The sequence below is a fragment of the Flavobacterium sp. GQ95 genome, assembly GCF_059758655.1.
This window is the reverse complement of record NZ_JCAXEB010000001.1, coordinates 346,029-461,371: the sequence shown is the minus strand read 5'-3', so window position 1 is coordinate 461,371 and position 115,343 is coordinate 346,029. Positions and strand designations below refer to the sequence as shown.

Genomic DNA, 115,343 nt, shown 5'->3' with positions numbered 1-115,343 from the left:
TAAATTTGCACTCGCTTAACAGCATTGCTGGTCTATGGTGTAATGGTAACACAACTGTTTTTGGTGCAGTCTTTCTAGGTTCGAGTCCTAGTAGACCAACATAAAAGCCTCTCGGTCGAGAGGCTTTTTTTATGTGCTAATTTTCTGGTAATCACAAAATTTTGAAGAATCAAGATCAGCTTTTTAAAAACTGTTTGGTTTATGATAAAAAAATAAAGTAAGAAGGGTCTGAGAAGCAATGATTTATTAATCTTTATTGATGCTTCTGTTGAAAAAGCTTGCGCAAACTAAAAAAAGCTTTAAATTTGCACTCGCTTAACAGCATTGCTGGTCTATGGTGTAATGGTAACACAACTGTTTTTGGTGCAGTCTTTCTAGGTTCGAGTCCTAGTAGACCAACATAAAAAGCCTCTCAATTGAGAGGCTATTTTTATGGAATAAATTATTTAAGTGAACCCTCGTAAATCTGATTTTACCTTTAAATTTTTAAAGTAATAACAGGCCGAACGGCATGATTTACTAAGCCCTCACTAATACTTCCGTTAAAAAAGTGTGCAAAACCGGTTCTTCCGTGAGTACACATTCCTATGATGTCTGCGTTTATGCTATTTGCGAAATTGATAATTCCTTTTTCAATATTAGTGTCGTTGTAAATTTGAGTGCTATAATTGGTAATGTTGAATTTGGTTATGAAATCTTTCATCGCTTTTTCGATAACGTGTGTCGGTTTGAAGCTGTTTGGTGTGCAGATTGTAACTAAATGTATTTTTGATTCAAAGAATTTGGTGAAGTTTAGGAGTTTTTCAAATGGTTTTTTTGTTTCTGCAGAAAAATCGGAAGCAAAAACAATATTAGATACATTAAAATTAGAAATGTCTTTTTTGATAACCAAAACAGGGATTTCTGAATTCCGAACAACTTTTTCAGTGTTAGAGCCAATTAATAATTCTTCAACGCCAGAAGAACCATGTGATCCCATGATGATTAAGTCAACATCATAATCCTTGCTAACTTGTGTGATTCCGTGAATGGGTTTGTCCATTTTTACAATTTCAGTCACAGGAATCCCATCTAGATAGGGTCTTGATGAAATCTCGTCAAGCATTTCATTCGCTTTTTTCATGAAAAGCATGGTTTCGGGAATGCTCGCGCCGCCTAGTATGGCATCATTCATTTGATGTGGTAGTTCAAGCATGTGTAAAACGATGATTTCTGAATCGTTTTTTTTAGCGATTTGAGCGGCAACTTTTAGGGCGTCTTCTGCGTGTTCTGAAAAGTCAGTAGGGACTAAAATTCGTTTCATAATTTTTTGAGGTTAAATTATTTGAATAATCCGTGATTTTAATGCTTCCATAAAGATAAGAAATATTTTTAGAGCAATCAATTTATTTTGATTTATAAAAAAAACACTATATTTGCACCGTTATTTATTAAAAACTAAATAATGAGGGGACTAAGTGTCCCCTCTTTTTATAAAATTATGACATTTAAAGAAAAAGTAAACGGATTAATCGCAGAAGCTCTTCTGGAAAAGCCTTCAATCTTTTTGATTGATTTGTCTATTTCGGATTCTTTTAAAATTAGCGTTGGTTTAGACGGAGATAATGGAGTGGCGCTGCAGGATTGTATTGACGTTAGTCGTGCAATCGAGAATAATCTGGATCGTGAAGAGCAGGATTTTTCGCTTGAAGTAGCATCGGTTGGAGTAGGATCACCTTTGAAAATGACAAGGCAATACAAGAAAAATATTGGTAGAACGTTGATTGTTACTACAAATACTGAAAAAATTGAAGCAGAATTAGTGGAAGCTAACGATGTTTTTATAATTTTGTCTTGGGAAGCAAGAGAACCGAAAAAAGTAGGAAAAGGAAAAGAAACAGTTCAAAAAGAGCAACAAATACCTTATACAGAAATTAAAGAGGCAATTGTTACAGTAACATTTTAATTAAAGAATTCGCATGGAAAATTTAGCATTAATCGATTCATTCTCAGAGTTTAAAGATAATAAACTTATTGATCGTGTAACGCTTATGGCAATTTTAGAGGACGTGTTTAGAAATGCATTGAAGAAAAAATACGGTTCTGATGATAACTTCGACATTATTATAAATCCTGATAAAGGAGATATGGAGATTTGGAGAAGAAGAGTAATCGTTGCTGACGAAGATCTTGATTTTGAGAACGAAGAAATTACCTTGACTGAAGCAAGAATGATTGAAGCGGATTTTGAAATTGGTGAGGAAGTTTCTGAAGAGGTTAAATTAATTGACTTAGGAAGAAGAGCTATTTTGGCTTTGCGTCAAAACTTAATATCTAAAATTCACGAACACGATAATACAAATCTTTACAAGCAATTTAAAGATATTATCGGTGATATTTATACTGCCGAAGTACATCACGTACGTCCAAGAGTAGTTATCTTAGTTGATGATGAAGGAAACGAAATTGTACTTCCGAAAGAAAAACAAATTCCATCTGACTTTTTCCGTAAAGGAGATAACGTTCGTGGAATTATTGAAAGCGTTGAATTAAAAGGAAATAAACCTCAAATTATTATGTCAAGAACTTCTGAGAAGTTTTTGGAGAAATTATTTGAGCAAGAAATCCCTGAAGTATTCGACGGATTAATTACAGTTAAAAATGTAGTTCGTATTCCTGGTGAAAAAGCAAAAGTAGCGGTAGATTCTTATGATGACAGAATCGATCCTGTTGGAGCTTGTGTAGGTATGAAAGGATCTCGTATTCACGGAATTGTTCGTGAATTAGGAAACGAAAATATTGACGTAATCAATTATACAAGTAATATTCAATTGTTTATTACAAGAGCATTAAGCCCTGCGAAGGTTTCTTCTATCAAAATTGATGAAGAAAACAAAAGAGCTGAAGTTTTCTTGAAATTAGAAGAAGTTTCTAAAGCAATTGGTAGAGGAGGTCACAATATTAAATTAGCGGGTCAGCTAACAGGTTACGAATTAGATGTTATTCGTGAGGGAGATGTTGCAGGAGCAACGGCTGATGAAGACGATGTTGAATTAACAGAGTTTTCAGACGAAATCGAAGACTGGGTAATTGAAGAATTTGCTAAAATAGGTTTGGATACTGCAAAAAGTATTTTAAAACAAGAAGTAGAAGATTTAGTAAGAAGAACGGATTTAGAAGAGGAAACTATTCTTGACGTTATGAAAATACTAAAAGAAGAGTTTGATAACTAATTATCTACTCTAACAACACAACGAAAAAGGTAATAATAAAAAGGTTATATGTCTGAAGAGAGAGTAATAAGAATAAACAAGGTTTTAAGGGAATTAAATATTTCGTTAGAAAGAGCTGTTGATTATCTAAAAGATAAGGGAATTGCTATTGATGCAAATCCGAATGCTAAAATTTCTGATAGCGAATTTAATATCCTACAAAGCCAATTTGCGGGCGATAAGGGGAATAAGGAAGCTTCTAAAGAAGTAGGAGAAGAGAAAAGAAAAGAAAAAGAGGCTTTACGTGTTGAACGTGAGAAAGAAATTGAGGACAAACGCAGACAAGACGAAGAGCGCCAAAAACAGCAAGAGATTATAAAAGCGAGAGCTGTTGTAACCGGACCTGTTCAAGTTGGTAAAATTGATTTAAATCCAAAGAAACCTGCAATTGTTTCTGCTCCTGCTGAGGAACCTGCTAAAGCAGAAGAACCAAAAGCAGTTGTTACTCCAGCTCAACCAGAAAAACCTGTTCAAAAAGAAATTGTACAGCCTGAGCCAGTTGCTCCTGTCGTTTCTGAAGAGAAAAAGGTAGAAAAGCCTATTATTACAGAGAAAAAAGAAGTAAAAGCTAGTCCGGAAGTTTCAGCACCAAAAGTAACTCAAGAGCCTGTTGTTTCAACAGATCCTGCAACTGCTGAAGAGACTATCACTACTCAATATCAAAAATTATCCGGAACAACTTTAACTGGGCAAACAATTGATTTATCTCAATTTAATAAGCCTAAGAAAAAGAAAGAAGATCCAAAAATAACTCCTAATAAACCAGGAGCTCCAGGTGCAAATAATAACGCTAATAAAAATAAGCGTAAAAGAATTGCTCCTAAACCGGGAGCGCCAGGTGCACCAAAACCTGCTACAGGAAATGCGCCGGGAACTCCAAACCCAAATAAAATTACGCCAAATACTGGTGGAGGAGGCTTTAATGCTAACAGAAGTGCAAGACCAGGTTTTGTAAAAGGAAACCGTCCTGCGATTGTAGCTAAAGTTGAGCCTACTGAAGAGGAAGTAAAAAACCAAATTAGAGAAACTCTTGAAAAACTTCAGGGGAAAGGTGGAAAATCTAAAGCTGCTAAATACAGAAGAGATAAAAGAGATACACACCGTCAGAAATCTGATGAGGAGCAAAGAGCTATCGACGAAGGAAGTAAAACTATAAAAGTTACGGAATTTGTTACTGTAGGTGAAATTGCAATCATGATGGATGTGCCGATTACTAAAGTAATTGGAACTTGTATGTCGCTTGGTATCATGGTAACCATGAACCAGCGTTTAGATGCTGAAACTTTAACTATTGTAGCTGATGAGTTTGGTTACGAAGTTGAGTTTATCACAGTTGATATCGAAGAAGCTATTGAAGTCGTTGCTGATAGAGAAGAAGATTTAGTTGTTAGAGCGCCTATTGTTACTGTAATGGGTCACGTCGATCACGGTAAAACATCTTTACTGGATTATATTCGTAAAGAAAATGTTATTGCTGGGGAGTCTGGAGGTATTACACAGCATATTGGAGCTTACGGAGTGACTTTAGATAATGGTCAAAAAATCGCATTCTTAGATACACCAGGTCACGAGGCGTTTACCGCGATGCGTGCACGTGGAGCTCAGGTTACGGATATCGCTATTATTGTTGTTGCTGCGGATGATGATATCATGCCACAAACAAAAGAAGCAATTTCTCACGCACAAGCTGCGGGAGTGCCAATTATATTTGCAATCAATAAAATTGATAAACCAAATGCTAATGTTGAGAAAATCAAAGAGCGTTTGGCTGGTATGAATTTACTTGTTGAAGATTGGGGTGGAAAAATTCAGTCACATGATATTTCTGCAAAAGTTGGAACAGGAGTAAAAGAATTGTTAGAAAAAGTTTTATTGGAAGCTGAGATTTTAGATTTAAAATCGAATCCAAACAAAGCAGCTCAGGGAACTGTAGTTGAGGCTTTCTTAGATAAAGGAAAAGGATATGTTTCTACAATTTTAGTTCAACATGGAACTTTGAAAATTGGAGATTATATGTTAGCTGGAAAACATCATGGTAAAATTAAAGCTATGCATGATGAAAGAGGGCATATTGTTTTAGAAGCTGGTCCTTCTACTCCTGTATCTGTTTTAGGTCTTGATGGTGCTGCAACTGCGGGTGATAAATTCAATGTTTTTGAAGACGAAAAAGAAGCAAAACAAATTGCGTCTAAACGTTCTCAATTAATGCGTGAACAATCTGTACGTACACAAAGGCATATTACGCTTGACGAAATTGGTCGTCGTATTGCTCTTGGTCAGTTTAAAGAACTTAACGTTATTCTTAAAGGAGACGTTGATGGATCTGTTGAAGCATTATCAGATTCGTTCTCTAAACTTTCTACTGAAGAAATTCAAATTAATATTATCCATAAAGGTGTTGGAGCAATTACGGAGACTGACGTTATGTTAGCTTCTGCTTCTGATGCAATCATTATAGGATTTAACGTTCGTCCTGCTGGAAATGCGAGACAACTTGCAGATAAAGAAGAAATCGATATTCGTTACTATTCTATTATCTACGCAGCTATTGATGACTTGAAAGATGCGATGGAAGGAATGTTAGCTCCTGAGATGAAAGAAGAAATTTTAGGAACTGCTGAAATTCGTGAGATTTTCAAAATTTCTAAAGTAGGTTCTATTGCAGGATGTATGGTAATGGATGGTAAAATCATGAGAACTTCTAAAATTAGAGTTATCAGAGATGGAGTAGTGGTACATACAGGTGAACTTGTAGCATTGAAACGTTTCAAGGACGATGTTAAGGAAGTTTCTAAAGGTTACGATTGTGGTATTCAGATTAAAGGTTACAACGACATCGAAGAAAGAGATGTTATTGAAGCATACCATGAAGTTGCAATTAAAAAGAAATTGAAATAATATTCAATAATTATATTTTAAAGCCTCAATGAAAATTGGGGCTTTTTTGTTGATACCTCGTGGTGAGGTATTTATTCTGATTTGAACCAAAAAAAACAGTTTATTTATTTCAAATTTTAGTATTATTTTTGGTAAAATTATTTGATTATGAAACTAGTAATATGCTCGATCCTATTATCCATATGTTTTTCTACGCTCTCTTTTTCACAGGAAGCAGTAGAAAAAAAATCTCCGCCAGCAGGTAATGCTATAATAGGAGATTATTATGGTACTGATGTTTCTGAAATTTCCGAAAGCAAAGCCATTTCTGTAGAGAAATTAGAAAATGAATTAAAGAATACAAAAAAATCAGAAAACGTTGCTGTAAAAGGATTGGTGACAGATGTCTGTGAGAAAAGAGGATGTTGGCTGACTATTAAAACAGAAGATGGTTCTCCCTTTTTTGTAAAGATGAAAGATTATGCATTTTTTGTCCCTACCGCATTAAAGGGGAAAAATATTGTTTTGGAAGGTAGTGCAGAAAAAATGATCACATCGGTAGAGGAGTTAAAACATTATGCTAAAGATGCTAAAAAAACAAAAGCAGAAATTGACGCTATTATTACACCCAAAGAAGAAATACGATTTTTAGCAGCTGGAATTAAGGTGGTGGAATAACAGATAGCTAAGTTTTATACAGCAGTAAATTTATCGAAAGGATATTATACAATCATTATATTCAAAGTAAAAGGTCTCAATTTTCAATGAGGCCTTTTCTTTTGAATATGATTCTGATTTTCTGTGATGTTGATTTTAAAATTGATTAAAAAATTTCATTTATTTTATTTTCCAGAATGTAGTTTGATGGGGTTTTGCCTAGATTTTTTTTGAACATAAAAATAAAGGCGCTGGTTGTTTCATATCCTAAATCAAAAGCGATTTCTTTTATAGATTGTTTTTCTCCTAATCTTTTTATAGCCTCCAAGAGCTTTAATCGGATTCTCCAATCGCTAAAATTCATACCTAACTCTTTAATGAATAATCTGGATAATGTTCTGGTACTCATGAATGATATATTGGCATAATGATCTATGGTGTATTTGCTGGTTATATCATCCATCAAAAGTGAGATAATGTTTTGAAGTTTTGTATGATTACTCGTTGGTAAAAAAGTGGAGCTTGGTTCAATTAATGCCAGTTCATCTAAGAATACATCCATAATTCTCTTTTGTGAAAGTGTTGGATTTTCATTATTTTCAAATGAGATGATTTTAAACATTAGTTGTTTTAAGAATACTGAAATATCAAAAGAGAAACTTGTTGAAGGGAGATTATGTATAATTGAAGGATCAACAAAAACACTGTATAGTTTTACATTCTTCTGAAAAGATACCTGATGTTCAATTCCTCCCGGAATCCATAGGCCTTGTAAAGGGTTCACTACCCAAATCTGATTTTCTACTACTACATTCATGACGCCACTTGTGGCATAAAGAAGTTGTGCTCTAGGGTGCGAATGTGATGCACAAACGGCATTTGTGATTATTTCGGTATAACCTAAAACGGGTAACGATGGATTTATTTGAAATCCATAGTCAACAATAAGATATGTCTGATTTTCATTATTCATTGTCCAAATATAGTAATTCAGACAATGTGATTAATTAGCATCTTTGTAAAATAAATAGATTGCTATTTATTAATGTTTAAAAATATAAAAATTAGTACATGACAAATGTTAAAGCACAGCCGGAAGTAGTTCAGAAAACGATTTATTCAATTCTTTTTATTATTAGTTTTTCTCACTTTATAAATGATTTATTGCAAGCTGTGATACCTTCCGTTTATCCATTATTTAAAGAAAAATTTAATTTGAGTTTTGCTCAGATCGGTATGATTACTTTTACTTATCAACTAACTGCGTCTATTCTTCAGCCTTTTGTTGGTATGTATACAGATAAAAAATCTAAACCATATTCATTAATGGTTGGAATGAGTTTTACACTACTTGGTTTATTTTTTGTTTCTATTGCCAGTAGTTTTATCTATTTGTTGGTTGCTGTTAGCTTAATTGGTATTGGGTCTTCTATATTTCATCCGGAATCGTCGCGAGTGGCTCACTTAGCATCAGGAGGAAAAAAAGGGCTAGCACAATCTATTTTTCAATTAGGAGGAAATGCGGGCAGCGCTGTTGGGCCTTTATTAGCTGCATTAATTATTATTCCACATGGACAATCTTATATAATTTGGTTTTGCTTAATTGCTTTAATTGGTATTTTTGCTTTGTATAAAATTGCGATTTGGTACAGTGAACATTTAGAGCTAAAACGAATAAATAATACAGTTACAAAAGAGGCTGTTGTTCATCATTTATCTAAAGGAAGAGTTTGGTCATCTTTAGTGATTTTACTGGTTTTAATTTTTTCTAAATATTTTTATATGGCTAGTATCACTAGTTATTACACTTTTTTCTTAATAGATAAATTTCATGTATCGATACAAGAGTCTCAAATTTATTTATTTGTTTTTTTGGGTTCAGTCGCTGCAGGAACTCTTATTGGAGGGATGGTAGGGGATAAGTTTGGTAGAAAATATGTAATATGGATTTCTATTTTGGGAGTTGCGCCTTTTACGCTTATGTTTCCTTATGTTTCTTTATTTTGGGTTGGTGTGTTATCTGTGTTGATAGGGTTAATTCTTTCCTCTGCTTTTTCGGCAATCCTGGTCTATGCTACAGAGTTGTTGCCGGGTAAAGTTGGTTTGGTGGCAGGTTTGTTTTTTGGATTTGCTTTTGGAATGGGAGGTTTGGGATCTGCCATTTTAGGTAAGCTCGCCGATTTAACAAGTATTGAATATGTGTTTAAAATTTGTGCCTTTTTACCGTTAATTGGTGTAATTGCAGGTTTTTTGCCTAATATTGAAAATAAGAAAGCTTAATGGATTTAGATATATGTAAAAAAAGCAACTCAATTGAGTTGCTTTTTTGTTATCAGTATAGGAGTAATAATTATTTGCTGGGTTTGATTAAAAAGACAAGTTTGTATCTCTTTTTAATTTCGATTAAATTTCGTTCTGCTTCGATCCTGGTTTTAAAATTTCCAACAATTACTTTATAGTTTGGTGTGTTGAAAATGATGGTGCCATCGATGGTGCTATTTTCTCTTTTGAAATCGGATAAGGTTTTTTTAGCCTCGTCACTTTTTCCGCTAAAAATTTGAATTTTATAAGTATCGTTTGTGCTTATTGACGTGTTAATTTTGCGTTTGTCATTCAATAACTGGTCAAATTTAGGATCCTGATTTACTGTTAAATTTTGGTCTTGAGCATTAATGTTATAGGCTAATGTTAACATTGTTAGTGTTAAGAAAACTTGTTTTGAAGGGGTTAAAATTCTCATAATGTGATGGTTTTTATGCAAAAATAGTATTTAAAGTTTGTATGGAAAATTTTAATATTATTTAGAATTGATATAAATTGATATTTAAGACTATTTTAAGGTTTTGAGAATAGTTCATAAGTCGTATTTTTGTGCAAGTTTTAAAAGAGGGTATTCGTTTTTTATTGTTTTAATACATTAAAAATCATACCAAAAATTAGTAGATAATTATTATACTATATGAAAAAGGTGGGTAACCATAATTCGATCTCAAGAAAATTGCTGCTTAGCTTATCGCTAACGCTGATTTTCTCCCTAACTTCATTTGCTCAAGATGCTGCTGCTCCGGCCGCAACTGCAGGTGGTGATCCAGTAAAAGGGAAGGAACTTTTTAATGCAAATTGCGCTGCATGTCACAAATTAGATGCTAAATCAACAGGTCCTGCTTTAAGAGGTGTTGCTTCAAAGCATGATATGGCTTGGATTTACAAGTGGGTGCACAACAGTTCTGACATGATTAAGTCAGGCGATCCTGTAGCTGTAAAACTTTTTGAAGAAAACAATAAGTCAGTAATGACTTCTTTTCCTCAATTAGCAGAAGCTGATATTGATAATATTATTGCTTATACTTCTGAAGTAAAAGCTGATCCTCCAAAGGTTGTTGGTGAGTTACCAACAGGTCCTCAAAAAGGTGGAGATGGCATTTCAAATAATATCATTTTAGGTGCTCTTGCTCTTGTGATGGCTATTTTGGTTATCATGTTAGTGATGGTAAATAAGGTATTGACAAAAGTTGCCAGCAAAAATGGTATTGAGATTCCTACTAGAGAGGCTAGAACTCCAATTTGGAAAGCTTTTGCTAAAAACCAATTTTTAGTATTAGTTACGTCTATATTTCTTCTTTTGGCGAGTGGTTATTTTGTTTATGCTTTCTTAATGCAAGTTGGTGTTGATCAAAATTATGAGCCGATTCAGCCGATTCATTATTCTCATAAAATTCACGCGGGAGATAACGAGATCAATTGTAAATATTGTCACTCTGCAGCTCGTGTTAGTAAAACTGCTGGTATTCCTTCTTTGAATGTTTGTATGAATTGTCATAAAAATATTTCTGAGGTTGCCGAATCTACTGCTACTCCAGAGTACAGCAAAGCATTTTATGATGCTCAAATTCAAAAATTATATGATGCTGTTGGATGGGATAAGACTAAACAGGCTTATACTGGAAAAACACAGCCTGTTAAATGGGTTCGTATTCATAATTTACCTGATTTTGTGTACTTCAATCACTCTCAACACGTAAATGTTGCTGGGGTTGAATGTCAAACATGTCACGGTCCGGTACAGGAATTTGAAATCATGAAGCAATATTCTAAATTAACAATGGGATGGTGTATTGATTGCCATAGAAAAACTGATGTTAAGATGGAAGGAAATGCATACTATGATAAAATTCATGCTGAACTTTCTAAAAAATACGGTGTAGAGAAATTAACTGCAGCGCAAATGGGAGGTTTAGAATGCGGTAAATGCCACTATTAATCGAATTATTAAGATTTTAATATTTATATACAATGTCATCAAACAAAAAATACTGGAAAAGTGTTGAGGAACTAGAAAATAGTTCTATTGTTGAGGCGCTTAGAAATAACGAATTTGTTGAAGAAATTCCTACAGAAGAATTCTTAGGGAATGCAGATGCTTTAGCTCAATCTGGAACTTCACGTCGTGACTTTTTAAAGTACGTAGGGTTTAGTACTGCAGCTGTTACACTTGCTGCTTGCGAAGGTCCTGTTCACAAGTCTATACCTTATGTGTTACAACCGGAACAAATCATTCCTGGTGTTGCAGATTATTATGCAACTACTGTTTTTGATGGTTTTGATTTTGCTAACTTATTAGTAAAAACTCGTGAGGGTCGTCCAATTAAAATTGATAACAACACTATTTCTGGAGCTAAATTTTCAGCCAATGCTAGAATTCATGCGTCTATATTATCATTGTATGATAGTATGCGTTTGAAAGAACCTAAATTGGAAGGGAAAAATAGCAGCTGGTCTGCTGTTGATTTAAAAATTAAATCAAGTCTTGCTGATGCAAAAGCAAAAGGTGGACAAGTGGTATTGTTGACAAATACTTTAGCGAGCCCATCTACTGAAAAGTTAATAGGTGAATTTATCGCTAAAAACCCAAATGCAAAACATGTTGTTTATGATGCAGTTTCTTCATCAGACGCATTAGATGCATTTGAAACAGTTTATGGTGAAAGAGCTTTAGTTGATTATGATTTTTCAAAAGCTTCCTTAATCGTTTCTGTTGGGGCTGATTTCTTAGGAGATTGGCAAGGTGGTGGATATGATTCTGGATATGCAAAAGGTCGTATTCCTCAAAACGGAAAAATGTCTCGTCACTTTCAGTTTGAATCAAATATGACATTATCCGGAGCTGCTGCTGATAAGCGTGTTCCAATGACTATTGCTGATCAAAAACAAGCATTAGTTCAAATATATAATATAGTTGCAGGTGCTTCTGTTGCTGTTACTTTAGATGGTAAATTTAAAGCAGAAGTTGTTAAAGCTGCTCAACAGTTAAAAGCTGCTGGTTCTAAAGGAGTTTTAGTGTCTGGAATTGAAGATAAAAATGCACAATTACTAGTTTTAGCTATCAATCAGGTATTGGCTAGTGAAGCTTTTAATACTGCAGGGACAAGACAAATTAGAAAAGGTTCTAATGCGCTTGTATCTCAATTAATAAAAGATATGAATGCTGGAAGTGTTCATACTTTAATCATGAGTGGTATTAATCCGGTTTATACATTAGCTGATTCAGCTTCTTTTGTTTCTGGATTGAAAAAAGTAAAAACTTCAGTTGCTTTCTCTTTAAAAGAAGATGAAACTGCATCGATTACTACAATTGCTGCTCCTGCTCCTCATTACTTAGAATCATGGGGTGACGTTGTACTTACTAAAGGAACTTATAGTTTAACTCAGCCAACTATTCGTCCTATATTTAATACAAAACAATTTCAAGACGTTTTATTATCATTAAATGGAGTTCCTGGAAATTTCTATGATTATCTTAAGGCTAGTTCAGCTGGGATTATTGCAGGTTCTTCTTGGAATAAAGTTTTACATGATGGTGTTTTTGTAATTGGTTCTACTGCTTTATCTGCAGGTTCTTTTGATTATACTGCTGCTGCAAGTGCAGTTTCTAAATCAAGAACCGCTGGAGATTTCGAGTTAGTATTGTATACTAAAACGGGTATGGGTGATGGACAACAGGCAAACAATCCATGGTTGCAAGAGTTTCCAGATCCAATCACAAGAGTTTCTTGGGATAACTATGTAACTATTTCTAATGCTGATGCTAAAAAGCTTGGTTTAACAAATGAAATTGTTGCTAATGGAGGTTTGAATGGTAGTTATGCTACAATTACAACTGCAGACGGAGCTAAATTAGAAAATGTTCCTGTAATTGTTCAGCCAGGACAAGCTATTGGTACAGTTGGTTTAGCTGTAGGATATGGTCGTAAAGCGGCTTTAAAAGATGAAATGCAAGTAGGTTTAAATGCTTACACTTTATATAAAAACTTCAATAGTGTTCAATCTGTTTCTATTGCGAAAGCAAATGGAGTTCATGAGTTTGCTTGTGTTCAGGGACAGAAAACATTAATGGGTAGAGGAGATATTATTAAAGAAACTACCCTTGAAATCTTCAATACTAAAGATGCTGAACATTGGAATGAAAAACCAATGGTATCTTTAGATCACCAGGAAGTAGAGGCTACAACTGTCGATTTATGGGAATCATTTGATCGTACTACCGGGCATCACTTTAATCTTTCAATTGATTTAAATGCTTGTACTGGATGTGGTGCGTGTGTTATTGCTTGTCATGCTGAAAACAACGTTCCGGTTGTTGGTAAAGCAGAGGTAAGAAGAAGCCGTGATATGCACTGGTTGCGTATTGACAGGTATTATTCTTCTGAAAGTACTTTTGAGGGTGATAATGAAAGAAAAGAAAATATTGCTGGTTTATCTAGTTCATTATCTACATTTAATGAAATGGAAAAGGCTGGAGATAATCCACAAGTTTCATTCCAACCAGTTATGTGTCAGCACTGTAATCACGCACCATGTGAGACAGTTTGTCCTGTAGCTGCTACATCTCACGGTCGTGAAGGTCAAAACCACATGGCGTACAACAGATGTGTTGGTACTCGTTATTGTGCAAATAACTGTCCATATAAAGTACGTCGTTTCAACTGGTTTTTGTATAACAAAAACACAGAATTCGATTACCATATGAATGACGATTTAGGGCGTATGGTATTAAATCCAGACGTAAATGTTCGTTCTCGTGGAGTTATGGAAAAATGTTCTATGTGTATTCAAATGACACAAGCAACTAAGTTAAAAGCTAAAAATGAAGGTCGCCCAGTTGCTGATGGCGAATTCCAAACAGCTTGTTCTAATGCTTGTTCTTCTGGAGCAATGATATTTGGTGATGTTAATGATGCTGATAGTAAAGTTGCTAAATTAGCAGCTGATGAAAGATCATATCACTTGTTAGAGCATGTAGGAACAAAACCTAATGTGGTTTACCATGTTAAAGTTAGAAATACTTAGTAAATTATTAATTAGAAACAATATAAAGGATTATGTCGTCTCACTACGAAGCACCCATTAGAAAACCTTTAGTTATAGGTGATAAATCTTATCACGACGTAACAGTAGATGTAGCTGCACCTGTTGAGGGGCCTGCAAACAAACAATGGTGGATTGTATTTTCAATCGCATTAATAGCCTTCCTTTGGGGGTTAGGTTGTATAATTTACACCGTATCTACCGGTATCGGAACATGGGGATTAAATAAAACAGTTGGTTGGGCTTGGGATATCACGAACTTCGTTTGGTGGGTTGGTATTGGTCACGCTGGAACATTAATTTCTGCGGTATTATTACTTTTCCGTCAACGTTGGAGAATGGCTATTAACCGTTCTGCTGAAGCGATGACTATCTTCTCAGTAGTTCAGGCAGGTTTATTTCCAATTATTCACATGGGACGTCCATGGTTAGCATACTGGGTTTTACCTATTCCAAATCAATTTGGATCTTTATGGGTAAACTTTAACTCACCATTGCTTTGGGACGTGTTCGCAATTTCAACTTATCTTTCAGTATCATTAGTTTTCTGGTGGACTGGTTTATTACCTGACTTTGCAATGCTACGTGATAGAGCAATAACACCTTTTAATAAAAGAGTATATTCTATCCTAAGTTTTGGATGGAGTGGAAGAGCAAAAGATTGGCAACGTTTTGAAGAAGTATCTTTGGTATTAGCTGGTTTGGCTACTCCTCTTGTCCTTTCTGTACACACGATTGTATCTATGGACTTTGCTACTTCTGTAATACCAGGATGGCATACAACAATTTTTCCTCCATACTTCGTTGCTGGAGCGGTTTTCTCTGGATTTGCAATGGTAAACACATTGTTGATTGTTATGAGAAAAGTTTCTAATCTTGAAGCATATATTACATTACAGCATATAGAATTAATGAATATCATTATCATGATTACTGGTTCTATTGTTGGTGTAGCTTATATTACTGAGTTATTTGTAGCTTGGTATTCAGGAGTGGAATATGAGCAATATGCTTTCTTAAATAGAGCTACCGGACCTTACTGGTGGGCATATTGGTCAATGATGACTTGTAACGTTTTCTCTCCACAATTTATGTGGTTCAAAAAACTAAGAACAAGTATCATGTTCTCATTTATTATTTCGATTGTTGTAAACATCGGAATGTGGTTTGAAAGATTCGTAATTATTGTTACTTCTTTACATAGAGATTACCTTCCATCTTCTTGGACAATGTTCTCACCAACATTTGTTGATATTGGAATTTTCATTGGAACAATTGGTTTCTTCTTTGTGTTGTTTTTATTATACTCTAGAACATTCCCTGTAATTGCTCAGGCAGAGGTAAAAACAATTTTGAAAGGAACAGGAGATAATTACATTAGAGAAAGAGCAAATAAAGATTCACATCATGAGTAATAAAGTAATATACGCCATTTATAATGACGATGATATTTTGATGGACGCAGTTAAGAAAACCAGAGCTGCTCATCATCATATTGAAGAGGTTTTTACTCCATTCCCAGTTCACGGATTGGATAAAGCTATGGGTTTAGCGCCAACACGATTAGCAATTTGTTCTTTTTTATACGGATGCGTTGGTATTTCTTTCGCGACTTTCATGATGAGTTACATTATGATTCATGACTGGCCGCAAGATATTGGTGGTAAGCCAAGTTTCAGTTTCATTCAAAATATGCCATCTTTTGTGCCAATTATGTTTGAGATGACTGTATTTTTTGCTGCCCACTTAATGGTTATTACTTTTTATATGAGAAGTAGGTTATGGCCATTTAAACAAGCTGAGAATCCTGATGTAAGAACAACAGACGACCATTTTCTAATGGAAGTTGCTGTAAACAATAACGAAGCAGAACTAGTTTCTTTTTTCGAAGGTACAGGAGCTGTTGAAGTTAAAGTAATTGAAAAGAATTAATTGTAGCTATGAAAAGGATATATAAAATAACACTTTTAGTTGGTATAACTATTTTAGTTTCATCTTGCCACAATAATTCGGCACCAAACTATCAGTATTTCCCTAATATGTATGAATCTGTAGGTTATGAAACTTACTCAGAAGCAAAGATATTTAAAGGTGGAAAAGAAGGACAGCTTCCTGTAGAAGGAACTATTAATAGAGGTTTTGAACCTTATGAATATGAAAATTCAACCGCTGGTTACGAATTAGCTAAAGCTAATTTAAAATCACCTTTGAGTGAAGAAGAGAGAAATTCTGGAAAAGGAAAAGAACTTTTCGAGATTTATTGTATCAGTTGTCATGGTGCAACTGGAAACGGTAAAGGTAAATTGGTGGAGAGAGAAAAATTTCTTGGAGTGCCTAGTTATAAAGACAGGGTAATTACTGAAGGAAGTATCTTTCATGTAGAAACTTATGGTTTAAACGCAATGGGTTCACATGCAAATCAATTAAGTGCCCACGAACGTTGGTTAGTTGCTGACTATGTTCTAAAACTAAAAAGCCAATTATAATTGTTGAACAAACTGATCGTAATAGATATGTATACATTTTCAAGTAAATTAAAAACTTTTTCTATCATCCTAATGGCTCTTGGTATATTAGGAATTGGATATGGTTTTTTAACTGCTCCTAAAAATATTGAAGAGGTAGAAACTCTTCTTGCAAAAGAAGCATCAGAGCACGGTGGAGGACATGGTGAGGCCGCTGCGGCACATCATGAAGAAAAGGCTGAAGCAACGCAACACACAGAAACAGTGGAAGCAGTTCATCATGAGGAAGCAAAAGATGCAAATGTTGAAGAAGCTGTAAGTAAAGATTCAGTTGTTGCTAATGAAGAGATTACTCATGAAGTAAAAGCTGAAGAAGCACACGAAGGTGAAGCTGCAGTTACTCATGAAGTAAAAGCTGATAAACACGCTGAAGTTTCTCATGAGCACGATCCTAAAGCACATGCAGAACACGTTTTACATCAATTGCAAAACAAACCTTGGTCTGCTTTATATGTTGCCTGTATTTTCTTTTTACTGCTTTCTATGGGAGTTTTAGCATTTTATGCTATTCAACAAGTTGCTCAGGCAGGTTGGTCTCCGGTTTTGTTTAGAGTTATGCAAGGTATTACAGCTTATTTACCTGTAGTTTCTGTAATTTTCTTTATAATTTTGATTCTTTGTGGATTGCATTTCAATCACATATTTGTGTGGTTAGGCGAACATGTTACAGATCCGACTCATGCTGATTACGATGAAATTATTGCTGGTAAAGCGGGTTATTTAAACTTTCCATTTTGGATCGCAAGAGCTTTTATCTTTTTATTAGGATGGAATTTATACCGTCACTATTCAAGAAAAAATTGTTTAGCACAAGACGAAGCTAATGACGATTTAAATTACAAAAAGAACTTTAAGTTATCTGCCGGATTCTTAGTATTCTTTATCGTATCTGAGTCTATTATGTCTTGGGATTGGATTATGTCATTTGATCCTCACTGGTTTAGTACTTTATTTGGATGGTATGTATTTGCTTCTTTCGTTGTAAGTGGTGTTACTACTATTGCATTAGTTACAATATATTTAAAATCTAAAGGATATTTAGAATATGTAAATACAAGTCACATTCACGATTTAGCTAAATTCATGTTTGGGTTTAGTATTTTCTGGACCTATTTATGGTTTTCTCAATTTATGTTGATATGGTACGCAAACATTCCTGAAGAGGTTACCTATTTCATAACAAGAATTCAACTATACAACTTACCTTTCTTTGGTGCTGTAGTTATGAACTTTGTGTTCCCATTATTGATTTTAGTTAATACTGATTTCAAACGTCTTAACTGGGTTATTGTAATGGCTGGTATTGTTATCTTATTGGGTCACTATGTTGATTTCTTTAATATGATTATGCCGGGTACAGTTGGAGATAGATGGTTTATTGGAATTCCTGAAATTGCGTCTATACTTTTCTTCTTAGGTTTGTTTATTTTTGTTGTATTTACTGCATTAACAAAAGCTCCTCTGTTAGCAAAAAGAAATCCTTTCATTGAAGAAAGTAAACATTTTCATTATTAATATTTAAAGAAGTAAACAGATGACAAGTTTGTTGGTAATTATAGTTTTAGTTTTATTAGCAGTTGCATTATGGCAATTGACCAAGATATTTGATCTTACTCAGGTAGGATCTTCTTCGGACGATTCTCAGGTTGCATCAGATAATGATAATAATATTCAGGGATATATTATGTTTGGATTTTTGGCATTCATCTATATATTTACGATTTACGGTTTACTTAAATGGGGTGGTTTAGCGCTTCATACTCCTGCTTCAGAGCATGGAGTTTTAGTAGATAGTTTAATGAATATTACTTGGGTTTTAATTTTTGTTGTTCAATTTATTACACAAGGTTTATTATACTGGTTTTCTTTTAAAAATAGAGGAAATAAAGATAAGAAAGCATTATTCTTTGCTGATAGCAATAAATTAGAAGCAATTTGGAGTATTATTCCATCTGTAGTTTTAGCTTGTTTAATTCTTTACGGATTATATGCATGGAACAATATTATGTTTGTTGATAAGGATGAAGATGTAATTGAAATCGAATTATATGCTCAACAATTTAAATGGACTGCAAGATATGCTGGACAAGATAATGTTTTGGGTAAAGCTAATGTTCGTTTAATTGAAGGTATAAATACATTAGGGGTTGATATGTCAGACCCTAATGCTCAAGATGATATTATTGTTAGTGAATTGCACATCCCTAAAGGTAAAAAAATACATTTCAAAATGCGTTCTCAGGATGTTTTACACTCAGCTTACATGCCTCACTTTAGAGCGCAAATGAACTGTGTTCCTGGAATGGTTACTGAATTTGCTTTTATTCCAACTTACACTACTTCTGAATACAGAGAATTGCCATTTATGGTTGAAAAAGTGTCAAATATCAATAAACTTAGAGCTGAAAAAAGCGCTGAGTTAGTTGCTAAAGGCGGCACAGCTTTAGATCCTTATACATTTGATTATTTATTACTATGTAATAAAATTTGTGGAGCTTCTCACTATAACATGCAAATGAAAGTAGTTGTTGATACTCCTGAAGATTATAAAAAATGGTTAAGCGAAAAAACAACTTTAGCTCAGGATATTAAAGCAGCAGCAGCTGCTGAAAAACCAGCTGAAGGAGTTGAGCCTACTACAGATAGTACTGCTAAAGATACTGTTAATGCGGTTATTGATACTGTAAAAGCGGTTGTAGCTAAAGTTGCTATGAGATAATATTTATTAAGAAAATTTAAAGTACACATATATGTCAGCAGAAGCGCACGGTCACGATCACGGACACGATCACGAGCACGAACATCATCATAAAGACACGTTCATCACTAAGTATATCTTTAGTATTGATCACAAAATGATTGCTAAGCAATACTTAATTACCGGTATTATTATGGGTATAATTGGTATTGCAATGTCTTTGCTTTTCAGAATGCAATTAGCATGGCCAGAGGAGTCTTTCAAAATATTTAATGTTTTATTAGGAGATAAATTTGCACCTGACGGTGTAATGGCAAATGATATCTACTTGGCTTTGGTTACAATTCACGGTACTATCATGGTATTCTTTGTACTGACTGCAGGTTTAAGTGGAACTTTTAGTAATTTACTTATTCCTCTTCAAATTGGAGCCCGAGATATGGCATCTGGATTTATGAATATGATTTCATACTGGTTGTTTTTCTTATCTGCTGTGATAATGTTAAGTTCATTATTTGTTGAAGCTGGACCAGCTTCTGCTGGTTGGACAATTTATCCGCCATTAAGTGCTTTACCACAAGCGATTCCAGGATCTGGAACAGGTATGACTTTATGGTTAGTTTCAATGGCTATCTTTATTGCATCTTCTTTAATGGGATCTTTAAATTACATTGTAACTGTTATCAATTTAAGAACTAAAGGAATGTCTATGACCAGACTTCCCCTTACAATCTGGACATTTTTCGTAACAGCTATTATTGGTGTTATTTCGTTCCCGGTTTTATTGTCTGCTGCATTATTATTGATTTTTGATAGAAGTTTTGGTACTTCATTCTTCTTATCTGATATTTATATTGCCGGAGAGGTTTTACATTACCAAGGTGGTTCTCCTGTATTATTTGAACACTTGTTCTGGTTCTTAGGACACCCTGAGGTTTATATTGTAATCTTACCAGCGATGGGTCTTGTTTCCGAAATTATGGCTACAAACTCTCGTAAACCAATCTTTGGATACAGAGCGATGATTATGTCAGTTCTTGCAATTGCATTCTTATCAACAATTGTTTGGGGTCACCATATGTTTATTTCTGGTATGAATCCTTTCTTAGGATCTGTATTTACTTTTACTACATTATTGATTGCAATTCCATCTGCTGTAAAAGCGTTTAACTGGATTACAACTTTATGGAAAGGTAACTTACAATTTAACCCTGCAATGTTATTCTCTATTGGAATGGTTTCTACTTTCATCACAGGAGGTTTAACCGGAATCATTTTAGGAGATAGTACTTTAGATATTAACGTTCACGATACTTACTTTGTAATTGCTCACTTTCACTTAGTAATGGGTATCTCTGCACTTTACGGAATGTTTGCTGGTATCTACCACTGGTTCCCTAAAATGTATGGAAGAATGTTGAATAAAAATTTAGGTTATATTCACTTTTGGGTAACAGCAGTTTGTGCTTACGGAGTATTCTTTCCAATGCACTTTATTGGATTAGCTGGTTTACCAAGACGTTATTATACAAATACAAACTTCCCATTATTTGATGATTTGCAAAATGTGAATGTTTTAATTACAACATTTGCTCTTGTGGGTGGTGCGTTCCAATTAGTATTCTTATACAACTTCTTTAGTAGTATTTTCTACGGTAAGAAAGCTGTTCAGAATCCATGGAAATCTACAACATTAGAGTGGACAACTCCAGTAGAGCATATTCACGGTAACTGGCCGGGCGAAATTCCTCATGTATACCGTTGGCCATATGACTACAGTAACCCAAATCATGATGTAGATTTTGTACCGCAAAATGTACCAATGAAAGAAGGTGAAGAAGTTTTACACCATTAAAAATATTTAAAAAAGACTATCAGAAATGATAGTCTTTTTTGTTTTAATAGTTCAGTGAGAAAAGATATCTCAATGTTTTAAAATCCGAATTCCAGGTATGTTCTTTACCTATTGGAATTTGGATTTTTTTGTCTAGAATTTAAATCGGAGTGAAAAATGATATTGAGGCTTCGATTTGCTTTACTCTTATCGTAAGGATTTCTCTTTTGTCGGAAAAACAAAGCTGACGAATTTACCTTTTCATAATTTACTACTAGTTATAAAGTAAGTACGTCGATTACCCTTTGTGATAAAGCAGGATAAGAGTGTAATTGGGCAGGGAAAGAAATCTGTGTAGATAAATCGGTATTTAATGGATTGGAGCTTAAAAGAAATTGAGATTTAAGCACTGTAACGTATTGTATTTTCAGGAGATTAAAAAATTTTTAAAAAAAAAGTGTTTTTATGAGGTAACAAATAGTGTAGTGCTGTATCAAAAGATAAACTTTAATCATATAAACATTATGAAAACTAAATCAATTCTAATTATCGTATTCATGCTTCTTATTTCAAAATCTGTTTTTTCTCAAACTGCATTTAAGGTAAATGTTAAAGGAAAAGGGGATCCGGTTTTATTATTCCCGGGTTTTGGTTGTCCAGGTGAAATATGGAATGAAACTGTAGCTGAACTTTCTAAAAATTATGAATGCCACATTTTTACTTTCGCAGGATTTGGCAACGTTCCGCCAATTGAAAATCCTTGGCTTTCTACAATTAAAAACGAAGTTATCTCTTATGTTAAAACGAATAAAATAAAAAATGCAACATTAATTGGTCATAGTTTAGGAGGAACGTTAAGTTTGTGGCTAGCTTCAACAGAAACGGATCTATTCAAAAAAGTAATTTTAGTTGATGCATTGCCTGCGGCCGCAGCTCTGATGATCCCAAATTACAAAGGAGATGTAATTCCTTATGATAATCCACAAAGTAAAATGATGCTGGCCATGAATCAAAATGCATTTGATGCAATGAATTCTCAGTCTATCTCTTATATGTGTTTAAACAAAGAAAAGCAAAAGACAATTAGTGAATGGATGAAAATTGCTGATAGAAAGACCTATGTTTATGGTTATATTGATATGCTAAATTTAGATTTGCGTAAAGAAATTGCCAAAATTAAAATTCCGGTCGTAATTTTAGCAGCAACAAATCCGGATCTTAATACCGTGCAAAAAACATATAAAACTCAATATGAAAATCTGTCGTCTGCTAAAATTTATTATGCGGCAAACTCGGCTCATTTTGTAATGTACGATCAGCCGGATTGGTTCATGGAAAAAGTAAAATCAGAAATGCAATAAAGTGATCAAAAAAGAACAATTTAATAATATATACGACAAACATTACACCAAGATGTTTCGTTTATGCAAAGGTTACTTTTGTGGAGATATAGCATTAGCTTCTGATGCGACTCAGGAAATTTTTATTAAAGTATGGGAGAATTTAGATACATTCCGAAACGAATCGAGTATTAGTACATGGATTTATAGAATAGCGGTAAACACTTGTCTTCTTTATTTGCGAAAATCATCTTCCAAAAAAGAAATTAGAACGGATATTCTGCCTCAGGTTATTTCAGAAACTTATTCGGCAGAAAAAGAAGAACAGCTTCAGCAGATGTACCAATGCATACAAAAACTTGAAGAAACAAACAAGATGATCATTCTGATGACTTTAGATGGCATCGAATATCCCGAAATAGCTGAAGTAATCGGGTTAACCGAAGAAACACTTCGTGTCAGAATCCATCGAATTAAAAAAAGTTTAACTCAATGCGTACAAAATGAAAACATTTGAAGAATTACAAAATATCTGGGATCAGCAAACAGAATCCAATACAAAACCAGCTGCCATAGATATTATTAAAAAAGCAGAGGCGTATACCAGAAAAATTAAGCGCAACCATTTTTGGACCGGGATAATTTTAGGCCTGACTTCAATAATATTAATCTCTTATTATATCTGGGTAGGAGCTTATAGACAAACACTGTTTAGTGTGGGTTTAAGTATTATGATTGCAATGCTGCTATTCCGTGTGGTCTTGGAATGGCTTAGTATGAAAAGATTTAAGGAGTTAAGAACAGATATCTCATTAATGGAATACAGTAAATTAACACATCAATTTTACCAATGGAGAAAAAAAATCCACTATAGCATTACACCTGTGGTTTACCTGACCTATATTGTCGGTTTTGTGATTCTTTTACCCGTTTTTAAGGAAAGCTTCTCGAAAGGTTTTTTCCTTTACATAGTATCGAGTGGATTTGGCTTTTTACTGTTTTTTGGATTATTGATGATCAGAATAATTAAAAGAGAAATCCAACTTTTAGATTTCTTAAAAAACATTTCTTAGGGAAATTATCCCTCGCTTTTACTTTTTGTTTTGCAAATATATTTTTCTAAACAAACTTAAAAACTCGAAGACGAACCTTTAAGGATTGATGAAGTAAGAGGATCCAAATTCCAATAAGATGATGATTATTGTTGGGGTTTGGATTTTTTATTTGAAATTTTACTGTTTTACAAACTGATTTCTTTGTCTATCTTTGTAAAATGAATGAAAACTTAGATCCCACCACAAAAGGATACAATCCGGAAGAACTTGATCTTGAAAAAAAATTACGTCCGCTGTCATTTGATGATTTTGCCGGACAGGATCAGGTTTTAGAAAACTTAAAGGTTTTTGTTGCCGCTGCTAATCAACGTGGTGAAGCACTGGATCATACTCTTTTTCATGGACCTCCAGGACTAGGAAAAACTACTTTGGCAAATATTCTGGCAAATGAGCTGGAAGTGGGGATTAAAATCACATCGGGACCAGTATTGGATAAGCCAGGTGACTTGGCTGGATTGCTTACTAATCTAGACGAAAGAGATGTTTTGTTTATAGATGAGATTCATCGTTTAAGTCCAATCGTTGAAGAGTATTTATATTCCGCTATGGAAGATTTTAAAATAGATATTATGATTGAATCGGGGCCAAATGCCAGAACGGTGCAAATCAATCTGAATCCTTTTACTCTTATAGGTGCTACAACTCGTTCGGGATTGTTAACCGCTCCAATGCGGGCCCGTTTCGGAATTTCATCACGTTTACAATATTATACGACTGAACTTTTGACCACTATTGTCGAAAGAAGTTCTTCAATTTTGAAAATGCCAATTTCATTAGATGCTGCTATAGAAATAGCCGGTAGAAGCCGTGGTACACCTCGTATTGCGAATGCATTACTGCGCAGAGTGCGCGATTTTGCACAAATAAAAGGAAATGGAACTATCGATCTTGAAATAGCTCGTTATGCTCTTAAAGCTTTGCATGTTGATGCGCATGGGCTTGACGAAATGGATAATAAGATTTTGTTGACTATTATAAATAAATTTAAAGGAGGACCGGTAGGACTTTCAACTTTGGCAACCGCTGTCTCTGAGAGCAGTGAGACGATTGAGGAAGTTTACGAGCCCTTTTTAATTCAGGAAGGATTTATTATGCGAACTCCGCGTGGACGAGAAGTTACGGACAAAGCTTATAAACATTTAGGAAAAATAAACACCAATATTCAGGGCGGCTTATTTTAATATTTTTTCAATGTCTGAAAATAAAAAATATAGTTACCCAAACAAGCTTCCAATTTTTAGATTTTTTTTGGATGCTGAAGGAGTGCGTAAAAATCCGATTCCGTTTCATAAAAAGTACTTTGATAAATTTGGAGATTCTTTTTCACTTAAAATTGGATTATCAAAGCATTTAATTTTGTCAAGAGATAATGAAATTGCACAATATATTTTACAAAAAAACCAGAAAAATTATTATAAATCAAAGTTTCAGTCCGTTTATCTTTCTAAATATTTAGGAAAAGGACTTTTGACTCTTGACGGCGATTTATGGCTGAAGCAAAGAAGACTTATTCAACCTGCTTTTCATAAGCAAAAGATGAATCAGCTGGTTGAAAACATGAATAAAACTATTATTTCAGAATTAGATGTTTTAGTCGAAGACAAATCAATTGATCTTTTTCCTGTAATGAGCCAATTGGCATTTAATGTTGTGGCTAAATCTTTATTTGAGCTTTCAATTTCGGAAGAAAAATTAAATCGTATAAAAGTTATTATAGAAGAAGTTCAGAATTTCTTAATCAAAGAAATAAGACTTCCTCATAAAGCATGGTGGTTTTTTGCAACTGGCCAGGTTCAAAAACATCTTAAACTGGCAGAAGAAAATAATGGCATTATTAGAGAAATTATTGAAGAGAGAATTTCTTCAAACAAAGAAACTAATGATTTACTCAATATGCTTTTAGAAACCCGTTATGAAGATACAGGTGAAGGAATGTCTGTAAAGCAATTAATAGATGAAATTAAAGTACTTTTTATTGCCGGACATGAGACAACTGCAAATGCATTAACTTTCACGCTTCATCTCCTGGGAAGAAATCCTGAAATCCAAGAGAATGTTTTTAATGAAATTAATGAAATTGAATCAATAACTGAAAATGTAGTTGAACAACTTCAAAAAATGACTTATACAAACGCGGTTTTAAATGAAGTTATGCGTTTGTATCCTCCAGCATGGATTACAGACAGACAAAATGTTGAAGATGATTTCATAGGATCATATTATTTGAAAAAAGGCACTTTAATTGGAGTTTCTTTTTATGAATTGCATAGAAATCCTCAATATTGGGAAAATCCAAATGAATTTATACCTGAAAGATTTTTGGGAGAACAAAAGAAACGTTCAATGCAGTATTTTTACCCTTTTGGTGCCGGACCAAGAATGTGTATTGGTGCTGGATTTGCTATTTATGAGATGTGTCTGACCATTTCTTATATTGTAAAAAAATATACAATTAAATCTGTTAATTTAGATATTAAACTCAATCCATTAATTACATTGAAACCTGTTGGAGTGGAAGTTATATTCTCTAAAAGATGACAATCAATTCTAAAGAAACATATTCGAAATTTATAAAATCTGAAGCAAAACGACTTGGGTTTCTTTCATGTGGGATATCTAAAGCTGGATTTCTTGAGCAAGAAGCGCCCCGACTTGAAAAATGGTTAAAAAATAATCAAAATGGACAAATGGCTTATATGGAAAACCATTTTGATAAGCGATTAGATCCGACCATATTAGTTGATGATGCTAAAAGTGTAGTTTCACTTTTACTAAATTACTATCCTACCGAAATACAAAATAAGGAAAGTTTCAAGATTTCTAAATATGCTTATGGTCAGGATTATCATTTTGTAATCAAAGAAAAATTAAAGGAATTTCTTCATTCTATTCAAGAGAACATTGGGGAAGTTTCAGGCCGGGCTTTTGTTGACTCTGCACCTGTGTTAGATAAAGCGTGGGCTGCTAAAAGCGGATTAGGCTGGATTGGTAAAAACAGTAACCTGCTAACTCAAAAAGTAGGTTCTTTTTATTTTATCGCAGAGCTTATTCTTGATTTAGATTTAGAATATGACCACGCTACCACAGATCATTGTGGTTCCTGTACTGCTTGTATTGATGCTTGTCCTACACAGGCAATTGTTGCTCCATATGTTGTTGATGGAAGTAAATGTATTTCCTATTATACCATTGAGTTAAAGGAGAATATTCCATATGAAATGAAAGGGAAGTTCGATGAATGGATGTTTGGTTGTGATACTTGTCAGGATGTTTGTCCCTGGAATCGTTTCTCAAAACCACATTCAGAACCTTTATTTAATCCGAATCCTGAATTGCTCGCTTTTTCAAAAAAAGATTGGATTGAAATAACGGAAGAAACTTTTAAAACAGTCTTTAAAAATTCTCCAATTAAACGAACCAAGTTCGATGGCTTAAAGCGCAATGTTAGCTTTTTAGAATAAATAATTAAGGTTATCAGTTAAAATTGGACTGTTTACATCTTTTCACGATTTTCAGCAAAATTACTTCACATTCAGATGAGTTTTTTTAATTTGGGAAAAGCTACAATTAAAAAGACATCTGAACCTCAATTTCAAAACGTCGTAGATTACAGGAACCTTCTTTACGATTTAGAGAAGGTTTTTTAATTTTGTAAAGTGTTGAAAATCAATTATCATGTGTTTTTCACAAAAAAACGTCCAAAATCATTCTTTTATTTATGATAAAAATTTGAAAACATATGATTTCGTGTATTTTGTTTAAAATGAATGTGTTAGCTTTTAAAAATTGTTTTTTATCTGCATTTTTTTTTAACTTTATAGTCCTAAAATTTTTCAGATATGACTGTAAATCAAATACTAAACGCAAAAGGGAAAAATGTTTATTCCGTACGTTCAACAACAACCGTGTATGAAGCACTGAAAGTAATGGGAGAAAAAAACATAGGAGCCATTCTTGTAATTGATGGAACCGACTTAAAAGGAATATTGTCTGAGAGAGATTATGCCCGAAAAATCGTTTTAAAAGACAAATCTTCAAAAGAGACTTATGTTCATGAAATCATGGAAAGCAACGTTTTTTCGGTAGACCTTTCAAATAATATCGAAGATTGTATGGAACTGATGAGTACAAAAAGAATCAGGCATTTACCAGTTCTGGAAGATGGAATTGTTGTTGGGATCATCTCAATTAGCGATGTTGTAAAAGCAATTATAGAAATTCAAAAAGACACAATTAATCATTTAAACTCTTATATTTCACAGTAATTAAAGTTCAAAAATAAAATTTATTAAATAGTCCAAATTGTATTGGACTATTTTTTTTGACCTTTGAAAAATGTTATTTTAAGAAAAGAAAGCTATAAAAAGACGCCATTTTAAAACAAGACTTATATCTTTGTAAGCTAGAATAAAAGCTAAAAATAATGAACAAAGAGAGTAAAAGAAGAGAAGCGTTACTGTACCATTCAGAGCCAACTCCAGGAAAAATTCAGGTAGTTCCAACAAAAAAATATGCAACCCAAAGAGATCTTTCTTTGGCTTATTCGCCAGGTGTTGCAGAGCCATGTTTAGAAATTGCAGCAAACGTTGAAGACGTTTATAAATATACAGCAAAAGGAAATTTAGTTGCCGTTATCTCTAACGGTACAGCTGTTTTAGGACTTGGGGATATTGGTCCTGAGGCTTCTAAGCCAGTAATGGAAGGAAAAGGTTTATTGTTCAAAATATTCTCTGATATTGATGTTTTTGATATTGAAATAGGGACAAAAGACATAGAAGAATTTATCCAGACCGTAAAAAATATTGCACCAACTTTTGGAGGTATAAATCTGGAAGATATTAAAGCACCGGAATCTTTTGAAATCGAAAGAAGATTGGTTGAAGAATTGGATATTCCGGTAATGCATGATGATCAGCACGGAACAGCAATTATCTCTTCGGCAGCATTAATCAATGCACTTGAGTTGGCGGGAAAAAAAGCAGAAGATGTTAAAATGGTAGTTTCCGGAGCAGGTTCGGCTGCGATCGCTTGTACTGATTTATATGTTTTGTTAGGCGTAAAAGTCGAAAATATACAAATGTTTAATAGTAAAGGACTTTTAACAAAAGATAATCCTGCACTATCAGAACTGCAATTAAAATATGCTGTTGATGGTGCTAAAATTGAGCTGGCAGAAGCTGTAAAAGGTGCGGATGTTTTCATAGGATTATCTTCAGGAGGTATACTATCGCCTGAAATGTTATTGACAATGAAAGATAATCCGATTGTTTTTGCAATGGCAAATCCAAATCCGGAGATCGACTATAATTTAGCTGTAGAAACACGAAAAGACGTTATTATGGCTACAGGCCGTTCAGATTTTCCTAATCAGGTAAATAACGTTTTAGGTTTTCCGTATATTTTTAGAGGAGCACTAGATGTCAGAGCTACAAAAATTAACGAAGCGATGAAAATGGCTGCCGTAAAAGCATTGGCAATTTTGGCCAAAGAACCAGTTCCGGAACAGGTTAATGTGGCGTATGGTGCGACAAAATTGGGTTTTGGTCAGGATTATATTATTCCTAAACCATTTGATCCAAGATTAATTACAATTGTAGCTCCAGCTGTCGCAAAAGCAGCAATGGAATCCGGAGTTGCAAAAAATCCTATTACGGATTGGGCAGCATATGAAGATGTGCTTCGCGAACGTATGGGGAATGATAATAAGATGGTTCGTTTAATGACAAACCGTGCTAAAATGGATCCAAAACGAATTGTTTTTGCAGAAGCAGATCAATTAAATGTTTTAAAAGCGGCACAAATCGTTCACGAAGACGGAATTGGTTTCCCTATTTTATTAGGAAATAAAGAAGTCATCTTAGAACTTAAGGCAGAATTAGGTTTTGATGCTGAACTTGAAATTATAGATCCTAAAACTAACGACGAAGAAGCAAGAAGAAATAGGTTTGCAAAATCATATTGGGAGACAAGAGAACGAAGAGGTGTTTCTTTACTGGATTCCCAAAAATTCATGCGCGAAAGAAATTATTTCGCTGCCATGATGGTTAATGAAGGGGAAGCAGATGCATTGGTAACAGGGCATACAAGAAGTTATCCAAGTGTTGTAAAACCAATGCTACAGTTAATTGAAAAAGCACATGGGGCTTCATTAGTTGCAACCGCAAATATGATGTTGACTTCTCGTGGACCAATGTTCCTGTCAGATACCGCAATTAATATAAATCCATCTTCTGAAGATTTAGTTAATATTGCAATTATGACTGCAAAAACTGCAAAAATGTTTGGAGTTGAACCAGTTATTGCAATGGTTTCTTATTCTAATTTTGGATCTTCAACAAGTCAAAGTGCTTCAAAAGTTAGAGAGGCGGTGGCTTATCTGCATAAAAATCATCCGGACTTAATTGTTGATGGAGAAATTCAGGCAGATTTTGCTTTGAATCAGGAAATGCTTGCAGAAAAATTTCCGTTTTCTAAATTAGCAGGTAAAAAAGTAAATACATTGATTTTTCCTAACTTAGAATCAGCTAATATTACTTATAAACTATTGAAAGAATTATATAAAGTAAATTCAATTGGTCCAATTATGATGGGAATGGGTAAACCGGTTCATATTTTTCAATTAGGAGCAAGTGTTGAAGAAATGGTTAATATGGCTGCAATTGCAGTTATTGACGCTCAGGAAAAAGAGAATAAAAAAAATAAATTAGCTAAATAGTCGATATAATAAGGATCAAATAATATTGTCTTATTTTTATTGCATTTTTATTATATTTGGTACTATAAATTATATTATGATAGCACATTTGCAGGGGAAGCTAGTTGAAAAAAATCCCACAGAAGTTGTAATTGATTGTGGTGGAGTGGGATACCATGTAAATATTTCTTTACACACCTTCTCATTAATTCCAAATGCAGATTTTATAAAATTGTATACGCATCTTCAAATCAAAGAAGATGCGCATACATTATTTGGTTTTGTGGAAAAATCAGAACGTGAAATATTTAGAATGCTATTATCTGTTTCAGGTATAGGTGCTAATATTGCGAGAACAATGTTGTCTTCGATTGAGCCCAGACAGATAATAAATGCAATTGCTTCCGGAGATGTTGGTCTTATTCAGTCAATTAAAGGGATTGGAAATAAAACTGCTCAGCGGGTTATACTTGATTTAAAAGAAAAAGTGTTAAAGTTGTACGATTTAGATGAAGTTTCAGTAGTTCAAAACAATACAAATCGAGATGAAGCGTTATCTGCTTTGGAAGTTTTAGGGTTTATTCGAAAAACTTCAGAAAAAGTTGTCGAAAAGATCGTAAAAGAAGATCCTGAAGCAACCGTTGAAACCATCATCAAAAAAGCCTTGAAAAGTCTATAAATCCAATTAAGACCAACTAATTATATGCGTAAAATTTGTATTTTAGTACTGTTTTTATTTTGCGGTAACTTTTTGCGTGCGCAGGTAAATCAGTCAGTTCAGGATACAACTAAAACGCAGTTTTCTGTAGGTAAAGTAGAGCTTAAAAATCCACCAAGTATTTCATCCGCTTATAAATACGATCCGGTTACCGATCGATATATTTATACCAATTCTGTCGATGGTTTTTCGATTGATTATCCCATTATTTTAACACCTAAAGAATACGAAGATTTAGTTTTGAAAGAATCCAGAAGAGATTATTTCAGAAAAAAAATGGACGCTATCGATGGTAAAAAAACAGGAAGTGAAGCGGCTAAAAAAGACCTGTTGCCTCGCTATTATATTAATTCAAGTCTTTTCGAAAGCATTTTTGGTAGTAACACCATTGATGTAAAACCTACGGGTTCTGTCGAAATGGACTTAGGACTTCGTTATACCAAACAAGACAATCCTTCATTTTCACCAAGAAACAGATCAAGTCTTACATTCGACTTTGATCAGCGAATCAGTATGAGTTTGATGGGTAAGGTTGGAACGCGTCTTGAAGTAAATGCGAATTATGATACCCAATCTACATTTGCATTTCAAAACCTATTTAAACTAGCCTACACTCCATCAGAAGATGATATTATTCAAAAAGTAGAAGTCGGGAATGTTAGTATGCCGCTGAACAGTACTTTAATTCGTGGTGCACAAAGTTTGTTTGGGGTTAAGACACAATTGCAATTTGGAAAAACTACTGTTACCGGTGTTTTCTCAGAACAAAAATCGCAAACAAAGAGTATTGTAGCCGAAGGAGGTGGTACCGTTCAAAACTTTGATTTGTATGCTTTGGATTACGATAATGACAGACACTTTTTCTTATCTCAATATTTTAGAAACAAATATGATGCTTCCTTAAAAGGATATCCGTTTATTGATAGTCGTGTGCAGATCACCAGAATAGAAGTTTGGGTTACCAATAAACAAAATCGTGTCAGTACAACCAGTAATAATTTAAGAAACATTATTGCACTTCAGGATTTAGGTGAAGGGCAAATTACAGGAATTCCTGATAATGAAGTTGTAGTTATTAGTTCGTCAGCAGGATTTTTTAATAATCAAATTGATTCACCAACAGATAATAACAATAATAAATACGATCCTGAGACTATTGGTCAGGCTGGATCTTATTTGAACTCCAATATTAGGGAAATTGTAACAGCAAAATCGGGATTTAATAACACCAACGTTAGCGAGGGAACTGATTATTCTATATTAGAGAATGCCAGGAAATTAACGGCAAATGAATTTACTTTTAATCCACAATTAGGATATATTTCCTTGCAACAACGTTTGGCAAATGATGAGATTTTAGCAGTTGCTTTTGAATATACTGTTGGTGGTAAAATTTATCAGGTAGGAGAATTTGGTAGTGATGGTGTTGATGCAACTGTTGTTACAGGAAATAATAATTCGAATCAGGCTATTATTTCCCAAAGTTTGGTTTTAAAAATGCTGAAAAGTAATTTGACCAACGTTCAAAATCCGGTTTGGAATTTGATGATGAAAAACGTCTATCAAATTCCACAAGCATATCAAATAAAACAAGATGATTTCAGATTAAATATTCTTTATACAGATCCTTCCCCAATAAATTATATTACTCCTGTTCCGGGATCAAGTTTTCCGGCAAATCCAACACCGGATAATAAGGTAGATCAAACGCCATTGTTAAATGTGTTTAATCTGGATCGATTAAATTACAACAATGATCCGCAAACAGGTGGAGACGGTTTCTTTGATTATCTTCCGGGGATAACGGTTGATGTTCAAAATGGCCGAATTATCTTTACTACAAAAGAGCCTTTTGGGGAATTGTTATTCCAAAAATTACAAAATTCAGGCTCTGGTGAAAACTACAATGATCCAAATACATACAATGCGAATCAGCAGAAATATGTATTTAGAAATATGTATCGCAACACGCAGTCAGGAGCTTTACAGGATAGTGATAAAAATAAATTCTTATTAAGAGGAAAATATAAATCATCCGGAAGTAATGGTATTCCGATTGGGGCATTTAATGTGCCGCAAGGTTCTGTTGTGGTTATGGCGGCAGGAAGAAGACTTGTAGAAGGAATCGATTATAGTGTCGATTATCAGTTAGGCAGAGTTCAGATTCTTGATCCTTCTCTTCAGGCATCAAATACACCAATAGAGGTTTCATTAGAAAATAATTCCATTTTCGGACAACAGACCCGACGATTTATGGGGTTCAATGTTGAGCATAAGATTTCAGATAACTTTGTTGTTGGAGGAACTTATCTTAAAATGACGGAACGACCTTTTACACAAAAATCAAGTTATGGTCAGGAATCTGTGAACAATACAATTTTTGGTTTTAACGGAAATTATGCAACGGAAGTTCCCTTCTTTACCAGATTAGTTAATAAACTACCCAATATAGACACAGATGTTCCTTCGAATCTTTCCATTAGAGGTGAAGTCGCATTCTTAAAACCTGATGCGCCAAAAGCAAGCGATTTTGAAGGAGAAGCGACTATTTATGTGGATGATTTTGAAGGTTCGCAATCGACAATTGATATGCGATCAGCTTACGCATGGAGTCTGGCATCAACACCTTATTTGAATTCTATAAACGATAATACTTTTAATGCCAATTCGAATACACTTGAATATGGATACAAACGTTCAAAATTAGCATGGTATACTATTGATCCTATTTTTTATTCGTCAAAACCATCCGGAATTTCAAATGACGATTTGTCTTTAAATACCACAAGAAGAATTTACAGTAGAGAGTTATATCCAAATACAGATATTGCTCAGGGACAGATACAGGTTATTAATACATTAGATCTAACTTATTTTCCTTCTGAGCGTGGACCGTATAATAATAATCCAGGATTTAGTGCTGCGCCGGCAACATCTAATTTCGGAGGAATTATGCGTTCACTGAATTCTACCAATTTTGAGCAGGGAAATGTAGAGTACATCCAGTTTTGGGTACTTGATCCTTATGTTGGAAATGGAGAAGCGCAACCCAATAACACAGGGAAAATTTATTTCAATTTAGGTGAAATCTCTGAAGATGTTTTAAAAGACGGAAGAAAACAATATGAAAACGGATTGGGACCAGATCAGGTAGTGGTAAACCCGCAGCCAATTTGGGGAGATGTTCCTGCATCTCAATCGTTAATTTATGCATTTGATACCAATGCAAATAATCGTCAAAATCAAGATGTTGGTTTAGATGGTCTTCCAAATTCAAAAGAAGCAAGTGTTTACACTAATTATGCAGGAGAAGAAGATCCTGCAGCAGATAACTACACTTATTATCTAAATACAGATGGAGGAGTTTTAGATCGCTATAAAAAATATAATGGCGTTGAAGGAAATTCAGCTGTAAGTATTGATGACCCTAATCGTGGAGCAACAACATTACCGGATGTTGAGGATATCAATCGCGACAATACAATGAGTACGATTAATGCTTATTATGAATATAGCATTGATGTAAGACCAGGAATGCAGGTGGGACAAAATTACATTACAGATATTCGTGAGGTTACAAATGTTGAATTGCCAAATGGCGGAACAACGAATGCACGATGGATTCAGTTTAAAATTCCGGTTTCTCAGCCTCAAAATACAATTGGAAACATAACAGATTTTAGATCTATTCGTTTCATGCGCATGTTTATGACTGGTTTTAATAACCAGATGACTGTGCGTTTTGGAGCATTAGATTTAGTAAGAGGTGAGTGGAGAAGATATACAGGAACACTTGATGCTAATGATACAAATCCTGATGATGATGGTACTGAATTTGATGTGGCGGCTGTTAATATTCAGGAAAACAGTACCAAATGTCCTGTAAATTATGTTATTCCTCCAGGAGTTCAGAGAGAACAATTATATAATAACAATACGATTATCAATCAAAATGAGCAATCATTGGCATTGAGAATTGGAGGGACAGGTTTGCAATATCAGGATTCAAGAGCAGTATTTAAGAATGTTAGTGTTGATATGCGTCAATACAAAAAACTTAAAATGTTCCTGCATGCTGAACAATTACCTAGTGGAAACACGTTGCTAGATGATGAAATGGTTGGATTCATTCGTTTTGGAAATGATTTTACGCAGAACTATTATCAGGTCGAAATTCCTTTAAAAGTTACCAGGGCAGGAGGCTCGTGTTCGATAAGTCCTGATCAGGTGTGGCTGGAAGATAATGATATTGATTTGGCAATGGATCTATTGACTAAAATGAAAATTCAGGCCATGAGTATCGATATTAATTCTACAAAAAGAGATATAAATGGGGTTTATTACCCGGATGATGATTTGAGTTTAAACGGTGGTGACGGTGATGGCAGATTAAAATTAGGAATCAAGGGAAATCCTAATTTTGGTTTGGTAAGGAATTTAATGGTTGGTGTAAAAAGTAGGGCAGATCATAAGGATATTACAGGAGAAGTTTGGTTTAATGAACTTCGTATGTCAGATTTGGATAACAAGGGAGGTATGGCTGCAATATTAAATGTTGATACCAATATGGCTGACTTTGCAACAGTTTCTGCTGTTGGAAGAAAAAGCACAATTGGTTTTGGATCTTTGGAACAAGGCGCCAATGAAAGAGATCGTGAAGATATTCAGCAGTATAATATTGTAACAAATCTTAATTTAGGTAAATTATTGCCTCAACGATGGGGAATAAATTTGCCTTTTAATTATGCGATTGGAGAAGAAGTAATTACACCGGAGTACGATCCTTTTAATCAGGATATAAAACTAGACCAGTTACTAAAAGAAACAACTGATCCGGATGAAAAAGACAATATCAGAACTCGTGCAGTAGATTATACAAAGAGAAAAAGTATCAACTTTATTGGAGTAAGAAAAGATCGTGCACCAGAACAGAAGCCACATGTTTACGATGTAGAAAATTTGACATTCTCCCAATCCTATAATCAGGTAGAACGTCATGATTACGAGGTCGAAGATTATGAAGATGAACAGTCAAATACGGCGGTGAATTATGCTTATACTTTTCAGCCAAAAGAAGTAGTTCCTTTCAAGAATACGAAGTTCATGAAGAAAAGTGATTACTGGAAGATGTTGAGTGACTTCAATTTTAATTATTTACCATCAAATATTACTTTTAATACTAATGTTTTAAGACAAAGTAATCGCCAGCAATATAGAGATGTTGAGACGCAGGGAATTGGTCTTGATCCACTTTACAGACGAAATTTCGCCTTTAATTATCAATATGGTTTTGGTTATAATTTGACAAAATCATTAAAAATTAATTATAACGCGGCTTCAAATAATATTGTAAAAAATTATTTGAATGAAGATAATTCTCCAAAAGAAGATTTTAATATCTGGGATAGCTATTGGGATGTAGGTACGCCAAATCAACACTTACAGCAATTAGTGTTGAACTACGATATTCCGATTAATAAAATTCCTCTATTAAGTTTTGTAAAAGCAAGTTATTCATACACGGCTGATTATAGCTGGCAACGATCTTCGACTGCATTGTCAGAATATGTTGATCCGGTTAGTGGTGTTGAATATGATTTAGGGAATACGATTCAAAATGCGAATTCAAATACATTGACAACTACCCTTAATATGAATCTGTTGTACAAGTATTTAGGTTTAACACCAGGTGCGAAATCTGCTGCAAAACCTAAACCAGCAGCACCGCCAAAACCGGGAGAGAAAATTGTTAATACGGCTAAACCAGTAGCTAAGAGTAGTCCATTTTATGACGGTATGATTGGAGTTTTAACGAGTGTAAAAAATATCCAGGTTAACTATACTAAGAATAGTGGAACTGTGTTGCCGGGTTATACGCCTGGTGTTGGTTTCTTCGGAACAGCAAAACCATCACTTGGATTCGTTTTTGGAAGTCAGGATGACGTGCGTTATGAAGCAGCGAAAAATGGCTGGTTGACCAATTATGATAATTTCAACCAGAACTTTACACAAGTAACTAATAAGCTTTTAAAAATAACCGCCAATATTGATTTGTTCCCTGATTTAAAGATTGATTTAGCGATGGATCGTGCTTATTCTGAAAATTCATCAGAGCAATATAGTGTTGTAAACGGAGAATATGCACCTTTATCGCCTTATACTTATGGAATGTTCTCTATTTCGACTGTATTGATAAAAACATCTTTTTCGACTAGTAATGAAATTGAATCTGCTGCATTTGATGAATTTAGAAGTAACCGTTTGATTATTGCAAATCGTCTTGCCGAAGAACATTATGGCGCAGGAACTGCAATCCCGAGATATGGAGATTCAAATAATCCAATTCCGGCAGAAACAGATCCGAAATATGCAATTTATGTGGCTAACCAAGGGTATCCAATAGGTTTTACAAAAAGTAACCAGGCTGTTTTATTGCCTTCATTTTTAGCTGCCTATTCTGGAGGTAATGCTTCGAGTACTTCAACTGATATCTTTAGAAGTTTTCCAATTCCAAACTGGAGTGTAAAATACAACGGCTTAATGCGATATAAATTTTTTAAAGATAAATTTAGACGTTTTTCATTACAGCATAATTACAGAGCATCATATACCATAAATCAGTTTAGATCTAATTTTGATTATAATGAAAAACCAGGGGGACAGGATGTAAATACCAATTTCTATAACCAAACCATTATGTCTAATGTCAATTTGGTAGAGCAGTTTAGTCCGCTTATCCGTATGGATTTTGAATTGAAAAGCTCTTTAAGAGTATTGACTGAAATTAAAAAGGACAGAGCATTGTCAATGAGTTTTGATAATAATTTATTAACTGAAGTTAAAGGATTGGAATATGTTGTAGGGTTAGGATATCGTTTTAAAGATGTTATTTTCTCTTCAAGACTGGCAGACAACCCAACCGGAATTATAAAAAGTGATATCAATATAAAAGCTGATTTCTCTTATAGAAACAATGAAACTCTGGTTCGTTATTTAGATTATGATAACAACCAATTGGCAGCCGGGCAAAATATCTGGTCACTAAAACTTACAGCTGATTACGCATTTAGTAAAAACCTGACTGCAATATTTTATTACGATCACTCGTTCTCAAAAGCTGTAATATCAACATCATTTCCGTTAACTAACATTCGATCAGGTTTTACACTTCGATATAATTTTGGAAATTAATTTTTTCGTTTTCTAAACGGGATTTAATTAGAAGATTGTTACATTTGTGGCTTCAAAATTCAATTATCAATTTCAAACATAGTATTATGAGCATACCAGCAAATTTAAAGTACACAAAAGATCACGAATGGGTTAGCATCGAAGGAGATGTTGCAACTGTAGGAATTACTCATTTTGCTCAAAAAGAGTTAGGAGATATCGTATATGTTGAAGTAGAAACTTTAGATCAAACACTTGATAAGGATGAAGTTTTTGGTACAGTTGAAGCTGTAAAAACAGTTTCTGATTTGTTTTTACCTTTAACAGGAGAAATTATTGCTTTTAATGAAAGTTTAGAAAGTGCGCCGGAAACAGTAAATTCTGATCCTTACGGAGCTGGATGGATGATTAAAATTAAAATTGCTGATGCATCAGAAATAGATTCTTTATTATCTGATGAAGCTTATAAACAACTTATCGGTGCCTAAACAACTTCTTTTAATTTGGGCAATTATTTGTTCAGGTATCATTACTTATTTTTGTCTGACAAATTCAAGTAATATTCCGGCGATAAATTTTCCAAGCATTGATAAAATTGTTCATTTTTGTTTTCATTTCGGATTTACAGTTTCCTGGATTTTATTTTTTAAAAAAGAACTGAAAGGAAAAGAGGCTAACGATTATAAGGCTTATCTTATTTCGTTTATATTTTCAGTTTTTTTTGGAATTACAATCGAAATTTTGCAAGGTGTATTAACGACAACAAGAACGCCGGATGTAACAGATGTTTTATCAAATACAATTGGTGCAACCACCGCTGTTTTTTCTGCTATAGCTTTTAGGAAACAAATAGATAAAATAATAGGAATATAATTACCCACTTCGGTGGGTTTTTTGTTGTCAAAAAATCAAGCTTACTAAGTAATGTTTTTTTACGAATTTTAAATGTATTTTTGTCGAAATTCGATGTAACATCAAGATCATGAATATTAAACAATATTTAGATTCAACCTATTTGAAAACTGCTTCTCAGGCCGGACTTTCGGAAGAGCAAAATATCGACGTTATTAAAAAGGCGATTAATGAAGCAATCGCTGAGGGTTTTAAACTAATTATGATAAGGCCTAAGCATGTTGTATTAGCTAAAGAAATGATTTTAAAAGCCAATTCAAATTTAAGTGTTGGTACTGTTATAGATTTTCCTGAAGGTAAATCGTCAATTGAAGATAAAATTAAAGAAGCAAATCAGGCAATAGAAGATGGAGCTGATGATTTAGATTTTGTATGTAATTATGAAGCTTTTAAAAATGGTGAAATTACTTTATTAAAAGAAGAAATTGTAATAGGTACACAAATTGGGCTGGCCCATAATAAAACAGTAAAATGGATAATCGAAGTTGCTGCTTTAAGCGATAAAGAGATTATCCAAATCTCTGCGTTGATAAAAAATGTTGTTATATCAAATTTTAAAGAAGACGATTATGCCTCTGTTTTTGTAAAGTCATCAACAGGATTTTATAAAACTGAAAATGATTTGCCAAACGGAGCAACAGTTTCTTCTATTATAATGATGCTGGAAAATGCGTCACCTTTGCCGGTAAAAGCAGCTGGTGGAGTAAGATCTTATAAAGATGCAATCGACATGATTCGTTTAGGTGTTAAACGAATCGGAACTTCAGCAGCAAAAGAAATTGCAAATGGTGAAAATGCCCCAAATGAATATTAAATGAAAACCAAAATTTACGTGAATAAGATTTTTTTAGCCTTTATTTTTACACTAGCTACTTTATTTGTTTTTTCGCAAGAAACCACTAATTCTTCTGTAAAGCCTGGTTTTACAACAGAACAGTTTCCTGTTTTTTCAAATTGTGAAAATTTAGAATCTAAAAAACTGGAAAATTGTTTTTACAAAGAAGTTCAGGATTTCGTCTTTCAGAATTTTCAGGTTCCTGAAAATTTAAAACAAACCAATTATCAAGGTGAAGTAAAAGTCCTTTTTGAAGTTGATGCTACTGGTGTCTTTAAGGTGATTTATGTAAATGCTGCCAATGATGCACTGTCTGAAGAAGCAAAGAGGGTTTTTGGTCAATTTCCTCAGATTAAACCATCAACTTATAATGGAAAACCAACTTATTCAAAATATACGATTTCAATTGGTATTCCTCTAAAAAGCGCAGAACAAATTGCTTCTGAAGCGCTGGCAGCTGCGGAAATTTTAAAACCAGTCGAAAAGCCAATGACAGAACTTGATAGTATAGTGTATAAAAAATACAATAATCCTGAGTTCGAAAGTCATTTAAATATTCCGTTTTCTCATAGTTATTATGCACAATTCGACGGTGCTATGAATCAGGTTGGAAGTAATAATCATACTGCTTCAAAGCCGTATACATATGCTGAGGTTTCAAAATATTATAATTTAAAAGCGGTTAACGAGTCGCTTCAAAAAAAGGCTTCAACCTGGTTGGGAAGGAAATGGTGGAACGAAAATTTGGTTCAGATTCAAGGTGAAGATTATTGGTTGACTTTAAATCCTGTTGTCGATTTGCAAATGGGTAAAGCATCAGATCTTGATGCATCCTATACTTATGTGAATACACGGGCTTTAAATTTTAGAGGTGGTTTAGGAAAACAGATTAATTTTACAACCACGGTTTTTGAAAGCCAGGGAAGGTTTGCGGGTTATTTTAATGATTATGCTGAAACATTAAAACCTTCAGGAGGAAACCCGGCGATTATTCCCGGAGTTGGTATTGCAAAAAGATTTAAAACAGATGCATACGATTTTCCTTTAGCGGAAGCTAATATTACCTATGTGCCAAGCAAATTTTTTGATTTACAATTAGGTTACGGGAGGAATTTTATCGGAGATGGTTATCGATCATTATTAGAAAGTGATGGAGCCAGTCCGTATCCGTATTTTAAAATCAACACGACTTTTTGGAAAATAAAATATACGAATACCTATATGTGGTTAAAAGATGTTCGTCCTGATGTTACGGTTGAGAAAACATACGCATCAAAATTCATGGCAAATCATTATTTAAGCTGGAATGTTTCAAATAAATTAAATTTAGGTTTTTTTGAATCTGTAGTTTGGACTGATAGCAATAATAGAGGTTTTGATGTTAATTTTGTAAACCCAATTATTTTTTATCGTACCGTTGAGTTTGCATCGTCTTCTAAAAGTGGTAATGCGCTTTTAGGATTTACTGCTAAATATAAATGGAATAATAATGTTAATTTATATGGTCAGTTTTTGCTGGATGAATTTTCGGTTGGAGATATGGCGGCAGGAGAGCAAAGTTGGAAAAATAAGTTTGGCTACCAATTGGGAGCAAAATACTTCAATGCTTTTAAAGTAAAAGACTTATTAGTGCAATTAGAATACAATCATGTACGACCTTACGTATATTCGCATAGTGCTGTTGTTACAAATTATGGTCATAATAATCAAAGTATTGGGCACCAATGGGGAGGGAATTTTAATGAGCTTTTAGTAATTGGCCGATATCATAAAGGTCGTTATTTCGGTGATGCTAAATTTACAATTGGAACCAGAGGTCTTGATTTTGATACCGCTCAGGATAGTTACAATTATGGAAGTAATATTTATAAGAGCTACGATGAAAAACGACCTTACGATAAGGGGGTTGAAGTGGGGCAGGGGAATAAAACAAGTGTTTTTATTGCCGATATTCAAGGTGGGTATTTGATAAATCCGATGACAAACCTTAAATTATTTGGAAGTTTTATTTATAGAAATTTTGATCCGACACAAGAAACAGCTACCACATTCAAACAAAGTACAACCTGGTTTACAATCGGATTGCGTACTGATGTCTTTAATTGGTATTTTGACTACTAGTATTTAATAAGATTTTTCGAAATAATTGTGTTAAAGATTTGCAAGTCCTTATTTTATAAAGGTTTTATTGAAAAAAATCTAAATTTATAGTCAGGAATTGTACAATCTAATTTGTACATTTGCACCACTCAAAAAAAACATACAAACAATAACGGTTTGAATACTACAAAAAATACATTTTCATTAAAATCAATATTTCAGGATTTCAAAGAAATAACTAAAGCAGGATTAGCTATTAGTGTTTTGTTCTCTTCAATTGCGGGATATTTATTGGGTGTGAATGATGAACATCCTTTTAAATGGAGTGTTTTGGCAATTTTGTCAATTGGTGGATATTGTATGGTTGGAGCATCGAATGCTTTTAACCAGGTAATTGAAAAAGATATCGATTCGTTAATGGATCGTACAAAAAACCGTCCTGTTCCATCTGGGAGAATGTCTCCAAATATGGCTTTGTTTGTAGCAAGCGTACTGACTATTTTAGGTATTGGTTTGTTGTATTCAATAAATGCAAAGTCGGCAATGTTTGCTGCGATTTCAATATTTTTATACACTAGTATTTATACGCCATTAAAAACGGTAACTTCGTTATCGGTTTTTGTTGGTGCTTTTCCGGGTGCAATTCCGTTTATGTTGGGTTGGGTAGCAGCTACAGGAGAATTCGGTATTGAAGCCGGGACCTTGTTTTTGATTCAATTTTTCTGGCAGTTTCCTCATTTTTGGGCTATTGGATGGTTTTTGTATGAAGACTATGAAAAAGCGGGAATCTTCATGCTTCCAACTGGTAAAAAGGATAAAGGCACTGCGTTACAGGTTATTTTATATACAGTTTGGTTAATAATAGCTTCCTTGTTACCTGTTTTAGGGTATACAGGACAGTTGTTTATTAGTCCGATTGCTGCAGTTATAGTTTTTTTATTAGGATTGTGGATGTTATTCTATGCTGTAAAGCTGTATCAACTACGAACTGCAAAAGCAGCCAGAACATTAATGCTGGTAAGTGTTTCGTATATATCGTTGCTTCAAATAGTATATATAGTAGATAAATTTTTAAGATAGTTATGGAAATGACAATGACAACAGGTGAGGAACAATTACAGAAATCAAAATCGGCTAAACTGATTTTGTTATTCGCCATGGTAAGTATGACCATGATGTTTGCCGGACTTACAAGTGCATTTGTAGTAAGTAAATCAAGAGCTGACTGGTTGAAGAATTTTGAACTACCAACAGCGTTTTATTACAGTACAATAGTTATTATTGGTTGTAGTATTACTTTTTATCTGGCTAAAAAAGCCATTCAGAAAGATAACAGGAGTGTAACAACGGCATTGCTTTTAGGAACATTAGCGTTAGGTATTTTATTTGTGATTTTACAATTTGTTGGTTTTGGACAAATCGTAGAAAGTGGTTATTATTTTACAGGAGAAGGTAGCTCAATTACTACAACTTTCCTTTACGTAGTAACGGTTACACACTTATTACACTTGGCTGGTGGGCTAATTTCACTTTTAATTATAATTTATAATCATTTTAAACAAAAATACAATTCGACTCAAACTCTTGGTATAGAACTAGGTGCGATGTATTGGCACTTTTTGGATTTATTATGGGTATATTTATTTTTATTTTTATATTTCTTTAAATAAGAAAAAAACGTAAATTTGGGAACTTTTTAACGAATATCTTTTATGGAAGCGACAGTTACTACTGCAAATAACGAAGAAAAAACTTGGGGAGGCGGCAATGAGCCATTAGGAGCAAGTTATGGTAAAATGATGATGTGGTTTTTTATCGTATCAGATGCCCTGACATTCTCTGGATTCCTGGCTGCTTATGGTTTTTCTAGATTTAAATTTATTGAAACGTGGCCTTTGGCTGATGAAGTGTTTACTCACTTCCCATTTATGCATGGTGTTTCGGCTCCTATGTATTATGTAGCCTTAATGACTTTTATTTTGATTTTCTCATCAGTAACAATGGTTTTGGCTGTTGATGCAGGTCACCAATTGAAAAAGACAAAGGTTGCTATTTATATGTTCTTAACTATTATTGGAGGTTTGATCTTCGTTGGTTCTCAAGCCTGGGAATGGAAGAACTTCATTAAAGGAGAATACGGTGCAGTAGAAACAGCAGGTGGAAGTTTGTTGCAGTTTGTTGATGCACAAGGAAACAGAGTAGCTCTTGAAAAGTTTGCTGTGAAATTGCCAGAACAAAGACAAGCGCTTACAAGAGCAGAAGGTACGTGGTTTGTAGAAGATGCAGAAACACAACCTACCTATTCTGTTGCTGAAGTACAGGCTGGTTTTAAAGCACATCCTGAGTTATTGATAAGAACGGAGCAGCTTACTGATAAAAAGAAGAAAACAGTATTGACAAGAGCAGAATCTGAGTCTCGTCTAAGTACTGCAAAATATGTAGTAGAAGGAGCTAACTTAACCAGAAACGAATACGGAAGTAAATTATTTGCTGATTTCTTCTTCTTCATTACTGGATTCCACGGATTCCACGTGTTTTCTGGAGTTATCATCAATATCATTATTTTCTTTAATGTATTATTGGGAACTTACGAGAAAAGAAGAAGCTATGAAATGGTAGAGAAAGTTGGTTTATACTGGCACTTTGTCGATTTAGTTTGGGTATTTGTATTTACAGTTTTCTACTTAGTTTAATTTTAGATTTTAATTATTATGTCACACGAACACGTATCAAATACAAGAAGAATCTGGTTTGTTTTTGCATTACTTTCAGTAGTAACTACAGTAGAAGTTATTTTGGGTATTTTAAAACCAGAAGCATTAGAATTTAATCATTTTGTAGGTTTGAATTTGTTGAACTGGATTTTCTATATCCTTACAATTTTCAAAGCTTATTATATAGTATGGGCATTTATGCACATGGAAGGTGAAAAAAGCAGCCTTAGATGGTCTGTTGTATCACCAGTTATTTTCCTAGTTTTATATTTATTGTTTATTCTATTGACAGAAGGGCATTATATTTATGGGGTTTTTAAAGATTCTACTATTAAATGGAATTTTTAACATGATATTAATTCGAAAAGAAGCTCCGTTTAACGGAGCTTTTTTTATTTTTGTACTTCAATAACTTCCGCTAATAAAATGAAAAAAAATATAGTTCTCTTTGTACTTTTTGTTCTGCCAATTGTAGCTTATTTGTTTTTTGCTTCAGGAGTAAACAGTTTTACCAAACTTCCAACAATAACTCCTAAAATTGCTGACCTTGGTAATTGGAAATCACTAAAAGGCGAAAAAGTAACCTTAAATAATAAAATAACTATTCTTGGTTTTTCTGGTTCTGAAATTTTAAAAAACAGAGGAAACTTTTTCAATCTGAATGAAAAAATCTATCAACGTTATAATGGCTTTAAAGATTTGCAGTTTGTAGTGGTTTGTCCTTTAGGAACAGAAAATGATGCACACAAAATTGTTGAGTCTCTCGGTGCTTTTACTGATGTTTCAGGCTGGCATTTTGTTTTTGCTTCCTCTGAGGAAATTAAAACCTTCTATGATCAATTGCATTTAAAAGGGAAATTAGATCAAAATCTTGGAACATCAAATGTTTATATAGTAGATAAAGAACGAAATTTAAGAGGAAGAAAAGGCGCTTCAAAAGATAAAAAAGATGAGTACAAGGAAGGTTATAATACTTTTCACCCTTCTGAGTTAAGCAATGAAATGCTGGATGATTTTAAAATCATATTATACGAATATCGTGCTGCTCTTAAAAAGAATCATAATGCCACAAAAGAACTTTAATCTTTAAAATATGTTTAAAAACAAATCATATATCGGAATTTCGTTTATCATTTTAATTTTCGGAATTTACGCAGTGCCAAAAATTGTTGACAGAATAAAAAATGGCGAAGTTGTAAAAGCAGATCGTTTGGATAACGTAGGTTTGAAATCTTCAAAATCAGATGGTAAATTATTGACTATAGGCCCGGCTCCTAAGTTTGAACTAACGAATCAGGACAACGCTAAAATATCAAATGAAACTTATAAAGGAAAAGTATATGTGTTGGAATTTTTCTTTACAACTTGTCCATCTATATGCCCAAAGATGAATTTAAGTATGCTGGAAATTGAGAAAACTTTTTTCGGAAATCCCAACTTTGGAATCGTTTCCATTACAATCGATCCAGCTCATGATACACCACAAGTTTTAAAAGATCATGCGAAATTATTGGGAGCAAAATCATCAAACTGGAATTTTTTAACCGGTGATAAGGCTACTATCATGGATTTATCAAATAAAGGATTTAATCTGTATGCAGGCGAAAATGCTAAAGTAAATGGAGGTTTTGAGCATTCTGGTTTGTTTGCCTTAATTGATAAAGATGGAAATATTCGTTGTAGAAAAGATGAATTCGGAAACCCAATTTTATATTACGACGGTTTAGATAAAAAAGGAGTTAGAGATATTCAGGAAGACATTAAAATATTATTAGAAGAATAAAATGGAAGATCATTCATTAGAAAAAAAATACAGCAAGTTTATTGTTACGGTATCAATTATAATTCCGGTTGTCGTGGCTATATTATTTGGAGTTAAGCTTAAAGACTTCGGAATTAATGTTGAACCGCTTTCATTTTTGCCACCAATTTATGCAACTACAAATGGTATTACGGCAATAGTTTTGGTTTGGGGAGTAATTGCAATTAAAAATGGAAAGCGTAAATTACATGAACGTTTAATGACGTTTGCAATTGGTCTTTCGGTTGCTTTTTTGGTAATGTATGTTGCCTATCATATGACGGCTGATTCTACTAAGTTTGGAGATTTGAATCACGATGGAATTCTTGACTTAACTGAAACTGTCAAGATTGGTGCAATACGTTATGTGTATTTTATTATTTTAATTACTCATATTTTATTGTCTATCGCTATTATTCCTCTAGTATTAATTACTTACGTAAGAGCCTTGGCACAACGTTTTGACAGACACAGAAAAATAGCTAAAATAACTTTTCCACTGTGGCTGTATGTTGCAGTTACAGGTGTTGTGGTTTACTTAATGATTTCTCCTTATTATGCATAAAATAGAAAATAGAATAAAGAATAAAGAAAATAGAATAGAAAATAGAGGCGGAGTTGGAAATTTATTCTCAACTAAATGTTTCTATGTTCTTTTTTCTATCTTCTTTTCTCTTGCAGCTAATGCTCAATGCGCCATGTGTCGTGCAGCGCTTGCGGGTGATTCTAACACGAAAAAAGCGGAAGCGGTAAATGATGGTATCGTTTATTTGATGGTAATTCCTTATTTACTTGTGGGAATTATTGGCGTTCTGATTTATCGAATGTACCAATCAAAAAAGAAAAAAGCAGTATAAATTTTATACTGCTTTTTTCTTAAATGTCTTTAATTTACTTATTACAAGATAATATATTCCGACAAACAATAAAAACATAATTATTTTGCAGAACAATGCAAGAAAGAAATTTGGAGGATAAATATCTAAATCATTGTACATTGTCCAGGAGCTTGGAAGATAATCACGATGGAGTGATGTAGTTATTATTATAAATCTTTCGATTGAAATGATTAGCATAATGCTAAATAATATTCTGAAAAATATGTTTTTGTAAACACTTTCTTTGCGTAATAATTGAGTCACTAAAAACCATAAGATCGGTTGTGCCCAAACTCCGAGCCAGTATTTTCCAAACATTCTGTTTAGCATGTTACTCCGATCTTCAGTATTGCTTCCGCTATAAAAAACAAACATTCCGATAATCCATACTATAAAAAAAACTACACCGACAAAAGATATAAAATTTGTCGCTTCCTTATCGATTTTAGCTAAAATAACACTCTTTGTAAATATTGAGATGAATAAAAAAAGTAAAGAATATAGGCCAAATGCTGTGAAAAAATCGACAGTTATAATCTGAAGCAAAAGCAATATATTTTCTTTCATAAGGTTATTTTTAAAATCATAATCTAGATAAATTTATTTCAATCCATCAACAGAAACATTCACTGTTCCGTTTATCTTTATAAAAGCTATAATAGCCTGATTGGTTAACTGTATTTTGTCAAACTGGATGTCTTCCATTTTTCCATTTACAAACACACCTGGCATTGGAGAATAGTTTTTTAGATAAGATGCCATGCTTTTTTTTCCTTCTTCTAAATTGGGCTGGATCGAATAGCGACAACTTTGCTCCATTTTTTTTAATATGTAACCTTGCCCTAACCAGCTTGCGGTACGCATTAATTTGCTTTTGGTGTCTAAAACATAATCAAGTTTCTCAAAATAGATTTCTTTTGTCTGCGGATTATATTGTGGAAATCCATTTAAATAAAGCGTTCCGCTTATGGATCCTAAAACATCCAGCGCAATCACCATTTTTCCGTCTTTATGCCAGATTGTAACATTTTTCACTGTTATTTTTTTGCTTCCGGAACCAAATTCCTGACCTGCAAAATTTTTGGTCATTATTTTGGAAGCATCAAGGTAGGTTGAAATTGCTGCAATATTAGCTGAAATCTGATTTGGAATTTTAGCAACAGGTTTCAAAATAATTTTATTGGCATTGAACTTAGATTCAGGTTGTTTGCCAACAATGGTTTCCATATTGCATTTTACTCCCATATCCAATAAAAACAAATCATTCTTAAGTTTTGCGTTCGTTGAATAAATTTCAACAGGGGTAATTCGTAACCAACTTTCATAAGTATCACTCATTTGAAATGGCGTACATATTTTTTCTAATGCTGATAAAACATTCGGTTTAAAATCCATTGATTTTTCTATCGCTTCATCAATTTTCTTTTCAATTTTAGATTTAAAAATAGAAATGGCGGGATTAACCAAATAAGTTATTGGCATGCTTTTTCCGAAAACTAACATTGTAGGACTTTCGTTCCAATCTAGAGATTTAAATTCGGTTTTGGTGTTTAATTTCCAATTCGTCAAAGCTACTTCACTGGATAAGGTTATAACTCCATTTAAATTAAACTCACGGGTATCGTAAAGTTCAACACCCAGTTTTTTGGTTCCAATTCTATATTTAATAGTTGCTTTTAAAGGCAGGATTGTTTTTATCTTTTTATCTGGATTTGCCGGATCATTTTGGATTTTTATTGGAACCTGTTTCCAAATCTTCATCTCAATATCATCATCCTCGATATTATTGTCTTCATAAATTAACCCTGTTAAAATCGAGTTGGTCTGATTCTCAATATCGGTCAATTTTACCGTTATTGGTAGGTTAATAAAGGATGGATTTGCATCATAGACCAATGGACTGGCATCATCTGGTTCGGGCTTTAAGGTTTCTAATCTTTGAGATGTTGAACATCCGGAAAACAGTGTAAGTGCCGTTAATAAAGAGAAAATGGATAAAAACTTCATCATTAAGATTTTTTTGAGTGATGCAAAATTAAGAAAACAATTATATTATCTTAAAAATGTGTAACATTTGATAAAGAATCGAGTCTAATTGTAATATCAAAACGAAATTATTAACGTTTTGTTACCATAAATTACTTAATAAAAATGTTATTATTGTTTTAAAATTTAACAGTACCATGATAGAAATCAAAGATTTACACAAATCCTATAAAATGGGAAGTTCAGAATTACATGTGTTAAAAGGAATAAATTTTAATATTGAAGAAGGCGAGCTGGTTGCTATTATGGGGTCTTCTGGTTCAGGTAAATCGACACTTCTTAATATTTTAGGAATTTTGGACGAGGCTGATTCTGGTAGTTATATTTTAGATAAAACTCCTATTAAAAAACTGAATGAAACGATTGCGTCTAAATACAGAAATAAATTTTTAGGATTTGTTTTTCAATCTTTCAATTTGATCAATTATAAAACTGCACTAGATAATGTGGCAATGCCATTATATTATCAGGGAGTAAAGAGAAAAGAGCGATATGAAATTGCAATGAAATATTTGGAAAAAGTGGGTCTGGGTTCACATTCACACCATTTACCGAACGAGCTTTCCGGAGGTCAAAAACAGCGTGTTGCAATCGCGAGAGCATTGGCTTCAAATCCAAAAGTTTTATTGGCAGATGAGCCTACAGGAGCTTTAGATACCAAAACTTCATACGAGGTTATGGAACTTATTCAAGGAATTAACGATGAAGGTAAAACTATTTTGATCGTTACACACGAGCCTGATATTGCCGCAATGTGCAAAAGAAATGTGGTCCTGAAAGACGGATTAATTATCGATGATAAAAAGGTAGAACAAGTTAGAGCTTCATCTTATGTTTAATATTGAGCGTTGGCAGGAAATATTCGAAGCAATCTCCAAAAATCGGCTAAGAACATTCTTAACGGGAATTTCCGTGGCCTCAGGTATTTTTATTTTAGTGATTTTGCTTGGTGCGGGTAAAGGGCTTCAAAACGGAATTGAAAAACAATTCGAACGTGACGCCGCCGGAATTATTGAAGTTTGGTCCGGAACAACTACAAAAGAATACAAAGGGCTAAATCCCGGAAGACAAATTCAGTATAGAGACGGTGACTATAATCAATCTGTACAGAAATTTGATGATAAATTAGATATGAGAGCCGCAACCTATAATTTTTGGGGAGGTGCATTTTCGTACGGAAAAGAATCAGGAAGTTATCAATACAGAGGTGTTACTCCAGATTATGGTGGAGTAGAAAATCTAACAATAGTTCAAGGGCGTTATGTAAATAGCTCAGATTTAGCCAACAATGAAAAGGTAGCTTGTATCGGAATGAAAATTAAAACGGATCTGTTTAAAGACAAAGACGCTTTAGGAAAAGAAATCATAATCAATGGTATTAATTTTAAAGTAGTTGGCATTTTTACTGATCCGGGAGGAGAAAGAGAAGAAGCAAGGGCTTATTTGCCTTTAACTACTGTACAAAGGGCTTTTGGTGGTGGAGATAAAATAAGCAATTTGTTTTTTACGATGAAAAAAACAGATAATTATGATGAAGCTCTGGCGCAATCTAAAAAATTTACTCAAGATTTGAAGAATTTGCTGAAAAGTAGAAATATGGTAGCTCCTGAAGATGATGGAGGTGTTGGGGTTTATAATTCGGTTGAAGATGCTAAACAGTTTTATGATTTAAATCTTTATATCAGATTGTTCTTTTGGTGGGTAGGAATTTGTACTATTATTGCCGGAGTTGTTGGGGTGAGTAATATCATGCTTATTATTGTAAAAGAAAGAACAAAAGAAATTGGAATCAGAAAAGCACTTGGTGCATCTCCGTTTTCGATTATTTCAATGATACTTCATGAATCCATTTTTATTACTACGATTGCTGGTTTTGTTGGGCTTTTGGCAAGTTTGCTATTGTTAGAATTTGTTGGCCCGATGGTGCAAAGTGAATATTTTCAACATCCGGAAGTCGATTTTAGTGTGGCATTGACAACACTAGCTCTACTTGTATTTGCGGGAGCATTGGCAGGATTTTTCCCAGCATACAGAGCAGCCAAAATTAAACCTATTGTAGCACTTAGAGACGAATAATTATGTTTAAGAAAGATAATTGGGACGAGATTTTACAGGCCTTAACCGCCAATGTTTTCAGAACAACTCTAACTGCATTTGGTGTGTTTTGGGGTATATTTATTTTGGTAATACTGTTAGCGGCTGGAAATGGTTTAGAAAATGGTATCAAAAAAGGTTTTGACGGAATTGCCACAAATACTATGTTCATGTGGAGCCAGACAACATCAAAAGCCTATAAAGGTTTGCCTAAAACCCGTCGTTATGATTTTAGAAATAGTGATGTAGCAGCATTAAAGGCAGCTTTACCTGATTTATTATATGTTTCGCCAAGAAATCAATTAGGCGATTTTAACGGGACAAATAATGTGGTACGTGGTACAAAAACTTCTGCATTTACGGTTTATGGTGATTATCCGGAGTTGATTAAACAACAACCAATGGATATCATAAAAGGTCGTTTTATCAACCAGCAGGATATTCTTGAGAGAAGAAAAATTGCTGTGATTGGAAAAGGAGTTATTAGTGAATTGTATGGGAAAGAAGAAGAAGCGATTGGGACTTACATAAAAGTAAATGGAATTAATTTTATGGTAGTTGGCGTTTATCATTCTAAACAGCAAGGCGGAAATGCAGAACAGGAACAAAAGAATATCTTCGTTCCGTTTACAACTTTCCAACAAGCGTTTAATTATGGAGATAAAGTGGGTTGGATGGCACTTACGGCAAAAGATGAAACTTCAATAACCGATTTAAAACCTAAGATTCTGGAATTAATAAAATCACTTCATTCTATAAATCCTAAAGATGACAGAGCCGTAGGTAATTTCGATTTATATGAGCAATTCAACAAAGTACAGAGTTTGTTTAACATCTTAAAAATCATTGCTTATTTCGTGGGAACATTAGTTTTGATTTCAGGTGTGATCGGAATTTCAAATATTATGCTTATTGTAGTTAAAGAGCGTACAAAAGAAATAGGAATTCGTAGGGCTTTAGGTGCAACGCCTGGGGCTATTCGCGGACAAATTTTATCCGAATCCATATTTTTAACTATTATTTCAGGAATGTTTGGAATTGCAGTAGCAACCGGAATTATTGCTCTCTTAAATATGGTTTTGGATTCGATGCCCCCCGGAAGTAACACTATGTTTGCTAATCCAAGCGTAGATTTAAGAGTAGTTTTTGTTGCATTATTAATATTAGTAGGATCTGGTTTGTTGGCAGGATTTATTCCGGCGCAGACCGCAATTAATGTAAAGCCTGTAGATGCTTTACGAACAGAATAAATTATCAATCAAAATATAATCGATTAAACCAAAAACAAAATGAAAAAAGGAGTAACCGTAACCATTTTAATCTTTATTGCTTTAGTTTTCTTTGGCGCACTTTACTATTTGTATGCGAAAAATCAAGAGTCGCCAATCGTTTTTAAAACGGAGAAAGCAGAGATTAAAACGATCGTAAAAACGACCATTGCAACTGGTAACATTCAGCCTGACGAAGAGGTCCTAATCAAACCAAATATCTCAGGTATTATTGAAGAAGTATATATCAAAGCTGGTGAGAAAATTAAAGCAGGCGACATGATTGCTAAAATTAGAGTTGTTGCCAATGTATCTAATGTAAGCAGTACTCAAAATCAGGTACAAACAGCTAAAATCGCTTTAGATAATCAGGAGAAAATTTATAAAAGACAAAAAACCTTATTTGAAAAAGAGGTAATCTCTGCTAACGATTTTGATGCAGCGCAATTAGCTTATACTCAGGCGAAACAAAATTATTTAGCTGCAAGACAAAGTTTGGATATTGTAAAAACAGGAACAACAACATCACTAGGAAGTTATGCTAATACTTTAATTCGTTCAACTGTAAACGGAATGGTTTTAGCGGTTCCGGTAAAAGTTGGAAATCAGGTTATTGAAAGTAATAATTTTAATGAAGGAACTACAATTGCCAGCGTTGCAGATGTTGGAAGAATGATTTTTATTGGAAAAATAGATGAATCTGAAGTAGGGAAGATCAAAGTTCAGATGCCAATTGAAATTACTGTTGGTGCAATAGAGAATAAAAAATTCGATGCTCTTCTGACGGATATTGCTCCAAAGGGTGTAGTAGAAAATGGTGCAATTCAGTTTGAAATAAAAGCTTCTTTAGAAAACAGAGATGCTACTTTTATCAGAGCCGGATTAAGTGCAAATGCTTCTATTATTTTAGAAAAAGCAGATAAAGTTTTGGCAATTAAAGAATCATTAGTTCAATTTGACAAAAAAACTCAAAAGCCTTATGTTGAAATCGAAACAGCCCCACAGAAGTTTCAGAGAAAAGATTTAGTTCTGGGTGTTAGCGACGGAATATACGTTCAGGTTAAAAGCGGTATCAAAGATTCTGATAAAATTAAAATCTGGAATCAGGGCTTGATCAGTGAAGGAGAAGAAAAAAAATAATTTGAAAGTATAAAGAGTTTTTTGGGTTTATAAAATGTTAAATTTGCATGGTTCGTTTACTGTGCTTTGATTCAAAATATATGAAAATAAATAAATATAATAGTCTTGTTTTTGCTATACTTTTAGGGTTTGGATTATCTGCCCAGGCGCAAACAAAACAATGGACACTGGAAGAATGTGTACGATATGCACTAGACAATAATATCACGATAAAATTATCAGAACTAGATGTAAAAAATGCTGATATAGATAAAAAAGATGCTTTTGGAAATTACCTTCCATCAGTAAATGGAAATGCTTCACACTCCTGGAATATTGGTTTGAATCAGGATGTTACAACGGGTCTTTTACGTAATCAGACCACACAGTATTCATCAGTAGGATTAAGTGCCGGAGTTGATATTTACAAAGGCTTACAAATCCAAAATACGTATCGAAGAACAAAACTTTCAATAATTGCATCACAGTATCAATTATTGAAAATGCAGGAAGATATTTCGCTGAATGTTGCTAATGCATTTCTTCAAATTTTATCTTATAAAGAAGAGCTAAAAGTAAAAAAAGAACAATTATCGATTGATGAAAAACGTTTAAAACGTTCTGAAGAAATGGTAAATGCAGGAACAATTCCACGTGGGGATTTATATGATCTAAAAGCAACTATTGCAACAGATCAGCAAGCGATTACTGTTTCAGAGAATAATTTACTGATTTCAAAATTAAGTTTAGCGCAGCTTTTACAATTAAAAGAGTTCGCAGATTTTGATGTAATCGATGATACAAATGCTAAGGATGAAAATAATATCATGGCGCAAAGCCCAATTGATATTTACAATAAAGCAAAAGAAACGAGAACAGAATTAAAACTGGCACAGACCAATCTTGAAATTGCTGAGAAAAATGTTGCTATTGCGAAAGGGGCGTATCAGCCAACTTTAAGTGCTTTTTATAATTTTAATACCAGAGCAAGTTACTCTGATATTGTAATAGGAGCTACTCCAAATACTGCAAATCCAACATCTCAGATTGGTTTTGTTGAAGGGACAAATCAGGCTGTATTGCAAGATAATTTTACGCCTGTTTTAGGTGGACCTCAACCTATTATGGATCAATTTAGTGATAATAAAGGGCAGTCGTTTGGTTTTCAGCTTTCTGTTCCAATTTTTAACGGTTTCTCAGTTCGAAATAATGTAGAACGAAATAAAGTTAATTTAGAAAAATCTAAAATAGATTTAGAGCAAAAAAGTTTAGATTTGCAACGTAACGTTTATACTGCTTTTACAAATGCAAAAGGAGCGTTAAATACATATGAGTCATCAACTGTAACTTTAGAAGCGAGACAACAGGCTTACAATTATGCTAAAGAAAAGTATGATGTAGGTTTGATGAATTCATTCGATTTTACACAGGCTCAGACATTGTTGACAAATGCGCAGTCTGATGTTATCAGAACGAAATACGATTATATTTTTAAAATAAAAATACTTGAATTCTACTTTGGAATTCCAATTGTCCCAATTATTACAAAATAATTTATTATGTCAAAAAAAACAGTTTATTTCTTAATAGGAGGCGCCGTAGTTATTATTGCAGTTTTAGTAGGTCTTTCGAAATCGGGAGTAATAGGAAATAAGGATGAAGGAAAAGAAGTAGAAATTTCAAAAGTAATGGCTTCAACCATCGTCGAGACAGTTTCGGCAACGGGGAAAATTCAGCCGGAAATTGAGGTAAAACTTTCATCAATGGTTTCAGGTGAAATTATTGCATTAAATGTAAAAGAAGGCCAGGTTGTTAAAAAAGGAGATTTATTGGTAAAAATAAATCCGGATTTATATACTTCCGGATTAGATAGATCTGTTGCTAATTTATCTGGAACTAAAGCCAGTTTATCACAATCTGAAGCAAACTTTAAAGAAGCAAAAGCGAGTTACGAACGTAATAAAACATTATACGATAAAGGTGTAATTTCAAAGTCTGATTGGGATAAATCAATTGCAACTTTTGAGGTTGCTAAAGCTACAAAACAAAGTTCTTATTATAATGTTCAGAGTGCCTCGGCATCTGTAACTGAAGCTAAAGATAATTTAGGACGTACTTTAATTTATGCTCCTGCAGACGGAACTATTTCTGTGTTAAATGTTGAATTAGGAGAGCGTGTTTTAGGAACGCAACAAATGGCAGGAACAGAGCTTTTGAGAGTGGCAAACCTAAACAACATGGAAGTTGAAGTTGATGTTAATGAAAATGACATTGTGAAAGTAAAAATTGGAGATGAAGCCAATGTTGAAGTAGATGCCTATTTAAAAAAGAAATTTAAAGGTATTGTGACAAGTATTTCTAACTCAGCAAGCTCTACACTAACTTCAGATCAGGTTACTAATTTCAAAGTTAAAGTTCGTATTCTAAAAGAATCCTATCAGGATCTGTTAGAAGGCCAACCTAGCTCTTATTCTCCGTTTAGACCCGGAATGACAGCAACAGTTGATATTCTGACAAAAACAAAAGCAAATGTATTAGCAGTGCCTATTAGTTCAGTAGTTGTAAAATCAGATACTGCAGCAGTTAAGGATTTTACAGTAGAAGATCCTAATGAGAAAAAAGTAGTACCAAAAAGTGATAAAAAATTCGAGTGTGTTTTTGTGAAAGTAGGCGATAAAGCTAAAATCAGAATCATTAAAACAGGAATTCAGGACGATACCAATATCGAAGTGATGTCTGGATTGAAGCCAGGTGATGTTGTTATTACAGGGCCTTATACTACTGTTTCAAAAGAATTGAATTCTGGCGATAAGGTGAAGCTTAAAAAAGCTGATGTTCCCAAAAAATAAATATTATAATCTTAAAAAATAAATACTTTGTCTTTTATTCTCAATATCGAAACGGCTACAAAAAACTGTTCTGTAGCAATTGCAAAAAATGGTGAAACAATTTTGTGTAAGGAAATTGCAGAAGAAGGATATTCACATGCCGAAAAACTCCATGTTTTTATCGAAGAAATAATTGCAGAAGCCGGAATTACCGTTCAGGATTTGAATGCAATTGCTGTAAGTCAGGGGCCTGGTTCTTATACAGGTTTGCGCATTGGGGTTTCAGCAGCAAAAGGATTATGTTTTGCATTAAATATTCCGTTGATTGCTGTTGATACTTTGAAGACTTTAGCATCGCAAGCCAAGGTTTCTGATGGAAAAATAATTCCAATGCTGGATGCCAGAAGAATGGAAGTGTATAGTGAGATTTTTAATGCGAACCTGGAAGTTGAAAGAGAAATTCTGGCAGAAGTTATTACAGAAGATTCTTTTGCAACATATACGGATGTGCTTTATTTCGTTGGTGATTGTGCAGACAAATGCAAATCAGTTTTGACAAAAGATAATTTCATTTTTCTGGAAGACATAAAATACCCTTCAGCTTCGGCAATGAGTAAAATCAGTTATGATAAATATCAAAAAAGCGACACTGTTGATGTCGCTTATTTTGAACCTTATTATTTAAAAGATTTTATGATGGCGCCTCCATCAAAAAAACAATAAAAAACTTTTTATTTTTGAAGTGTATATGGTTGAACTGAAATTCCGGCTTCATCTAAAGCCGTTTTGCAATTCTCCAGAGTTTCAGAAAAAACAGCACCATAGTTTACATTTTTAGCCCACGGGCGAACTGCAAATTCTACTGCACTAGTAGTCAGGTTTTTTACAAAAACTTCAGGAGCAGGTTTTTTAAGTACTTTAGGATTTTTATTTAAAACATCTATAAGTATATCTTTCGCTTTTTTAATATCTGAATCGTAAGAAACCGCAAAAGTCAAATCTGCTCTTCTTTCTCCCTGCATAGAGTAATTAATAATTGTACCATTTGACAAAGCGCCATTTGGAACAAAAACAGTTTGATTATTAGCAGTAAGCATTTTAGTGACAAAAATCTGGATTTCGCTTACAGTTGCAATAACTCCCTGCGCTTCGATTGTATCTCCAACTTTAAAAGGTTTAAATAGAATAATTAGCATTCCTCCGGCAAAGTTAGAAAGCGAGCCCTGCAAAGATAAACCCACAGCAAGTCCCATAGCTCCTAAAATGGCAACAAATGAGGAAGTATCAATACCCAGTTTTGAAATAAAAATCACAAACAATAAGATTCTTAGTGCCCATATTAAAATGTCCGACAGGAATTTTGTTAAGGTGGGATCCAGGTTTCGCTGAACCATTACTTTTGTTATAATTCTATTTATAAATCGAATGGCATATATACCAACAAATAAAATTAGAAATGCCGAAATTAATTTTGCCGAATAATTAACTAATATGTCAACGATTTTTGTGGTATAATCGCTAAGTTGTTCTGGACTCATCATGTTTATTAAATAAAAAAAACCTTCTCAAAAGGAGAAGGTGTATTAGTAGTGCAAATATAAAGATATTTCTTCTATAAGAAAAATAAGTATCTATTCCTTGTCAGCAATTTCGTCAGTAGTTTTATCTTCGATAGTTGCCGCTGTTTCACTCGCATCAACCACAGTTTCTGAGGCAACTGTTTTAGTGTCGCTGGTTAATTCGCTTGTTTTTTCTTTTACAGAATCTATTACATCACTTATAGAATCGGTTGCTTTTTCAACATACTCACTAACAATATCCTTCGCCTGACCTGCATATTCAACTGCACTATCAAGTAATGGTTCTGAAGCTTCTTTGGCTTTAGCGATAGTCTCTTCTGCAAAAGCCTCTGCTTTTTCAATATAAGGTGTAGCAGCTTCCTTGGCTTGCTCAAAAGTAGTTTCAGCCTGATTGGCTAAGTCTGTCGCAGATTCTTTGGCTGAGCCAAATAAATTCTTAAAAAATGAAGATAATCCCATAGTTTTATAATTGATTAGTTAATAATACAATATTAGACTTTTTTACAGGATTACAGCATGAATGTTAAAATAATTTATTGAAAGTTAAGCAGATACGAGGTAATAAAAAAGCGCCCACCAATGGCGAACGCTTTCTGTATTTTCTAATGTTATTTTTTATGCATTTACAGCTTCGACTTTAATAGCCTCATCATTTAACATGCTTTTCAACATGTTTTCGATTCCACTTTTTAGAGTAAAAGTAGACGATGGACATCCGCTACAAGCACCTTGCAAAATAACTTTCACTGTCTTGTCATTTTCATTATATGAATCGAATGCAATATTTCCTCCATCGGCAGCAACGGCTGGTTTTACGTATTCTTCTAAGATGTTAATGATTTGTTGTGAAGTTACATCCAATTTATCAAAAGCTTCATCTTTAGTAACATCATTTTTTGTAGTCACTTCAATTAGACTTTCATCTAAAACAGTTCCTCCGTTTTCGATAAATTGTTTAATAAACGTTCTAACTTCCAATGTAATTTCATCCCAGTCGTTAATATCGTATTTAGTAACCGAAATATAATTTTCATCAATAAAAACTTCTTTTACAAAAGGGAATTTGAATAATTCTTTTGCTAATGGAGAAGAAGCAGTCTGGTCAATATTTTTGTATTCTACCGGATTTCTGGTTAACATTCTGCTAACCACGAATTTTAATGCCGCCGGATTTGGAGTTGTTTCTCCGTAAACCGTAATAGGTTGTTTTTTAGCTTTGTTTTCGTCGATTTTAATAATAACCCCACCTTTGTCAACAAATGCTGCAATTTGTTCTGCAACAGCGTCTTGTACGTCTTCCCATTCTACAATACTGTATCTTTCGATAGCGATGAAATTTCCTGAAATGTAAACTGTTTTTACAAACGGAAGATAAAATAATTGTTGTGCTAATGGCGATTCTTGCGCCTCATCAATATTCTTAAACTCAAAATTTTGATTTTGAGTGATGAAATCTTCAAATTCAAACTTTAAAATGGTTGGGTTTTGAGTTTCCTTTATAGTGATTTTCGTCATGATTGTATATTTTTCACAAATTTACTAAAGTTATTTTCTACTAATACCTATATTTGGTTTTTTAATAAAATAATTAAGACTCTTTTCAAATAAATCGTATTAAATTATGAGAGTCTAAAATATATTTAAACAATTTTGCCTTTATGGAATTTAGAATCAAGGTTTTATTCATATTCTTAATCACTACATTTTATTCTTATTCACAAGAAGGAATCCCAGTTTATTCAGATTATTTATCTGATAACTATTACTTGATTCATCCTTCTATGGCTGGAGCGGCAAATTGTGCGAAAATAAGATTAACAGCCAGAAAACAATGGTTTGGCCAGGATGATGCACCGGAACTTCAAACATTGAGTTTTAATGGTCGAATAGGGGAGAGATCCGGAGCCGGAATTATTGTTTTTAATGATAAAAATGGATATCATTCTCAAAAAGGTGTAAAACTTACTTATGCACATCATATTATGTTTTCGAGAGATGAGATCGATTTGAATCAATTATCTTTTGGTATTAGTGGGGGAGTAATTCAAAATCAATTAGACGAAACAACATTTGGAACAACATTTGACCCAATTGTTTCGGGCCAAATTCAAAAAGATTCCTATTTTAATGTTGATGTTGGAGCGTCTTATAATTACCTGAATTTTTATGCCCACGCTACAGTTCAGGGACTGATCGAAACCAGAAGAGAATTGTATACGGACTATGAAAGTGATAATGTTCGAAAATATCTTTTGAGCGCTGGATATGTTTTTGGCAAAAGTGAAAATATTACCTGGGAACCTTCAATATTGTTTCAAATGTTTGATCAGACGAAAGAAAAATCGATCGATTTAAACATGAAAGCTTACAAAAATATGGATTTTGGAAGTTTATGGGCGGCATTATCGTATAGAAGAAGTTTTGATGGCGCAGAATATCTTAGCGGAAGTGGAGTTTCATCTCAAAAATTGCAATATTTTACACCAATTATAGGTGTAAATTTTAAAAACTTTATGTTTGCGTACACGTACTCTCAAGTGATGGGAGATGTAAAATTTGATACCGGCGGGTATCATCAAATTACTTTAGGAATCAATTTATTTTGTAAAAAGGAACGTTACGATTGTAATTGTCCGGCTATTAATTAATTTTTTATGCTAATTAAGTCTGTAAACGGAAAATCACCTTCAATTCCAGAAGATTGTTATGTTGCCGAAAATGCTACCATAGTCGGTGATGTTACTTTTGGTGAATCTTGCAGTGTTTGGTTTAATGCTGTGATTCGTGGCGATGTTCATTTCATTAAAATTGGGAATAAAGTTAATATCCAGGATGGAGCGATCATTCATTGTACGTATCAAAAACATCCAACTATTATAGGAAACAATGTTTCAATTGGGCATAATGCAATTGTGCATGGGTGTACGATTCATGACAATGTTTTAATAGGAATGGGCGCGATTGTAATGGATAATTGTGTAGTTGAAAGCAATGCGATTGTAGCCGCCGGAGCAGTTGTTACACAAAATACTATTGTCGCTTCAGGAAGTATTTATGCAGGTGTTCCTGCCAAAAAAGTAAAAGACATTGACCAATCTGATTTTGCAGGAGAAATCGAACGTATTTCGAACAACTACGTAATGTATTCGGGCTGGTTTAAAAACGAAGAATAAATAATAAATTCCAAAATTTAAATTCCAAATTCCGATGTGTCATATGCTTTATTGGAATTTGGAATTTTTTAATTGGAATTTAAAGAATCTATAAATTGATCTTTTCGAAGAAAGTACTTTTATAACTTTCACTAATCGGAATTCGTTTATCGCTAATCAAAACCTTATTTTTCTGAATCGATTTTACATGTTTTATATTGATGATGTAAGACCTGTGAATTCTTGAAAAACCTTTGCTGGAAAGTAAATTCTCGAGTTTTATTAAACTGATTAAGGTCAGGGTAAATTTGTTGTCTGTGGTATAGATTTTTACATAATCTTTTAGGCCTTCAATAAATAAAATATCCGCAAAATTCATTTTTATATTCTCATATTCAGCTCTGACGAACATAAAATCCTGTTCTAATTCAGGAGCAGTAGTGTTTTCAGAAATGGCCTGAACCGTCGCTGCAGGATTGAAAATTTGCTGTGCACGTACTACTGATTTTAAAAAACGATGAAACGGAATAGGTTTTACCAAATAATCAACAGCTCCAAGATTAAATCCTTCAACAGCATAATCAGAATAAGCTGTTGTAAAAATGATTAAAGGCTTTTTTTCTATGGTATTTAAAAATTCAATTCCAGAAAAATGAGGCATCTGAATATCCAAAAAAATCAAATCTACATTCGTCTGATTGATAAATGAAACGGCATCGATGGCATTATTAAAAGTGCTAACCAATTCCAGCGAATCTACTTTTCGGACAAAATCTTCTAATAATTCAACCGCTAAAGGTTCGTCATCTATAATTACACATTTCATCTGTTTCAGTATTAGATTGTTAAATTAGTTTTGGTCTTCAAAAGTAGTTTTAAACCAGTAAATTAAGTTTTAAAGTTTTCATAAATTACTGATTTAAAAATTATGCACTTACTGTTATCGTTTTGCTTAAGGTATAACCATCGGTTAGATTGCCGGTTAATGTAGCAAGCTCATCAGCTAAACTATCTGAAAAAACATTGTCTTTTGTATTTGAAGTATCAGCTTGACCATGAGCAACATAATTTGTACTCGAATACACTTCGCTGGAAACATTTTCAGGAAAAGCAATTTGCGTTACCAATAATGAAGTACCACTTGCTGTCAAAACTTCAACATGTACATGTGGTGCTCTACCCTGGTACCAGCCTGGGAAAATAGAAATAAATGAAACTTCTCCTCTTGCATTGGTAGTTTGTCTTCCTCTTAAAAAATGGACTGTTGTGTAATTGGTTTGTTGCATCGAAGTTCCCCCGTATTCAGAGTAATTTCCATCTTTATCACAATGCCATATATCTACCAAAACACCTTCCAGGGGAACGCAATTATTGCTCGTATTTTCAATTGTTAAGTTAATAAGTAAGGCAACACCAATGCGGTCTGATTTTATATTCTCTAAAACCAACTGGCTTGGTGTTTTTATCGGAAACGGACCTTTTGTTTCAGCTGGAGAAACAGTGCAGCTTCCGTCGGTTGAAGAATCAGAACCCGAATCATCATTGTCGCTTTTAGAGCAGGATTCCAGTAATTTTGAAGCTGTCGCAAGCGAGGCAATTCCTAAAATGCCATTTCGTATGAATTTTTTTCTGTCCATAATCAATTGTTATTAATTTATTGGTGTTTGAATTTCATCTAATTTTAAATTTAAATGCACACGGTAATACTGATTGTCCTGCGTTATATCTAATTCATGGGCGTTTGGATAAAGTAAATCCAGACGATTTTTTATATTAGCCAACCCGATTCCTGAATTTTCAGGATCTTTTGTATAATCTTCAATGGTGTTTTCTATCCAAAAGTCAAGACTGTTTTCATGTATGAAAATTTTAATTTTTACGTGAGCTGCACCTTTATAATCGGTTCCGTATTTAAATGCATTTTCAACAAACGAAATCAGTAACAAAGGTTCTATAAATTTGTTTCGGGTATCACCATGAACGTTTATAACAATGTCTTCAATATCGTTGAGCCTTAGTTTTTGTAGCTCAATATAATTTTGGATATAATTAATTTCTTTTTCTAAAGCCACCGTTTTATTATCAGTTTCATATAGCATATAGCGCATTAATTCAGATAATGTTACAATGGCATCAGGGACCAAATCAGATTTTTTGTGTGCCAACGAATAAATACTGTTTAAAGAATTAAATAAAAAATGCGGATTTGTTTGCTTACGCAGATAAATTAATTCAGTATTTGTTCGATGCGTTTCGGCAATTAATTTGTTTTGTTGATTGTTGTAAAATTCTGTTAGCGTTCTAATTATGGCACTTATGGTTAAAATTAAAATATAAAACAACGAAGGACCAATCTTAAAAAACAAAGGCTGTCTTCTTGCCATTATGATGCGCCTTTCTCCTCTCATAAAATCGGTTGGGCCTTCGGGCATTATTTTAGGTGGCAACATGTTTGGTGGTCTCACATGATTGAATTCAGGAATGAAATAATTAATCCTGATTATCATAAAAAGAAGAATGAGCGCTAAAACAAAAGCAAAATAAAGCCAGTATTTTTTTTCTAAAAGCAAAGCAGGCACCAAATAAAAATAGTTCAGATAAAACAAAACAATTCCGGTAAACCATTGTACATAAAAATCATTGTTGATTCTGAACGGACTTTCGTAAAATTGAATTAATGAGGTCAAAATAAAGAAAGTCCAAATAATACTATGGAATAAAATTTTGTTGGAGCTGGTATTTTTGATGGTATCTATGTTCATTTAGAATTTTATTTTTAATAAAATTAAATCATTTTTTGTTACCGTCGGTGATAAGTCTTTATTGAGTTTTTCGATTACCAAATTGCCAACTTTTAACGCATCTTCTTCTGTTTTAAAGCTTTTTGTTTCGTTTATTACAGGTATAATAGATTGTTTGATTAAAACTCTGCCCTTGGAAGCAATTGTATAACCCCAGCCGGTTGTTGTTTTGAATGATTCGATTTTAAATGAACTTTTCCCTGTACAGGCTGTCAGTAATAAAGCCAGTAAAAGAAAAAGTAAATTCTTCTGGATTTTATTCCAGAAGAATTGCTTTTTTGTATTAATTGTCATCATCATTTTGTTCCTCTAAAGGCTTAAATTCCCATGCATCATCAAAATAGGTTGAACCTATTCTTCCAAGCATATAAAAGCCGCGATTATTTATAGTAAAAGCAACAGCATCTGTTCTGGTAACACCTTCCATTGGTGTTCTTTCAACCCATAAATCTGTCGATGGATTATACTCCCAGACTGTTTTAATACTTTCTCCACCTACAAGATATCCTAATCCATTCATAGCAAAACTCGAAGCGTTCGCACGAACAAGGGCATAATCATCATTGAATGATTCATCATCATCATCGTCTTTATCTATGTCTCTTTTTCTTGTCCAAACTTCTGTAGAAGGATCAAATTCCCAAAAATCTTCCTGATAAGTTCCGTTGTTAATTCCAGTTCCTAAATAAGCTTTGTCGCCAATTACAAAAACGGTAGCATTACGTCTTTTATTTCCGCTAAATCCGTTTACAAGTGTCCAGGTATTGGCCTGATCATTATATTGATAAAAATCTTTAAGATAGTTTCCATCATATCCGGTTCCAAAGTAAGCTTTTCCACCAACCTGAAAACCTAATGCACCATAACGGCCAGTTCCTGCAAAATCTGTTTTTTGAGTCCAACTGTTACTTGCCGGGTCGTATTGGTAAAAATCTTTTAGTTTGTTAGTTCCATCATAACCAAGTCCAACATATCCTTTTTCATTTAATGCAAAACTTGAAGCAGAACTTCTTCCTACTCCTGTAAAATCAGCTTTTTGTTCCCAATAATCTCCATTAGAATTGTAAGCCCATAAATCCTTCAAATAAACATCTCCGGTATACCCAGTTGCAATATACGCGTAATCTCCAATAACAAAACTAGTAGCACTAGATCTTGCAGGTCCGTCAAATGCTGATTTTTTAACCCAGTTTCCTATTAAATCATCATCGTCATCATCGTTGCTGCAGCCTATAAAAAAGAGACTCGAAAACAGTGCAGCGAATAATATTCCTTTTTTAAAATTATTCATAGTGTATTAAATTTATTTATTGTTTGTATTTGATGCCAATGCCTAAAATATACCCGTTACCAGTATTAAAATCATATACTTCATGATTATCACGATCAATCAGCGTATATTTTTTATTAAAATCATAACCAGCTTTAAAATTTAAAAACCATTTACTATCAACATTTCTTTCATACTCAAAGGAACTGGTCATTTGTGATAAACTCACTTTTGTTGCCTCTTTATTTAGATTGATTTGTGAATCTAAACTGTAAAAATTTCCATTAAAACTGTTGGTCAGGTTGAACTTGTTTCGGCTATTATTTGAATATGATATTTTAGAATCCGGAAACCCAATCAGTAAACTACTTCTGTCATTTAGTTGATAGTTTAAAGACAAAACAGGCATGAATTTAGGATATCCAAAAATCGTTGTTTTGGCAGCACCAAAATTTAAATCTGTTTTAGAGCCTAATTTTTGATGCACCTCGAAACTCCCTAAAATTGTTACATCAGAAATGCCTAAATTTTGTTGAAAATTGGCAGTTGGTGTAATGGTAAAATTCAATTCTGTTGTTTTTGAAACATTTTGTAAAAATTCAAATTGGTTTTGCAATTGATTAAAATGACGCGGATTTTCAAATGATCCGGAACTTCCTAATTCATAATTGATATTCAAATGAGAATATTCTAATGTATTCGTTACTTTACTTTTAGCATTTATTTCTTTTTTGATTTTAAAACTAACATTGGTCTCGTTAAAATTAATTTTATCAGTAGACTCTGTTTTTAAGTTCATACCTACAGATAATTTTTCCTGTGCTTTCATACTATAAAACGAGATTGTAAAAAGCGAACATATTAAAAACAGTATTTTCATTGTTTATTTATTGGTTCAAAAGTATGTTCCTAATGTTTTTAAAAAAAAGAAGATATATGTATGGCATGTTTTGATAGACAAAAGAGCCCTTTTAATGGCTGAATGAACAATTTGGTGCTATAATGCTATTGTAGATGTTTTAATGCTATTTGTAGTGTAAAAATGCTAGGCTGTATATGTTATAGTGTAGTGCAAAAGAGTGCATTTTATATTTGTTCAAAAAATTTATTATGCACAAGTTAATATTGATGTTGTTTTTAGCTCTCACTATACTTTCATGCGGTACAGATACAGATGCCGGCGAATTTGTTGTAGGATCAGATTATTTAGCTTTAAATAATAAGGTTGTTTTGATTGATACTGTAACAGTGGATATGTCAACTATAAATTTTGATTCTCTTGTTACTTCTAATCAGCAACGAATTTTGGTTGGGAATTATGACGATCCTATTTTCGGAAAAGTAAAATCAGATAGTTATTTCCAGGTCACGCCTAATACTTATAGTTTGAATACTGGTGGCTCAGATACAGAAACAGTAAACTATGTTTTTGATTCTATAGTAATGACACTAAAATATGATAATTACTATTATGGTGATACTACAAAAGTCCAAACTTTTGATATTCATCGTCTGACTCAGAAAGTTAAGCCTAATGTTGATGATAAAAGTTTTTATAATAATTCTACTTTGACTTATAATGATGAAAGTATTGGATCAATTTCATATAAGCCAAGGCCAATCGAAAAGGATTCTATTACAATTAAAATGAATGATACTTTTGGGTCCGCACTTTTCCAAAAAATGAAAAAAAGGGAAGTGACGGACTTTGATAGTTTTACTGAATATTTAAAGGGAATTGTAGTGGTGCCTTCAACTTCTAATTCTTCGAGCGTTATTGGTTTTAATGCCTCAACAAGTGTTATACGATTGTATTATTCAAAATCTCCAAAAGATATCGATGAAGAGCCTTATGAAGTCGAGTTTGCAATTTCCGATGCGACAAAACAGTTTAATTCTATTTCTTCAGATAAAACAGGAACCTTACTCCAGAATTTACCCGCCTCGAATAGTAAACTGTCAAGTTCAATCACAAATCGACAGGGTTTTATTCAGTCTGGTACAGGAGTAGCCTGCAGAATTGATTTTCCAAATATCAGGCAACTCAAATATATATCAGAGAAAGGTGCTATTGTTGACGCACAATTGCTTTTAAAACCGGTTAATAATTCTTATTCGGAACAATATCCATTGGCAGATTCTTTAAAAATTTATGTGGCAGACAATTTAAATAGAATGAGTGGTTCTTTAGTAAATTCTGCAGGAGCGTCTGTCTATGGTATTTTAAATAAGAAGACCGATGAGTTTAATGAGAATGTCGGATACACGATTCCTATTGGATGGTTTCTACAAAAGGAAATGTGGAAACAGTCAGATTCCAGATCTTCTTTGATTCTAACATTACCGGTTATTTCTAAAGCGGTAAACAGAATTGTTCTTGGAGATCAAAAACATCTAAACAATAAAATTCAGTTGAAAATTTATTACATCTCTTATTAAATGAAAAATAAAATAACTTATTTAAGTTACTTCATATTGATGTCGCTAACTTCATTTTCACAAAGCATTTCAAGTTCTCCTTATTCGCTGTATGGGGTAGGAAGTTTGTACGATTCTGATTTTGGTGTAATTCCATCTATCGGATCATCGGGAATTGCCTTGCCTTCCACCACCTTTATTAATAATCTGAATCCATCGTCATTAGGTTATTTACCTCAAAATCATTTTATGTTTGATATTGGAGGAAAAGCTATCGCAACAACTTATGAGAGTGGTTCAAGGGCAGAGAAACGTAATAATTTTCAATTTTCACATATTGCTTTTGCTTTTCCAGTTACAAAGAATTCGGGGTTTAGTGTGGCTTTGAGACCTTATTCGAGTGCAACATTTAAAATCTCTAATTTGAAATTACCAATAGAAAATAGCCAGGAATATTATTATATGACTGCAGCCGGTTCTGGGGGATTAAATAATTTTGATTTCTCATACGGATATCGATTTGGAAAGAAAGTGTCGGTCGGAGTTTCAGCTGCCTTATTATTTGGAAACACAGTTGATGACCGAAATTTTTTAATACTAAATTCAGTTACGACCATTCATAAAAAAACAGATTATAATGGCTTACGTGCTACCTTGGGAGCGCAATATAAAATTGATTCAACTTTAACAATTGGTTCAACGTTTAAAATTCCAACTCAAATAAAAGCTTCTAAAGTCCAGACGGTTCAAACTATTGCTGATGAGGTTGTGACTAGTATAGAATCAGATGTTGTTTCAGATACAGACGATTATTATATGCCTTTAGAAATTGGAGTAGGGATTAGCAAGCGTTTTAAAAATAATTTGAACATGACTTTAGATTATGAAAAAAGTTTATGGAGTGATTCCAATCAATCTGAATTGTATGGAGACTTTGTGAATCAGGATCGATTTGCACTTGGATTTACTTATAGGGCAAAAAAAAATATTCGGAAATATTGGGATAGCGTTCAATATGCGGCCGGAGCTAACTTTGATACCGGTTATCTTGAAGTTGACGGCAAACGCGTAAATAACGCAGCTATTTCTATTGGACTTTCGCTGCCAATAGAAAACACTTTTTCAGCTTTAAATATTTCCTATTCCTATGGACAAAAGGGAAGAATTTCAGATAATTTGATAAAAGAAAATTACCATAAAATATCCCTTAATTTATCACTCGATGGAATTTGGTTCCTTAAACGAAAAATAGAATAGGGGAGCTAAAAATCCTTTTTGATTACTGGGTATTTATAGTTTAATATGGACTCTAAAACTGCGGGATTTGAATTGACATAAAATTCAGGCTCGCTTTTTTGGTTGTCCGTAAAACCAACTTTTTCACGCAGAATATTTTGCGTCTGACGAGCTACGGCTTCTCCTGAATCAATAATCTGAATATGATCAGGAAGAATTTTTTTGATTTGCGGAATCAAATAGGGATAATGACTACATCCCAAAACCAGATAATCAATATTGGCATCAATCATCGGTTGTAAATAAGACTCTAACAATTGAGTCATTTCCGGTGAGTTCAGGTTTCCATCTTCAATAAGCTGAACAAGTCCGTGACCAACCTGCTCAACAATAGTAGTATGCTGAAACATTTCGGCAGTTTTATTGAACAGTTCACTATTTAGTGTTCCTTTAGTAGCTAAAATTCCAATTACTTGTGTTTTAGAATTATTAGCAGCCGGCTTTATAGCAGGTTCTATTCCTATAAACGGAATATCATAAGTTGCACGAAGTTCTCGAATTGCATTTGTTGTAGCAGTATTACAAGCTATAACGATTAATTTGCAGCCCATTTCGAGTAACAAATCAACATTCTTTTTGCTTAAGGCAACAATTTCTTCTTTGGTTCTTTGGCCATAAGGAGCATTTTTGCTATCCGCTAAATATATCGTTTTTTCGTTTGGAAGTAGATCATGAATGGCGCTCCAAATGGAAGTTCCTCCAATACCGGAATCAAAAACGCCTATAGGATTGTTGTTCGTCATACTACAAATTTAGTATTTTTTGAAATAGATTTATACTCTTAGTAAACTGAAATTATGGAATACTATTGTTTTTTAATCATAATTTAATATACAAAAAAACTGCCCAAACTTTTTAAAAAATTTGAGCAGTTTGATACTAAGAAATTCGTTTTTTAGAATCCTAAATCTTTTTTTACATCAGCAGTAATGTTTGGACCATCAGCTAATATTAAAGTAGAACCATCTAATACGTATTGGTATCCTTTAGCTTTTCCAACTTTTTGGATAGAAGCTTTTACTTTTTCCATAATTGGTTTTACGATATCAGAATCTTTTTGTTGTAATTCTTTTTGAGCATTGTCTCTGTAAGAAGTAATTCTACCTTGCATATCCTGAACTTCTTTAGAACGTTCTCCGTTTACAGCTTCAGTTACAGTTGCAGCTTCAGCTTCATACTTTTTGATTTTAGTTTGATATTCATCAATCATTTTTTTGTATTCAGCATCATATGTAGCACTTAATTTTTGTAGTTGATTTTGAGCATCAAGCATTGCAGGCATTTTCGACATAATCTCGCTAACATCAACATGGGCTACCTTAGCCTGTGCGTTCATTGTGTTACTTGCTCCTAAAATTAGTATGGCAGCAATTAGTAAAGTTTTGATTTGTTTCATCATTTTTAAAAATATTAATTAATTATTGGTCGTATTTGATTTTTGTGTTTCGGCTTCTTTTGCTTTTTTAGCCGCTTCTCTTTCTTCGATTATTTTCTTTCTTCTTTCTTCTAATTCTTTTTTACGTTGCTCGTAGAGCTTTTGTCTTTCTTCTGCCTTATTTACAGTTGGCTCAGCTGGTACTGTTGTTTCATTTGTTGCAGCTGGTTTAGCTGTTGCATCTGTCTTACTAGTTTCCGTTGCTTTTGCGGCCTCAGTTGTTTTTGCAGGTTCAGAAACCGTGCCATTTTTTTTGGCTTCTCTTTCGGCTTGTATTGCTTTTCTTCTGTCGTCGTATTCTTTTTTCTTCGCTTCCTGTTCTAATCTTCTGTCTTCAATTAGCTTTTCTCTGGCTGTCTTTTTCTCATTAAGTGCTTTTTGCCTGTCTGCCATTGCCGGATTTTCGTCAATTGCATTTTCTTTACTTTCTTTAGCTTCCTGATCTTTCAATTGTTTTTTAGTCAATTGCTCACGTTTATCGGTTCGGTTTAAAACACGGATAACCTGATCGCTAATATCAAATTTCTTATTGCTGAAAAGCATTGTCAAATCTGATGATTTGTCGAAAATAAAATCATAATTTTTGGCTTCGGCAATATCCTGGACAGCAGTAAAAACCTGATCCTGGATTGGTTTTGCCAATGCCGCTTTTTGATGAATTAAATTTCCATTAGAACCAAATTGCTTCTGTTGATAATCCAGCATTTCATCTTCCAGAAATTTAATTTCTGTTTCTCTTTCCTCAATTAGCTCTTTCGTCAATAAAGCTTTTTCAGCTTTAAGACCTTCTTTAAGCGTATTTATATCTAATTTTTTGGCTTCTATTTCCTGTTTCCATTTTTGAGCTTTTAACTCTAATTGAGCTGTGGCTTCTTTGTAATCAGAAACATTTTCCAAAATGTATTCCATGTCGATATAGCCAATTCGAGTCGTTCTTGTCTGAGCCTGATTTGTATTTGCTACAATCAGGGCTAAAAATATAAATAAAAATTGTTTTCTCATAACATTACTTTATTTTCAAATTTTTAGCCAAATGTACTAAAAATTGGACTAAAATTGCTGACCAATGATAAAGTGCGTTTCCCAACCGTTTGCTTTATTTGTAACAGATCCAGGAAGAGCATCAAACCCATATCCTAAATCAATTCCTAACAATCCAAATGCCGGCATAAATACACGTAAACCAAAACCTGCTGAACGACTTAAGTCAAATGGGTTGTAATCTTTAAACGTTGGATAGGATGAACCTGCTTCTAAAAACGTTAAAGCATAAATAGATGCTGATGCTTTTAATGTAATTGGATAACGTAATTCCATCGAGAATTTGTTATAGATGGTTGCTCCAATTTGTTCTCCTGCGGCATTTACCGGAGTTAACGAGTTGTTAGGATAACCTCTCAACTGTATTGTTTCTCTACCATCCATTGAGTAGTTTGCCATTCCGTCTCCACCTAAATAAAAACGCTCGAAAGGTACAACTCCTCTTGCCTGATCATAAGCCCCTAAGAAACCAAATTCTGTCAATGTTCTTAAAACTAATTTGCCATATACTTTAGTATACCAATCAGCTTTAAACTTAACTTTATAATATTCTAACCAGTTGTATCTTTTCTGGTCAACTTTACCCTGATCCGTATCAGCACTTGCATAATCAGATCCAACACTGTTATATAAAATTTGACCAGATGAATTTGTACCAGCTGACTTCATATAATCACCTTTATTTAAAGGTTGCCCATCAGCACCAGAAGTATTTTCTCCGGTATATTGCATTTTATATTCTTTTTGATTAGGCAGGTCAGCATAGTTAATACCATTAAACAATGAATATGGAGGTGTAACTTTTGCAGAAATACTAAACTCAGAACCATAAGTCGGGAAAATTGGATTAACCCCTTTATTGCTTCGTGAAAGTCCAATTGTATATGCTAAGTTTCTTGACGCTCCGTTACCAAATGTAAATAAACCTGTATTATAATTGTTCAGATCATAATGTTGGTAACTTACCGATTGCGATAAAACAAAATAATCATCCGGTACAGTTAACCTTTTTGCTAAGCCGACTTGTACAGTAAAAATATTAAAACTTTTGCTTTTGTCTACATCTCTTGTAATATAATTATTCAGGTACTGTGTACTATAAGATATTGATGAACTGAATTGTACTGGTTTTTTACCTCCAAACCATGGCTCAGAGAATGATAAACTGTACGTTTGGAAATAAGTACTTCCTTGCAAACGAAGCGCTACTTTTTGACCATCTCCCATTGGTAATGGTTTATATGCTTCTTTTTTGAACATGTTTCGTGCAGAAAAGTTATTGAATGAAAGTCCTAAAGTTCCGATGAAACCACCTCCACCGTAACCTCCCTGAAGTTCAACCTGGCTAGATCCTTTTTCAACAACTTGGTATTCGATATCTACTGTTCCTGCTGCTGCATCAACATTTCTGAATTCAGGTTTGATAGCCTCAGGATCAAAGAATCCTAACTGACCTATTTCACGAATAGTTCTAACTAATTGTTCTTTACTGTATTTTTCTCCTGGCTTGGTTCTTAATTCTCGGTAAATAACGTGGTCGTTAGTTTTGTCATTTCCTGTAACATATATTTTATTGAAGTAAGCAATTGGCCCTTCAGTAACTCTAATCTCAAAATCAATTGTATCGTTAACTGTTCTTACCTCTACAGAGTTAATTTTTGAGAATAAATAACCATTATTTTGGTAGAGGTTGGTAATATCTTCTGCATCTGGTTTTGTATTATCGGCAATTCTTTTTTCTAATAAAACGCCATTGTATACCTCACCCTTTTTAATCCCTAAATAACGGTTTAAAAGCTGGTCAGAGTAAACAGTATTTCCTAAGAATTTAATATTTCCAAAGTAGTATTTATTTCCTTCTTCCATATTAATTTTGATAGCCAGCATGTTTTTCTCCTTGTTATAAGTAACAGAGTCATAAATTATACGGGCATCACGATATCCTTTTTCCTTATAGGCAGCAATAACTTTTTCTAAGTCGGTCTTGTATTTTTCAGGAATAAATTTTGATGCTTTTAAAACACGCAAAATATTCTTTTGTTTGGTGTCTTTCATTGCAGCTCTCAATTGGGTATCAGTAAGTTGTTTGTTTCCGATGAAATCAATACTGCTGATTTTTACCTTATCACCCTTATCAATCCGAACGAGCATATTAACCTGATTTCCGGCGGTAGTATCCGGAGTATTTGTTATAGTAACTTTTGTGTTATAGAAACCTTCTTTTTTGTATTTGTTTTCGATGTAATTTTTGGTCGTTGTAATTAGGTTTTCGTTGACAATTTTATTTTTTGTCAGGTTATTATCCTTAATTAATCCTTCTACTTTACTCTTTTTAACACCAACAAATTTAACTTCGTTTAATTTTGGAAGTTCAACGATATCCAGATCTAAATAGATACTGTCATTTTCAATTTTATTTACATAAAAAGAAATTTCATCAAATAGGCCAAGTTTACCTAATTTTTTAATAGCGCCACTAATTTCTTCACCAGGTACGGTTATTTCCTGTCCTTTTTGAAGACCAGAAAAAGTAACAACAGTTTGTTCATTGAAGCTTATTTTACCAACAACAGAAACTTTAGCAAGAATATATTTTTTTCCCTGATCAAAAGGAACTCTTTCTTGTGCTTTTATTTGTGAAAAACTACCCAAAAGAAGTAGGGTAAGTACTATTTGTATTCTTTTTTGTAACACTAAAAAATTATTTAATTTGTTCACTGGTTTTTCCAAATCTACGTTCTCTTTTTTGATAACTAATAATAGCCTCATATAAATCTTGATCTTTAAAGTCTGGCCACAAGACATTAGTAAAATATAATTCTGCGTAGGCGATCTGCCATAGCAAAAAATTACTTATTCTATGTTCTCCACTTGTTCGTATTAATAAATCTACGTCAGGTAAATTTTGCGTGTAAAGATGCTCATTTATAATTGAATCGTCAATAGTGTCTAATGAAATTATATTATTTTTAACTTTATCACTGATGATTCTAACGGCATTTACCAATTCTTCCCGTGATCCGTAGCTTAAGGCGAGAGTTAGAGTGAGACGCGTATTATTTTTTGTCTTATCAATAACGTCCAGAAGTTCTTTTTGAGCTGATTTTGGCAGCTTTTCAAGATTCCCAATAGCGTTGAGTCTGATATTATTTTCCTGCAGCGTAACAAGTTCTTTTTTTAATGAATTGATCAATATTTTCATTAATGCCTGGACTTCCAGTTTAGGACGATTCCAGTTTTCTGTCGAGAAAGCATAAAGGGTTAAATACTCAATACCAAGTTTGGCACAAGTAGTAATTGTTTTTTTTACCGATTTGGTTCCGTTTTCATGACCGAAAGCGCGTAAAAAGCCTTGTTGTTTGGCCCAACGCCCGTTTCCGTCCATAATAATGGCCAAATGTTTGGGTAAATTAGTTTGATCTATAGAGTCTAGTAAATTCATTTTATTATTCTGCGCAATAGCACGGTTTTTGTCCAAAGGTATAGGTTAAAGTAATACCAGAGAAAACATACCAATCATTATTATTTAAATTTCCGAAACGCAACGACTTTAAATTATCATTACTCGGATTACTTCCGTCCAAATCATCAGTAAAGGTATAACGGGCACCAACCTCGGCTCCAATAATAAAGTGAGGAGTGATGTTTGATTTTATACCTAACGTCATAGGAATAGCAATTGAACTTGAATTTTTATCTTTTCGGGTTTGTCCTCCGCTGATGTACAATTCGTCATATAAAAAGTAACTTAATCCTGAATATATATAAGGAGTAACTTTTGTATGATAATCATGAAGGTTAAAATCGAAGAAATTAAATTCTAATCCGGCAGAAAACTCTTTTACAGTATTTTCAAAACTGTAACCCCTGTTGCTTCTTGCTGTTTCTTCTGAGTCTTTGTCGTTTCCTGCAATTGTTGATTGTGTGTAGGAGAAGCGATACGCATGGCGAGGGCTTTTATTCCATTTATACAAAACACCAAAAGCTAATTTTTCTGGAGCAATATAAGTTGTGTTTCCTACGTCGCCTACAAAGTTGCTTCCGCCAAGAAAAACACCAATCTCATTTATTTGAGCATTTAGTGTGATAAAGGGGAAAAAACATAACAATAAATTAAAAATTTTCTTCATTTAATTCAAAATTGCGTGCAAATATAATAATTATCGATACGAATCAACGTTCCTTTAGTTAAATGTGCTTTTTTTTCAATTTACGATATGATTTTGAGACATTTAATGATGATTCACTACATGCAGAACGGGAAAATGTGCTATTATCGTATAGCATGGAATCAGAAAAAAGCTTAATTTCTTTTATCTTCTCCCCAAAGCAATTTGTTTCTCAGGGTTTTTAAGAAAGTTTCACCTGGAATTTCGACCATTTTTATTTTGTAATCTGTTTTTTTGATGGTTAAAACCGATTCGTTTTTTACAGATGAAATTCTTGAATCTAACGAAATTAAATATTGATCTTCTCTTCCGGAAACACGAAGTTTTATTTCGGTATCATCAGGTATTACCAACGGCCTTGCAGTTAAGTTGTGTGGTGCAATTGGTGTAATTACTAGACTGGATACATTAGGTGTTAATATCGGGCCGCCACAACTCAGTGAATATCCGGTAGAGCCCGTTGGTGTTGAGATGATTAAGCCATCTGCCCAATACGAATTTAGATATTCATTATTCAGATAAGTTTCAACAGTAATCATCGAAGTAGTATCTTTTCGGCTCACTGTAACTTCATTCATGGCAAAATTCAATTCTGCAATAGCGTCATTTTGTGGCTCACAAGTCAAACTCAATAGTGTTCTTTCTGTTGTAGTGTATTTTTTGTCGATTACAAATTGTAAAAAACTGTCAATTTTTTCTTTTTGAACGGTAGCCAAAAAGCCTAATCTTCCGGCGTTGATTCCTAAGATTGGAACACCTGAATTACGAACTAAAGTTGCCGCTCTCAAAATAGTTCCGTCGCCACCAATACTAATCAGCATTTCAAAACTGCTGTCCAAAGATGTACTGGCAGAAAAAGTTTTGTATTCTCTTTTTATCAGCTCTTTTTCATAAAGCATTTTCAGGAAAGTTTCTTCAATTACCATTTCTACATTATTGGACTTGAAAAACTGAAAAATATCTTTAATAATAGGTTCTGTACTGTTTTGGTAATACTGTCCGTATATGGCTACTTTCATTCTTTTTAATTAGATAATGTGTCAATTAGATAATGTGTCAATTAAAAAAAACAGATAGCATGTCAACTGTTAAAGAATTATCTAATTGACACATTATCTAATTTTCTAATTTATATGTTCAGGTACTTGTCCAAATAGTCAGAACGTTCTTTTAAACTATTAATATAAGCATCTTCCTGATGCTCTGAAATGATTTCATAATTGTATCGCCTGAATGTCTGAATAATTTCATTCATTGGGCCAACACCAATTTTTACTGTTATCTGAACATTTTCTAAATCGGCTTCAGATACAAAACAGCCCAGGATTTTACCATTATTGCTTTCTACGATTTGAGTGACCTGACCCATAGAATAATCCAAAAGTCCTTTTTGAACAATTATAATTCCGCCTTGTTCTTTTAAAAATGGAGTTTCCTGAAAAAATTTCATGATATCTTCCATTTCATAATAACCTATATAGGTGTTATTTTCGTCAATAACCGGAACCGTATTGGTATGGTTTTTAGCAAAAACTTCTAAAACGTCGAGCCACATCATCGATTTTCTGGCAAAAAAACGTTCTAAAGTGTATTTGTAGTCAATCGCCTTTTTATCAGTATCAAAAGTTTCAACATCATCAGAAGCAATACTTCCAATGAAAATACTATTTTCCAAAACCGGAAAATGCGAAAAATTAACATCGGCAAAAAAGTCCTGAACCGAGGCTATCGTTTCCTGACTATCAATCGCTCGAAAATCGTTTGTGATATAGTTAGTAATTTCTGTCATAAATCAGTTGGAGATATTTGATGCAAAATAATCAAAAAATAGCAAAAACTGCTACGTTTTACTTTGTATTTTTGTCGTAACAAATATAGTGTTACTAGAATTAATTATCTATTTATATGACAAAGTTAAGTGTAAATATCAATAAAATTGCAACCTTAAGAAACGCACGCGGTGGAAATGTCCCTGATTTATTAAAAGTGGCTACCGATATTCAGAAATTTGGAGGGCAAGGAATTACGATTCATCCACGTCCGGACGAGCGTCACATACGTTATCAGGATGCACGTGATTTAAAACCTATTGTTTATACCGAATATAATATTGAAGGAAATCCACAGCATAATTTTATTGATTTGGTTTTAGAATGCAAACCGACTCAGGTAACATTAGTTCCGGATGCGATTGGAGCAATTACCTCTTCTGCAGGTTGGGACACCATAAAAAATCAGGATTATTTAACGGAAGTTATTCAGGAATTTCAACGCAACGGAATCAGAACTTCAATTTTTGTTGATCCGGTTTTGGAAATGATCGAAGGAGCAAAAAAAACAGGGACTGACCGAATTGAATTGTATACCGAAGCTTTTGCGCATCAATATGATTTAGGAAATAAAAATGGAATTGATCCTTATGTGGAAGCTGCGGAATTAGCGAATGAATTAGGTTTAGGAATTAATGCCGGTCACGATTTAAGTTTGGATAATATTCAGTTTTTTAAACAAAATATTCCTGGATTATTAGAAGTTTCAATTGGACACGCATTGATTGCAGAAGCGCTTTATCTTGGTTTGGATAATGTTGTGAACATGTATTTAAATAAACTGAAATAATATGCTTTATTCAAAAATAGAAGGCGAAGGAAAGCCATTTATCATCATGCACGGTTTTCTTGGGATGTCTGATAACTGGAAAACATTAGCAGGACAATATGTTGAAGCCGGATTTCAGGTTCATATTTTAGATTTAAGAAATCATGGTCGCAGTTTTCATTCGGATGAATGGAGTTATGAAGCGATGGTGCAGGATGTTTTCGAATATTGTCAGGCAAATCAATTAACTAGAATTGATATTTTAGGACATTCGATGGGAGGAAAAGTAGCGATGCTTTTTGCAACCACACATCCTGAAATTGTAGATAAATTAATTGTAGCTGATATTGGTCCGAGATTTTATAAACAACATCATCAGGATATTCTGGCAGGTTTAAATGCAGTTGATTTTTCAGTTAAACCCAGCCGAAATGATGTCGAAGCAATTGTAACGCAATACGTTCCGGATTTTGGAACGCGTCAGTTTCTGTTGAAGAATTTATATTGGAAGGAGCCAGGACAATTAGCTTTCAGATTCAATTTAGAAGTTTTTAATAATAATCTCGAAGCCATCGGAAAAGCGTTAGCAGATGATTTGGTTTTTGATAAACCAACCTTGTTTATTAGAGGAGGAGAATCGGGTTATATTTTAGATGCTGATTTTGATTCGATTCGTCAATATTTTCCAAATGTTAAATTCGAAACGATTCCAAATGCCGGGCATTGGCTTCATGCCGAAAATCCTAAAATGTTTTTTGAGTTGACAACTGAGTTTTTGAAAGAGTAATTTTTTGATAAAAATTTTAGTACTTTTATTCAAACTTTTAAATCATAAACTATGAAATTAATACTTAGACTTCTTGTTACCGCAGCATTGGTTTTACTAATTGCCAATTTTCTGCCAGGAGTTCATGTTGCCAGTTTTGCCACGGCTGTAATCGTTGCAGTGGTGCTGGGATTATTAAATCTTTTTATAAAACCAATTTTGGTAATCTTAACATTGCCGGTTACATTCATTACATTAGGATTGTTTTTATTGGTAATTAATGCTATTATTATCCTGCTGTGTACTAATATAGTAGGAGGTTTTGCGGTCGATACATTCTGGACAGCTTTGTTCTTCAGTATCATCTTGTCAATCCTTCAATCTATTACTTATAAAATATTAGGAGACGATAAATAAATTGAAATATAAGCGGGTTAAAAACCACTTCAAATACAATAGATTAAAAACTTGGTTGGGTTGCAAAAATTTTATAATTTTGCAACCCAATTTTATTATGTAAATTAAAGAAGAAGATGGATATTAAAAGAGTAGCAATAGACGCTGTGAATGAAACGATTGTAATGACAGTTGTTCACATGGATTATAAAGGTCAAGTAGCAAAAAGAATAAACGAAAAAATGCCATTGGCTACCGTTAAAGGTTTTAGAAAAGGACAAGTTCCTAAAGACCTTGTTGAAAAACAATACGGAAAAGCAATTAAGCAGGAAGAAGTTAAGAAAGTAGTTGATTTGGCTTTAGAGCGTTTCATTCAATCTGAAAGATTAAATCTTTTAGGAACTCCTCTTGCTAAAGAAAACGAAAACTTTGATTGGGATGCTGAAGAACTAACTTTCGAATACGAAATTGGTTTGGTTCCTAACTTCGAAATTGATTTAGAAGCAAAAAATAATATCGTAAAATATATCGTTACTGCTGATGATAAATTAATCGACGGACAAGTAGAGCGTATCCAAAAACAATTCGGAAAAGCAATTCCTCAAGATAAAGTTGAAGCTGATTCAGATTTAACGGGAACTTTCTCTAACGAAGAAAAAGGTATCAACAATACAACTACAATTTCTGTATCTACATTCAACAAAAAAGCAGGTGATAAATTCATCGGTAAAAAAGTTGGTGATGTTGTAACAGTAAGTACAAAAGGTTTATTCGAAGACGATCACCAATTAATGGATTACTTAAAAGTAGGTCATGATGATGTTCACGGTTTAGATATCGAAGTAAACTTTACTATCGAAGCTATCAATGGAGCTGAATTGGCTGAATTAAACCAGGATTTATTTGATAAACTTTTTGGTGAAGGAAAAGTAGCTTCTTTAGAAGATTTAAAAGCTAAAATTAAAGAGGATGCTGAAGCGCAATTCGCACAACAAGCTGACCAAAAATTATTATTAGACGTTCAGGATTTCTTAATCGAAAGTACAAAATTTGATTTACCAGCTGAGTTTCTTAAAAAATGGTTGCAAACTGTTGGAGAGAAAAAACTTTCTGCAGAAGAAGCTGAAGTTGAATACGCAAGATCTGAAAAAGGTTTACGTTTTCAATTAATCGAAGGAAAAGCAATGGCTCAAAGTAATATCCAAATTACATTTGAAGATTTGAAAGCTTTTACAACAAATGCTATCAGACAACAAATGGCTCAATTTGGTCAAACAAATCCAACTGACGAAGAAGTTCAGGGAATTGTTGCCAGAGTTTTATCTAACCAGGAAGAGGTAAAAAGATTATCTGAGCAGGTTGTTGCTGAAAAATTATTGGAAGTGTTCAAAGAAAAAGCAAATCCAACAACTAAAGAAGTAACTTACGAAGAATTTATCGCTGCGTCTTACGGAGAATAGTTTCTGAAAAAACAAGTATATTGGAGCGTCAAGAGATTTTTCTTGACGCTCTTTTGTTTTAATTTATTTTTGATTACTTTTCAGGAGCTAATCCAGCTATCCGTTACAAGTTTTTTCATGCCTGCCTTTTTTTGTAAGGTAAAAAAAGAGCTTCCGCTGGTCGCTTTTTTTATCAACAAAAAATAGTTGTCATTTCAAAAAGCTTTTCACTACTATCTGGGCTAGAAATAAGACAAATTGACATCCTTTATAAAGAGGTATAACCTTTGATGGAAGAATATACAGATATAACGTAAAACTTAGAACACTTTAAATATGAACTACGGTAAAGAATTCAAAAAATTTGCTACAAAGCACCAGGGAGTAAACGCAATGTATTACGATAAAATCGTAGCAGCGATGAACCCAACAAACATGACTCCATACATTATTGAAGAGCGTCAGTTGAATGTTTCTCAATTAGATGTTTTTTCAAGATTAATGATGGACAGAATTATCTTTTTAGGAACCGGTATCGACGACCAAATCGCGAATATCGTTCAGGCTCAGTTATTATTTTTAGAAAGTGCTGATGCATCAAAAGATATTCAAATTTATCTAAATTCTCCTGGAGGAAGCGTTTATGCAGGATTAGGAATTTACGACACCATGCAGTACATCAAACCAGATGTAGCTACAATTTGTACAGGAATGGCGGCCTCTATGGGAGCTGTATTATTATGTGCAGGAGCTGCAGGAAAACGTTCGGCTTTGCCACATTCAAGAGTAATGATTCATCAGCCATCAGGAGGAGCACAAGGTGTTGCAACTGATATGGAAATCAACTTACGTGAAATGTTGAAATTGAAAGATGAATTATACAACATCATTTCTCAACATTCAGGACAAACTTTTGAAAGAGTACACAAAGACAGTGAACGCGATTACTGGATGAAAGCTGACGAAGCAAAAGAATACGGAATGATTGATGAAGTGTTGAGAAGAAGCTAATAAAAAGTTTCAAGTTTCAGGTTTCAGGTTTCAAGTTGCTATGGTTAACTTGACCCGAGGCTGCAAGCCGAACTGGCGAAGCAAACCTGAAACAAAATAAAACTTGAAACAAAAAAATAAGTTAATAGGTTGCTAAGTTTTTGAGGTTTTAGTGATAAATCTTAAAAACTTAGTAACTTTGCCGCTTAGTAACTAAAAGAGAATGGCTAAAGTAGTATTAGAATGTTCGTTTTGTGGAAGAAAAAAGCCAGAAACTAATTTATTGATTGCAGGTATTAATGCACATATCTGTGATAAGTGTATTGAACAGGCACACGGAATTGTATTAGAAGAATTAAAATCAAGCGGAAGTGCGAAATTAGTTGGTGACTTAATTTTAAAGAAACCAAAAGAAATTAGAGCTTTCCTGGATCAATATGTTATTGGTCAGGATCAGACAAAAAAAGTAATGTCGGTTGCGGTTTACAATCACTACAAACGTTTAATGCAACAGCAATTAGACGATGAAGTAGAGATTGAAAAAAGTAACATCATTATGGTAGGTCAAACCGGAACAGGAAAAACATTGGTAGCAAAAACTATCGCAAAAATGTTAGACGTTCCTTTGGCTATTGTTGATGCAACTGTATTAACAGAAGCTGGTTATGTAGGAGAAGATGTCGAAAGTATTTTGACACGTCTATTACAAGCCGCTGATTACGATGTGACCAAAGCAGAAAGAGGAATTGTATTTATTGATGAAATTGATAAAATTGCCCGTAAGAGCGATAATCCATCTATAACTCGTGACGTTTCTGGTGAAGGTGTGCAACAAGCTTTATTAAAACTATTAGAAGGAACTGTTGTTAACGTGCCACCAAAAGGAGGACGTAAACATCCGGACCAAAAGTTTGTTGAGGTAAATACTCAAAATATCTTGTTTATTGCCGGTGGTGCTTTTGATGGAGTTGAACGTATTATTTCAAAACGTTTAAACCGTCAGGCAGTTGGATATTCTACTTCTAAAAATGTAGATAATATTGACAAAGACAATTTATTGCAATATATTATTCCAAAGGATATTAAAGATTTTGGTTTGATTCCGGAGATTATTGGTCGTTTGCCAGTATTGACACATATGGATCCTTTAGATAAAGAAACTTTGCGTGCGATTTTGACTCAACCTAAAAATGCATTGATAAAACAATATCAAAAATTATTCTTAATGGATGATGTTGAGTTTACAATCACAGATGAAGCATTAGATTTTATTGTTGACAAAGCTCTTGAATACAAATTAGGTGCTCGTGGATTGCGTTCGTTGTGTGAAGCAATTTTAACTGACGCCATGTATGAATTGCCCAGTTCAGATGATAAAGTCCTGACAATCGACGAAGATTATGCAAGACATACTTTGAGTAAAAACTTATTGAAAAGAATGGAAATCGCTTCTTAATTAGCAATTGACTTTATAATATTTAAGACCTGTTCATTTATTTGGACAGGTTTTTTTATATCATTTTGAATCTGGTTTTCGTTTCTATTTTTATGTAAATTGTAGGCATGAAAAAAATAATCTTTGGGTTAATTTGGATTCTTTTGTTCTCTTGTAATAAGGGCAGGGATGTTCAGCAAACGAGTATTTCAAAAACGAAATATAAAACGGAAAGTATTTCAAGTGAGAAACCACGCAGTGAAATTAAAGCGCTTGATTATAGTGAGTATTTTAAGGAAGCAAAGCAATATTGTAAAAGCAATAATCTGAATCAGGACAAATTTATTTTGATTGATTTAGGATTGCATTCTGGCTTAAAAAGATTTTTTGTTTTTGATTTTAAAAAGAATAAAGTCTTAAATTCCTATATGGTAAGTCATGGTTGCGGTGATAACCAATGGGGAAGAACTTCTTCAAAAGAAGATGTGCCAGTAAGTAATGAATTAGATTCGCATTGTTCTTCAATTGGTAAATATGTCATTTCAGATCGAGGCGTAAGTCAATGGGGAATTAAAGTGAATTACCTCTTACGGGGAAAAGAAAAAACAAATTCAAATGCTGTAAACCGAGCAATCGTTTTACATTCCTGGGAAGCCGTTTCAAACGATGAAGTTTATCCGGAAGGAACTCCTGAAGGTTGGGGATGTCCGGCGGTTTCTAATGAAAGTATGACAGAAATAGATAAGATTTTAAAACAGAACAAAAATGTTCTAATGTGGATTATAAAATCAGACGGCTCTTCGTTGTAATTTTTATTGATACGGTTTTTGTATCTTTATCATATAACTATTAAAACTATTGCATTATGAATGAAGCTATTGAAGATTCTGAGGGACATATACTTCTTTGGCAAATCATAAATATTATTGGTTTAATAATCATTGTATATGTATTGTATTTGCTCATTAAGTTTTTACGAAATAAATATCGAAAGTAAGATCCATTAATAATAAAAACCAAAAAGTCCCGATATTCTAAATCGGGACTTTTTTATTGCACTCTAAATTTCTCTCTATATTCAACAGGCTTCATGCCAACCATTTTATAAAATACCTTTCTGAAAGCTTTCGGATCGTTATAGCCTGTTTTTTCAATAATTTCAGAAATTGAAAGCTGTGTTTGTTCCAAATATTTCTTAGAACTTTCTACTCTTATATTTTGTAAATATTCAATTGGCGGAATTCCGGTAACTTGTTTAAATCTTCGTGTCATGTTTCTGGCACTTGTCGGAATATCTTTTGTGATTTCTTCCAGTTTTTCAATGCTGTGATATTGATTTTCAATTTTTTGCTGTAACATCGCAACCAAAGTATCATTGTGTAAATGATTCGGTCTGAAAGTACTAAAGTAACTTTGTTTGTATCGGTTTAAATCAATCGAAAATATTTTAGCAATCTGAACCGCAATTTCGTTTCCGCAATATTTCTGAACCAAAAGAATGAGTAAATGAAATGATGAGGTTGATCCTCCACTGGTGTATAAACTTCCGTCTGCCGTTAAGGTTTCTTCTGACTTTAATTTTACCAAAGGAAAAGCTTTTGTAAAAGCACTGCAGGCATCAACATGTGTGGTAGCTAGTTTTTCGTTTAATAAACCAGATGCCGCAAACAAAAAGGCACCTGTGCAGAAACTGGCGAGTTCAGCTCCGGATTGATGTTGTTTTTGCAACCACGGAATAAATTTTTTATTCTTCGCAATCATTTCACTCATGTTATCTGTAGTAAAAGCGGGAATCAAAATAAGCTCCAGATTTATATCCGAAGTTTCAATCGAATTAACCTCATAGCCAAATAAATGTTTTTGTTCGATCTGTTCTGCCGATTGAAATATCATAATTTCAAAAGGTTTTTCAGTTCCTTTTGTTAGTTTATTGGCGGTTTCAAAAACTTCCAAAATGGCTGCTATACTTAATAATTTATAGTCATGCGGTACAATTAAAGCTGTTTTTTTGCTCATAATCTTTAATTTATGATTTACACAAATGTAATTATTTTGTCTTAAATGACCCTAAAGTTGACTTTTATTGTATCGAAAAGCCTATTCTAATATTCTAAATTTGTGTCAGATAATTTGTAATTTTATAAATATGGGAACAAAAATTTTCTTAAATCTTCCTGTGAAAGATTTAAATAAGTCGATGTCATTTTTTAAGCAATTAGGATTTTCGTTTGATTCAAAATTCACAAATGAAAAAGGAACTTGCCTGATAATTGGTGAAAATATATTTGCAATGCTTTTGTTAGAAGATTTTTTTAAAACATTTACTCCAAAACAAATTTGCGATGCAGCTACAAGTACAGAAATGATTGCCGCTATTTCTGTTGAAAGCAGAGACAAGGTTGATGAAATTATTACAGCGGTTATTCAGGCTGGCGGTAAACTACACAATGAAGCTAAAGATTATGGCTGGATGTACCAAAGAGATTTTTTTGATTTGGACGGACATCATTGGGAGATTTTTTATATGGATGAAAGCCAGATTCCGACTGAAATGTAATTAATTTAAATCGGTAAAATGATAAAGGTTCAACATACAATTAATGCACCAATTGAAAAAGTTTGGGACTTATGGACATCACCAGAACACATTATGAACTGGAATGTTCCTTTTGAAAATTGGCACACACCATATGCAGAAAACGATTTGAAAGTAGGCGGGAAATTCAAATTCACCATGGCTGTAAAAGATGGAAGCGATGGATTTGATTTTGAAGGTGTATACACTAAAATTGAAAAATTTTCACTGATAGAATATCAGCTTACCGATAATAGAACAGCAAACGTTCATTTTGAAGATAATGGTGCCGAAGTTGAACTTACAGAAACGTTTGAACCCGAAACAACGAATTCTGAAGAAATGCAAGAACAATTTTGTAGTGCTGTTCTTCAGAATTTTAAAGAATATGTTGAAAATTTTAAAGACTAATTGAATTAAACAATAAACTGAAATAGAAAATGATTACAGTACAAAACACAGTTAATGCATCAATAGATAAAGTATGGGATTTCTGGACATTGCCGGAACACATTACAAAATGGAGTTTTGCTTCGCCGGACTGGCACACTCCTTTTGCAGAAAATGATTTGAGAGAAGGCGAAAAATTCAAATCGACTATGGCAGCAAAAGATGGCAGCATGAGTTTTGATTTTGAAGGAGAATATACTTTGGTAAAACAAAATGAAGCTATTGAATATGTGATGGCAGATGGCAGAAAGGTTGAAATAATTTTCAAAGAAACACCAAATGGAGTTGAAGTAATCGAAAGTTTTGACCCTGAAACAGTAAACCCAGAAGAAATGCAACGCGGAGGCTGGCAAGCGATCCTCGATAATTTTAAAAGTTATGTTGAAAAAAATTAATTCTTTTTAGGCTCAAAGGTGCAAAAACAACAGAGGTTTAAAGGTTTAAAAAAAAAAACTTTGTGTCTTAGTGCCTTCGTGGGAAAAAAAATGTTTAACGAAAAACAGTAAAAAGATGACAAAACAAATATGGCTGAATTTGCCAGTAAAAGAGGTGGCAAAATCAAAAGCTTTTTTTTCAAAAATAGGTTTCTCTTTTAATGAAGAACACGATACGCCAAGTTCAACTTGTATGGTTGTTGGTGAAGGAAAATTTGTCGTAATGCTTTTTGAAGAGTCATTATTTGCCAGTTTTTCTCAAAACAAATTGACAGATACACAATCGAGTTCCGAAATTTTGATTTCGATTGATGCAGAAAGTAAGGAAGAAGTTGATGAATTAGCGAAAAAGGCAGCAGAAGCAGGAGGAAATGTTTTTGCTTTGCCCGCTGAAAGCCAGGGCTGGATGTACGGCTGTGCTTTTGCCGATTTAGACGGTCATCGTTGGAATGTTTTATATATGGATTTTAGTAAATTATCATAGTTATGGAAACAATTGAAACATTAGAGTTTAAAATTAGAATTAAAGCTCCCGTTGAAAAAGTTTGGTCCGTTTTATGGGATGACGAAACGTATAAAAAATGGACGGGTGCTTTTTGCGAAGGATCTTACGCAGTAAGTGATTGGAATGAAGGTGATAAAATTCATTTTATGTCTCCGGGAGGAGAGGGAATGAATAGCATTATTGAAAAGAAAATTCCAAATGAATATATGGCTTTTAAGCATATAGGAGAAATAAAAGATTTCAAAGAATTGCCTATCACCGAAGAAACACAAAAGTGGAGCGGCGCAATGGAAACCTATCGATTAACACCAGATGATGAGTTTACAGATTTGGTTGCTCAGGTTGATGTAGTCGAAAAATATATCGATTATTTCAAAGAGGCTTTTCCAAAAGGATTGGAGACAGTAAAAGAACTTTCTGAAAAATAGAGGCAAGAGCATAGAAGAAAGAAAATAGAATACAGACTATAACAAAAAAACAAAAAATATCATGGCAACATCAGTAAACCCTTATTTAGTTTTTAACGGAAATTGCGAGGAAGCATTTCTGTTTTACAAATCAGTTTTTGGAGGAGAATTTCCATATATCGGAAAATTTAAGGACATGCCGGCCGCTGAAGACGGAGGCTGTGCTGAATTTTCAGAAAAAGACGCAAACAGAATTATGCATGTTTCATTGCCAATTGGAAATACAATTTTAATGGGAAGTGACAGCAATGAACAATCTGGAGACGTAGTTTTTGGAGGGAATTTTTCAGTTTCAATCAATGTAGAAAGCGCTGCAGAAGCAGATAGAATCTTCAATGGACTTTCAGCAGGCGGAAACGTCTTTATGCCTATGGATAAAACGTTTTGGGGAGCTTATTTCGGAATGTTTACCGATAAGTTTGGTGTCAATTGGATGGTGAACTTTGACGAAAATGAACCAAATAAATAATTAAAAAGTTAGGTTATTTTAATAGCAGAGCATATTTGTTAAATTAATTCAAAAAGCACATGATTATGTGCTTTTTGTTTATAAAAAAACAAACAATATACTTTTTTATCAACAATAGATTGCCGATTTTTGTCGCTTCAAAAACAATAAGGATAAAATGGCGATAGAAGATAAAGAGATTATTTTATTAAAAGTTTCAGGACATGATAAAATAGGAGTGACTGCTGGTTTAACAGCTGTATTGGCTACATATGATGCTAATATTTTAGATATTGGTCAGGCCGATATTCATGACACGCTTTCTTTAGGAATTTTATTCGAAATCGAAGCAGGCTCAAGTTCTGCACCTGTTTTAAAAGACTTGTTGTTTAAAGCTTACGAATTAGAAATAAAGGTTAAGTTTATTCCAATTTCGATTGAAGATTATGAAGTATGGGTAAAATCACAATCGAAACAACGTTATATTATCAATATTTTAGGAGAGAAACTAGCTGCTTCTCAATTGGCTGCTGTAACTAAAATAATGTCAGACCAAAACCTGAATATCGATTCAATTATCCGATTGACAGGCAGAACTTCTGTCGTTGATCTGGAACAATATCCGCGTTCTTGTATACAATTGTCGGTAACCGGCGAAATTGTAAATAAAATTCTGATGACAGCCAGTTTTATGGAGATTTCAAGAACATTGAATGTCGATATTTCTTTCCAGGAAGACAATATTTACAGAAGAAACAGACGTTTGGTTTGCTTCGATATGGATTCTACTTTAATCCAGACAGAAGTGATCGATGAATTGGCAGAACTGAATGGAGTAGGAGATCAGGTAAGAGCGATCACCGAATCAGCGATGAACGGTGAAATTGATTTTAACGAAAGTTTCAAACAACGAATGGCGTTGTTAGAAGGTTTGAGCGAAGAAGTTTTGCAAAAAGTAGCCGAAAATCTACCAATAACGCAGGGAGCACACCGTTTAATGAAAGCCTTAAAATATTACGGTTACAAAACCGCAATTCTATCAGGAGGATTTACCTATTTTGGAGAATACCTGCAAAAAGAATTGGGCATCGATTATGTTCATGCCAATCAATTAGAAATTAAAGACGGTAAACTAACCGGAAAATATATAGGTGATATTGTAGACGGTTTAAAGAAAGCCGAACACTTAAAAGCCATTGCCGAAAAAGAAGGTATTCACATCAACCAAACCATCGCAGTTGGAGACGGTGCAAACGATTTGCCAATGCTAAACTTAGCCGGCCTTGGAATCGCTTTCCACGCTAAACCAAAAGTAAAAGAAAGTGCTTCAACTTCAATTTCAAGTTTAGGACTTGATGGAGTTTTATACCTTTTAGGTTATCACGACAGGTATATTGATATGATGTAGAAATAAGAATTTAGAGTTTTTTGTCATTTCGACCGAAAGGAGAAATCACACTAGGAACTCGACAAAGATTGGTGATTTTCTGTGTGGAATAAAACCGGACATAGTAATAAAAAACAAAACCTTAATTCATGTTCTGAACTAAGGTTTTTTTATGGGCATGTCCCGCCGAAAAAGGCGGGTCGGGCTATCCGTTCCAATCTTTTGTGTCCGCCGCGGCGGACACAAAAGGATTTCCACTTCTATCCCTCATGCGGTTTAGTGGAATTATCGTTTTAAAAGAAAGGTTCTAAAGAATTCGTGCTAATTTGTGAAATTACTTCGTCTGTCCCTTCGGTCGAGTCATGGCTAAACTTAAATCTACATCTCCTTCAACTGCTCTAAATAATCCCTCTGATTCGAAAGTCTCGGAATTTTATGCTGTCCACCCAATTTATCTCTCTCCTTCAACCAATCGTAAAATAAATTCTCACGTGCCACATTAATCACTAAAGGATTTAATGTCATATTGTTTTGGCGCTTGGCTTCGTAGTCAGAATTTAAAGTCTGTAAAGTTTCATCGAGAACTTTTTGGAAAAGGCCAACATCAGCCGGTTTTTTCTTGAATTCGATCATCCATTCGTGTGCACCTTTTTCCTTGTCCTGCATAAAAATAGGAGCAACGGTATAATCGATAACTTCAGTTTGAGTAATCTGACACGCTTTGGCAATTGCCTGGTCCGTGTTTTCGACCATTAATTCTTCCCCAAAAACATTAATATGATGTTTGGTTCTTCCTGTAACTCTGATTCTGTAAGGATTTAAACAAGTAAAACGAACGGTATCGCCAATTAAATAACGCCATAAACCAGAATTTGTCGTAATGACAATAGCGTAGTTTTTATTCAGTTCGACATCGGCTAAGCGAATTACCTTTTGGTTTGGAGTATCAAAAGTATCCATCGGAATAAATTCGTAGAAAATTCCGTAATCCAGCATAAGTAATAAATCACTGGAGTTATTTAAATCCTGAATAGCAAAAAAGCCCTCAGAAGCATTGTATATTTCGTAGTATTTAAAATCTTTGCTAGGCAGGATTTTCTTGTATTGTTCTTTATAAGGAGAAAAACTTACGCCACCATGAAAGTAAACTTCGAGATTTGGCCAAAGTTCAAGCAAATTCCCTTTTCCTGTATCTTCTAAGACCTTATTCATTAAAACCAGCATCCATGATGGAACGCCGGCAAAACTGGTCACATTTTCAGTTTTGGTTTCATTTATAATAGCAGCAATTTTAGCTTCCCACTCACTCATCAACGAAGTTTTACTGCTTGGCGTGCTGCTAAATTCGGCCCAAATAGGCATATTTTCAATTAATATCGCTGATAAATCTCCAAAGAAAGTATTGTTGTTTTCATAAATCTGAGAGCTTCCTCCCAGACGAAGACTTTTCCCTAAAAACAATTCAGAATCTTCATTATTATTCAGATACAAACAAAGTAAATCCTTACTTCCTTTATAATGACAATCTTCCAAAGCTTCGTTGCTTACGGGGATAAACTTACTTTTGGCATTGGTTGTTCCGCTCGATTTGGCAAACCACTTTATTGGCGATTCCCAAAAAACGCCCTGTTCACCCTGACGTGTGCGTTCAATTAAAGGCTGCAATTCTTCATAAGTAGCAATTGGCACTCTTTCAGCAAATGTATGGTAAGAACTTATAGAGGCAAAATCATATTTTCTCCCAATAACAGTATTTTCTGAGGAGGTCAATAAATTATGCAATAGCTCTTCCTGAACTTCATTCGGGTATTTTAGAAAAAGTTCTATTTGATGTATCCTTTGTTTCAGGACCCAGGATGCGAAAGAGTTAATGATTGATACGGGCATGAATAATTTTAGATTTTAGATTATTGTCCTGATCCCGAAACGTCGGGGCGGGATTAGATTGCTGATTTTATGTTATTGTAAAAATCAGGAATTTAAAATTTGAATATCATTAGGACAAAGATTAACTTTGCCTTTGTATCAAAAATAGTGTTTTTTTGTAAAAAACAATTCTATTTGAAGTAAAGATTCCCGTTCGGAAGTGGAATTTTAACAATAAAAGTTCACTATCCTGAACAAATCTAAAATTTAAAATCAGCAATCTAAAATACAATGACATATCAAGGCGTACTTACAAAAATGCAGACAGAAATCGGAAATCCTATTCAGTATTATCTGGTTTTTGAAGATAGTTTTCTTAGTATGAACCAGTTATTGAATAAGGAAATCGAAATTAATTGCACAGGTTTTCAATGTTTAAATTGCAGTAAAAAGAAAAAAATCTACAGACAAGGTTTTTGTTATGATTGTTTTTACTCAAGCCCGGCTGTAGGCGATTGGATTATGAGACCAGAATTGAGTACGGCTCATTTGGGTATTGCAGATCGTGATTTAGCTTATGAAGAAAAAGTCCAATTGCAACCTCATATCGTTTATTTGGCTTTGTCAACCGAGATAAAAGTGGGTGTAACGCGCAAAACCCAAGTCCCAACCCGATGGATCGATCAGGGTGCAACACGTGCTATTGCTATTGTTGAGGTTCCAAATCGATACCTTGCGGGAATTACCGAAGTCTCTTTAAAAAATCATTATACTGATAAAACCAATTGGAGAAAAATGCTTCAGGACACTGAAATTGCCTTTGATCTGATTGCTGAAAAAGCAAAAGTCGAAAGTTTACTTCCGTTACAGGTTCAGGAATATTTTTGTACAAAAAGCGACGATTTATTCGAATTGAATTATCCGGTTGTAAATTATCCTGCAAAAATTGCTAGTTTGAACTTAGATAAGACGCCTACTTTCAGTGGAAAATTAGTTGGAATTAAAGGCCAGTATTTAATTTTTGAAGACGGAACTGTTTTTAATGTTCGTGGTTCAGAAGGTTATGTAGTTACAATAAACGTCTAGGTTTATTTGGTGTTCGTCTATTTGTATTGGCTAACTGTCTAATATTTTGTTGTTTGAATAATATTTTTTGTATTTTTATTTCTCTTTCAAGATGTAAATGTTGAAACATTTGCTTACAATTTTGTAATAATTGTTTAATGAAAGAATTTACTTTTAAAAAAAAATAGAGTCTAGTTTTGAATTAGTTCAAACTTTGTTTTTTTTGGATTTAAATGAAGATTTAATAATACTTTAAGTTATTCGATAAATGGGTATTTTAAAAAAAGTAAATGTTTTTAGGCGCAGCTTAATGCGCAGTGTTACTAAGAATATTGGAAAGGCAAGCTTGCAAAGCGATATTATTTTAGCTGATAAAACGGCTATAAAAAGAATCCTTATCTGTAGACCAAATGGAAGATTAGGAAATCTATTATTGATTACTCCTCTTATTCAGGAAGTCACTGAGATATTTCCAAATTGTAAAGTCGATTTGTTTGTTAAGGGAACATTAGCTCCAATAATCTTTGAGAATTATGAAAGCATCGATAAAGTAATTGATTTACCTAAAAAGCCGTTTAAAAATTTGCTAAAATACCTTAATGTTTGGATTTCGATAAAAAGACAAAATTATGATATGGCGATCAACGTCGATCAAAATTCTTCTTCAGGACGTTTAGCAGTTCAGTTTTCAAATGCTAAATATAAATTTTATGGTGATTCAAATGAAGATACTCAACTTATAAAAAAGGATTATGCCCATATCGCAAAATATCCCGTTTATAACTTTCGTAATTATTTAACCAAGCTTAGATTTCCAAAAAGCAACAAAATTATACCTCCATTGAATCTTAAATTATCCTCTGCTGAAATAGCTGAAGGCAAGAAAGTTTTATATTACCTGATAAAGAATGAGAAAAGAACAATTTGCATATTTACCTTTGCAACCGGAGAAAAATGTTTATCAGAGGAATGGTGGGATAATTTTTATACACAACTTACAACTGAATATAAAAACTATAATATCATTGAAATTTTGCCTGTAGAGAATGTTTCACAAATAGGATTTAAAGCTCCAACATTTTATAGTAAAGATATTCGCGAAATAGGATCTGTTATCGCCAATACTGATTTATTTATTGGCGCAGATAGTGGTATTATGCATTTGTCAAGTGCCGTACAAACTCCAACAATAGGATTGTTTTCTGTTTCAAACCTAAAAAAATATGAGCCTTATGACAATTGCAGTATCGGAGTAGATGTTACTTTGTGTACGAATAAGGATTATTTAAAGACTATAAATTCAATTTTGAATAATGGAAAATTAAACATTTATTCAAATGCAATATAACAAGATATTAGTTGAAAGAAAAAAAGGCATCCGACGCGTCGGATGCCTTTTTTATTGGTTTAATTTTTCTTCTTAAATAAACCGTTTATCAAATCGGTTGCTTTTTTAGTCGTTTCCTGAGTCTTTTGCTCTTTTTCTGTTTTTGCGGCTTGTGTTGTATCTTTTGCTTTAGTATTTTTATTAATCAAATCGTTAAGCGCCGATGCTCCTTTTTGAGTTAATTTCTCTTTTTGTTGATTGGCTACCTGAGAAGCTAAACTACTAACAGCACTTTTCATATCTGTTGACACTTTCGGATTAGAAAAGTTTCCTGTAATCATCGCGTTAATAGGAATGTTTTGCAGTTTTGCCTGATCTGCAGGAGACATTTTAGCTAGAAATGCATTCGCTTCACTTCCTAAATATTTCGCTGGAACATCTAATTTTAAGTTGTAATTCATCGTTTGGTCGAAACCGTGAGTTCCTCCAACTGTGATTTTAATATCCTGATATTTGATGTCAAATGGTTTTACATTTACTTTTCCGTTGTCAAAAGTTAATGCCGCTTTAATATCGTTCAAATTCACTTTATTCATATCAATAAATTTGATGTTTGAACCTAAAGCGTTCAATAAAGTCGAATTTTTAGAATTTATGGTAGTCGAAAGTAATTGTCCTAATAAATCTCCTGAAATTGATTTCAGGTCCGGAGTTAATTCATTAGCATCTAAATTTCCGTTCAGTTTAATTGTCGAATTCAATTTTCCGTTTATAATTCCAGCAATAGGAGCAATTTTTTTCATCATTTCTAATTGCGTAAATGTCTGCGCAATGTCAACCTGATTGAAGCCTAAATTCATATCAAAAGTGGGTACTTTTTCTTTTGTAGAAACCGCTCCGGTTAAACCAATTGTTCCTCCGAAGATTGATGTTTTGAAGTTTTCTAAAAGGGCTTTTTCATCTTTTACAATTAACCTTCCTGAAACATCTTTTAGTTTTAAATTGTCATATAAAACTGTTGTTGCTTTTGCATTTATAGTACAATTTAAGAAAGCTGGAATCTTCATAGCTTCTGTTGGTTTTGCTGCGGTTTTCTCTGTTGCAGGTTCGCCTTCAGTCATAAAATCGTCAACAGCCAATTGATTAGAACTCATATTAAAGTTTCCTTTCAATTCTTGTTTTTTAAACATAAAACCGTAGAAATTTTCCAAAACCCCGTTGATAGCAATATCAGATTTTCCGGTAGTCGCATTAAATTGTTTTAAGTTGATTTTACTCGGATTAAACTCAACCAAAGCTGTACTAATGTTCATTGACTTATTGTTTTCATCAGTATATTTAAATCCTGACAAACTCATAGTTCCTGCATTTTTAATATTTTCATATTGGCTTTTTTCAACCGAAGCCATATCAAATTCTGTAGTAACATCCGCTTTTAAAATACCTGCTAAAGGTTTGTCCATTTTTATTGGATATGCTTTTGAAAGGTTTGCTAAATTGATAGTTCCTTTTAAAGCTGCATTTACGTACGGATTTATCGTTATGTTTTTAATATTCGCTTTAGCGCTAAAAACGTCCTGATCAATTCGGAATGAAAGTTTATCTAAGTTGACGTAGGTATCATTTAGAATTCCGGTTTCATTTATAATTTTAGTGTCAATTACAATATTCTGAACTGATTTTGGCAAGTTTGGATATTGAAATGATGCATTATTTGATGCAATAGCAATATTGAATTTAGGAACCGTAGTATCTGTTAATTGTCCTTTTGCAAAACCAGCAACAGTAAAGTCTCCGGTTGTTTTTACACCGTCTAAACCAGCAGCATAAGCTGAAGGAATTAATCCTAAGAAGTTGGTAAAAGATGAGGTTGGCGTTTTAAATTTCAAATCATAAATCTGACCAGCATCAACCATCTGGATAAATCCGTCAAATTCTAAAGGCAATTGGTTGATTAAAGCTTTATTTTCTTTAAAAGTATATTTGCTTTTTTCTAAGTCGATTCCTAAAACAGCATCTAAAGTCAGTTTTACATTTTTCATGTAATTGATTTTATCCATATCCAATGATACTTTTGCTGTAGATTTTGTCGTTAAATCTAATTTTGAATTGGTAAAATCTCCTGTTCCTTCGTGATTTAAACTGTCGATTACCATTTTAATTTTCGATCCCTGATCAATATATCTGAAAGTGAAATTTTCGATTTTGTAGTTTTGAATTTTTAAAGAAAGCGGTTTGCTTTTGTCATCTTTAGTATCTTCTTTTTTGTCTTTCAAAGCAATGTCAAAGTTACCAACACCATCTTTATTGAAGATGATATTGATTAATCCATTTGTAGAACTAATACCCTGAATGTTCAAAGGTTCATCTTTTCCTTTAAAAATTTCCTTGATGCTCATTTTAAGGTTCAGTTCACCCAATGAAACCAAAGTATCACCTTCAAAAGGAGCTTTGTTGATAATGACTAATTTTTCAATTCCTACTGTCGCATTTGGGAAATTTTTAAACAAACTTAAATCGGCATCGGCAAAACTCACCTTGGCATCGACACTTTCGTTGATGGCTTCTGCAATTTTTGCTTTTATCTGATCTTTAAAAAAATAGGGGATGGCAAATAATGCCGCAACAAATACCACAAGAACAATTGCGGTAATCTTTAAAATTTTCTTAAGCATAATTATTTATAGATTTGAGGGTTTATGTCGTTATTAACTGGTTGCAAAAATAATTTTTTTATATGAGTTTAGTAATAATTTTTTCACAAAAGCATAAGAATATATAGACTATTTGTTAAAATTAAAAAATCCGTTTTGACTATATATATCAAACGGATTTTTAATGGTTTTATGATTCTGAATTATTTTTTAATAAATGAAATAATCTTCGAGGTCATAACTTCAGAAAGAGGTAAGCTTTCGTTTTTATAACTTTCCAGATTGGCTTGTTTGTCTCCTTCAACAATTTTCATAATATGATTCATTTTATCGACAATCAAAAGTTCGGCATTTTTATTGGCCTGCGATAAAGTTTCAGCATCTTTTACAGTTACTTGCAAATCGTTGTTTCCTTGTACAATTAAAATTGGAACATTCAATTTTTTAATTTCTGCTTGCGGATTGTATTTAAACCATGAAATCAAATAAGGCTGAATACTTGGTCTAAAAAGAGCATTAAGCATTGGATCTACCTTTTTTACCTTATTCCCATTTTTTAAACTATCAATAATTGGGAAAGTAAGATCGTTTAATTGTTTGTTTGCTTTTGATTCGATTTGTGTTTTGATAAGCTTATCAGCCGATTCACCCGGACCAGCAATAGAAATGAATTTATTGGCTTTTGCTCCGGCAATCATGCCAATCAAAGAACCTTCACTATGCCCGATTATAACAATTTCTGAAAAACGTTTATCCTGTTTCAATAAATTAATCCAGCTTTTGGCATCTTCTGTATAATTTTCAAAAACTAAACTTTGTTCAGAAATGGCAGAAGGTTTGCTTTCACCAATTCCTCTTTTGTCGTATCGTAATGAGGCGATTCCGTTTTTCGCTAAAACTTCAGCCAGCATTTTCAATGAATTGTTTTTCATCATTGGATTATTGCCATTTCGGTCTGTTGGCCCTGAGCCGGCAATAACTAAGGCAACCGGATATTTCTTTGTTAAATCCGGAGTTGTCAAGGTTCCAAAAAGTTGGTCTGTATTAATTTTTAAGATTATCGGAGATTCTTTAAAAGTAACTGCACTTTTATCCTGAGCGCTTACAAAACTCAAAAATAAAATGCTGACAAACAAAAATATCTTTTTCATTTTTTGAATGGAATTACTTAATATTTATTCCGAAAGGAAGCATTGCCTGAACGCCTTGTTGTCTCTGGAATCTTTTTACCTGCTCAATCAAAAGATAATTTTCTTCGCCAATTTCTTCTCTTATAAAAGCTTCTTTAGATTTTGCAAAAGGCATATTGGCTAAAAGATCGCCAAATGTTTTTTCGTATTCAGGATAATTCTGTGTACTGTATTTTTTTACTTTTGCAATTCTTGCAGCTTCTGCAATAGCGTCATTTAATCCTCCAATTTTATCAACCAAGCCAATTTTTAGGGCTTCACTTCCAGACCAAACTCTTCCTTGGGCAATGGCATCTACTTGTGCAAATGTCATTTTTCGGCCCTGAGCCACATGTGTTACGAAAGTGTTGTAAATGTGTTCAACTCCTTCCAAAGTAAAAGCTTTGAATTTTTCGTCAACAGGAACAAAGGGACTATAATTAGCCGAATTCTCGTGTGTTTTTACTTGCTCGGTATAGATTCCTAATTTAGTAGCCAAAGGAGTAAAGTTTGGTAAAATTCCAAATACTCCAATTGAACCTGTAATGGTGTTGCTTTCAGCGAAAATTTTATTGGCATTACAAGCAATATAATAACCCCCTGAAGCAGCATAATTACCCATAGAAACGACAATTGGTTTTACTTTTTTAGTTATCTCAATTTCTCTCCAGATCAAATCAGAAGTTAGAGCACTTCCTCCCGGACTGTCAATTCGAAGAACAATTGCTTTTACATCTTCATTTTTTCTGGCTTCCTGCAAAGAGCGACGCATTGCACCTTCGCCAATTACGTTAACATCACCTTCTCCGCCTGTAATTTCACCTTGTGCATAAATAATTGCAATTTGGTCGCTGGCGGTGTTGGTCAAAGCAGTTGTAACATTATTTTGTGTGTAATCTAAGATCGAAATTTTATTGTAATCATCATCACCAGTTACTTTTAAAGCTTTTTTGATGGCATTATGATAAACATCTTCGTACGCCACAATATCTACCAAGCCTTCTTTTTTGGCCATTTCAGGCGTTCTTGCCAATAAACCATTTGCAATTTCATTCAGTTTCGGAAGGGGAATGTTTCGGCTTTTTGAAATATCAGTAGAAACAGTTGTCCAGATAGAGTTCAAAAGTGCTGTAACTTGTTCTCTGTTGGCATCACTCATTTTATTTTCTAAAAAGGGTTCAACGGCACTTTTGTATTTTCCATGACGAATCACTTCCATATGAATACCTGATTTGTCCTGAAAATCTTTAAAGAACATTACTTCAGACGAGAGTCCTTTAAAATCTAAATCTCCCGCCGGATTTATATAAACTGTATTTGCTACTGAATTTAGATAATACTCTTTTTGAGAATAAGTATTGGCATAAGCCCAGACAAATTTCCCTGATTTCTTGAAACTTTCAAGGGCGTTTCTTAAATCTTTATATTGCGCCAATCCTAAAGAAGATTCGTCGTTTAAGATCGAAATTCCTTTAATATTGTCATCTGTTTTTGCAGCTTCGATAGCGTTGATAACATCGCTTAAACCAATTCCCTTTTGTTCAGAAAAAACAGTTACCCAGGGGTCTTTATATTTTCCGGCATAATCATTTTGGATTTCTTTTAAGTTTAATTCAATGACAGAATCATTTTTTACAGAAACCGTATCATCTCCGCCAAAAATAGCTGTGATTAGAATTACTCCAAAGAAGAATAACATAATGAATACAAAAATACCAATGACTGTGGCAATTACATTTCCTAAAAACTTCATAATTATATTTTTTTAATAAGTCGTAAAAAAGGTTGGTTTGTTACAAATATAAACTAAATGGAATTAGTTCTGATACAAGATATAATGAATTATTTGTTGTTTTTACATTTGTCAATTTAGTGTGAAAGAATATTTTTTTGAAAATAAATTTAAGAAAAACAACAGAAAAAGAAGTTAGAAATAATTCGAAACTTCTGGTTCTTGAAGTAAATAATATGAGTAATTCTGAAATAGTTTTAGTTAATTTGCATTATGAAGTCACAGCATCAAATCGTTTTATCTATAGGCAGTAACCAGGGAAATCGGTTAGAAAACATTGAGAGTTGTATTGCTCTGATACATCAGGAAGTAGGAACGGTTATTCAGGTTTCAAAGCTATACGAAACTCCTGCCTGGGGATTCGAAAGTGATGCTTTTTATAATTGTGCGTTATTGTTGCATAGTGCTTCATCTGCACAAAAAATACTGAATCAGGTTTTAAAAGTCGAAAAACAATTGGGTCGTATCCGTTCCAATCAACAAGGCTACCAATCCCGAATCATCGATGTTGATTTGATTATTTTTGATGATGAAATTATTGATTCTGAGAAACTTCAGGTTCCGCATCCCTTAATGCAGAACAGAAAATTTGTATTGATGCCCATGCAGGATTTAAAATTAAACTGGAAACATCCTGTTTTTCAAAAATCTATTTTAGAATTAATTGCCGTTACACCAGATGATAGTGTTTGTAAAGTTGTTCAGGATTTGAAAAATCCTTTGCAGGAAATTCCGCTGGAAAAGTTTAATTATATTGCTTTTGAAGGGAATATTGGGGCTGGAAAAACAACGTTGGTAAATAAAATCGCAGATGATTTTAATGCCAAAACGGTTTTAGAGCGTTTTGCAGATAATCCGTTTTTACCCAAATTTTATAAAGATCAAAATAGATATGCTTTCCCGCTTGAAATGTCTTTTTTGGCCGACCGTTACCAGCAATTATCGGATGATCTGGCCCAATTTGATTTATTTAAAGATTTTGTAGTAGCTGATTATCATATTTTTAAGTCACTGATTTTTGCTAAAATTACTTTGGCAGAAGATGAATATCGTTTGTACAGAAACTTATTCGATATTATTTATAAAGAAATGCCAAAGCCTGATTTGTATATTTATTTATATCAAAATACAGAACGTTTACTTCAAAATATCAAAAAGCGCGGCAGAAATTACGAGCAGAATATCGAAGCAGCATATTTGGATAAAATCAACACTGGGTATTTGGATTATATTAAATCCCAGACGGATTTAAATGTTTTAATAATTGATGTTTCAGATCGTGACTTTGTGAGAAAGCACGAAGATTATCTTTTTATATTGGATGAAATTCGGAAGAAAATAAGATAATGTGTCAATGTGCCAATTAGAAAATTAGATAATTGTTTTATAGTATTCTATGTCATTATCTAATTTTCTAATTGACGAATTTTCTAATTAATTTATCTTTTCAAAGAAAAATGACCTCTCAAAACGGGTTGAGTATTATCAATTTTTAAAGAATACCAGTAATCAGAAGCAGGTAATGGAGTTTTGTTGAAAGTCCCATCCCAACTCATCCTTGAAGTACTTAATTGTGCTAGTAATTTTCCATAACGATCAAAAATAGTAACTTGTGCCTGCGGATAATTTTCCATTCCGGTAACTTCCCAAAAGTCATTAAAAGTATCATTGTTAGGAGTAAAGAATGCAGGAAAAACAAGCACTACGAAGTTTTTAGCGGTACCACCACATCCACTTTTTTCCCTTACATAGACAGTTTGCAATCCGCCAGGAACATCATAAAATACATTAGAATCCTGAAAATTAGTTCCATCAACAGAATACTCAAAATAATCTTGTTCTTTCTTAAGGTAAACAACAACTCTGGTTCCATTAACATCAATACGATCTATTTGTGGAATTTCATGATCATCAACTTTAATTGTTTTTCTGCTGGTACAACCTTCAGGTGCTGGACTTGTAACATCTACGGTATAAGTACCTCCGGCACTTATTTCAATAGTTTGAGTTGTAGCTCCTGTAGACCATAGATAAGTCATTCCGGATATTCCGGCATCTATTGTTTTCTTCTGATTTTGACACAATGGAACTTCTTCATCAGTAACAACCGGTGGAGTGTAAATGGTAATATTTACAGGGGTACGATTAGTGTTGAGACAGCCATTATTTGAAGCTTCAGCGTAATATACAGTATTGGATGAAATGGTAGGTGTAGTAAAATTATTTCCAGTGGAAACGGGTATTCCTCCGGTTGCAGTGGTGTACCAGTTAATAAGGCCAACATCTGTCGTTGCTTGTAGATTTACACTTCCGGGACCACATCTTGAAACATTTGACGAAGCGACAACGGGTGTTATGGGAGTTTTATTCACGACAGCGATAACCGATTTACGATTCGATTCGCAACCAGCATCAACATAATAAGTAGTTGAGGTATTTATTATCGGAGTTGTAAAAGAACTTCCGGTTGCCAAAGGAGTGCCTCCGGTTGCCTGATCGTACCAACTAATTGTTGCGCCAGTTGTTGCAGTTGCACTTATAGTTAAATTTCCTGAATCACAAATTGGGTTTGGAGTAAGTGCGCTAGCGACCGGAATTGTAATTTTGGTACTTGCTGCTATTTCTAACGGAAGTTCGCCAGGTGATCCTCCGTATTCAACCACATAACCTTTAGGTTGATAATTATCTCCGGGAGTTGTTGATCCTGTATTTGATAAATCGTTCCATGATCCTCTAATTCCTACTCCAGGCTGTGTAATATGGGCATAATCCTCATCCCCTAAATTGTTTGGTTCGCCATTATTCCAGAAAGTGTAAGACATTACTGTTCCGGCTTCAGGACCGGTAACCCATTTCCAAGTACCTTCAGTTTCCTGATCGCTTCCGCCAATCCAGCCTGTTCCTGAGGCTTGTTCACCGCTTAACTTGGCTTCATCAGCTGATAAAAGAGTTGCCAGATATCCTTTTAGACCATAGTAGGTTTTTGCTTCTGCGGCATCTCTTGCAGCAGTCCAGGTAATGCCAATACTCGGTACATATAAATAATAATGTCCTGTAGAAGGTAAGTAGTTGGCCTGACCAACAGTTATAGAAAAAGTTCTGGTTCCCGAGGCTGTAGCTGATGAATTAGAAAATACTATATCTTTAATAGCAGCTTCTAAATCAGAATATAAAGCATCGCCTCCAGTGACATTTGATAATGTTAATTTTCCGGCAGTAGGATCCCAACTTGTTGTGATTGTTGGATGTAAACCTGGATTTGAAAGCGTAAGTTGATCTAATCCGTTGGAATAGCCTGATGAAATTTGAATATAAGCAGCCTGCGTACCTGTTTCTGCCACATCATGAGTGATAGAAAATTTGGTAACAATGTTAATTTGTGTTGCAGGACAGTATAATTGATCTCCTTCAGCAGTTAATTTAGGTGCAGTAGTAATAGCAATTTTATTACAGTTATTCAAATAAGAAGCAGAAGCATCTTTATAGGTAAACCAATTGGCGTTTGAATAATTCTCATCGTCTACTTCTATACAACGAAGAACAGAATTTGCTTTAAAATCTAAAAGTTGAAGTTTCTTATTAGCTCCGTTTTTTAAGTTTAAGCTTGTCAGCTGATTTCCTGCAGATCTAAAACTCATTAGATTGTTATTTTTAGAAAGGTCTAAACTTACCAGGTTATTTGCGTTAGCACTTAAAGATATCAATTTTGGATTATTTGAAACATCCAGATTGGTCAAAGAATTACCGTTAACATCTAAAAAAACTAACAAACTATTTTTAGAAAGATCCAGGTTTGATAAAGTATTAAGGGCGCAATCTATACTTTGCAAGACAATGTTTTTTGAAACATCTAAAGTAGATAGTTGATTAAAATTAAGTAAAATACCATCCAAAGAAATATTTTTGGAAATGTCAATATTTGTTAAAAGGTTTGATGTGGCGTCTAATCGAACCAATTTTGTATTTTTAGATATATCTAAAACCGCAATTTTATTATTTCTAAATTCTAAACCCGTCAATAGTATATTTTTACTAACGTCGATAGTAGTGATTTGAGTACTCTCAAAATTTAAGTATTCTAAAGCTAATTTTGTTGATAGGTCTAAACTGGATAATTGATTATTACCACAGCTTAAATTCTTTAGCTTATTATTGGCAGAGATATCTAAGTTGGATAATTGATTGTTATACAGGCTTAAATAAAGAAGTGCAGTATTGTTAGAAACATCTAAATTACTTAATTGATTTGCAGAACAATCTAAATTAGTTAACGCAGAATTTTTTGTTAGATCTAAGCTGGTCAGGTTATTATATCTGCAGGAAAAAGTAGTCAGATTTATGTTTTTAGATATATCGATACTCGTTAATTTATTACTGTCTATATATAAAGTGCTTAAATTGATATTTTTTGAAACATCTAAAGTGGTTAATTCATTATTATTACAGATTAAATAATTAAGATTAAGATTGTTGCTGATGTTTAAGTTTTTGATTTTGTTGCTGTTAGCGGGATTGTTGTTAAGTAATCCAATTTTCAACTGCTCCAGCTGCATAAAAGCTTCGATTCCAGTTAAATCTGAAATGTTTTTGGACTGAAGATCTAATGCTTTTATAGTTTTAACATTTACGGTCAGGACTTGACCATCAATGGCTCCGGAATCAATATTTAAATCGATCAGAGCTTGTTCAAAATTTGAATCAGGAATTGCGGTGTATTGAGCAAAACCCAAAAAACTGGATAACAATAAAGAAAATAAAATGGTTATTTTTAAGAAATTGATAGTTTTCATTTTATAAAAGTATCAATTTTATAATAATAAAAAAATATATTTCAATTTCTAACATTTAAAGGTAAGATGTATTGAAAAATAACATTTAATCAGTACTTGGCCAGTTTAATTTCTGGAATAAATCCCAAACTACAATTCCTGCACTAACAGCAATGTTTAGGGAGTGTTTAGTGCCTAATTGCGGAATTTCAATACAGCCATCACAAATAGCTACGGCTTCCTGTGCAACGCCATATACTTCGTTCCCAAAAACCAATGCATATTTTTGATTTTTCGCAACTTTAAAATCCTGAAGAAAAACGGAACTTTCCACTTGTTCAATGGCGAGCGTTAGGATATTTTCTTTTTTAAGATTTTTAATAACTTCCAATACATTTTCATGATGTTCCCAAGCTACGGTTTCTGTAGCGCCAAGAGCCGTTTTGTGGATTTCTTTATTTGGAGGAGTCGCTGTAATACCGCATAAAATGATTTTTTCAATCAAAAAAGCATCGGCAGTTCTAAATACAGAACCAATATTGTGCAAACTGCGGATATCATCCAAAACTAAAATTAGAGGTGTTTTGTCTGATTTTTTAAAATCTTCAATCGATTTGCGATCCAGTTCGCTATTTTCAAGTTTTCTCATTGGTGTTGCATTCAGGTCATAAAAAAAGCTTCCAAAGATAAGGAAGCTTTTTCGATTATTTTATTTTCTTTTCAGATTAGCTTTTTACCGGATCTGGTAAAACAGTACCTTTAATAGTAAGTACTTTTGTAGGTTGTCCTTCAGCATTAGAAGTAACAGTTACCGTTTTTGTAAAAGCACCAACTCTGTCAGTAGCATATTTTACACCAATAATACCTTTAGCACCTGGAGCGATTGGCTCTTTTGGTGTTGTAGGTACAGTACAGCCACAAGATCCCTGAGTGTTTGTAATGATTAATGGTTTTGTTCCGTTATTTACAAAAACAAACTGACGGTTACCGTCAGCATTGTGAGCGATAGTTCCGTAATCAATTGTTTCGTTTTCAAAAACCATTCCGGCTCCTTCAACTTTAGCAACTTTAGCTTTTTTAGTGCTTTGAGCGTTTGAAGCTGTAATTCCAACTACAGCAACCATAACAAATAAAATTATTTTTTTCATCTTTAAAGAGTCTTTGTTTAATTATGAACAAATCTATATAAAATTCTTATATCTCAACTTAAAAAATTCTTAAAAATATTTTAATTTTTGAAGCCCTTCTATATGCCGCTAAAATATTATAAATTCGCTGTCATAAATTTTCATTTAAAACATTACAATTTGGCAGCGAAAGAGAAAGAGGTGAAAGAAACACCCTTAATGAAACAGTACAACGAAATCAAGAGAAAATATCCTGATGCATGTCTGCTTTTCAGAGTGGGTGATTTTTACGAAACGTTTGGAGAAGACGCCATTAGAGCTTCTAAAATTCTTGGAATAACTTTAACTAAAAGAGGTGCGGGTTCTGAAACTGAAACAGCTTTGGCTGGTTTTCCGCATCATTCTATTAATACATACTTGCCAAAATTAGTCAAAGCCGGACTTCGTGTTGCAATCTGCGACCAGCTTGAAGATCCAAAAATGACTAAAACTATTGTGAAACGTGGCGTTACTGAATTGGTAACTCCGGGAGTTTCTTTAAATGATGAGGTTTTACAATCTAAATCAAACAACTTTTTAGCATCTGTTTATTTTGCTAATAAAAATATCGGAATTTCCTTTCTGGATGTTTCAACGGGAGAATTTTTAACGGCTCAGGGAAATGCAGAATATATTGATAAACTTTTGCAGAATTTTAATCCGAGTGAAGTTTTAGTTCCGAAGAATAACAAAGGTGATTTCAAAGCTGCTTTTGGAGATGATTTTCATAGTTTTTATTTAGAAGACTGGATTTATAAAGAAGACTATGCTTTAGAAATTTTGACGAAACATTTCCAAACGGTTTCCCTGAAAGGTTTTGGAGTCGAAGAATTAAAAGAAGGGATTATTGCTTCCGGAGCAATTTTATATTATTTATCTGAAACACAGCATAATCGTGTGCAGCATATCACAGCGATCCAGCGTATTGCTGAAGACGCCTATGTTTGGATGGATCGTTTTACCATCAGAAACTTAGAATTATACCACAGTTATAATCCAAATGCAGTAACGCTTTTGGATGTAATTGACAGAACGCTTTCGCCAATGGGTGGGCGCTTGTTGAAACGTTGGCTGGCTCTTCCTTTAAAAGACAGCAATAAAATAAAAGGGCGTCATGATGTGGTTTCCTATTTGAAATCAAATCCTGAAGTACTTCATAATATTCAATATCAAATCAAGCAAATTTCAGATTTAGAGCGTTTGATTTCTAAAATCGCTGCCGGAAAAGTTTCGCCACGTGAAATTGTTTATCTGAAAGAATCTCTGGATGCTATTATTCCAATTAAAACCTTGGCATTACAAAGTCCACAGGAAGCGGTAAAAATTATTGGAGACAGTTTGCATGCTTGTGATTTATTAAGAGAAAAAATCAAAGTAACTTTAAATCAGGATGCACCGGTTGCTATTGCGAAAGGGAATGCCATTGCAAAAGGAATTAGTGAAGAATTAGATGAATTACGTGCAATCTCAACTTCTGGAAAAGAATATTTAGAAGGAATTGAAAAAAGAGAATCCGAGCGAACTGGAATTTCGTCTTTGAAAATCTCTTTCAATAATGTTTTTGGATATTATATTGAAGTTCGAAATACACATAAAGATAAAGTTCCGACAGAATGGATTCGTAAGCAGACTTTGGTAAATGCCGAACGTTACATTACAGAAGAATTAAAAGAATACGAAACTAAAATTTTAGGTGCCGAAGAAAGAATCCATAAAATTGAAACAGATCTTTTTGAACAATTAGTAGCCTGGATTGCAACTTATATCAAGCCAGTACAAATGAATGCTAATTTAGTGGCGCAACTGGATTGTTTGTGTTCATTTACACAATTAGCGGTTGAGAATAAATATGTATGTCCGGAAATTGATGAAACTTTTGAGTTAGATATTAAAAATGGAAGGCATCCTGTGATTGAAAAACAATTACCAGTTGGAACGCCTTATATCGCGAATGATGTTTATTTGGATAGAGAAACCCAGCAGCTTATTATGATTACCGGGCCGAACATGTCTGGTAAATCAGCAATTTTGAGACAAACAGCCTTAATTGTATTGTTGGCTCAAATGGGTAGTTTTGTTCCGGCGGACAGCGTTCGAATGGGAATTGTAGATAAAATCTTTACCAGAGTAGGAGCGTCAGATAATATTTCGATGGGAGAATCTACTTTTATGGTAGAGATGAATGAAACGGCTTCTATTTTGAATAATATCTCAGACAGAAGTTTAGTTTTATTGGATGAGATTGGAAGAGGAACAAGTACATATGACGGAATTTCGATTGCCTGGGCTATTGCCGAGTTTTTACATGAACATCCGGGAAGAGCAAAAACATTGTTTGCAACGCATTATCATGAGTTAAATGAAATGACGGAATCACTTCCGAGAATTCAGAATTATAATGTTGCGGTAAAAGAATTAAAAGACACCGTTCTTTTTGTTAGAAAGCTGGTAAAAGGAGGAAGTGCTCACAGTTTTGGAATTCACGTGGCAAAAATGGCAGGAATGCCTCAGACTGTAATTTTGAAAGCACAGAAACTTTTAAAGAAATTGGAGAAGAATCATTCGAGCGATGCCTTAAACGGGATCAAAACTCCTAATGATGAAATGCAGATGAGCTTCTTTAATTTAGATGATCCTTTGTTAGAAGAGATAAAAGAAGAGATCTTAAGTCTTGATATAAACTCAATCACACCGGTTGAAGCATTGATGAAACTCAATGAGATTAAAAGGATGATTGTTAAGAAATAAATTTTCAGATTTAAAGTTTAGGTTATCAGAAGGTTATAAAATAAGTGTAATTTTTTTTCGAAAAAGGCTTGTATAATTGAATAAATGTCCTAAATTTGCACTCGCAATACAGAACAAGTCAGTATTGCAGTTCTTACTAAAATTTGAAACGCGAAAATAGCTCAGTTGGTAGAGCGCGACCTTGCCAAGGTCGAGGTCGCGGGTTCGAGCCCCGTTTTTCGCTCAAAACCATATAATGCTCGGATGGTGAAATTGGTAGACACGCTGGACTTAAAATCCAGTGAACAGCAATGTTCGTGCGGGTTCAAGTCCCGCTCTGAGTACTAAAGCCTCTTCTTTTGAAGAGGCTTTTTTTATTGTGTAAATTCACGTACTGAAAAATAAATTTGCGAAGTAAATTTATTTTAAAAGAATCTAAGAATCTAAGAATCTAAGAATCTAAGAATCTAAGAATCTAAGAATCTAAGAATCTAAGAATCTAAGAATCTAAGAATCTAAGAATCTAAGAATCTAAGAATCAATAATCTAAAATCAACAATTCTAAATGGGTGCTTTCGTAATTAGTAGGCGATTTAATGATGAATATAAATTTGTATTTACTTCCAGAAAAGGGAAAGTGATTTTTACTAGTTTGAGTTATGAGTTGAAGTTTGAGTGCGAAGAGGATATTGAGAAATTTAAAGTAAATATAGAGCAGGCTAGATTTTTGAAATTTAAAGGCTCGGGAGGGAAGTATTTCTTTAAATTGATGTTGGGTGAGCTTCATTTTGCTACAAGTCGAAAATACACTACAGAATTGCTTTTACAGAAAGGAATAAAGGAAATTGTGAACTATGCTTCAAAATCAGAAATTTTAGATTTCTCGTCAAATGAATCTATTTTTGAAGACGAAGAAGTGGTTGAGGATGAAATGGAGTGAGAAAAGAAATTCCAATATTTAAAATTCCAAATTCAAATAGTGTGTGGTTGTTTGTTTTGTGTAGAAAAAAATAAGATTTATAATTTAAAATTCCAAATTTCAGTAATACAATGTGTATAGTTGGGATTTGGAATTTTTTGTAATGGAATTTTTTAAATTTTGAGCAAAAAAAAACCATCTCTAGGATGGTTTTAAAATCTTTAGAACTTAGGTTCTAATTATTTTTTTACTTCTTCTACTTTAGCAGCAGCAGAGTCAACTTTAGCAGCAGCAGAATCAACAGTTGCAGCAGCAGAATCAACTACAGCAGCAGCAGAATCAACAGCAACAGCAGTAGAATCTACAGCTGGCTCAGCAGCAGCATCAGCTTTTTTACAAGATACAACAGTTAAAACAGCAACAACAGCTAAACTTAAAAATACTTTTTTCATCTTACTTTATTATAAAAGGTTAATTATTAATTCGTGGCAAAGATATAAATTTTTTAATATGTAAAATATTTTTTCACTTTTTTTTTAAAATATTTTCATCGCTCACGATTATCTTATTTATCAAATAATATGCCAAAATACTAAAAAAATATTATATTATTGATTATTTTGTCTAAATTATTTTTTGTTGAATATTCTATAAGGGAATTGGCTGTTTTGATTCTCTTATTTGCACTTTATTTTGCTTTTGGTTGATTATTGCCTAAGCTGCTGAAGTTAAAATAATGCGTTTTAAGCGATTTTTTTGCTAAGTACAATACCGAAATCCAGATTTACTTGTTTTAAGCGCTTACGAAACGATTTTCATAATGCTTTCTGTGGCACCTTTATTATCTTGAATGTATGACTTACAGATTTGGCTTTTTTCTTTCAGATATTTTTCATCTAAAAGCAAACGATCAAAACTTTGTTTTAATTCAGTAGTATTTGAAATTACAATACAACCTCCTATTTTAACCAATTCAACTGCTTCTGCAAAATTCGAATAATTAGGTCCAATCACTATTGGGATGCCAAAAGTTGCAGGTTCAAGAATGTTATGAATTCCTGGGTTTCCAAATCCTCCACCAACATAAGCTATAGTTCCGTAACTATATATTTTAGTTAATAAGCCTACAGTGTCTATAATGAAGACATCATAGTTTGATAAGTCCTTAATGGTGTCTTTTTCTGAAAATAAAACCGTTGATTTTGTAATTTGAGATTTTAAACTTGAAATCTGGTCTTGTTTGATATTGTGTGGGGCAATAATAAATTTTACATTCTCTGAAGTCTGATTAATATATTCTGCTAATAATGCTTCATCTTTTGGCCAGGAACTTCCAATAACTATGGTTGGATTGTTATTTTTAAATTTTTCAATAAAATCGACTGTATTGTCTCTTTTTAAAATTGCTGCAACCCGATCAAACCGAGTGTCGCCTGAAACAATAACATTTTTGAATCCGATAGCTTCAATTTTTTCTTTTGATTTTTCATTCTGTACAAAAAAATAGGTGAAAGCTGTTAATGCTTTTCGGTAAAAACTACCGTACCATTTAAAAAACATTTGATTGTCTCTGAAAATTCCGGAAATCAAATAAGTTGGAATTTTGTTGTTTTCCAATTCTTTTAAATAATTCAGCCAGAATTCATATTTGATAAAAAAAGCCAATTCAGGATGCGCTAATTTCAGAAATTTTTTTGCATTACTTTTAGTGTCTAAAGGCAGATAAACAGTAGCATCGGCAACAGTATTGTTTTTGCGGACTTCATAACCGGAAGGAGAGAAAAAAGTAACAATGATTTTGTGTGAAGGATATTTTTCTTTGATTTTTTCGATCACTGGCAAGCCTTGTTCATATTCGCCAAGTGAAGCGGAATGAAACCAAATAGTCTTGTCTGTTGCTTTTATTTTTTCTTCTAAAATAGCAAAAACATTTTTCCTTCCTTCAATAAAAAGCTTGATTTTCGGACTAAAAGGTGCTACAATTTTCAGAAAAAACCCCGCAATAGAAACGACTAAATTGTATAGAAAAAGCATATATTTAATTTTGGCGCTAAATTACGCTTCTTTCAATAATTTTCATTGTCCAAAGGTATTAAATAACTATTTTTGTTCTTCGTTTTCGAGATTGGTTTTAAAATCTAATCTCAAAGTTTTAAATAAATAAAGACAAATGAAAAAAATTCAAATGGTTGACTTAAAGAGTCAATATGAAAAAATAAAATCTACCGTTGATGCTTCAATTCAGGAAGTTTTAGATACAAATACTTATATAAACGGACCATTGGTTCACCAATTTCAAAAAAATCTTGAAGATTATCTAGGAGCAAAACATGTAATTCCTTGTGCGAATGGTACTGATGCCTTGCAAATTGCTATGATGGCATTGGATTTAAAACCAGGTGATGAGGTAATTACTGCCGATTTTACTTTTGCAGCTACTGTTGAGGTTATTGCTCTATTGCAATTAACTCCGGTTTTAGTTGATGTTGATATGACGAATATGAACATTGATATCGATGCGATTAAAAAAGCAATCACGCCAAAAACAAAAGCAATTGTTCCGGTACATTTATTTGGCCGTGCTGCAAATATGGACGCGATTATGGAAATTGCTGCTGAACATAATTTATATGTAATTGAAGATAATGCGCAAGCAATTGGTGCTGATTATGTTTCTAAATCTGGCACAAAAAGTAAAGTAGGTGTTATTGGACATGTTGCTGCAACGTCATTTTTTCCTTCTAAAAACTTAGGTTGTTATGGAGATGGTGGAGCGATTTTTACCAACGACGATAAAGTAGCACACATCATTCGTGGAATTGTAAATCACGGAATGTATGAACGTTACCATCATGATGTTGTGGGAGTAAATTCTCGTTTAGACAGTATTCAGGCTGGGGTTTTGAACGCAAAATTGCCTTTATTAGATGAATATAATGCAGCGCGTCGTTTGGCGGCTTCAAAATATAATGCGGCTTTTGCTGGAAACGCACACATTATTACCCCGGAATTTGACGCTAATGAAAACGATCACGTTTTTCACCAATATGTATTGAGAATTGTTGATGCAGATAGAAATGCTTTAATGCAACATTTGTTGGACAAAGCAATTCCATGTGCGATTTATTATCCAATTCCGCTGCATTCACAAAAAGCTTATGTTGATACTCGTTATAAAGAAGAGCAATTTCCGGTAACAAATCAATTAGTGAAAGAAGTTATCGCTTTACCAATGCATACAGAACTTGATGATGAGCAAATTAAATTTATTACAGATTCTGTTTTAGAATTTTTAAACAAATAAATTATGAAGAAAGTAGGTGTTTTAATTGTAATGATTCTTATTCAGTTTTCTGGTTTTGCCCAAAAATCAAATGCTAAAGAAGAAACGGCTGTCGGGAATCAGGTTGAAATTTTGCGTAAGGCAATGATTGATGCTGATGGAGTCAAATTAAAATTGCTTACTTCTGAAAAATTAAATTACGTTCATTCGAATGGTAATTTTCAAAATCAGGAAGAATTTATAGATGGAATTGTTAGCGGAAAATCAGATTTCGTAACTATTGAATTTCAGGATCAAACCATAACGATTCACAATGATGTTGCGATTGTTAGACATGTATTGACAGCACACACCAAAGATGGTGGTATTGATAAAGATATTAAAATCGGAATAATGCTTGTTTGGCAAAAGCAAAAGAATAATTGGATTCTTATTGCGAGACAAGCCTATAAATTAACTACATAAAAAACAACACAAAAAAAACCAAAATGAAAGTATTAGTAACAGGAGGATTAGGATTTATTGGTTCTCACACCGTAGTCGAATTGCAAAATGAAGGCTTTGAAGTTGTGATAATTGATAATCTTTCCAATTCTACAGAAGATGTTTTAAAAGGAATTACAAACATTACAGGAAAAACACCTTTATTCGAAAAGTTAGATTTAAGAGAAAAAGCGTCCGTTCAGGATTTCTTTAAAAAACATAATGATGTTACAGGAGTAATTCATTTTGCAGCTTCAAAAGCAGTTGGAGAAAGTGTTGAAAATCCGTTGTTATATTACGAAAACAACATCAGTACTTTGGTTTATCTTTTGCAGGAATTACAACAAAAACCTGAGGCAAGTTTCATTTTTAGTTCATCTTGTACGGTTTACGGGCAGGCAGAAAAAATGCCAATTACCGAAGATGCTCCAGTGCAGGCAGCAATGTCTCCTTATGGAAATACAAAACAAATTGGAGAAGAAATTATTACAGATACTGCTAAAGTAACTAATATCAGCGCGATTTTATTGCGTTATTTTAATCCGGTTGGAGCGCATTCAACTAATGAAATTGGAGAATTACCAATTGGTGTTCCTCAAAACTTAGTGCCTTTCATTACACAAACGGGTGTAGGGTTGCGTAAAGAATTATCTGTTTTTGGAGATGATTACCCAACTCCTGACGGAACTGCAGTTCGTGATTATATTCACGTAGTAGATTTGGCAAAAGCGCACGTAATTGCATTACAGCGTTTGTTTAATAAAAAGAATTTGCAAAAAGTAGAAACCTTTAATTTAGGAACCGGAAAAGGAAGTTCAGTTCTTGAAGTGATTAATAGTTTCGAAAAAGTAAGCGATAAAAAATTACCATACAAAATTATGCCGCGTCGTGAAGGTGATATCACCGAAGCATACGCCAATACAGATAAAGCAAATAATGTTTTAGGCTGGAAAGCAGAATTGAGTTTAGACGAAGCGATGGCAAGTGCCTGGAAGTGGGAACAAAAAGTTCGTTCTTAGTTTAGTATTCAGTCACAGTCGCAGTTTTCAGTTACTCACTGCATAAATAAAAATCCCAAATGATAATCATTTGGGATTTTTATTTTGATTCGATTTATTTGTAAATTTGTAAGATTAAAATGTAGGAATTATGGAGCCGAAAAAAGAAAATAAAAAGAATGAAGGTTGAAGAGCCTAGAGTAGAATACGAAGTTCAGAAACCTAAAATTAAAGGAATAGATCGTGAGACTTTTGATTTTGATGCTGAGTTTGCAAAAGGATTAACTCCAGAGGAATTTAAAGCGGAAATGTCTAAAAGAATAAAAGCATATCCTTGGAAAAAATAATTTTTGAAAAGGTAGTTCTTGAATATTTTGATGATCTGGTTTTTTCGCTTTTTGAAGACGAATATTTTGGTTTCCTTGAATCGGCACAAAATTATGTGAATAAATAGTGATTTTGTTATTTCGAGTGTTTCAAGTTTTCCTCACAAGAAAACTCCAATAGCAATTCAATATCTGGGTTCGAATTATATTTTTTATAAAACTAATGCCAGAACAACTTGGTATATCTTCTTTGAAAAAAGAAATCAAAATTATTTGATCACTGGAATCAAGCTAATGTCGATCAAAAGTTGCTGGGATTTTTTGTGCTTCACTCTCTTTGTCAAATGTCCAGGATATAATCCACCATCGTTTCTCATCAAAATAAAGTTGAATACTGTTGATTCCTCTTCGGGCAACCGGTCCGTTCTTTACTAATCTCGTTTCATAGGTACTCCATACATGAGCAATGTTTCCGAATATTTGTACCTCGCGATTGATTTCGTTTTCATAAAAAGATGTTGTTAGTACCATATCGTCTGTTAATTTATGAAAATCACTGATGGGCATAACGGTCTGTTTAACTTCTCCCTCTGAATTTACTGTAGGAAAGCAATAAATTGCATTTGAATTATGAAGCGAAAGATCTCTTTTCCATTGCCTTTTTTCTCCCATGTTTCCGGAAACTACTTCATAAGAAGCTTTTATGATCCCGTCTATCGAAGTTACGTCCTCTTTTAATGGATATTGAATTTCCTGCCCGCTTGATAGAGTTGAGTTTGCTATCATAATTAATGTGATTTTAAAAATTGATTTTGTCATTGCTGAGTTTTTAAGTTCGGGCAAATAAAATCATAGCAAATCGCATAAGAAACTTTTTTATACAGACGTGGGTAAATAGTATACAGGCA

General features: G+C 33.5%; 102 protein-coding genes and 4 tRNA genes. 73 read left to right on the top strand and 33 right to left on the bottom strand.

The window, feature by feature from the left end; genetic code table 11:
• Window positions 1–28 precede the first annotated feature (28 nt).
• Window positions 29–99: transfer RNA gene (locus AC6CH4_RS02010), tRNA-Gln, on the top strand.
• A gap of 229 nt (window positions 100–328) precedes the next feature.
• A tRNA-Gln gene (locus AC6CH4_RS02005) sits at window positions 329–399 on the top strand.
• Window positions 400–478: 79 nt separating this feature from the next.
• On the opposite strand, the gene AC6CH4_RS02000 is transcribed toward AC6CH4_RS02005, so the two are convergent.
• The gene (locus AC6CH4_RS02000; RefSeq protein ID WP_498099704.1) at window positions 479–1,303 is read right to left on the bottom strand and encodes a universal stress protein; all 825 of its coding nucleotides are present in this window, start codon (window positions 1,301–1,303) and stop codon (window positions 479–481) included.
• 177 nt (window positions 1,304–1,480) lie between these two features.
• Between AC6CH4_RS02000 and rimP the strand changes: the two genes are divergently transcribed.
• The 4 genes from rimP to AC6CH4_RS01980 all read left to right on the top strand — a co-directional run bounded on the left by rimP (window position 1,481) and on the right by AC6CH4_RS01980 (window position 6,806).
• On the top strand, window positions 1,481–1,945 hold the full coding sequence (rimP, locus tag AC6CH4_RS01995; protein WP_498099702.1) for a ribosome assembly cofactor RimP: 465 nt from the start codon (window positions 1,481–1,483) through the stop codon (window positions 1,943–1,945).
• A gap of 13 nt (window positions 1,946–1,958) precedes the next feature.
• Window positions 1,959–3,212 carry a transcription termination factor NusA gene (nusA, locus tag AC6CH4_RS01990; protein ID WP_056190461.1) on the top strand — a complete coding sequence of 418 codons (1,254 nt, stop codon included), beginning with the start codon at window positions 1,959–1,961 and terminating at the stop codon, window positions 3,210–3,212.
• Between the two features lie 48 nt (window positions 3,213–3,260).
• Window positions 3,261–6,149, top strand: coding sequence for a translation initiation factor IF-2 (infB, locus tag AC6CH4_RS01985; RefSeq protein WP_498099700.1), 2,889 nt, complete (start codon window positions 3,261–3,263; stop codon window positions 6,147–6,149).
• A 147-nt stretch (window positions 6,150–6,296) separates the two neighbouring features.
• Window positions 6,297–6,806, top strand: a complete 510-nt coding sequence (locus AC6CH4_RS01980) for a DUF4920 domain-containing protein (RefSeq protein ID WP_498099698.1) — start codon at window positions 6,297–6,299, stop codon at window positions 6,804–6,806.
• Between the two features lie 145 nt (window positions 6,807–6,951).
• On the opposite strand, the gene AC6CH4_RS01975 is transcribed toward AC6CH4_RS01980, so the two are convergent.
• Complete coding sequence (locus tag AC6CH4_RS01975) at window positions 6,952–7,758, bottom strand: AraC family transcriptional regulator (RefSeq protein ID WP_498099696.1); 807 nt, start codon at window positions 7,756–7,758, stop codon at window positions 6,952–6,954.
• Window positions 7,759–7,856: 98 nt separating this feature from the next.
• Between AC6CH4_RS01975 and AC6CH4_RS01970 the strand changes: the two genes are divergently transcribed.
• The gene (locus AC6CH4_RS01970) at window positions 7,857–9,065 is read left to right on the top strand and encodes an MFS transporter (protein WP_498099694.1); all 1,209 of its coding nucleotides are present in this window, start codon (window positions 7,857–7,859) and stop codon (window positions 9,063–9,065) included.
• A 70-nt stretch (window positions 9,066–9,135) separates the two neighbouring features.
• On the opposite strand, the gene AC6CH4_RS01965 is transcribed toward AC6CH4_RS01970, so the two are convergent.
• Window positions 9,136–9,525 (bottom strand): SPOR domain-containing protein, encoded by a 390-nt coding sequence (locus AC6CH4_RS01965; protein ID WP_498099692.1) that lies wholly within the window; start codon window positions 9,523–9,525, stop codon window positions 9,136–9,138.
• 219 nt (window positions 9,526–9,744) lie between these two features.
• On the opposite strand from AC6CH4_RS01965, the gene AC6CH4_RS01960 reads away from it, so the two are divergent.
• From AC6CH4_RS01960 to AC6CH4_RS01815, 30 genes are all read left to right on the top strand, one after another.
• Window positions 9,745–11,046 (top strand): c-type cytochrome, encoded by a 1,302-nt coding sequence (locus tag AC6CH4_RS01960; RefSeq protein WP_498099690.1) that lies wholly within the window; start codon window positions 9,745–9,747, stop codon window positions 11,044–11,046.
• Between the two features lie 32 nt (window positions 11,047–11,078).
• Window positions 11,079–14,132: a TAT-variant-translocated molybdopterin oxidoreductase gene (locus tag AC6CH4_RS01955; protein WP_498099688.1), complete on the top strand. Its 3,054-nt coding sequence runs from the start codon at window positions 11,079–11,081 to the stop codon at window positions 14,130–14,132.
• Window positions 14,133–14,164: 32 nt separating this feature from the next.
• Entirely contained in the window at window positions 14,165–15,565 is a 1,401-nt protein-coding gene (nrfD, locus tag AC6CH4_RS01950) for an NrfD/PsrC family molybdoenzyme membrane anchor subunit (RefSeq protein ID WP_042566279.1), read from the top strand.
• Entirely contained in the window at window positions 15,558–16,082 is a 525-nt protein-coding gene (locus AC6CH4_RS01945) for a DUF3341 domain-containing protein (RefSeq protein WP_056188345.1), read from the top strand. The genes nrfD and AC6CH4_RS01945 overlap by 8 nt, the downstream gene beginning before the upstream one ends.
• A gap of 8 nt (window positions 16,083–16,090) precedes the next feature.
• Window positions 16,091–16,636 carry a c-type cytochrome gene (locus AC6CH4_RS01940; RefSeq protein WP_498099685.1) on the top strand — a complete coding sequence of 182 codons (546 nt, stop codon included), beginning with the start codon at window positions 16,091–16,093 and terminating at the stop codon, window positions 16,634–16,636.
• A gap of 27 nt (window positions 16,637–16,663) precedes the next feature.
• Window positions 16,664–18,190 carry a quinol:cytochrome C oxidoreductase gene (locus AC6CH4_RS01935; protein WP_498099683.1) on the top strand — a complete coding sequence of 509 codons (1,527 nt, stop codon included), beginning with the start codon at window positions 16,664–16,666 and terminating at the stop codon, window positions 18,188–18,190.
• Between the two features lie 19 nt (window positions 18,191–18,209).
• Entirely contained in the window at window positions 18,210–19,394 is a 1,185-nt protein-coding gene (locus AC6CH4_RS01930; RefSeq protein ID WP_498099681.1) for a cytochrome c oxidase subunit II, read from the top strand.
• A gap of 31 nt (window positions 19,395–19,425) precedes the next feature.
• Complete coding sequence (locus AC6CH4_RS01925) at window positions 19,426–21,228, top strand: cytochrome c oxidase subunit I (RefSeq protein WP_099710744.1); 1,803 nt, start codon at window positions 19,426–19,428, stop codon at window positions 21,226–21,228.
• A 503-nt stretch (window positions 21,229–21,731) separates the two neighbouring features.
• Window positions 21,732–22,568: an alpha/beta fold hydrolase gene (locus AC6CH4_RS01920; RefSeq protein WP_498099679.1), complete on the top strand. Its 837-nt coding sequence runs from the start codon at window positions 21,732–21,734 to the stop codon at window positions 22,566–22,568.
• 1 nt (window position 22,569) lies between these two features.
• Complete coding sequence (locus AC6CH4_RS01915; RefSeq protein ID WP_498099677.1) at window positions 22,570–23,064, top strand: RNA polymerase sigma factor; 495 nt, start codon at window positions 22,570–22,572, stop codon at window positions 23,062–23,064.
• Window positions 23,051–23,620, top strand: a complete 570-nt coding sequence (locus AC6CH4_RS01910) for a hypothetical protein (RefSeq protein WP_498099675.1) — start codon at window positions 23,051–23,053, stop codon at window positions 23,618–23,620. Before AC6CH4_RS01915 ends, AC6CH4_RS01910 begins: the two co-directional genes overlap by 14 nt.
• Before the next feature lie 200 nt (window positions 23,621–23,820).
• On the top strand, window positions 23,821–24,843 hold the full coding sequence (gene ruvB / locus AC6CH4_RS01905; protein ID WP_498099673.1) for a Holliday junction branch migration DNA helicase RuvB: 1,023 nt from the start codon (window positions 23,821–23,823) through the stop codon (window positions 24,841–24,843).
• Window positions 24,844–24,853: 10 nt separating this feature from the next.
• On the top strand, window positions 24,854–26,200 hold the full coding sequence (locus AC6CH4_RS01900) for a cytochrome P450 (protein ID WP_498099671.1): 1,347 nt from the start codon (window positions 24,854–24,856) through the stop codon (window positions 26,198–26,200).
• Entirely contained in the window at window positions 26,197–27,123 is a 927-nt protein-coding gene (queG, locus tag AC6CH4_RS01895; protein WP_498099669.1) for a tRNA epoxyqueuosine(34) reductase QueG, read from the top strand. Before AC6CH4_RS01900 ends, queG begins: the two co-directional genes overlap by 4 nt.
• A 378-nt stretch (window positions 27,124–27,501) precedes the next feature.
• Window positions 27,502–27,927 carry a CBS domain-containing protein gene (locus AC6CH4_RS01890; RefSeq protein WP_498099667.1) on the top strand — a complete coding sequence of 142 codons (426 nt, stop codon included), beginning with the start codon at window positions 27,502–27,504 and terminating at the stop codon, window positions 27,925–27,927.
• 158 nt (window positions 27,928–28,085) lie between these two features.
• Window positions 28,086–30,377: an NADP-dependent malic enzyme gene (locus AC6CH4_RS01885; protein ID WP_498099665.1), complete on the top strand. Its 2,292-nt coding sequence runs from the start codon at window positions 28,086–28,088 to the stop codon at window positions 30,375–30,377.
• Between the two features lie 76 nt (window positions 30,378–30,453).
• Entirely contained in the window at window positions 30,454–31,035 is a 582-nt protein-coding gene (gene ruvA, locus AC6CH4_RS01880) for a Holliday junction branch migration protein RuvA (RefSeq protein ID WP_026985519.1), read from the top strand.
• Between the two features lie 24 nt (window positions 31,036–31,059).
• Window positions 31,060–38,265, top strand: a complete 7,206-nt coding sequence (gene sov, locus AC6CH4_RS01875) for a T9SS outer membrane translocon Sov/SprA (RefSeq protein ID WP_498099663.1) — start codon at window positions 31,060–31,062, stop codon at window positions 38,263–38,265.
• A gap of 86 nt (window positions 38,266–38,351) precedes the next feature.
• The gene (gene gcvH / locus AC6CH4_RS01870; RefSeq protein WP_192185997.1) at window positions 38,352–38,732 is read left to right on the top strand and encodes a glycine cleavage system protein GcvH; all 381 of its coding nucleotides are present in this window, start codon (window positions 38,352–38,354) and stop codon (window positions 38,730–38,732) included.
• Window positions 38,725–39,117, top strand: a complete 393-nt coding sequence (locus AC6CH4_RS01865; RefSeq protein WP_498099660.1) for a VanZ family protein — start codon at window positions 38,725–38,727, stop codon at window positions 39,115–39,117. The genes gcvH and AC6CH4_RS01865 overlap by 8 nt, the downstream gene beginning before the upstream one ends.
• Window positions 39,118–39,226: 109 nt before the next feature.
• Window positions 39,227–39,970, top strand: coding sequence for a deoxyribose-phosphate aldolase (gene deoC / locus AC6CH4_RS01860; protein WP_498099658.1), 744 nt, complete (start codon window positions 39,227–39,229; stop codon window positions 39,968–39,970).
• Entirely contained in the window at window positions 39,971–42,112 is a 2,142-nt protein-coding gene (locus AC6CH4_RS01855) for an energy transducer TonB (RefSeq protein WP_498099656.1), read from the top strand.
• 156 nt (window positions 42,113–42,268) lie between these two features.
• Window positions 42,269–43,171 (top strand): heme o synthase, encoded by a 903-nt coding sequence (gene cyoE, locus AC6CH4_RS01850; RefSeq protein ID WP_498099654.1) that lies wholly within the window; start codon window positions 42,269–42,271, stop codon window positions 43,169–43,171.
• A gap of 2 nt (window positions 43,172–43,173) precedes the next feature.
• The gene (locus AC6CH4_RS01845; protein WP_498099652.1) at window positions 43,174–43,761 is read left to right on the top strand and encodes a cytochrome c oxidase subunit 3; all 588 of its coding nucleotides are present in this window, start codon (window positions 43,174–43,176) and stop codon (window positions 43,759–43,761) included.
• A gap of 42 nt (window positions 43,762–43,803) precedes the next feature.
• Window positions 43,804–44,784 (top strand): cytochrome c oxidase subunit 3, encoded by a 981-nt coding sequence (locus tag AC6CH4_RS01840; RefSeq protein WP_498099650.1) that lies wholly within the window; start codon window positions 43,804–43,806, stop codon window positions 44,782–44,784.
• Window positions 44,785–44,802: 18 nt separating this feature from the next.
• Entirely contained in the window at window positions 44,803–45,153 is a 351-nt protein-coding gene (locus AC6CH4_RS01835) for a cytochrome C oxidase subunit IV family protein (protein ID WP_498099648.1), read from the top strand.
• 78 nt (window positions 45,154–45,231) lie between these two features.
• On the top strand, window positions 45,232–45,888 hold the full coding sequence (locus AC6CH4_RS01830; protein ID WP_498099646.1) for a hypothetical protein: 657 nt from the start codon (window positions 45,232–45,234) through the stop codon (window positions 45,886–45,888).
• Window positions 45,889–45,898: 10 nt separating this feature from the next.
• Window positions 45,899–46,588, top strand: a complete 690-nt coding sequence (locus AC6CH4_RS01825) for an SCO family protein (RefSeq protein ID WP_498099644.1) — start codon at window positions 45,899–45,901, stop codon at window positions 46,586–46,588.
• A gap of 1 nt (window position 46,589) precedes the next feature.
• On the top strand, window positions 46,590–47,171 hold the full coding sequence (locus tag AC6CH4_RS01820) for a DUF420 domain-containing protein (RefSeq protein WP_498099642.1): 582 nt from the start codon (window positions 46,590–46,592) through the stop codon (window positions 47,169–47,171).
• Window positions 47,164–47,463 carry a hypothetical protein gene (locus AC6CH4_RS01815; protein ID WP_498099640.1) on the top strand — a complete coding sequence of 100 codons (300 nt, stop codon included), beginning with the start codon at window positions 47,164–47,166 and terminating at the stop codon, window positions 47,461–47,463. Before AC6CH4_RS01820 ends, AC6CH4_RS01815 begins: the two co-directional genes overlap by 8 nt.
• A gap of 3 nt (window positions 47,464–47,466) precedes the next feature.
• On the opposite strand, the gene AC6CH4_RS01810 is transcribed toward AC6CH4_RS01815, so the two are convergent.
• The gene (locus AC6CH4_RS01810) at window positions 47,467–48,051 is read right to left on the bottom strand and encodes a hypothetical protein (RefSeq protein WP_498099638.1); all 585 of its coding nucleotides are present in this window, start codon (window positions 48,049–48,051) and stop codon (window positions 47,467–47,469) included.
• 33 nt (window positions 48,052–48,084) lie between these two features.
• A complete protein-coding gene (locus tag AC6CH4_RS01805; RefSeq protein WP_498100601.1) occupies window positions 48,085–49,491 on the bottom strand; it encodes a DUF4403 family protein in 1,407 nt (468 codons plus the stop codon).
• A 176-nt stretch (window positions 49,492–49,667) separates the two neighbouring features.
• Here AC6CH4_RS01805 and AC6CH4_RS01800 point away from each other — a divergent pair, with 176 nt between their 5' ends.
• The 7 genes from AC6CH4_RS01800 (at window position 49,668) to tsaB (ending at window position 57,562) form a co-directional block, all read left to right on the top strand.
• Entirely contained in the window at window positions 49,668–50,369 is a 702-nt protein-coding gene (locus tag AC6CH4_RS01800) for an ABC transporter ATP-binding protein (RefSeq protein WP_192185985.1), read from the top strand.
• Window positions 50,362–51,606, top strand: coding sequence for an ABC transporter permease (locus AC6CH4_RS01795; protein ID WP_498099636.1), 1,245 nt, complete (start codon window positions 50,362–50,364; stop codon window positions 51,604–51,606). The genes AC6CH4_RS01800 and AC6CH4_RS01795 overlap by 8 nt, the downstream gene beginning before the upstream one ends.
• Before the next feature lie 2 nt (window positions 51,607–51,608).
• Window positions 51,609–52,874 carry an ABC transporter permease gene (locus AC6CH4_RS01790; RefSeq protein ID WP_498099634.1) on the top strand — a complete coding sequence of 422 codons (1,266 nt, stop codon included), beginning with the start codon at window positions 51,609–51,611 and terminating at the stop codon, window positions 52,872–52,874.
• Window positions 52,875–52,913: 39 nt separating this feature from the next.
• Entirely contained in the window at window positions 52,914–54,032 is a 1,119-nt protein-coding gene (locus tag AC6CH4_RS01785; protein WP_498099632.1) for an efflux RND transporter periplasmic adaptor subunit, read from the top strand.
• A gap of 80 nt (window positions 54,033–54,112) precedes the next feature.
• A complete protein-coding gene (locus AC6CH4_RS01780; protein WP_498099630.1) occupies window positions 54,113–55,564 on the top strand; it encodes a TolC family protein in 1,452 nt (483 codons plus the stop codon).
• Between the two features lie 6 nt (window positions 55,565–55,570).
• The gene (locus AC6CH4_RS01775) at window positions 55,571–56,860 is read left to right on the top strand and encodes an efflux RND transporter periplasmic adaptor subunit (protein WP_498099628.1); all 1,290 of its coding nucleotides are present in this window, start codon (window positions 55,571–55,573) and stop codon (window positions 56,858–56,860) included.
• Between the two features lie 27 nt (window positions 56,861–56,887).
• A complete protein-coding gene (tsaB, locus tag AC6CH4_RS01770) occupies window positions 56,888–57,562 on the top strand; it encodes a tRNA (adenosine(37)-N6)-threonylcarbamoyltransferase complex dimerization subunit type 1 TsaB (RefSeq protein ID WP_498099626.1) in 675 nt (224 codons plus the stop codon).
• Window positions 57,563–57,570: 8 nt separating this feature from the next.
• Here tsaB and AC6CH4_RS01765 read toward each other — a convergent pair whose 3' ends face one another.
• The 3 genes from AC6CH4_RS01765 to AC6CH4_RS01755 all read right to left on the bottom strand — a co-directional run bounded on the left by AC6CH4_RS01765 (window position 57,571) and on the right by AC6CH4_RS01755 (window position 59,934).
• On the bottom strand, window positions 57,571–58,380 hold the full coding sequence (locus tag AC6CH4_RS01765) for a mechanosensitive ion channel family protein (protein ID WP_498099624.1): 810 nt from the start codon (window positions 58,378–58,380) through the stop codon (window positions 57,571–57,573).
• Between the two features lie 90 nt (window positions 58,381–58,470).
• A complete protein-coding gene (locus AC6CH4_RS01760; RefSeq protein ID WP_498099622.1) occupies window positions 58,471–58,878 on the bottom strand; it encodes a YtxH domain-containing protein in 408 nt (135 codons plus the stop codon).
• Between the two features lie 156 nt (window positions 58,879–59,034).
• Window positions 59,035–59,934: a NifU family protein gene (locus AC6CH4_RS01755; RefSeq protein WP_498099620.1), complete on the bottom strand. Its 900-nt coding sequence runs from the start codon at window positions 59,932–59,934 to the stop codon at window positions 59,035–59,037.
• A gap of 143 nt (window positions 59,935–60,077) precedes the next feature.
• Between AC6CH4_RS01755 and AC6CH4_RS01750 the strand changes: the two genes are divergently transcribed.
• Both AC6CH4_RS01750 and AC6CH4_RS01745 read left to right on the top strand, forming a co-directional pair.
• On the top strand, window positions 60,078–61,067 hold the full coding sequence (locus tag AC6CH4_RS01750) for a PorP/SprF family type IX secretion system membrane protein (protein WP_498099618.1): 990 nt from the start codon (window positions 60,078–60,080) through the stop codon (window positions 61,065–61,067).
• A gap of 6 nt (window positions 61,068–61,073) precedes the next feature.
• Window positions 61,074–61,592 (top strand): gamma carbonic anhydrase family protein, encoded by a 519-nt coding sequence (locus AC6CH4_RS01745; protein ID WP_498099616.1) that lies wholly within the window; start codon window positions 61,074–61,076, stop codon window positions 61,590–61,592.
• A gap of 88 nt (window positions 61,593–61,680) precedes the next feature.
• On the opposite strand, the gene AC6CH4_RS01740 is transcribed toward AC6CH4_RS01745, so the two are convergent.
• From AC6CH4_RS01740 to AC6CH4_RS01715, 6 genes are all read right to left on the bottom strand, one after another.
• Window positions 61,681–62,397 (bottom strand): LytR/AlgR family response regulator transcription factor, encoded by a 717-nt coding sequence (locus tag AC6CH4_RS01740; RefSeq protein ID WP_498099614.1) that lies wholly within the window; start codon window positions 62,395–62,397, stop codon window positions 61,681–61,683.
• Between the two features lie 100 nt (window positions 62,398–62,497).
• Window positions 62,498–63,208, bottom strand: a complete 711-nt coding sequence (locus AC6CH4_RS01735; RefSeq protein ID WP_498099612.1) for a dioxygenase family protein — start codon at window positions 63,206–63,208, stop codon at window positions 62,498–62,500.
• Between the two features lie 12 nt (window positions 63,209–63,220).
• Window positions 63,221–64,333 (bottom strand): sensor histidine kinase, encoded by a 1,113-nt coding sequence (locus AC6CH4_RS01730; protein WP_192185973.1) that lies wholly within the window; start codon window positions 64,331–64,333, stop codon window positions 63,221–63,223.
• Entirely contained in the window at window positions 64,334–64,672 is a 339-nt protein-coding gene (locus AC6CH4_RS01725) for a DUF4907 domain-containing protein (RefSeq protein WP_498099610.1), read from the bottom strand. It abuts the gene before it with no gap.
• Entirely contained in the window at window positions 64,656–65,663 is a 1,008-nt protein-coding gene (locus AC6CH4_RS01720; RefSeq protein WP_498099608.1) for a Kelch repeat-containing protein, read from the bottom strand. The genes AC6CH4_RS01725 and AC6CH4_RS01720 overlap by 17 nt, the downstream gene beginning before the upstream one ends.
• Before the next feature lie 16 nt (window positions 65,664–65,679).
• Complete coding sequence (locus AC6CH4_RS01715; RefSeq protein WP_498099606.1) at window positions 65,680–66,522, bottom strand: DUF6268 family outer membrane beta-barrel protein; 843 nt, start codon at window positions 66,520–66,522, stop codon at window positions 65,680–65,682.
• Window positions 66,523–66,752: 230 nt separating this feature from the next.
• On the opposite strand from AC6CH4_RS01715, the gene AC6CH4_RS01710 reads away from it, so the two are divergent.
• Together AC6CH4_RS01710 and bamG are read left to right on the top strand one after the other, a co-directional pair.
• Window positions 66,753–68,081, top strand: a complete 1,329-nt coding sequence (locus AC6CH4_RS01710) for a DUF4270 family protein (RefSeq protein WP_498099604.1) — start codon at window positions 66,753–66,755, stop codon at window positions 68,079–68,081.
• Window positions 68,082–69,317 carry a BamG family beta-barrel-assembly machinery protein gene (bamG, locus tag AC6CH4_RS01705; RefSeq protein ID WP_498099602.1) on the top strand — a complete coding sequence of 412 codons (1,236 nt, stop codon included), beginning with the start codon at window positions 68,082–68,084 and terminating at the stop codon, window positions 69,315–69,317.
• Window positions 69,318–69,322: 5 nt separating this feature from the next.
• Here the strand turns inward: bamG and murI are convergent, their stop codons facing one another.
• The 8 genes from murI to AC6CH4_RS01665 form a co-directional block, all read right to left on the bottom strand.
• Window positions 69,323–70,099, bottom strand: coding sequence for a glutamate racemase (gene murI / locus AC6CH4_RS01700; protein ID WP_498099600.1), 777 nt, complete (start codon window positions 70,097–70,099; stop codon window positions 69,323–69,325).
• 152 nt (window positions 70,100–70,251) lie between these two features.
• On the bottom strand, window positions 70,252–70,755 hold the full coding sequence (locus AC6CH4_RS01695; protein ID WP_198528484.1) for an OmpH/Skp family outer membrane protein: 504 nt from the start codon (window positions 70,753–70,755) through the stop codon (window positions 70,252–70,254).
• 15 nt (window positions 70,756–70,770) lie between these two features.
• Entirely contained in the window at window positions 70,771–71,793 is a 1,023-nt protein-coding gene (locus tag AC6CH4_RS01690; protein WP_498099598.1) for an OmpH/Skp family outer membrane protein, read from the bottom strand.
• A gap of 48 nt (window positions 71,794–71,841) precedes the next feature.
• Complete coding sequence (locus tag AC6CH4_RS01685) at window positions 71,842–74,601, bottom strand: BamA/OMP85 family outer membrane protein (RefSeq protein WP_498099596.1); 2,760 nt, start codon at window positions 74,599–74,601, stop codon at window positions 71,842–71,844.
• Window positions 74,534–75,274 carry an undecaprenyl pyrophosphate synthase gene (gene uppS, locus AC6CH4_RS01680; RefSeq protein ID WP_056188362.1) on the bottom strand — a complete coding sequence of 247 codons (741 nt, stop codon included), beginning with the start codon at window positions 75,272–75,274 and terminating at the stop codon, window positions 74,534–74,536. Before uppS ends, AC6CH4_RS01685 begins: the two co-directional genes overlap by 68 nt.
• Before the next feature lie 4 nt (window positions 75,275–75,278).
• Entirely contained in the window at window positions 75,279–75,962 is a 684-nt protein-coding gene (gene porG, locus AC6CH4_RS01675; RefSeq protein WP_498099594.1) for a type IX secretion system protein PorG, read from the bottom strand.
• Window positions 75,963–76,135: 173 nt separating this feature from the next.
• Window positions 76,136–77,020 carry an NAD kinase gene (locus tag AC6CH4_RS01670; protein ID WP_498099592.1) on the bottom strand — a complete coding sequence of 295 codons (885 nt, stop codon included), beginning with the start codon at window positions 77,018–77,020 and terminating at the stop codon, window positions 76,136–76,138.
• A gap of 110 nt (window positions 77,021–77,130) precedes the next feature.
• Entirely contained in the window at window positions 77,131–77,790 is a 660-nt protein-coding gene (locus AC6CH4_RS01665) for a CBS domain-containing protein (RefSeq protein WP_498099590.1), read from the bottom strand.
• Between the two features lie 116 nt (window positions 77,791–77,906).
• On the opposite strand from AC6CH4_RS01665, the gene AC6CH4_RS01660 reads away from it, so the two are divergent.
• The 7 genes from AC6CH4_RS01660 (at window position 77,907) to AC6CH4_RS01630 (ending at window position 84,434) form a co-directional block, all read left to right on the top strand.
• Window positions 77,907–78,620 (top strand): pyridoxine 5'-phosphate synthase, encoded by a 714-nt coding sequence (locus AC6CH4_RS01660; protein WP_498099588.1) that lies wholly within the window; start codon window positions 77,907–77,909, stop codon window positions 78,618–78,620.
• Between the two features lies 1 nt (window position 78,621).
• Window positions 78,622–79,386, top strand: a complete 765-nt coding sequence (locus AC6CH4_RS01655) for an alpha/beta fold hydrolase (RefSeq protein WP_498099586.1) — start codon at window positions 78,622–78,624, stop codon at window positions 79,384–79,386.
• A gap of 51 nt (window positions 79,387–79,437) precedes the next feature.
• Complete coding sequence (locus tag AC6CH4_RS01650; protein ID WP_072975434.1) at window positions 79,438–79,782, top strand: phage holin family protein; 345 nt, start codon at window positions 79,438–79,440, stop codon at window positions 79,780–79,782.
• Window positions 79,783–79,898: 116 nt separating this feature from the next.
• Window positions 79,899–81,221 (top strand): trigger factor, encoded by a 1,323-nt coding sequence (locus tag AC6CH4_RS01645; protein WP_498099584.1) that lies wholly within the window; start codon window positions 79,899–79,901, stop codon window positions 81,219–81,221.
• A gap of 315 nt (window positions 81,222–81,536) precedes the next feature.
• Window positions 81,537–82,211: an ATP-dependent Clp endopeptidase proteolytic subunit ClpP gene (gene clpP / locus AC6CH4_RS01640; protein ID WP_074659746.1), complete on the top strand. Its 675-nt coding sequence runs from the start codon at window positions 81,537–81,539 to the stop codon at window positions 82,209–82,211.
• Window positions 82,212–82,413: 202 nt separating this feature from the next.
• Window positions 82,414–83,646, top strand: a complete 1,233-nt coding sequence (clpX, locus tag AC6CH4_RS01635) for an ATP-dependent Clp protease ATP-binding subunit ClpX (RefSeq protein WP_498099582.1) — start codon at window positions 82,414–82,416, stop codon at window positions 83,644–83,646.
• 107 nt (window positions 83,647–83,753) lie between these two features.
• Entirely contained in the window at window positions 83,754–84,434 is a 681-nt protein-coding gene (locus tag AC6CH4_RS01630) for a murein L,D-transpeptidase catalytic domain-containing protein (RefSeq protein ID WP_498099580.1), read from the top strand.
• Window positions 84,435–84,675: 241 nt separating this feature from the next.
• Here AC6CH4_RS01630 and AC6CH4_RS01625 read toward each other — a convergent pair whose 3' ends face one another.
• The gene (locus AC6CH4_RS01625; protein WP_498099578.1) at window positions 84,676–85,641 is read right to left on the bottom strand and encodes a GlxA family transcriptional regulator; all 966 of its coding nucleotides are present in this window, start codon (window positions 85,639–85,641) and stop codon (window positions 84,676–84,678) included.
• Between the two features lie 130 nt (window positions 85,642–85,771).
• On the opposite strand from AC6CH4_RS01625, the gene AC6CH4_RS01620 reads away from it, so the two are divergent.
• The 7 genes from AC6CH4_RS01620 to serB all read left to right on the top strand — a co-directional run bounded on the left by AC6CH4_RS01620 (window position 85,772) and on the right by serB (window position 89,912).
• Window positions 85,772–86,182, top strand: coding sequence for a VOC family protein (locus AC6CH4_RS01620; protein WP_498099576.1), 411 nt, complete (start codon window positions 85,772–85,774; stop codon window positions 86,180–86,182).
• Window positions 86,183–86,200: 18 nt separating this feature from the next.
• Window positions 86,201–86,611, top strand: coding sequence for an SRPBCC domain-containing protein (locus AC6CH4_RS01615; RefSeq protein WP_498099574.1), 411 nt, complete (start codon window positions 86,201–86,203; stop codon window positions 86,609–86,611).
• 29 nt (window positions 86,612–86,640) lie between these two features.
• Entirely contained in the window at window positions 86,641–87,045 is a 405-nt protein-coding gene (locus AC6CH4_RS01610; RefSeq protein ID WP_498099572.1) for an SRPBCC family protein, read from the top strand.
• Window positions 87,046–87,160: 115 nt separating this feature from the next.
• Window positions 87,161–87,568: a VOC family protein gene (locus tag AC6CH4_RS01605; RefSeq protein ID WP_498099571.1), complete on the top strand. Its 408-nt coding sequence runs from the start codon at window positions 87,161–87,163 to the stop codon at window positions 87,566–87,568.
• A 2-nt stretch (window positions 87,569–87,570) separates the two neighbouring features.
• Window positions 87,571–88,017: an SRPBCC domain-containing protein gene (locus tag AC6CH4_RS01600; protein WP_498099569.1), complete on the top strand. Its 447-nt coding sequence runs from the start codon at window positions 87,571–87,573 to the stop codon at window positions 88,015–88,017.
• Between the two features lie 61 nt (window positions 88,018–88,078).
• Entirely contained in the window at window positions 88,079–88,525 is a 447-nt protein-coding gene (locus tag AC6CH4_RS01595; RefSeq protein ID WP_498099567.1) for a VOC family protein, read from the top strand.
• A gap of 157 nt (window positions 88,526–88,682) precedes the next feature.
• Window positions 88,683–89,912, top strand: coding sequence for a phosphoserine phosphatase SerB (gene serB / locus AC6CH4_RS01590; protein WP_498099565.1), 1,230 nt, complete (start codon window positions 88,683–88,685; stop codon window positions 89,910–89,912).
• Between the two features lie 357 nt (window positions 89,913–90,269).
• On the opposite strand, the gene AC6CH4_RS01585 is transcribed toward serB, so the two are convergent.
• Complete coding sequence (locus tag AC6CH4_RS01585) at window positions 90,270–91,778, bottom strand: GH3 auxin-responsive promoter family protein (RefSeq protein ID WP_498099563.1); 1,509 nt, start codon at window positions 91,776–91,778, stop codon at window positions 90,270–90,272.
• A gap of 270 nt (window positions 91,779–92,048) precedes the next feature.
• Between AC6CH4_RS01585 and AC6CH4_RS01580 the strand changes: the two genes are divergently transcribed.
• Together AC6CH4_RS01580 and AC6CH4_RS01575 are read left to right on the top strand one after the other, a co-directional pair.
• Window positions 92,049–92,843, top strand: a complete 795-nt coding sequence (locus tag AC6CH4_RS01580; protein WP_498099561.1) for a DUF2797 domain-containing protein — start codon at window positions 92,049–92,051, stop codon at window positions 92,841–92,843.
• 247 nt (window positions 92,844–93,090) lie between these two features.
• A complete protein-coding gene (locus tag AC6CH4_RS01575) occupies window positions 93,091–94,170 on the top strand; it encodes a glycosyltransferase family 9 protein (protein ID WP_498099559.1) in 1,080 nt (359 codons plus the stop codon).
• A gap of 59 nt (window positions 94,171–94,229) precedes the next feature.
• Here AC6CH4_RS01575 and AC6CH4_RS01570 read toward each other — a convergent pair whose 3' ends face one another.
• The 3 genes from AC6CH4_RS01570 to sppA all read right to left on the bottom strand — a co-directional run bounded on the left by AC6CH4_RS01570 (window position 94,230) and on the right by sppA (window position 99,725).
• Window positions 94,230–96,824: an AsmA family protein gene (locus AC6CH4_RS01570; protein WP_498099557.1), complete on the bottom strand. Its 2,595-nt coding sequence runs from the start codon at window positions 96,822–96,824 to the stop codon at window positions 94,230–94,232.
• Between the two features lie 182 nt (window positions 96,825–97,006).
• On the bottom strand, window positions 97,007–97,954 hold the full coding sequence (locus AC6CH4_RS01565) for an alpha/beta hydrolase family protein (protein ID WP_498099555.1): 948 nt from the start codon (window positions 97,952–97,954) through the stop codon (window positions 97,007–97,009).
• 13 nt (window positions 97,955–97,967) lie between these two features.
• Complete coding sequence (gene sppA, locus AC6CH4_RS01560; protein ID WP_498099553.1) at window positions 97,968–99,725, bottom strand: signal peptide peptidase SppA; 1,758 nt, start codon at window positions 99,723–99,725, stop codon at window positions 97,968–97,970.
• Window positions 99,726–99,977: 252 nt separating this feature from the next.
• Between sppA and folK the strand changes: the two genes are divergently transcribed.
• The gene (gene folK / locus AC6CH4_RS01555) at window positions 99,978–101,111 is read left to right on the top strand and encodes a 2-amino-4-hydroxy-6-hydroxymethyldihydropteridine diphosphokinase (protein ID WP_498099551.1); all 1,134 of its coding nucleotides are present in this window, start codon (window positions 99,978–99,980) and stop codon (window positions 101,109–101,111) included.
• Window positions 101,112–101,203: 92 nt separating this feature from the next.
• Here the strand turns inward: folK and AC6CH4_RS01550 are convergent, their stop codons facing one another.
• From AC6CH4_RS01550 to AC6CH4_RS01540, 3 genes are all read right to left on the bottom strand, one after another.
• Window positions 101,204–104,554 carry an Ig-like domain-containing protein gene (locus tag AC6CH4_RS01550; protein ID WP_498099549.1) on the bottom strand — a complete coding sequence of 1,117 codons (3,351 nt, stop codon included), beginning with the start codon at window positions 104,552–104,554 and terminating at the stop codon, window positions 101,204–101,206.
• Between the two features lie 85 nt (window positions 104,555–104,639).
• Window positions 104,640–105,182, bottom strand: coding sequence for an RNA methyltransferase (locus AC6CH4_RS01545; protein WP_498099547.1), 543 nt, complete (start codon window positions 105,180–105,182; stop codon window positions 104,640–104,642).
• A gap of 76 nt (window positions 105,183–105,258) precedes the next feature.
• Entirely contained in the window at window positions 105,259–105,681 is a 423-nt protein-coding gene (locus AC6CH4_RS01540; RefSeq protein ID WP_498099545.1) for a DUF1573 domain-containing protein, read from the bottom strand.
• Window positions 105,682–105,840: 159 nt separating this feature from the next.
• On the opposite strand from AC6CH4_RS01540, the gene mutS reads away from it, so the two are divergent.
• The 4 genes from mutS to AC6CH4_RS01520 all read left to right on the top strand — a co-directional run bounded on the left by mutS (window position 105,841) and on the right by AC6CH4_RS01520 (window position 109,366).
• On the top strand, window positions 105,841–108,447 hold the full coding sequence (mutS, locus tag AC6CH4_RS01535) for a DNA mismatch repair protein MutS (RefSeq protein ID WP_498099543.1): 2,607 nt from the start codon (window positions 105,841–105,843) through the stop codon (window positions 108,445–108,447).
• A 150-nt stretch (window positions 108,448–108,597) separates the two neighbouring features.
• Window positions 108,598–108,670 (top strand) — tRNA-Gly (locus tag AC6CH4_RS01530).
• Between the two features lie 14 nt (window positions 108,671–108,684).
• Window positions 108,685–108,770: transfer RNA gene (locus AC6CH4_RS01525), tRNA-Leu, on the top strand.
• A 221-nt stretch (window positions 108,771–108,991) separates the two neighbouring features.
• Entirely contained in the window at window positions 108,992–109,366 is a 375-nt protein-coding gene (locus AC6CH4_RS01520) for a DUF1508 domain-containing protein (RefSeq protein WP_498099541.1), read from the top strand.
• 218 nt (window positions 109,367–109,584) lie between these two features.
• Here AC6CH4_RS01520 and AC6CH4_RS01515 read toward each other — a convergent pair whose 3' ends face one another.
• Entirely contained in the window at window positions 109,585–109,797 is a 213-nt protein-coding gene (locus AC6CH4_RS01515) for a PG1828 family lipoprotein (protein ID WP_026985591.1), read from the bottom strand.
• Window positions 109,798–110,146: 349 nt separating this feature from the next.
• On the bottom strand, window positions 110,147–111,379 hold the full coding sequence (locus AC6CH4_RS01510; protein WP_498099539.1) for a 3-deoxy-D-manno-octulosonic acid transferase: 1,233 nt from the start codon (window positions 111,377–111,379) through the stop codon (window positions 110,147–110,149).
• Between the two features lie 136 nt (window positions 111,380–111,515).
• Here AC6CH4_RS01510 and AC6CH4_RS01505 point away from each other — a divergent pair, with 136 nt between their 5' ends.
• The 4 genes from AC6CH4_RS01505 to AC6CH4_RS01490 all read left to right on the top strand — a co-directional run bounded on the left by AC6CH4_RS01505 (window position 111,516) and on the right by AC6CH4_RS01490 (window position 114,456).
• Window positions 111,516–112,649, top strand: coding sequence for a DegT/DnrJ/EryC1/StrS family aminotransferase (locus AC6CH4_RS01505; RefSeq protein ID WP_498099537.1), 1,134 nt, complete (start codon window positions 111,516–111,518; stop codon window positions 112,647–112,649).
• A gap of 3 nt (window positions 112,650–112,652) precedes the next feature.
• Window positions 112,653–113,093 carry a nuclear transport factor 2 family protein gene (locus AC6CH4_RS01500; RefSeq protein WP_498099535.1) on the top strand — a complete coding sequence of 147 codons (441 nt, stop codon included), beginning with the start codon at window positions 112,653–112,655 and terminating at the stop codon, window positions 113,091–113,093.
• Window positions 113,094–113,116: 23 nt separating this feature from the next.
• Window positions 113,117–114,130 (top strand): UDP-glucose 4-epimerase GalE, encoded by a 1,014-nt coding sequence (gene galE, locus AC6CH4_RS01495; protein WP_498099533.1) that lies wholly within the window; start codon window positions 113,117–113,119, stop codon window positions 114,128–114,130.
• A gap of 158 nt (window positions 114,131–114,288) precedes the next feature.
• Entirely contained in the window at window positions 114,289–114,456 is a 168-nt protein-coding gene (locus AC6CH4_RS01490; RefSeq protein WP_498099531.1) for a hypothetical protein, read from the top strand.
• 270 nt (window positions 114,457–114,726) lie between these two features.
• On the opposite strand, the gene AC6CH4_RS01485 is transcribed toward AC6CH4_RS01490, so the two are convergent.
• Window positions 114,727–115,254, bottom strand: coding sequence for a hypothetical protein (locus AC6CH4_RS01485; protein ID WP_498099529.1), 528 nt, complete (start codon window positions 115,252–115,254; stop codon window positions 114,727–114,729).
• Window positions 115,255–115,343: the final 89 nt, after the last annotated feature.

Bases quoted from the DNA above. Each gene is read 5' to 3' on its own strand.
- AC6CH4_RS02000 (WP_498099704.1), bottom strand. From the start codon at position 1,303: ATGAAACGAATTTTAGTCCCTACTGACTTTTCAGAACACGCAGAAGAC.
- rimP (WP_498099702.1), top strand. From the start codon at position 1,481: ATGACATTTAAAGAAAAAGTAAACGGATTAATCGCAGAAGCTCTTCTG.
- nusA (WP_056190461.1), top strand. From the start codon at position 1,959: ATGGAAAATTTAGCATTAATCGATTCATTCTCAGAGTTTAAAGATAAT.
- infB (WP_498099700.1), top strand. From the start codon at position 3,261: ATGTCTGAAGAGAGAGTAATAAGAATAAACAAGGTTTTAAGGGAATTA.
- AC6CH4_RS01980 (WP_498099698.1), top strand. From the start codon at position 6,297: ATGAAACTAGTAATATGCTCGATCCTATTATCCATATGTTTTTCTACG.
- AC6CH4_RS01975 (WP_498099696.1), bottom strand. From the start codon at position 7,758: ATGAATAATGAAAATCAGACATATCTTATTGTTGACTATGGATTTCAA.
- AC6CH4_RS01970 (WP_498099694.1), top strand. From the start codon at position 7,857: ATGACAAATGTTAAAGCACAGCCGGAAGTAGTTCAGAAAACGATTTAT.
- AC6CH4_RS01965 (WP_498099692.1), bottom strand. From the start codon at position 9,525: ATGAGAATTTTAACCCCTTCAAAACAAGTTTTCTTAACACTAACAATG.
- AC6CH4_RS01960 (WP_498099690.1), top strand. From the start codon at position 9,745: ATGAAAAAGGTGGGTAACCATAATTCGATCTCAAGAAAATTGCTGCTT.
- AC6CH4_RS01955 (WP_498099688.1), top strand. From the start codon at position 11,079: ATGTCATCAAACAAAAAATACTGGAAAAGTGTTGAGGAACTAGAAAAT.
- nrfD (WP_042566279.1), top strand. From the start codon at position 14,165: ATGTCGTCTCACTACGAAGCACCCATTAGAAAACCTTTAGTTATAGGT.
- AC6CH4_RS01945 (WP_056188345.1), top strand. From the start codon at position 15,558: ATGAGTAATAAAGTAATATACGCCATTTATAATGACGATGATATTTTG.
- AC6CH4_RS01940 (WP_498099685.1), top strand. From the start codon at position 16,091: ATGAAAAGGATATATAAAATAACACTTTTAGTTGGTATAACTATTTTA.
- AC6CH4_RS01935 (WP_498099683.1), top strand. From the start codon at position 16,664: ATGTATACATTTTCAAGTAAATTAAAAACTTTTTCTATCATCCTAATG.
- AC6CH4_RS01930 (WP_498099681.1), top strand. From the start codon at position 18,210: ATGACAAGTTTGTTGGTAATTATAGTTTTAGTTTTATTAGCAGTTGCA.
- AC6CH4_RS01925 (WP_099710744.1), top strand. From the start codon at position 19,426: ATGTCAGCAGAAGCGCACGGTCACGATCACGGACACGATCACGAGCAC.
- AC6CH4_RS01920 (WP_498099679.1), top strand. From the start codon at position 21,732: ATGAAAACTAAATCAATTCTAATTATCGTATTCATGCTTCTTATTTCA.
- AC6CH4_RS01910 (WP_498099675.1), top strand. From the start codon at position 23,051: ATGAAAACATTTGAAGAATTACAAAATATCTGGGATCAGCAAACAGAA.
- ruvB (WP_498099673.1), top strand. From the start codon at position 23,821: ATGAATGAAAACTTAGATCCCACCACAAAAGGATACAATCCGGAAGAA.
- AC6CH4_RS01900 (WP_498099671.1), top strand. From the start codon at position 24,854: ATGTCTGAAAATAAAAAATATAGTTACCCAAACAAGCTTCCAATTTTT.
- queG (WP_498099669.1), top strand. From the start codon at position 26,197: ATGACAATCAATTCTAAAGAAACATATTCGAAATTTATAAAATCTGAA.
- AC6CH4_RS01890 (WP_498099667.1), top strand. From the start codon at position 27,502: ATGACTGTAAATCAAATACTAAACGCAAAAGGGAAAAATGTTTATTCC.
- AC6CH4_RS01885 (WP_498099665.1), top strand. From the start codon at position 28,086: ATGAACAAAGAGAGTAAAAGAAGAGAAGCGTTACTGTACCATTCAGAG.
- ruvA (WP_026985519.1), top strand. From the start codon at position 30,454: ATGATAGCACATTTGCAGGGGAAGCTAGTTGAAAAAAATCCCACAGAA.
- sov (WP_498099663.1), top strand. From the start codon at position 31,060: ATGCGTAAAATTTGTATTTTAGTACTGTTTTTATTTTGCGGTAACTTT.
- gcvH (WP_192185997.1), top strand. From the start codon at position 38,352: ATGAGCATACCAGCAAATTTAAAGTACACAAAAGATCACGAATGGGTT.
- deoC (WP_498099658.1), top strand. From the start codon at position 39,227: ATGAATATTAAACAATATTTAGATTCAACCTATTTGAAAACTGCTTCT.
- AC6CH4_RS01855 (WP_498099656.1), top strand. From the start codon at position 39,971: ATGAAAACCAAAATTTACGTGAATAAGATTTTTTTAGCCTTTATTTTT.
- AC6CH4_RS01845 (WP_498099652.1), top strand. From the start codon at position 43,174: ATGGAAATGACAATGACAACAGGTGAGGAACAATTACAGAAATCAAAA.
- AC6CH4_RS01840 (WP_498099650.1), top strand. From the start codon at position 43,804: ATGGAAGCGACAGTTACTACTGCAAATAACGAAGAAAAAACTTGGGGA.
- AC6CH4_RS01835 (WP_498099648.1), top strand. From the start codon at position 44,803: ATGTCACACGAACACGTATCAAATACAAGAAGAATCTGGTTTGTTTTT.
- AC6CH4_RS01830 (WP_498099646.1), top strand. From the start codon at position 45,232: ATGAAAAAAAATATAGTTCTCTTTGTACTTTTTGTTCTGCCAATTGTA.
- AC6CH4_RS01825 (WP_498099644.1), top strand. From the start codon at position 45,899: ATGTTTAAAAACAAATCATATATCGGAATTTCGTTTATCATTTTAATT.
- AC6CH4_RS01820 (WP_498099642.1), top strand. From the start codon at position 46,590: ATGGAAGATCATTCATTAGAAAAAAAATACAGCAAGTTTATTGTTACG.
- AC6CH4_RS01815 (WP_498099640.1), top strand. From the start codon at position 47,164: ATGCATAAAATAGAAAATAGAATAAAGAATAAAGAAAATAGAATAGAA.
- AC6CH4_RS01810 (WP_498099638.1), bottom strand. From the start codon at position 48,051: ATGAAAGAAAATATATTGCTTTTGCTTCAGATTATAACTGTCGATTTT.
- AC6CH4_RS01805 (WP_498100601.1), bottom strand. From the start codon at position 49,491: ATGAAGTTTTTATCCATTTTCTCTTTATTAACGGCACTTACACTGTTT.
- AC6CH4_RS01800 (WP_192185985.1), top strand. From the start codon at position 49,668: ATGATAGAAATCAAAGATTTACACAAATCCTATAAAATGGGAAGTTCA.
- AC6CH4_RS01795 (WP_498099636.1), top strand. From the start codon at position 50,362: ATGTTTAATATTGAGCGTTGGCAGGAAATATTCGAAGCAATCTCCAAA.
- AC6CH4_RS01790 (WP_498099634.1), top strand. From the start codon at position 51,609: ATGTTTAAGAAAGATAATTGGGACGAGATTTTACAGGCCTTAACCGCC.
- AC6CH4_RS01785 (WP_498099632.1), top strand. From the start codon at position 52,914: ATGAAAAAAGGAGTAACCGTAACCATTTTAATCTTTATTGCTTTAGTT.
- AC6CH4_RS01780 (WP_498099630.1), top strand. From the start codon at position 54,113: ATGAAAATAAATAAATATAATAGTCTTGTTTTTGCTATACTTTTAGGG.
- AC6CH4_RS01775 (WP_498099628.1), top strand. From the start codon at position 55,571: ATGTCAAAAAAAACAGTTTATTTCTTAATAGGAGGCGCCGTAGTTATT.
- AC6CH4_RS01765 (WP_498099624.1), bottom strand. From the start codon at position 58,380: ATGATGAGTCCAGAACAACTTAGCGATTATACCACAAAAATCGTTGAC.
- AC6CH4_RS01760 (WP_498099622.1), bottom strand. From the start codon at position 58,878: ATGGGATTATCTTCATTTTTTAAGAATTTATTTGGCTCAGCCAAAGAA.
- AC6CH4_RS01755 (WP_498099620.1), bottom strand. From the start codon at position 59,934: ATGACGAAAATCACTATAAAGGAAACTCAAAACCCAACCATTTTAAAG.
- AC6CH4_RS01750 (WP_498099618.1), top strand. From the start codon at position 60,078: ATGGAATTTAGAATCAAGGTTTTATTCATATTCTTAATCACTACATTT.
- AC6CH4_RS01745 (WP_498099616.1), top strand. From the start codon at position 61,074: ATGCTAATTAAGTCTGTAAACGGAAAATCACCTTCAATTCCAGAAGAT.
- AC6CH4_RS01740 (WP_498099614.1), bottom strand. From the start codon at position 62,397: ATGAAATGTGTAATTATAGATGACGAACCTTTAGCGGTTGAATTATTA.
- AC6CH4_RS01735 (WP_498099612.1), bottom strand. From the start codon at position 63,208: ATGGACAGAAAAAAATTCATACGAAATGGCATTTTAGGAATTGCCTCG.
- AC6CH4_RS01730 (WP_192185973.1), bottom strand. From the start codon at position 64,333: ATGAACATAGATACCATCAAAAATACCAGCTCCAACAAAATTTTATTC.
- AC6CH4_RS01725 (WP_498099610.1), bottom strand. From the start codon at position 64,672: ATGATGATGACAATTAATACAAAAAAGCAATTCTTCTGGAATAAAATC.
- AC6CH4_RS01720 (WP_498099608.1), bottom strand. From the start codon at position 65,663: ATGAATAATTTTAAAAAAGGAATATTATTCGCTGCACTGTTTTCGAGT.
- AC6CH4_RS01715 (WP_498099606.1), bottom strand. From the start codon at position 66,522: ATGAAAATACTGTTTTTAATATGTTCGCTTTTTACAATCTCGTTTTAT.
- AC6CH4_RS01710 (WP_498099604.1), top strand. From the start codon at position 66,753: ATGCACAAGTTAATATTGATGTTGTTTTTAGCTCTCACTATACTTTCA.
- bamG (WP_498099602.1), top strand. From the start codon at position 68,082: ATGAAAAATAAAATAACTTATTTAAGTTACTTCATATTGATGTCGCTA.
- murI (WP_498099600.1), bottom strand. From the start codon at position 70,099: ATGACGAACAACAATCCTATAGGCGTTTTTGATTCCGGTATTGGAGGA.
- AC6CH4_RS01695 (WP_198528484.1), bottom strand. From the start codon at position 70,755: ATGATGAAACAAATCAAAACTTTACTAATTGCTGCCATACTAATTTTA.
- AC6CH4_RS01690 (WP_498099598.1), bottom strand. From the start codon at position 71,793: ATGAGAAAACAATTTTTATTTATATTTTTAGCCCTGATTGTAGCAAAT.
- AC6CH4_RS01685 (WP_498099596.1), bottom strand. From the start codon at position 74,601: ATGAGGCTATTATTAGTTATCAAAAAAGAGAACGTAGATTTGGAAAAA.
- uppS (WP_056188362.1), bottom strand. From the start codon at position 75,274: ATGAATTTACTAGACTCTATAGATCAAACTAATTTACCCAAACATTTG.
- porG (WP_498099594.1), bottom strand. From the start codon at position 75,962: ATGAAGAAAATTTTTAATTTATTGTTATGTTTTTTCCCCTTTATCACA.
- AC6CH4_RS01670 (WP_498099592.1), bottom strand. From the start codon at position 77,020: ATGAAAGTAGCCATATACGGACAGTATTACCAAAACAGTACAGAACCT.
- AC6CH4_RS01665 (WP_498099590.1), bottom strand. From the start codon at position 77,790: ATGACAGAAATTACTAACTATATCACAAACGATTTTCGAGCGATTGAT.
- AC6CH4_RS01660 (WP_498099588.1), top strand. From the start codon at position 77,907: ATGACAAAGTTAAGTGTAAATATCAATAAAATTGCAACCTTAAGAAAC.
- AC6CH4_RS01655 (WP_498099586.1), top strand. From the start codon at position 78,622: ATGCTTTATTCAAAAATAGAAGGCGAAGGAAAGCCATTTATCATCATG.
- AC6CH4_RS01650 (WP_072975434.1), top strand. From the start codon at position 79,438: ATGAAATTAATACTTAGACTTCTTGTTACCGCAGCATTGGTTTTACTA.
- AC6CH4_RS01645 (WP_498099584.1), top strand. From the start codon at position 79,899: ATGGATATTAAAAGAGTAGCAATAGACGCTGTGAATGAAACGATTGTA.
- clpP (WP_074659746.1), top strand. From the start codon at position 81,537: ATGAACTACGGTAAAGAATTCAAAAAATTTGCTACAAAGCACCAGGGA.
- clpX (WP_498099582.1), top strand. From the start codon at position 82,414: ATGGCTAAAGTAGTATTAGAATGTTCGTTTTGTGGAAGAAAAAAGCCA.
- AC6CH4_RS01630 (WP_498099580.1), top strand. From the start codon at position 83,754: ATGAAAAAAATAATCTTTGGGTTAATTTGGATTCTTTTGTTCTCTTGT.
- AC6CH4_RS01625 (WP_498099578.1), bottom strand. From the start codon at position 85,641: ATGAGCAAAAAAACAGCTTTAATTGTACCGCATGACTATAAATTATTA.
- AC6CH4_RS01620 (WP_498099576.1), top strand. From the start codon at position 85,772: ATGGGAACAAAAATTTTCTTAAATCTTCCTGTGAAAGATTTAAATAAG.
- AC6CH4_RS01615 (WP_498099574.1), top strand. From the start codon at position 86,201: ATGATAAAGGTTCAACATACAATTAATGCACCAATTGAAAAAGTTTGG.
- AC6CH4_RS01610 (WP_498099572.1), top strand. From the start codon at position 86,641: ATGATTACAGTACAAAACACAGTTAATGCATCAATAGATAAAGTATGG.
- AC6CH4_RS01605 (WP_498099571.1), top strand. From the start codon at position 87,161: ATGACAAAACAAATATGGCTGAATTTGCCAGTAAAAGAGGTGGCAAAA.
- AC6CH4_RS01600 (WP_498099569.1), top strand. From the start codon at position 87,571: ATGGAAACAATTGAAACATTAGAGTTTAAAATTAGAATTAAAGCTCCC.
- AC6CH4_RS01595 (WP_498099567.1), top strand. From the start codon at position 88,079: ATGGCAACATCAGTAAACCCTTATTTAGTTTTTAACGGAAATTGCGAG.
- serB (WP_498099565.1), top strand. From the start codon at position 88,683: ATGGCGATAGAAGATAAAGAGATTATTTTATTAAAAGTTTCAGGACAT.
- AC6CH4_RS01585 (WP_498099563.1), bottom strand. From the start codon at position 91,778: ATGCCCGTATCAATCATTAACTCTTTCGCATCCTGGGTCCTGAAACAA.
- AC6CH4_RS01580 (WP_498099561.1), top strand. From the start codon at position 92,049: ATGACATATCAAGGCGTACTTACAAAAATGCAGACAGAAATCGGAAAT.
- AC6CH4_RS01575 (WP_498099559.1), top strand. From the start codon at position 93,091: ATGGGTATTTTAAAAAAAGTAAATGTTTTTAGGCGCAGCTTAATGCGC.
- AC6CH4_RS01570 (WP_498099557.1), bottom strand. From the start codon at position 96,824: ATGCTTAAGAAAATTTTAAAGATTACCGCAATTGTTCTTGTGGTATTT.
- AC6CH4_RS01565 (WP_498099555.1), bottom strand. From the start codon at position 97,954: ATGAAAAAGATATTTTTGTTTGTCAGCATTTTATTTTTGAGTTTTGTA.
- sppA (WP_498099553.1), bottom strand. From the start codon at position 99,725: ATGAAGTTTTTAGGAAATGTAATTGCCACAGTCATTGGTATTTTTGTA.
- folK (WP_498099551.1), top strand. From the start codon at position 99,978: ATGAAGTCACAGCATCAAATCGTTTTATCTATAGGCAGTAACCAGGGA.
- AC6CH4_RS01550 (WP_498099549.1), bottom strand. From the start codon at position 104,554: ATGAAAACTATCAATTTCTTAAAAATAACCATTTTATTTTCTTTATTG.
- AC6CH4_RS01545 (WP_498099547.1), bottom strand. From the start codon at position 105,182: ATGAGAAAACTTGAAAATAGCGAACTGGATCGCAAATCGATTGAAGAT.
- AC6CH4_RS01540 (WP_498099545.1), bottom strand. From the start codon at position 105,681: ATGAAAAAAATAATTTTATTTGTTATGGTTGCTGTAGTTGGAATTACA.
- AC6CH4_RS01520 (WP_498099541.1), top strand. From the start codon at position 108,992: ATGGGTGCTTTCGTAATTAGTAGGCGATTTAATGATGAATATAAATTT.
- AC6CH4_RS01515 (WP_026985591.1), bottom strand. From the start codon at position 109,797: ATGAAAAAAGTATTTTTAAGTTTAGCTGTTGTTGCTGTTTTAACTGTT.
- AC6CH4_RS01510 (WP_498099539.1), bottom strand. From the start codon at position 111,379: ATGCTTTTTCTATACAATTTAGTCGTTTCTATTGCGGGGTTTTTTCTG.
- AC6CH4_RS01505 (WP_498099537.1), top strand. From the start codon at position 111,516: ATGAAAAAAATTCAAATGGTTGACTTAAAGAGTCAATATGAAAAAATA.
- AC6CH4_RS01500 (WP_498099535.1), top strand. From the start codon at position 112,653: ATGAAGAAAGTAGGTGTTTTAATTGTAATGATTCTTATTCAGTTTTCT.
- galE (WP_498099533.1), top strand. From the start codon at position 113,117: ATGAAAGTATTAGTAACAGGAGGATTAGGATTTATTGGTTCTCACACC.
- AC6CH4_RS01490 (WP_498099531.1), top strand. From the start codon at position 114,289: ATGAAGGTTGAAGAGCCTAGAGTAGAATACGAAGTTCAGAAACCTAAA.
- AC6CH4_RS01485 (WP_498099529.1), bottom strand. From the start codon at position 115,254: ATGACAAAATCAATTTTTAAAATCACATTAATTATGATAGCAAACTCA.